We start from the raw sequence: 112,397 nt of genomic DNA, 5'->3' as shown, positions 1-112,397 counted from the left end.
AAACAAACATGCAAATGGGGCTGGATTTCACCTTGGTCGCTGAAGTCGAAGATCTGGTTGCCGGTGTTGACGAAGTCGGTCGCGGCCCGCTCTGCGGTGCCGTGGTGACTGCTGCCGTGATCCTCGATCCGAACCGTCCGATCCTCGGTCTCAACGATTCGAAGAAGCTCACCGAAGCCCGGCGCGAAAAGCTTTACGACGAAATCTGCGAGAAGGCCCTGAGCTGGTGCATCGCGCGTGCGGAAGTCGAAGAAATCGATGAGCTGAACATCCTCCATGCCACCATGCTGGCCATGCAGCGTGCGATCGAAGGCCTGCACATTCAGCCAAAACTGGCGATGATCGACGGTAACCGCTGCCCGAAACTGTCCATGCGCGCCGAAGCAGTGGTCAAGGGTGACAGCAAGGTCCCGGCTATTGCCGCTGCATCGATTCTGGCCAAGGTCAGCCGCGATCGCGAAATGGCCGCTTTCGAACTGATTTACCCGGGTTACGGCATCGGTGGTCACAAAGGCTACCCGACGCCCGTTCATCTGGAAGCGCTGGCACGCCTGGGCCCGACGCCGATTCACCGCCGCTCGTTTGCGCCTGTGCGGCTGGCGTATGAAGCGCGCGAAAGCCTCATAGAGAGTTAGTCGCGAGGCTGATGTTTTTCCCAAGGCCCGGTACAATCCGGGCCTTGTTGTTTTCACGTTATAGACAGGATCACTATGCCGGCTTCATTCGTTCATCTACGCCTGCACACTGAATATTCCCTGGTCGACGGTCTGGTGCGGATCAAACCGCTGGTCAAGACCCTGGTCGGCATGAACATGCCTGCCGTAGCGGTCACCGATCAGAACAACATGTGTTCCCTGGTCAAATTCTATAAAGCCGCCATGGGCGCAGGCATCAAGCCGATCTGCGGCGCCGACCTGTGGCTGTCGAACAAGGATCCGGACAACGCCCTGAGCCGGATCAGCCTGCTGGCAATGAACGCTGTCGGCTATCGCAACCTGACCGAACTGATTTCCCGTGGCTTCATCGACGGCCAGCGCAATGGCTCGATCATCATCGAGCGCGAGTGGGTGGCCGAGGCCGGCGAAGGCTTGATCATGTTGTCGGCGGCGAAAGAAGGCGAGATCGGCCTGGCCATGCTCAGCGGCAATCCGGCTGAAGCGGAGAATCTCGCGCGCGAATGGATGGCGGTGTTCCCGGATCGTTTCTATCTGGAGATCCAGCGCACCAATCGCCCCAACGATGAAGAACAATTGCACGGCGCCGTGGCCCTGGCCGAGAAAATCGGTGCGCCACTGGTTGCAACCAACGACGTGCGCTTCATCAAGCAGGAAGACTTTGCCGCTCACGAGACCCGCGTCTGCATCGGTGAGGGCCGCGCCCTCGACGATCCGCGGCGTTCGAAGAATTACAGCGATCAGCAATACCTCAAAAGCGCCGAGGAAATGGCCGAGCTGTTCAGCGACATTCCCGAGGCGCTGGAAAACACCGTCGAGATCGCCAAGCGCTGCAACATCGAAGTGAAACTGGGCACGCACTTCCTGCCCAACTTCCCGATTCCCGATGGCATGACCATCGACGAGTATTTCCGCAAGGTGTCTTTCGACGGTCTGGAAGATCGTCTTAGCGTGCTGCTGCCCAAAGACACCACTGAAGACTATGAAGCCAAGCGTCAGGTCTATGTCGACCGGTTGAATTTCGAGCTGGATATCATCATCCAGATGGGCTTCCCCGGTTACTTCCTGATCGTTATGGACTTTATCCAGTGGGCCAAGAGCAACGGCGTGCCGGTAGGTCCGGGCCGTGGATCGGGTGCCGGGTCGCTGGTGGCCTATGTGCAGAAGATCACCGACCTCGACCCGCTGGAATATGACCTGCTGTTCGAACGTTTCCTTAACCCGGAACGGGTATCGATGCCCGACTTCGACGTCGACTTCTGCATGGATGGTCGTGACCGGGTGATCGACTACGTGGCCGAGAAATACGGCCGCAACGCGGTGAGCCAGATCATCACCTTCGGCTCCATGGCCGCCAAGGCTGTGGTCCGTGACGTGGCGCGGGTGCAGGGCAAGTCCTACGGTCTGGCGGATCGTCTGTCGAAGATGATTCCGTTCGAAGTCGGCATGACCCTGGAAAAAGCCTACGAGCAGGAAGAAATCCTCCGGGACTTCATCAAGGTCGATGAAGAGGCCGCGGAAATCTGGGAAATGGCGCGCAAGCTCGAAGGCGTTGTGCGTAACGTCGGCAAGCACGCCGGTGGCGTGGTGATCGCGCCGACCAAACTGACTGACTTTTCGCCAATTTATTGCGACGAGGCCGGTGATGGCCTGGTAACCCAGTTCGACAAGGACGACGTTGAGGCCGCCGGTCTGGTGAAGTTCGACTTCCTCGGTCTGCGGACCTTGACGGTCATCGACTGGGCGTTGAAAACCATCAACCGCGATCGCGCCAAGGTCGACGAGCCACCGCTGGACATCGCGTTCATCCCGCTGGATGACAAGCCGACCTACACGCTGTTGCAAAAAGCTGAAACCACCGCGGTGTTCCAGCTCGAGTCGCGCGGCATGAAAGAGCTGATCAAAAAGCTCAAGCCCGACTGCCTGGAAGACTTGATCGCACTGGTGGCCCTGTTCCGTCCGGGCCCTTTGCAATCCGGCATGGTTGACGACTTTATCAACCGCAAGCACGGCCGCGCCGAACTCGCGTACCCACACTCGGACTACCAGTACGAAGGCCTGAAGCCTGTATTGGCTCCGACTTACGGCATCATCCTGTATCAGGAACAGGTGATGCAGATTGCCCAGGTCATGGCCGGTTACACCCTCGGTGGTGCGGACATGCTGCGTCGGGCCATGGGTAAGAAAAAACCCGAGGAAATGGCCAAGCAGCGTGGCGGTTTCATTGAGGGTTGCGCCAGCAACAACATCGACGCCGACCTGGCCGGTAACATTTTCGACCTGGTGGAAAAATTCGCCGGTTACGGCTTCAACAAATCCCACTCCGCTGCGTATGGCCTGGTGTCGTACCAGACTGCGTGGCTGAAAACGCACTACCCGGCGCCGTTCATGGCCGCGGTACTGTCGGCGGATATGCACAACACCGACAAGGTCGTGACCTTGATCGAAGAAATTCGCACCATGAAGCTGCGTCTCGACGCGCCGGATGTGAATACCTCCGAGTTCAAGTTCACGGTGAATGACGAAGGCCGCATCATTTATGGCCTCGGCGCGATCAAGGGTGTGGGCGAAGGGCCGGTCGAGGCGATTACCGAGGCGCGTCAGGACGGGCCGTTCAAGGACCTGTTCGATTTCTGCGCCCGTGTCGACCTCAAGCGCATCAACAAACGCACCCTGGACGGTTTGATCCGCAGCGGTGCGCTGGACCGTCTGGGCCCGTATTTCCATGACGAACCGAAAGCCTATCAAGCGAGCATCGACCAGAACCGCGCGGTCTTGCTGAATGCGATGGAAGGGGCGATCAAGGCCGCCGAACAAACCGCCCGCACCCACGACAGTGGCCACGCCGACCTGTTTGGCGGGTTGTTCGTCGAGGAAGATGCCGACGTCTATGCCAATCACCGCAAGGCGAAAGAGCTGACCCTGAAGGAACGCCTGAAAGGGGAGAAAGATACCCTGGGCCTGTACCTGACCGGTCACCCGATCGACGAGTACGAAGGCGAGATCCGCCGTTTTGCCCGTCAGCGGATCATCGACCTGAAGCCGGCTCGCGATACGCAGACCGTCGCCGGCATGATCATCGCCCTGCGAGTGATGAAGAACAAAAAGGGCGACAAGATGGGTTTCATCACCCTCGACGACCGCTCGGGCCGGATCGAAGCATCGCTGTTCGCCGACGCGTTCCATTCGGCGCAGTCGCTGTTGCAGACTGACGCGATGGTGGTGGTTGAAGGCGAAGTCAGCAACGACGACTTCTCTGGCGGTCTGCGCTTGCGGGTCAAGCGTGTGATGAGTATGGAAGATGCGCGCACCAACCTGGCCGAAAGCCTGCGATTGAAGCTGCAGACCAAGGATTTGAAGGGCGATCAGCTACGCTGGCTGGGTGAGTTGTTCAAGCGTCACCGCGGTGCGTGCCCGATCACCATGGAATACACGAGCCCCGACGCGAAGGCCTTGCTGCAGTTCGGCGAGACCTGGCGAATCGACCCGGCGGATGCGTTGATTCAAGCCCTGCGTGACCAGTTCGGGCGAGACAACGTCTTCCTCCAATACCGTTGACGGTCAGGTACTCTCTGTACGGCCTGATCTCGACCTGAATTTTTAATCTCGACCTGAACGCGCCTGTCCCTTAAGGTAGGGCGCGAATAGACAACCGGCCGGCCCAAGCTCTCTTGGACGTCGACCCTAGACGGACGCCTATGAACCCGAATTTTCTAGATTTCGAACAGCCGATCGCCGACCTGCAAGCCAAGATCGAAGAGTTGCGCTTGGTCGGTAACGACAATTCGCTGAATATCGGCGATGAGATCTCCCGCCTGCAGGACAAAAGCAGCACGCTGACCGAAGACATCTTCGGCAAGCTGACCAGCTGGCAGATCGCGCGTCTGGCGCGTCACCCGAAACGTCCATATACCCTGGACTACATCGAACACATCTTCACCGAGTTCGACGAGCTGCACGGCGACCGTCACTTCTCCGACGACGCTGCCATCGTTGGCGGCGTGGCCCGTCTGGATGACCAGCCGGTGATGATTATCGGTCACCAGAAAGGCCGCGAAGTGCGCGAGAAGGTTCGCCGCAACTTCGGCATGCCGCGTCCGGAAGGCTACCGCAAGGCGTGCCGCCTGATGGAAATGGCCGAACGTTTCAAAATGCCGATCCTGACCTTCATCGATACGCCGGGCGCCTACCCTGGCATCGACGCTGAAGAGCGCAACCAGAGCGAAGCGATTGCCTGGAACCTGCGCGTCATGGCCCGCCTGAAAACCCCAATCATCGCCACCGTGATCGGTGAAGGTGGTTCCGGCGGTGCACTGGCAATCGGCGTGTGCGATCAACTGAACATGTTGCAGTACTCGACCTACGCGGTGATTTCGCCGGAAGGTTGCGCTTCGATTCTGTGGAAAACCGCGGAAAAAGCACCGGATGCCGCTGAAGCCATGGGCATCACTGCCGAGCGCTTGAAAGGCCTGGGCATCGTCGACAAAGTGATCGGCGAGCCTTTGGGCGGCGCTCATCGTGATCCGGCTGCGGCCGCTGCATCGATCCGTGCCGAGCTGACATCGCAACTGGCGATGCTGAAGAAGTTCGATAACGAAGCGCTGCTGGCCCGTCGTTACGAGCGTCTGATGAGCTACGGTCTCTGATCTGACCGCGCTTTAATGTGGGAGCGGCGGTGCGACGATTCGACTTGCTCGCGAAGACGGTGTGTCAGTCAACGATGATGTTGAATTTGATGGCCTCTTCGCGAGCAAGTCGAATCGTCGCACCGCCGCTCCCACATTTGATTTGTGCAAAGTGATCGATATGAGTCAGCCTATGATTGATCTTCCTGCCAAGCTCCTTCAGAACCTTGCTCCGTGGCGCAATGCCACAGCCTGGCGTGTCGCTTTCTCCGGTGGTCTCGATTCCACCGTCTTGCTGCACTTGCTCGCCCACCTCGCAAAAACCGAATCCCTGCCGGCGCTCAGCGCCATCCATATCCATCACGGCCTTCAGGCTGCGGCTGATGCGTGGCCGGAACATTGCCAGTCGGTTTGTGATGTCCTGGGGGTGCCACTACAGGTCGTTCGCGTCCAGGTTCAACCCGGCGCCAGCCTCGAACGTGCCGCCCGTGATGCGCGCTATGGCGCGTTCATCGAGGCTAGCCGGACCCATGAAGTGTTGCTGACCGCCCAACACCGTGACGATCAGGCGGAAACCTTGCTGTTTCGGCTGTTGCGCGGGGCAGGGGTGAGAGGGTTGTCGGGGATGCCGCGTCAACGTGCGTTGGGCAACGGGCATCTGTTGCGACCATTGCTCTATGTCACGCGAGCAGAGTTGGAGGCTTACGCGCACGAGCATCAATTGAGCTGGATCGAAGACCCTTCGAACCAGGATCGTCAGTTTTCGCGCAATTACTTGCGGCATCAGGTTTTCCCGGTCATGACCGAGCGCTGGCCGCAAGCGGTGGCGAGCATGGCCCGCAGTGCGGCGCATCTGAGCGAAGCGCAGGGGCTGCTCGATGAACTGGCGCAAATCGATCTGACTCATGCCGGCACCGTCAGTGAATTCGATTGTCTGGGTGTGCCGTCCCTTGAGCTGTCGCCGATTGCAAACCTGTCCGCCGCTCGCCAGCGAAATGCAGTGAGTCACTGGCTCTCATCGCTGACTCGTCTGCCGGACAGTGACCATTGGTCGGGTTGGGAGGATTTGCGTGATGCCACCGGCGATGCTTGTCCGATCTGGCGTTTGGCGGATGGCGAGCTGCATCGGGCAGGCGGACGTATCTGGTGGTTATCCGGTCATTGGCTACGCCCTGCACTCGACGTCGGGCGGTGGGCTGATCCCTCGCAAGCGTTGGTTTTATCTGATAACGGCGTGCTCAAGCTCACCGGGCAAATCCCCGAAGGCCCGCTGCATATACGCTATCGTGAGGGAGGCGAGGCCATGAACCTTCCCGATCGCGGCCATCGGGACCTGAAGCGCTTGCTCAATGAACGCGGGGTTCCAGGGTTCGTTCGTGGCAGATTGCCGCTGCTCTTTCGAGGCGAGCAATTGCTGGCGGTGGCCAACCTGCGGGGCTTGAATGGTAGCGTGCAGGACGGCTGGAATTTGCATTGGCAGCCATTGAGCGAAGATCAAGGTTTGAGCTGAAAGGGGCTTTCCGGTAGACTACGCTCCCTTCTTGATACAACTTCTGTGGATTCGCCTGAATTGCAGGAGTTGCCGATTACCAAGCAGTCTTTGCTGGGCGATTCCAAAAAATGTGTAGCGAGCAACGTACCGGTGTTTCATCTCCCGGTCTGTCCCAACGCAGCGGTTTTTTTGAAAGGTGCACTGTGATTAATGCAGGTGATCGGGGGCTTCGGCCTTCCTTCGCTTTCCCCGGCGGCTCGGACCGCTTTAACGCAGACTTCTAGGGTTTTTCATGACGCGCTACATATTCGTCACGGGCGGTGTTGTTTCTTCATTGGGGAAAGGCATTGCATCGGCTTCATTGGCGGCCATCCTGGAGGCGCGGGGACTTAAGGTCACCATGCTGAAGCTGGATCCGTACATCAACGTCGATCCGGGCACCATGAGCCCGTTCCAGCACGGTGAAGTGTTCGTCACCCACGACGGCGCCGAGACCGACCTGGACCTGGGCCACTACGAGCGGTTCATTCGCACGACCATGACCCAGAACAACAACTTCACCACCGGCCGTGTCTACGAACACGTCCTGCGCAAAGAGCGCCGTGGTGATTACCTGGGCGCCACCATCCAGGTGATCCCGCACATCACCGACGAAATCAAGCGCCGGATCATCAAGGGCGCCGGCGATGCCGACGTGGCGATGGTCGAGATCGGTGGCACTGTGGGTGACATCGAGTCGCAACCGTTCCTCGAAGCCATCCGTCAATTGCGTTTCGAAGTCGGCGCCAAGCGCGCGATGCTGATGCACCTGACGCTGGTGCCGTACATCGCCACTGCCGGCGAAACCAAAACCAAGCCAACCCAGCACTCGGTCAAGGAACTGCGTTCCATCGGCCTGCAACCTGATGTGCTGGTTTGCCGCTCCGATCACCCGATCGACATTTCCTCGCGTCGCAAGATCGCGCAATTCACCAACGTTGAAGAACGTGCGGTGATCGCGCTGGAAGACGCCGACACCATCTACAAGATCCCGGGCATTCTGCATTCGCAAGGCCTGGATGATTTTGTGGTCGAGCGTTTCGGCCTGCAATGTGGCGGCGCCGATCTGTCCGAGTGGGAAGCCGTGGTTGACGCCAAGCTCAACCCTGAGCACGAAGTCACCATCGCCATGGTCGGCAAGTACATGGAACTGCTGGACGCCTACAAGTCGCTGATCGAAGCGATGAGTCACGCCGGCATCAGCAACCGCACCAAGGTCAACCTGCGCTACATCGATTCCGAAGACATCGAAAACCAGGGCACCGCGCTGCTGGAAGGCGTCGACGCGATTCTGGTTCCAGGCGGCTTCGGTCTGCGTGGCGTGGAAGGCAAGATCACCGCTGTCCAGTACGCTCGCGAAAACAAGGTTCCATACCTCGGCATCTGCCTGGGCATGCAAGTGGCCGTGATCGAGTTCGCTCGTAACGTCATGGGCTGGATAGACGCCAACTCCACCGAGTTCGATCGCGCAAGCGGTCACCCGGTCGTGGGTCTGATCACCGAGTGGGAAGATGCCACCGGCGCGGTCGAAACCCGTACCGAAACGTCCGATCTGGGCGGCACCATGCGCCTTGGCGCTCAGGATTGCCTGCTGGAGCCGGGTTCCCTGGTTCACGGCTGCTACGGCAAGGACGTGATCGTCGAGCGTCACCGTCACCGCTACGAAGTGAACAACAACCTGCTGCCGAAAATCATGGAAGCTGGTCTGAAAATCTCCGGTCGCTCCGGTGATGGCGCGCTGGTTGAAGTGGTCGAAGCCCCGGATCATCCATGGTTCGTCGCTTGCCAGTTCCACCCTGAGTTCACTTCGACGCCGCGCGACGGTCACCCGTTGTTCAGCGGTTTCGTCAAAGCAGCTTTGGCTCAACACCAGAAGAAGGCTTGAACCTTATGGCGCAGAAGATCATCCGCGTAGGCGATATCGAGATTGCCAACGACAAGCCAATGGTGCTGTTCGGTGGCATGAACGTGCTGGAAAGCCGCGACATGGCGATGCAGGTCTGCGAAGAGTACGTGAAGGTTACCGAGAAACTCGGTATCCCTTACGTGTTCAAGGCCAGCTTCGACAAGGCCAACCGTTCTTCCGTGACCTCTTACCGTGGCCCTGGCCTGGAAGAGGGCATGCGGATTTTCCAGGACATCAAGCAAGCCTTCGGCGTGCCGATCATCACCGACGTCCACGAGCCTGATCAGGCCGCGGTCGTCGCTGAAGTCTGCGACATCATCCAGCTGCCGGCCTTCCTGTCGCGCCAGACCGACCTCGTGGTCGCGATGGCCAAGACCGGTGCGGTGATCAACATCAAGAAAGCCCAGTTCCTCGCACCTCAGGAAATGAAACACATCCTGAACAAGTGCGTGGAAGCGGGTAACGATCAGTTGATCCTCTGCGAACGCGGTTCGAGCTTCGGCTACAACAACCTGGTCGTCGACATGCTCGGCTTCGGCATCATGAAGCAGTTCGAATACCCGGTGTTCTTCGACGTGACCCACGCGCTGCAAATGCCCGGTGGTCGCTCCGATTCTGCCGGCGGTCGTCGCGCTCAGGTCCTCGATCTAGCGAAAGCCGGCATGAGCCAGTCGCTGGCCGGTTTGTTCCTCGAAGCCCACCCGGACCCGGACAACGCCAAATGTGACGGCCCTTGCGCCTTGCGTCTGGACAAACTGGAGCCATTCCTGGCCCAGCTCAAAGCTTTGGACGAACTGGTGAAGAGTTTTCCGACGGTAGAAACCGCGTAATCCTCATTTCTCCGGTAAAGTACCGCACGATTTGTTGCTCAGGCCCTCGGGTCTGAGCCTTATCGTCCGCAAGTCTGCCCGCTGCACATCACTTGCCGGCGATAAAAGATTTCCTTCAGCTGCGTCGTTTTCGTCAACTTTGGAGTGTTTACAACAATGGCAAAAATCGTCGACATCAAAGGTCGTGAAGTTCTCGACTCCCGTGGCAACCCCACCGTGGAAGCGGACGTGCTTCTCGATAACGGCATCATCGGCAGCGCTTGCGCGCCGTCCGGTGCTTCCACTGGCTCGCGTGAAGCGCTCGAGCTGCGTGATGGCGACAAGAGCCGTTACCTGGGCAAGGGCGTTCTGAAAGCCGTCGCCAACATCAACGGTCCGATCCGCGACCTGTTGAAAGGTACAGACCCGAGCGACCAGAAAGCGCTGGATCACGCGATGATCAAGCTGGACGGTACTGACAACAAAGGTTCCCTGGGCGCCAACGCGATCCTCGCCGTTTCCCTAGCCGCGGCCAAGGCAGCAGCTCAGGACCAGGACCTGCCGTTGTACGCTCACATCGCCAACCTGAACGGCACCCCGGGTGTTTACTCGATGCCGGTTCCGATGATGAACATCATCAACGGTGGCGAGCACGCCGATAACAACGTCGACATCCAGGAATTCATGGTTCAGCCGGTTGGCGCCAAGTCTTTCTCGGAAGGTCTGCGCATGGGCACCGAGATTTTCCATCACCTCAAAGCCGTTCTGAAGGCCCGTGGCCTGAGCACTGCTGTCGGTGACGAAGGTGGTTTCGCGCCGAACCTGGCGTCCAACGAAGACGCTTTGAAAGTGATCTCCGAAGCCGTGGCCAACGCCGGTTACAAGCTGGGCACCGACGTGACCCTGGCACTGGACTGCGCGGCCAGCGAGTTCTACGAAGACGGCAAGTACAACCTGTCCGGCGAAGGTCAGGTGTTCACCGCTGAGGGTTTCGCCGATTACCTGAAAGGTCTGACCGAGCGTTACCCGATCATCTCCATCGAAGATGGCCTGGACGAGTCCGACTGGGCTGGCTGGAAAATCCTCACCGACAAGATCGGCGAGAAAGTCCAACTGGTAGGCGACGACCTGTTCGTGACCAACACCAAGATCCTGAAAGAAGGCATCGATAAAAAGATCGCCAACTCGATCCTGATCAAGTTCAACCAGATCGGCACCCTGACCGAAACCCTGGAAGCCATCCAGATGGCCAAGGCTGCCGGTTACACCGCCGTGATCTCGCACCGCTCCGGCGAAACCGAAGATTCGACCATTGCCGACCTGGCCGTGGGCACTTCGGCTGGCCAGATCAAGACCGGCTCCCTGTGCCGTTCCGACCGCGTGTCCAAGTACAACCAACTGCTGCGTATCGAAGAGCAGTTGAACGGCAAAGCCAAGTACAACGGCCGCAGCGAATTCCGCGGCTGATTGCTACATGGTAAAAAAGACACCGGATTGTGTCGAAAAAGTCGTGCCAACGATGGATTTGCCACTAATCTGATGCCTTATAAGCACAAGCCTGGTTCTTCCAGGCTTCGTGCTATCAGACGCTTCAAAGTTTTGGCATGGCTGTCTTTTTTCACTGGATACCTGATATTCGATGCGCAGTCCCAATTGGTTGTTCCTCGTCTTGCTCTTGTTGCTGGCTGGCCTGCAATACCGCCTGTGGGTAGGTAATGGCAGTCTGGCGCAAGTGGCCGAGCTGACTCAGCAGATTGCGGATCAGCAGGCCGAGAACCAGACATTGCTGGAGCGCAATCGGGTGATGGACGCTGAAGTCAGCGAGTTGAAAAAGGGCATGGAGACCGTTGAAGAGCGGGCTCGCCATGAGTTGGGCATGGTCAAGGACGGTGAAACCCTTTTCCAGTTGGCGCAATGAATTCCTCGTTACCGGCCTTCTGGGCCGTGATTCCTGCCGCGGGCGTCGGTGCCCGTATGGCCGCGGACCGTCCCAAGCAATACTTGCAACTGGTCGGACGCACTATTCTCGAACACAGCCTCAGCTGTTTCCTTGATCATCCTTCCCTGAAGGGATTGGTGGTCAGTCTTGCTGTGGATGATCCTTATTGGCCGAATCTGGCATGTGCTTCCGATTCGCGTATTCAACGCGTTGACGGCGGCGCCGAGCGTTCCGGGTCGGTGCTCAATGCCTTGCTGCATCTGCATGCGCTGGGTGCTGGCGATGAGGATTGGGTGTTGGTCCATGATGCTGCGCGGCCCAATCTGAGCCGTGATGATCTGGACAAGTTGCTGGTTGAACTGGCTGACGATCCGGTCGGCGGACTGCTGGCGGTTCCGGCTCGCGATACCCTGAAGCGGGTCGACAAACACGGTCGGGTGGTTGAAACCGTGGATCGCAGTGTGATCTGGCAGGCGTATACACCGCAGATGTTTCGCCTTGGGGCGTTGCATCGGGCCTTGGCCGACAGTCTGGTGGCCGATGCGGTTATCACCGATGAAGCTTCGGCCATGGAATGGGCAGGCCTGGCACCACGGCTGATTGAGGGGCGCGCGGACAACCTGAAAGTCACCCGCCCCGAAGACCTTGAATGGCTGCGCCAGCGTTGGGCTAATCGCCGCTAAAAGATCGCAGCCTTCGGCAGCTCCTACATTAGTGGAATGCGGACTCCTGTAGGAGCTGCCGAAGGCTGCGATCTTTTGATCTTAAGTCCGATATTCCGGCCGCTCGGCCAATCCTTCCTTCAAATAATCCACCAACTTGCGCACCTTCGGCGACAGATGTCGTTGCTGTGGATAAAGCGCCCACACGGCGGTGTTCGGCGGTTGATGGGCTTCCAGCAGCGAAATCAGCTCGCCACTTTTCAAGTACTCCAGCACGTAATAGTCCGGCAACTGACATAACCCGACGCCCTGTAGCGCCGCATCCAGAACAGCTTGCCCACTATTACAACGCCAGTTTCCCTGCACCCGTTGCGAAAATTCCCGCCCGTTCTGTTCGAGTTGCCACATGTCCGAACTGCCGATGAGGCAGTTGTGGCGGCTGAGTTCCGACAAGCTGTGTGGGCGACCATACCGTTCCAGGTAGGAGGGTGATGCGCACAGATACATGCGCCGAGGTGCCAGCCGTGTTGCGACCAACCGTGAATCCTGCAGGCGACCGAGGCGGATCGCCAGATCCAGGCCTTCATGCACCAGGTCCAGTTGCCGGTTGCTCAGTTCGATATCGATTCGAAGCTGCGGATAGAGCCCCATGAATCGCGTCACCAGCGGCACGATGAACCGTTCGCCGTACGCCACCGCACAGGTCATGCGCAACATGCCTTTGGGCTCGCTGGTCAGGTCGCCGACCGCGCGCAAGGCTTCTTCGCGGCCATCTTGCAGGCGCTGACAATGCTGCAAAAAAGTTTGCCCTGCTTCGGTCAGCGTGACGCGACGAGTGCTTCGATAAAGCAGTCGCGTCTGAAGGCGCTCTTCGAGGCGTACTATTTGTCGACTGATGTGGGAGGAAGAAACCCCGAGACGTTCCGCCGCTGCCGTGAATTGGCTGCACTCAGCCACGGCGACGAACTCATCGATACCTTCCCAGCGGTTCTCGGACATCAAGGATTATCCCTGTATGGCAATAATGTTTTGCTTTTGTCCGGATTATTCATCGTCAGGCGCTGTATTACACTCTCTGTCTTGCTTTTATTCACTGGAGAATCCACATGATCAAGTCGCGCGCCGCCGTTGCCTTCGAGGCAAAGAAACCCCTCGAGATCGTTGAAGTCGATGTCGCCATGCCCAAGGCCGGTGAAGTTTTGCTGCGTGTGGTTGCCTCCGGTGTCTGCCATACCGATGCGTACACGCTGTCGGGCGCTGATCCGGAAGGCATCTTCCCGTCGATCCTCGGTCACGAAGGTGGTGCGGTGGTTGAAGCGATCGGCGAGGGCGTAACCTCCGTGGCTGTCGGCGATCACGTAATCCCGCTGTACACCCCGGAATGCCGTAAGTGCAAATTCTGTCTCTCGGGCAAAACCAACCTCTGCCAGGCCATTCGTGCGACCCAGGGCAAAGGCCTGATGCCGGACGGCACTTCGCGTTTTTCCTACAAGGGCCAGCCGATTTTCCACTACATGGGTACCTCGACGTTTTCCGAGTACACCGTGTTGCCGGAAATCTCCGTCGCCAAAATTCCGACAGAAGCGCCGCTGGAAAAAGTCTGCCTGCTCGGCTGTGGTGTCACCACCGGCATCGGCGCAGTGCTCAATACCGCCAAGGTAAAACCCGGTGATACCGTGGCCATTTTCGGTCTCGGCGGTATCGGTCTGTCGGCGGTCATCGGCGCGGTCAAAGCCAAGGCTGCACGGATCATTGCCATCGACATCAACCCGGCCAAGTTCGAGATTGCCAAACAGCTCGGTGCAACCGACTGCGTGAACCCGAAAGACTTCGACCGTCCGATCCAGGAAGTTATCGTCGACATGACCGATGGCGGCGTCGACTTTTCCTTCGAGTGCATCGGCAATGTCCAATTGATGCGCGCCGCACTTGAGTGCTGCCATAAAGGTTGGGGTGAGTCGGTGATCATTGGCGTGGCCGGTGCCGGTCAGGAAATCGCTACCCGTCCATTCCAGTTGGTGACCGGTCGCGTCTGGCGCGGTTCAGCGTTCGGCGGTGTGCGGGGTCGCACCGAATTGCCAAGCTATGTCGAAATGGCCGAGACCGGCGAAATCCCGTTGGACACGTTCATCACCCACACTATGGGCCTGGAAGATATCAACAAGGCTTTCGACCTGATGCATGAAGGAAAAAGCATCCGTTCCGTCATCCATTTTTGAGGTCGGTCATGAGCCTGGAAAATATCTCCTGTCAGAAAAGCTTCGGCGGCTGGCACAAACGCTACCGGCACCGTTCCGACGTGCTGGGCTGCGACATGGTGTTTGCCGTGTACCTGCCGCCGCAAGCGGAGCAGGGCGGCAAACTGCCGGTGCTGTACTGGTTGTCCGGCCTGACTTGCACCGACGAGAACTTCATGCAAAAGGCTGGTGCCATGCGCATGGCCGCCGAGCTGGGGCTGATCATCGTTGCACCGGATACCAGCCCTCGCGGTCCAGATGTGCCGGGTGACCCGGATGGCGCCTGGGACTTCGGTCTCGGCGCCGGGTTTTATCTGAATGCCACGCAGGAACCGTGGTCCCGGCACTATCGGATGCATGACTATGTCGTGCAGGAATTGCCGGCATTGGTTGAGGCGCATTTCCCGGCATCGGATAAGCGCGGCATCAGCGGACACTCCATGGGCGGACACGGTGCTTTGGTCTGCGCCTTGCGCAATCCGGGGCGCTATCAGTCAGTGTCGGCGTTCTCGCCCATCAACAATCCGATGGATTGCCCGTGGGGCCAGAAAGCCTTTTCCCGTTACCTGGGCGAAGACCGTTCGAAATGGCGCGAATGGGATGCCTGCGCGTTGATCGCCGAGGCTGACGAGAAGCTGCCGCTGTTGGTCGACCAAGGTGATCGCGACGACTTCCTCGCCACCCAACTCAAGCCTGAAGCCCTGCAACAGGCGGCCAAACTGGCCGATCATCCGCTGACGTTGCGCCTGCAACCGGGCTACGACCACAGCTATTTCTTCATCGCCAGTTTCATCGACGACCACTTGCAGCATCACAGGCGCGCTCTAAGCGGCTAATGTCCGACAAAGCAGGTAGAATCACGCCCTGACAAAAATCGGGGCGTTTTTTTATGCGTATTGGCCACGGCTATGATGTGCACCGTTTCGCTGAAGGCGATTTCATTACTCTGGGCGGCGTGCGCATTGCACACGGCTTCGGGCTGCTCGCTCACTCCGACGGTGACGTCCTGCTGCACGCCTTGAGCGATGCCTTGCTCGGTGCCGCTGCGCTGGGTGATATCGGCAAGCACTTCCCGGACACCGACCCGACCTTCAAGGGCGCCGACAGCCGTGTGCTGTTGCGTCACGTCGTCGCACTGGTCCACGCCAAGGGCTGGAAAGTCGGCAACGTCGATAACACCATCGTCGCCCAAGCGCCGAAAATGGCCCCGCATATCGAATCGATGCGCGCGCTGATTGCCGCGGATCTTCAAGTTGAGTTGGATCAAGTGAACGTGAAAGCTACCACCACCGAAAAGCTCGGCTTTGTCGGTCGCGAAGAAGGCATCGCCGTCCACTCCGTAGCCTTGTTGCTGCGCGCATGAACGAACTGCAATTGCTTGGCCCGCGTGCCTACGGTGAAGCCCTCGGTAGCGCGGTGTTGAAAGCCACGGCGGAAGACTTCCAGGTCGATGAAGTGCTCAACATCCCACTCAGTGGCGATGGCGAACATCTGTGGATCTGGGTGGAAAAACGCGGCCTGAATACCGAAGAAGCGGCACGGCGAATTGCCAAGGCGGCGGGCGTGCCATTGCGCACCGTCAGTTACGCCGGCCTCAAGGATCGTCAGGCGCTGACTCGCCAGTGGTTCAGCGTGCAACTGCCGGGCAAGGCTGATCCTGATTTGTCGTCGGCGGAAAACGATACGCTGAAAATCCTCAAGACCGGTCGACATAAACGCAAGCTGCAACGCGGTGCCCATTCGGCCAACGGTTTCACCTTGCGCCTGACTCAATTCGCTGGCGACAAAGCAGCGATCGAAGCGCGCCTGCAACTGATCGCCAAACAAGGTATTCCTAACTATTTCGGCGCCCAGCGGTTCGGGTTTGACGGCGGCAATGTGGTCGACGCACGAGCCTGGGCCGCGCGCAAGGCTTTGCCGGAGCAACGCAACGTTCGTTCGCGGTTGCTCTCCACCGCTCGCAGTTTTCTGTTCAACCAGGTGTTGGCGGCGCGTGTGGCGGATGGCACCTGGCAGCAGGCGCAGGTCGGTGATCTGCTGGCCTTTACCGACAGCCGAAGCTTCTTTCCGGCCGGTGAGGCCGAGTGCAGCGACCCGCGTCTGGCGATACTCGATCTGCACCCGACCGGCCCGCAGTGGGGTGAAGGTGACTCGCCGGCGACGGGCGCTGTCCATGAACTGGAGCAGGCAATCGCCGCACGCGAAGCGGATCTGCGCGATTGGTTGATTAACGCCGGTATGAGCCACGAACGTCGCATCCTGCGACTGCCCATTGGCGGGTTGACGTGGCATTATCCCGAGCCTGACATTCTGCAACTGGAATTCGTCCTGCCGGCCGGATGCTTCGCCACCGTATTGGTGCGTGAACTCGTCGATCTGGTGCCGGTGGGGCAGACGGACAGCCCATGCGTATTCTGATTTCTAACGACGACGGGGTAACCGCACCCGGTCTCGCTGCGCTTTATGCTGCACTGGCGGATTACACCGAATGCGTGGTAATTGCCCCGGACCAGGACAAAAGCGGCGCCAGCAGTTCGCTGACGCTCGACCGTCCGTTGCACCCGCAGACATTGGCCAACGGCTTTATCAGCCTCAATGGCACACCGACCGATTGCGTGCACCTGGGCCTCAACGGCTTGCTGGAGCGCGAACCGGACATGGTGGTTTCCGGCATCAACCTGGGCGCCAACCTGGGGGACGATGTGTTGTATTCCGGCACCGTGGCCGCCGCCCTTGAAGGGCGCTTCCTGGAGCGTCCTTCGTTTGCCTTTTCGTTCGTCTCACGGCAAGTCGAGAACCTTCCCACAGCCGCTTACTACGCGCGCAAACTGGTGGAAGCCCACGCAGATCTTCACCTGCCACCGCGCACGGTACTGAACGTGAACATTCCCAATTTGCCGCTGGACCACATCCGCGGAATCCAGCTGACTCGCCTCGGTCATCGCGCCCGCGCGGCGGCACCGATGAAAGTGGTCGACCCGCGTGGCAAGTCCGGTTACTGGATCGCTGCGGCGGGCGATGCCGAAGACGGCGGCCCGGGCACCGATTTCCATGCGGTGATGCAAGGCTATGTGTCCGTCACGCCACTGCAACTGGATCGCACCTTCAATGATGCCTTCCAAAGCCTCGATGGCTGGCTGGAGGGATTGCGCTAATGGCTCGTGAACAAGACCCGATGCATCGCGGCATCGGGATGACCTCGCAACGCACCCGCGAGCGTCTGATTCAGCGGTTGTATGAGGAGGGCATTTCCAACGCCAAGGTGCTGGAAGTGATCCGCCGTACACCGCGTCACCTGTTCGTCGACGAAGCGCTGGCGCACCGTGCCTATGAAGACACGGCGTTGCCGATCGGCAACAACCAGACGATCTCTCAGCCTTACATGGTGGCCCGCATGAGCGAGCTGCTGCTGGAAGCGGGCCCGCTGGACAAGGTGATGGAAATCGGCACGGGCTCGGGTTATCAGACCGCGATCCTGTCGCAACTGGTCGAGCGGGTTTTTTCCGTCGAGCGCATCAAGGTTTTGCAGGACCGGGCCAAGGAACGTCTGGTCGACCTTAACTTGCGCAACGTGGTCTTCCGCTGGGGCGATGGCTGGGAAGGCTGGCCGGCGCTGGCACCGTACAACGGCATTATCGTGACGGCGGTGGCGACCGATGTACCTCAGGCATTGCTCGACCAGTTGGCGCCCGGAGGGCGACTGGTGATACCGGTCGGGTCGGGTGAGGTTCAACAGTTGATGCTGATCATCCGCGAAGAACACGGGTTTTCCAGGCGCGTTCTGGGGGCGGTGCGTTTCGTTCCTTTGCTCAATGGGCCGCTGGCCTGAGCATTTGTTTCGTCGCGGTGAATTCTCTTCGATTGCCTCTGTCTTAAAGCGGCGTCGATCAGTTAAACGGTATTCATCGTCAGGTAGCAAACGTGTGCTTCGCTTCATTAAAGGTATAGCCTGCACAGCCCGTTATACTGGCGACACTTCATGCCGGGAGCACGGCAATTCAACATTTCAGCCACCACAAAGGGAGCGGCGGGTGAGTCTCACAGTCATTGCGCAGCGAATGGGTATAACGAGCTTTCAGCGCCTGGTGACTGGCCTTGTCTTGAGCACCTTGCTGGTCGGTTGTTCCAGCACCAAATCGAGCGACGTGCGCGTCGTCGATCGCAACAATGCCGTCGCCCAGCGTCCGGCAGTGACGACGGGCCAGTATGTGGTTCGACCTAAAGACACTCTGTTCTCGATCGCATTTCGCTACGGCTGGGACTACAAAGCCCTCGCTGCGCGCAACAACATTCCTACGCCATACACGATACATCCGGGTCAGACGATTCGCTTTGACGGTCGCACCGGTTCAACGCCGACAGCGGTGGTCAGCCCGTCCGATTCGGCGCCTTCGTCGTCCAGTAAAACCACTGTAATCCGGCGCCAGCCAAATGGCGCAACTACGACGACAACGGTGGTTGTACCGTCCGTCGAGAACAAGCCGGCACCCGCTCCGATGCCTCCCGCAGGCCCGGCCCCGACCGGCTGGGGATGGCCTTCTAATGGCATCTTGATTGGTAAATTCTCTTCAAACGGTAGTTTGAATAAAGGAATTGATATCGCCGGGGATTTGGGACAGCCTGTTTTAGCTGCGTCTGATGGGACGGTGGTATACGCCGGGAGTGGCTTAAGGGGCTACGGCGAATTGGTCATCATCAAACATAGCGATACCTACGTCAGTGCCTACGGACATAACCGCAGGCTGTTGGTTCGGGAGGGGCAGCAGGTCAAGGTCGGACAGACAATTGCCGAAATGGGGTCAACGGGTACAGACCGGGTGAAACTGCATTTTGAGATTCGCCGACAAGGTAAACCTGTAGATCCGCTGCAGTTCCTGCCACGTCGTTGATTTGTTACCAGCCTGTTCCGTCACGTAGAGGGAACAGGCTCCAGCGTTGCCAAGGATCGAGGCGCCGCTTGAGCTTGAGGTCGAACTCACCAAAGGACTATAACAATGGCTCTCAGTAAAGAAGTGCCGGAGTTTGACATCGACGATGAGGTTCTCCTGATGGAGACCGGCATCGGGACGGATTCGATGTCGAATGATGAAGGGGCAGCTCCACCTTCCGTTCGTGCCAAATCCAAACACTCCGCTGCGTTAAAGCAACACAAGTACATTGACTACACGCGTGCACTTGATGCCACGCAGCTGTATCTCAATGAGATCGGCTTTTCCCCTCTGCTGTCCCCCGAAGAAGAAGTTCATTTTGCGCGCCTGTCGCAAAGTGGAGATCCGGCCGGGCGTAAACGCATGATTGAAAGCAACCTGCGGCTGGTGGTGAAAATCGCCCGACGCTATGTCAATCGTGGCTTGTCGCTACTGGACCTGATCGAAGAGGGCAACCTCGGGCTGATCCGGGCGGTAGAGAAGTTCGACCCCGAACGTGGCTTCCGCTTTTCGACCTACGCAACCTGGTGGATTCGTCAGACCATCGAGCGCGCGATCATGAATCAGACCCGGACCATCCGGTTGCCGATCCATGTGGTCAAAGAGCTCAACGTGTACCTGCGGGCCGCACGGGAGCTGACGCAAAAACTCGATCACGAACCCTCACCCGAAGAAATCGCCAACCTGTTGGAAAAACCGGTGGGAGAGGTCAAACGCATGCTCGGCCTGAACGAGCGGGTTTCTTCGGTCGACGTCTCGCTGGGTCCGGATTCGGATAAAACCCTGCTGGACACCCTTACCGATGACCGCCCAACCGATCCATGTGAACTGCTGCAGGATGACGACCTGTCTCAGAGCATCGATCAATGGCTCTCGGAACTGACCGACAAGCAGCGCGAGGTGGTGATACGCCGCTTCGGTCTGCGCGGTCATGAGAGCAGCACGCTGGAAGATGTAGGCCTGGAAATTGGCCTGACCCGCGAACGCGTCAGACAGATCCAGGTTGAAGGCCTGAAGCGTCTGCGGGAGATTCTGGAGAAGAATGGTCTGTCCAGCGAGTCGCTGTTTCAATAAGCAAATCGCTAGAGCAGCACGCAAAAAGCCCCGACTGGTTCGGGGCTTTTTGTTGTCTGCCAGAGGAGCCTCAGGTTTGTAGTCTTGCGTTGTAAGTCTTTGCTTACTCTCTCGTAAGTGTTCGCTATCTTTACACCCTGGCAGACGTCTATTTTCGTTTTGTCTAAGTTCTATCTTGTTGAATATTATGGTTATTTGTAAAAGTTAACGGCATATGACTGCATGTTTTTGTCTTTGAGACCGATTGCGCTTGCCCGGGAACTCTCTAGTATTCAGGTTGTGTCGACGGACAGACACGCCCCTCAAGGATGAGGGGAAAGGACATTGCAGGATGCGGTTCATCAGGACGATGAAAAGGAACACAGGGAATAGGGAAAAAATGTGGGCGGGTCAAACCGCCCCTTTTTTTGCCTGCAAAAAGTCAAAAGATCGCAGCCTTCGGCAGCTCCTACACAGGTTTTATATGCACCTGTAGGAGCTGCCGAAGGCTGCGATCTTTTGATTTTGTAAAACAAAAAAGGCCCGCAAGGGGCCTTTTCGGGAGCGCGGGGAAAATCAGCGTTCGAGGTCTTTGATCTTGCCTTTGACGCCATCCCACTCTTCGGCATCAGGCATCGATTCTTTCTTCTCGGTGATGTTTGGCCAGATTTCGGCCAACTCAACGTTCAGCTGAATGAATTCCTGCATTTCTTCCGGGACTTCATCTTCGGAGAAGATGGCCACGGCAGGGCATTCTGGTTCGCACAGTGCGCAGTCGATGCACTCATCCGGGTGAATCACCAGGAAGTTCGGGCCTTCGTAAAAGCAGTCCACCGGACAGACTTCTACGCAGTCGGTGTACTTGCACTTGATGCAGTTGTCGGTGACGACGAAGGTCATTTCTAATTTTCTCCTCAGGCGGCGGCAGCGGAGCCCCTTCACGTTGGGGTCGCCAGGTTTGGGAGCGATAGTCTGCAGACCAGGCTATTAGCCTGCAGCATCCCAAACCGCGCGAGATTCTAACAGCTTGCAGGCAAGTGCGTTAGATCCGTGTCTTTAGTGTATAGAGCATTTCTAGCGCGCGACGCGGCGTCAGGTCATCCAGGTCAAGTTTGGCCAATTCATCGAGCACCGGATGCGGCAGGCTGGCGAACATGTCGCTCTGCTGCGGCGCGGCCGGTTTGCCTTTGGCTGGCTTCGGCACTTCATGGGGCAGCGCAGTGGCTTCCAGTCGACCCAGGTGCTCGCGAGCGCGGACGATCACTTCGCTCGGCACGCCGGCCAGTTGCGCAACGGCCAGGCCATAGCTCTGGCTGGCAGGCCCGGGCAGCACGTGGTGCAGGAACACGATGCGTTCGTTGTGCTCGGTGGCATTGAGGTGCACGTTCGCTACCAGTGGCTGGGCTTCCGGCAACACCGTCAATTCAAAGTAGTGAGTGGCGAACAGCGTGTAAGCCCGCAAGTGCGCCAGGCGTTCGGCCGCGGCCCACGCCAGGGACAGACCATCGAAGGTGCTGGTGCCGCGACCGACTTCGTCCATCAGCACCAGGCTGCGCTCGGTGGCGTTGTGCAGAATGTTGGCGGTTTCGCTCATTTCGACCATGAAGGTCGAGCGTCCACCGGCCAGGTCATCGCTGGAGCCGATCCGGGTGAAGATCCGGTCCACCAGCGACAATTCGCAACTGGCTGCTGGCACGAAACTGCCGATGTGCGCCAGCAACACGATCAACGCGGTCTGACGCATGTAGGTGGATTTACCGCCCATGTTCGGACCGGTGATCACCAGCATGCGGGTATTGTCGTCAAGGCTCAGGTCGTTGGCCACGAACGGCGTGGTCAGCACTTGCTCGACCACCGGGTGGCGGCCTTGGCTGATGCGCATGCACGGCTCGTCGACGAACCGCGGGCAATTCAGATCGAGGTTGAGCGCGCGTTCGGCGAGGTTGCTCAGTACGTCCAGCTCGGCCAGTGCCGCGGCGGTGTCTTGCAGGGGAGGCAACTGCGCGATCAGGTCTTCGAGCAACGCTTCGTAAAGCATCTTTTCGCGAGCCAGGGCGCGGCTCTTGGCCGACAGTGCCTTGTCCTCGAACGCCTTCAGTTCCGGCGTGATGAAACGCTCGGCGCCTTTCAGCGTCTGGCGGCGGATGTAGTCGGCTGGCGCCGATTCAGCCTGCTTGCTCGGCAACTCGATGAAGTAACCGTGAATGCGGTTGTACCCGACTTTCAGGTGCGACAGACCGGTGCGGGCCTTCTCGCGTGCTTCCAGATCGATCAGGAACTGCCCGGCGTTTTCGCTGAGCGATTGCAACTCGTCGAGTTCGCTGTCGTACCCGGTTTTCAGCACGCCGCCATCGCGGATCACCGCAGGCGGGTTGTCGATGATGGCTTTTTCCAGCAATGCCGCCAGTTCCGGGTAGGTGCTGGTGGTCTTCGCCAGTTGAATAATGTGCGGCGCTTCAAGTTCAGACATCGCCACTTGCAGCTCGGGCAATGCACCGAGGGCATCGCGCAGACGAGCGAGGTCACGAGGACGTGCATTACGCAAACCGATCCGCGCCAGAATCCGCTCGATGTCACCGATTTCCTTGAGCTGCGGTTGCAGTTTTTCGAAACGGTAGCCGTCGAGCAGGCAAGTGATCGAGGTCTGGCGCGCCAACAAAACATTCAGGTCACGCAGCGGGCGGTTCAGCCAGCGGGTCAGCAGGCGACTGCCCATCGCGGTCTGGCAGCGATCGACCACCGATTGCAGGGTGTTGTCGCGACCACCGGCGAGGTTGGTGTCCAGTTCCAGGTTGCGACGGCTCGCGCCATCCAGCACCACGGTATCGTCCAGACGTTCATGCCGCAGGCTGCGCAAATGGGGCAGGGCGGTGCGCTGGGTTTCCTTGGCATAGCTGAGCAGGCAACCGGCAGCGCCGATGGCCAGGGACAGATTTTCGCAACCAAAACCTTTGAGGTCCTGAGTCGAGAATTGCTGGCAGAGACTTTTCAGCGCCGAGTCGCGCTCGAAATCCCACGGCGCACGACGACGAACCCCACGACGTTTCTCCGCCGGCAAATCCTTCGGCCAGTCATCCGGAATCATCAGCTCCACCGGATTGACCCGCTCCAGTTCCGCCAGCAGGTTTTCCCAGCCCTTGATCTCCAGCACCGTGAAGTTGCCGCTGGTGATGTCCAGCACCGCCAGCCCGAACAGACGCTCGTCACCCAGCACCGCCGCAATCAGGTTATCCCGGCGCTCATCCAGCAGCGCTTCATCACTGACCGTGCCCGGCGTGATGATCCGCACTACTTGCCGGTCCACCGGCCCTTTGCTGGTCGCCGGATCGCCGACCTGTTCACAGATCACCACCGACTCGCCGAGCTTCACCAGTTTCGCCAGGTAACCTTCCGCGGCGTGGTAAGGAATCCCGCACATCGGAATCGCCTGACCGGCCGACTGCCCACGGGCGGTCAGGGTGATGTCCAGCAGCTTGGCGGCCTTCTTCGCGTCTTCATAGAAGATCTCGTAGAAGTCGCCCATGCGGTAGAACATCAACTGGTCGGGGTGCTGGTTCTTCAGGCGCCAGTACTGCTGCATCATTGGCGTGTGAGAGGACAGATCGGAGAGTGCTTTATTCATCGGATAATCAGGCAAATTCGTTGAAAGGTGTAGGGCAAAGGAGGGACATCGGCCCGGCTTTTCCGCGATGGGCGCAAGGTTAACATGGGCGGTCCACCCGACGCAGGCATGAAAGCGACGGGAAACATTTCTGCGGTTGATGCGCGTTTTATGCGCTTTTTATGCAATTGTGCATTTGCCTCGGGAAAAAAGATCAAGCACTATGCGCGTTATGCAAAAACGCAATGTTTCTACCGTCTTAAGAGCGCTGCTCGATCAGCACGGAATCTCCCCCACGGAGCTTTACCGTCGCACCGGCGTGCCTCAATCCACTCTCTCGCGGATCCTCAGCGGGAAGATTGTCGATCCTTCGGATAAGCACATCTCGAAGATCGCCGAGTACTTTGCCGTGAGCACCGACCAGTTGCGGGGTCGTGCGGATGTCGCGCCCGCCGTCAATTCCGGTCGCGATGAAGTGCATTCGGAACTCAAGGATATAAGCCTGTGGGACGACGATACGCCCGTCGATGACGACGAGGTTTCGGTCCCCTTTCTTCGCGAGGTTGAATTGGCCGCAGGATCAGGAAGATTCGTCATCGAAGAAAGCGAGCGCTCTAGCCTGCGCTTCGGCAAGCGCAGCTTGCGCCACAACGGTGTGCAGTTCGACCAGGCCAAATGCGTGACGGTGCGTGGCAACAGCATGTTGCCGGTGCTGCGCGACGGCGCCACCGTAGGGGTCAATGCCGGCAAATGCGGGATCGGCGATATCGTCGATGGCGACCTTTATGCGATCAACCACAACGGCCAGCTTCGGGTTAAACAGCTTTATCGCCTGCCGACAGGGATTCGCCTGCGCAGCTTCAATCGCGATGAGCATCCGGACGAGGACTACACTTTCCAGGAGATCCAGGAAGAGCAGATTGTCATCCTTGGTCACGTCTTCTGGTGGGGCATGTACGCCCGTTAACCTCACTGCTGTCAGATAAAACCCGCCACTGCGCGGGTTTTTTTTCGCGGGCTGAAAACCGCCAACGCCTTTGTTTGCGAGGGCTTCCATGCGTCAGTGCATTTGTTATGCATGGATAAATGCATTTACGCATTGATTGTATATGCATTAATGCATATTCTTTGTCTCAAGCCGCTCAACAAAGCAGCTCGAAACGAAGCTCTTTAGTTCCACTACAAAGGCAGCGATGAACCGGCCTCAACGGTTCAGAGGGTTGGCAACTGACCCGGGTGTGCAGCGTAAAGCACCAGAAGCAGTTATCCGGCGGGCAGGGACCGCGGTCGGAAAGACAATCTGAATAGGCCCGTACCGCGCCAGTAGCGCCGAAAGGTCAACGCGAAGGACCGCATTACTGAAAAGCCCGGCAAGCGCCGGGCATTTTTGGAATGCCTGCCTGACTTCAGGCGATTCAAGAGACATCGTTTGAAAAACAAACACTTCACTTATCAATCACCCCCAAGGAGGCGTGACATGACAAACGAGCAACAAGCGTTGCTGGACATACCGATCTGGCTGGTCATCATGCTCGCCTTGATGGGCGGGGTGTGTGGCGAAATGTGGCGCGCCGACAAGGAGGGCGCCCGCGGCTGGTCATTGCTGCGGCGTCTGGCCTTGCGTTCCGGCGCCTGCATGATCTGCGGGCTCTCGGCCATCATGCTGCTGTACGCCGCCGGCATGTCGATCTGGGCGGCCGGCGCGTTCGGTTGCCTCACGGCGATGGCTGGTGCTGACGTTGCCATTGGCCTTTATGAGCGCTGGGCGGCCAAGCGGATCGGCGTGTGTGAAGTGCCGCCGCGTGATTCTCGTCCGGATCAATAAAGCCAACCCCCTATGCCGTTCTGGCAACGCCGACACGCTGCATCCCTCGCGCAGCCGAACGCTTCAATTTTGTGCTGGAAGCCCCCTATGTTCCCCGACATCGATAAGCCGTCGTGCACTGATTGCCTTGCAGGCTTGTCAGGCCTACATCCGGGCGTTCGGTCGCTAACATTTTGATCGATCCTGTAACTTGCAAGCGCGATGCGCTCGTGTACGGTAGTTCCCATTCCGCCCGCTCAGGAGATGACCGTGAAAGAAATCACCCAACTGGCCGCTGAACTTGGCCGGCGCCTGCAGGTTCTGAATGCTCACGTCGCCGCAGCCGAGTCCTGTACCGGCGGTGGAATTTCCGAGGCTATCACGCGCATTCCGGGGAGTTCGGCGTGGTTCGAGGCCGGTTATGTCACGTACTCCAACCGTCAGAAAACCGAGCAATTGAATGTCCCGGTCGAGTTGTTTGCGACGGTGGGGGCAGTCAGTCGCGAGGTGGTCGAGGCCATGGTGCGAGGCGCGCAGGAAAAAAGCCGGGCGCGTTTTGCCGTGGCGGTCAGCGGCGTGGCCGGGCCGGATGGCGGTTCGCCGAGCAAGCCGGTGGGCACGGTCTGGCTGGCCTGGGGCGTGGGGGAGCGGGTATTCAGCGAGTTGCAGTACTTCCCCGGTAACCGCGACGAGGTCCGCCGACAAACGGTGATGGCCGCGCTAGAGGGGCTGCTGCGCCATGCCACCGGAGAAATCTCAAATCAGGGGTAGGCGATCCTGAAACGCTGTGGAATAATACTGGCTACTTATACAGGTGTTGGCCGTCAGGCCTTATTGATTACGTGAGGACTTTAATGGACGACAACAAGAAGAAAGCCTTGGCTGCGGCCCTGGGTCAGATCGAACGTCAATTCGGCAAGGGTGCCGTAATGCGTATGGGCGATCAGGACCGTCAGGCGATCCCGGCTATCTCCACTGGCTCTCTGGGGCTGGACATCGCGCTCGGCATTGGCGGTCTGCCAAAAGGTCGTATCGTTGAAATCTACGGTCCTGAATCCTCCGGTAAAACCACGCTGACGCTGTCGGTGATCGCCCAGGCTCAAAAAGCCGGTGCGACCTGCGCATTCGTCGACGCCGAACACGCCCTCGACCCTGAATACGCCGGCAAACTCGGCGTCAACGTCGACGACCTGCTGGTTTCCCAGCCGGACACCGGTGAGCAGGCCCTGGAAATCACCGACATGCTGGTGCGTTCCAACGCGGTAGACGTGATCATCGTCGACTCCGTGGCAGCGCTGGTTCCAAAGGCTGAAATCGAAGGCGAAATGGGTGACATGCACGTGGGCCTGCAAGCCCGTCTGATGTCCCAGGCGCTGCGTAAAATCACCGGTAACATCAAGAACGCCAACTGCCTTGTAATCTTCATCAACCAGATCCGTATGAAAATCGGCGTGATGTTCGGCAGCCCGGAAACCACCACCGGTGGTAACGCGCTGAAGTTCTATGCTTCGGTTCGTCTGGACATCCGCCGTACTGGCGCGGTGAAAGAAGGTGATGAAGTCGTCGGTAGCGAAACCCGCGTCAAGGTTGTGAAGAACAAGGTCGCTTCGCCGTTCCGTCAGGCCGAGTTCCAGATTCTTTACGGCAAGGGCATCTACCTCAATGGTGAGATGATCGACCTGGGTGTTCTGCACGGTTTCGTTGAGAAGTCCGGTGCCTGGTATGCCTACGAAGGCACCAAGATCGGTCAGGGCAAGGCCAACTCGGCCAAGTTCCTGGCGGACAACCCGGAAATCGCCGCGAAACTTGAGAAGCAGCTGCGCGACAAACTGCTGACTCCAGCGCCGGACGTCAAAGCATCGCCAGTCAAAGAGACTGAAGATGACCTGGCTGACGCTGATATCTGATTGATCCGATGACCGCCGTACTCGATACACTCGTCGCAGTGCGGCGAACCGCAATGGACCTGCTCGCACGACGCGAGCACGGTCGAGTCGAGCTGACGCGTAAACTGCGTCAGCGCGGCGCCCTCCCTGAAATGATCGACACAGCACTCGACCGCTTGACGGAAGAGGGTCTGTTGTCCGAATCCCGTTACCTCGAAAGCTTCGTTTCCTACCGTGCCCGTTCCGGCTATGGCCCTTTGCGTATTCGCGAAGAGTTGAGCCAGCGTGGCCTGCAACGCAGCGACATCGAACTCGCGTTACGCGAGAGCGGTATCAACTGGCAGGAACAACTGGAAGACACCTGGCGGCGCAAGTTCTCCGGGCATTTACCGATAGACGCCCGGGAACGCGCCAAACAAGGGCGGTTCCTGAGTTATCGGGGTTATTCCATGGAAATGATCAGCCGCTTGTTCAGCGGCCGAGTGATTGACTGAAACGGCTCGCTATATTGATAGCGGGCCGTTTTTTTTGCCTTACGTAACCTTTGAGGGTTCCCGCGTGCGTTGTTGTGCCTGAGGTTTGGGCTGCGCCCAGTTTTCCGGCAGGTTGATGTAGTCCACCAGTTCCCGCAGGCGTCCATGATCACGGGCGTTAAAGGTGAAAGCCAGGCGTACGAGGTGGCTGAACTGCGGCTCGTCGTGCTCCTCACCGCTGTAGACAAGCTGATGGAAGTGATCGCTCAGGCACAGGTCGGCGAACGCTTGTTGCATGTGCTCCAGCGCATCGTCACTGAGCTGGTGATTCATGCGGATCACGAACTGATGCTTGAGCCAGCGGCTGGAGTGGAAGTTGCTGTAGAACTGATTGATCTGCTCCACCGCCTCTTCGGCGCTATAGACCAGGCTCACTAGCTTCATGTCGGTGGGCAGGATGTAGCGATTCTCCTCCAGTTGATTGCGGATGAAGTCCAGGGCGCTTTGCCAGAACTTGCCGCCGGGAGCGTCCAGCAGCACCACTGGCACCAGCGGGCTTTTGCCGGTCTGGATCAGCGTCAGCACTTCCAGTGCTTCGTCCAGCGTACCGAAACCGCCGGGGCACAAGACCAGCGCATCGGCTTCCTTGACGAAGAACAGCTTGCGGGTAAAAAAGAAGTGGAACGGCAGCAAGTTGGTGGTGCCGTTCACGGTGGGGTTGGCGTGCTGCTCGAAGGGCAGGGTGATGTTGAATCCCAGGCTGTGTTGAAGGCCGGCACCTTCGTGGGCGGCGGCCATAATGCCGCCGCCGGCACCGGTGATCACCATCAGGTCCGAGCGCGCCAGCGTTGCGCCGAGTTCTCGGGCCAGGCCGTACAGCGGGTGTTCTATCGGTGTGCGGGCCGAACCGAACACCGTGACTTTACGCCGCCCCCGGAACTGTTCGAGCACACGGAAGGCATGTTCGAGTTCGCGCAGGGCTTGCAGGGTGATCTTGGCATTCCAGCGATTGTGATCTTCCTGGGCCATGCGCAGCACGGTCAGGATCATGTCGCGGTAAATCGGGATGTTAGGGCTATTGGGTGAAACCAGGTTGAGTTGTTCTTCGACCTTGCTGATGAGGTCGTGGCCGCTTTCTTCGAAATGACGGCTGAGGAGGTCATTCGGTTGGTAAGGCATCAACTTCTCCTTCCATACAGGCTCTGTTGTTCCTTTGGATGAAGGAAACATTCGCATCAAAAAACGCAAACCAGGCAGCCCCTTTTCTGCCCTGAAAAGTGAACGGGAACACTATGAATCTAGACCCTCGCGGCGATTTTCGCTGACCTGATCATTGCGCTGCAAAGTCTTTCCTGGCAACCGCTTATTGACGATTTGCAAGGTGATTTCACCGCTCGTCTGAACGCACGCCGAGAGTCTGGCATTCTGATTTACTAAATTACAGGCGTGACACGACAGCTTTGCGTCAATGGCAGGGCGTACGGTACAAGCGGTTCAAGGATTTTGTTCGCTCAAAGCTTGGGCGAAGTGCATGGAGGCGGGATGCTATGGCCAGAGTCATTCTGGAGATCGATACGCAACTGTATCGATTATTGAAGTCATCGGCCGAGACCAATCACTTGAGTCTTGAAGAGGAGTGCTGCCGGCGTCTGGAGGGAGCCGACCGGCGCTCGCGCTATTTACAGGCGCTGTTGGCCGAACTGCGCGCCGAGGATGAACAGCGGCGCGCCAATTCCTGTTGAGTTACTTTTTCTTCGCCGGTGTGGCTTTCGGGCAATCCGATTCCTGGAAGCTGGCGGAGCCGACCGCGCGATTGGTCTTCACCTCGGTGAAGTCGTAACGCATGATCGCGCCCTTCTTCATCAGCTTGCGGAACCCTTCGTTTCTGCATACGGAGGCGCCAAGCTGGAAGTACACCGCTTTCGGGTCAGCCCGCATCTTGTTGGCGTGGCTGCTTTGCACGCTCAGGTGGTTGATCAGCATATTGCCTTCGGCGGTGTAGCCCTGATCGAGAATGTCTTCGTTGATCGCCCGTGGCGTGCCGACGCTGCTTTGTGCGGCGACGTTTCGCAGCTCTCTGGTGAGATTCTGCTCACTCAAGGACGCAGCTTGAGCGTTGAAGGACGACGCCAGCAGAATGGCAGCGGTGGGAACGATAAGGCGCAGCATGAAACTCTCCTGGTTCAGTGACTGGTGGTTCGACCCGTCACATGACTGTGCGTTCAGTGGTGGCGAATTATAGGGGAGCCCGTCTGGACGGTACAGGCTTGCGCCGGCCGCTCTGGTAAACTGCCGGCCTTTATTGACCTGAGTGCTATTCGTGTCGAGTTTTCCTGTCTGCCGGTGTTGCCCACGATGAACCACGCCCCCAACGCCGTAGCCCGCTTGCGTGATCAGCGCGAAGAGGAGGGCATCAAGCCGATTCAGGCCCGTGGCTGGCGGGCAACCCGTTGCCGTGCCTGCCGTGTGATCGAAAGCCACTGCCTGTGCGCGTGGCGTCCGCAGGTCGAGACCCGCTCTGGCGTGTGTCTGATCATGACCAACAAGGAAGTGTTCAAACCGAGCAACACGGGGTGGCTGATCGCTGACGTGGTGCGCGACAACCATGCGTTCATCTGGTCACGAACTGAAACTGATCCGCAGTTGCTGGCATTGCTCGCCGACCCGCAATGGCAACCGTATCTGGTCTTTCCAGGCGAGTACGTCGAGCCTGAGCGAGTGACCAACACGGTCGAAGTCGATGGCACCAAGCGGCCGCTGTTCATTCTGCTGGACGCGACCTGGACCGAAGCCCGGAAGATATTCCGCAAAAGTCCTTATTTTGATGCGCTCCCGATCCTGAGCCTGCTGCCCGAAAAGCTTTCACGCTATCGGCTGCGTCGCTCTACCCGCAGCGAGCATTTGTGCACGGCCGAAGTGGCGGCGCTGTGCCTCGATCTGGCGGGAGATGTGGAGGCTGCGTCCGCACTGGACGCTTATTTCGACGTGTTCAGCCAGCATTACCTCGATGCCAAACACCAGCTGGAAATGAATGTTGCAACACCGGCACACACCGAGCTGATGCCTTTCGTGCAGAACACCGCCACCGTCACGGCCTGATTGTCGCCCATACTGCAAAGAACTGTAGCGGCCAGGCACCTTGACCACCCCGGCTTCGCTGGGCATGCTTGGCGCCGATTGGGGCGCGGCCGCAGTTTGATTCGCCGCTTCTTTACGTAAAAAGCTCCGTGGATTGCCACGTGATTGGCGTTGAACGTGCCCTGTTGGTGCAGCTCCGTGGCTGTACCTCGAGTTGTTAGAAGAACAGGATCATTAGAAAAATGGCCACATACGAAATCCTGATTGCCGATGACCACCCTCTTTTTCGTAGCGCCCTGCATCAAGCGTTGACCCTGGGCCTTGGTCCGGACGTCCGTCTGGTGGAAGTGGCGAGCATTGCCGAGCTGGAAACCCGTCTCGACGAAAAGTCCGACTGGGATCTGGTGCTGCTGGACCTGAACATGCCGGGCGCCTACGGTTTTTCCGGGCTGGTGCTGTTGCGCGGTCAGTACCCGCAAATTCCGGTGGTGATGGTGTCGGCCCAGGAAGAAGCCTCGATCATGGTGAAGTCCCGTGAGTTCGGTGCCAGCGGTTTCATTCCTAAATCGAGTGACCTGAGCGTGATCCAGAAAGCCGTGCGTGCAGTGCTGGATGGCGATGTGTTCTGGCCGCCTCAGGCGTTTGAAGCCGTCAGTGTTTCCGACGAAGCCAAGGCCGCCAGTGAAGGTCTTGCCAGCCTGACACCTCAGCAATTCCGGGTGCTGACCATGGTCTGTGAAGGGTTGCTGAACAAGCAGATTGCCTACGAACTGAGCGTGTCCGAAGCAACAATCAAGGCGCACGTCACGGCGATTTTCCGTAAACTGAATGTGCGGACCCGGACCCAGGCGGCTTTGCTCCTGCAACAACTTGAGTCAATTTCAAGCCACTGAGGGTTGGCGTCTTCACGCTTTTTTTACTTTGGTTGATCTAGCTTTCCCACTCCTTTTTGGTCAGTTGCCACTTTTATGTCCCCTTTCAAAGGCCAGACCGGCCTGAAACGCATCCTCAACGCTTCCGGTTATTCGCTGGACGGCCTGCGCGCAGCCTTCATCGGCGAAGCGGCTTTTCGGCAATTGGTGTTGCTCAACGTCATCCTGATCCCGATTTCGTTCTTTTTGAACGTCAGCCGCGTCGAGCAGGCGCTGCTGATTGCCGTTTGTTTGTTGGCATTGATCGTCGAGTTGCTCAACTCGGCGGTTGAAGCGGCCATCGACCGCATTTCCCTTGAGCTGCACCCGCTGTCCAAGAACGCCAAGGACATGGGCAGCGCCGCACAGCTCGTGGCGTTGAGCATGATCGCGCTGGTATGGGCGGTGATCCTGCTTTAAGCGATGGTGGGCAGCACGATCTCGTCGCTGCGCTGAACCCCGGCGGTGAAGGCGCGGCACAGGTCGAGGAATTCGCGCATCGCTGACGTCTGATATTTCTGTTTATGCCAGATGAAATAGAACTGCCGCGCCAGATCCAGATCCGGTGTTTCCACCGGCACCAGACTGCCGCGCCGGAACGCATCGCGCAGGGCCAGCCGCGAGATACAGCCAATTCCCAGTCCTGACTCCACCGCGCGCTTGATCGCCTCGGTGTGCTCCAACTCCAGGCGGATATTCAGCGAGCTGCGATGGTGACGCATGGCCTGATCAAAGGTCAGGCGCGTACCGGAGCCTTGTTCCCGCAGGATCCACGCCTCGTGGCTCAGCTCATCCATGGTTGCGGTGCCGCGAATGGCCAGCGGATGCTGCGGCGCGCAAAACACCACCAACTCATCCTCGACCCAGCTCTGCACTTCAATGTCCGGATGGCTGCAGTCGCCTTCGATCAGACCCAGATCAATTTCATAGTGAGCGACTTGTTGCACGATGTTGGCCGTGTTCTGCACGTGCAGCTTCACCTGGCTTTCCGGATGACGCTGCATGAAGCTACCGATCAGCAGGGTGGCGAGGTAATTGCCAATGGTCAGGGTTGCGCCGACGGCCAAAGAGCCGAATCCGGACTTGCCGTTCAGCAGGTCTTCGATTTCCTTGGCCTGATCGAGCAGCGCCACCGCTTGCGGCAACAGTTGTTTGCCGAGGGCGTTGAGGCTCAGCCGTTTACCGGCGCGGTCGAACAGCTGACAGCTGGACTGGCGCTCCAGTTCGGTGATCGAGGTGCTTGCCGCCGATTGCGAGAGGTTGAGCAGCCCCGCAGCACGGGATACGCTTTCCTGCTGGGCGACGGCGACGAAGACTTGAAGTTGACGGAGAGTAAATCGCATATCTATATAACCGATAACCCTTATCTTAATAATCCATTTAACAGATATTGTCGCTGCCATTAGAATGCGATGCAATTGCGCACATCATCGGCGCAGGCAAAATCTCCAGGAGTCCCACGTACATGAGCAACATGAACCACGAGCGTGTCCTCAGTGTTCACCACTGGAACGACACTCTGTTCAGCTTCAAGTGCACCCGCGATCCGGGCCTGCGCTTCGAGAACGGTCAGTTCGTGATGATCGGCCTGCAACAGCCCAACGGCCGGCCGCTTATGCGCGCTTACTCGATTGCCAGCCCGAACTGGGAAGAGCATCTCGAGTTCTTCAGCATCAAGGTGCCTGATGGCCCGCTGACTTCCCAGTTGCAGCATCTGAAGGAAGGCGACGAGATCATCATCAGCAAGAAGCCTACGGGCACGCTGGTACTGGACGACTTGAAGCCTGGCAAACATTTGTACCTGCTCAGCACCGGTACCGGTCTGGCGCCGTTCATGAGCGTCATCCAGGACCCGGAAACCTACGAGCGTTTCGAAAAAGTGATCCTGTGCCACGGCGTACGTTACGTCAACGAAGTCGCCTACCGCGAATTCATCACCGAGCATCTGCCGCAGAACGAGTTCTTTGGCGAGGCCCTGCGTGACAAGTTGATCTACTACCCGACCGTGACCCGCGAGCCGTTCGAGAACGAAGGTCGCCTGACCGACCTGATGCGCAGCGGCAAGCTGTTCAGCGACATCGGTCTGCCACCGATCAACCCGCAGGACGACCGCGCCATGCTGTGCGGCAGCCCGAGCATGCTCGACGAAACCAGCGAAGTGTTGAACAGCTTCGGCCTGAAAGTTTCGCCGCGGATGCGCGAGCCGGGTGATTACCTGATCGAGCGTGCGTTCGTCGAGAAGTAAGCTGGACCCCTGTGGGAGCGGGCTTGCTCGCGAATGCGGACTGCCAGTCGACATCTTCGTTGAATGTTAAACCGCCTTCGCGAGCAAGCCCGCTCCCACATTGGATTTGCGTCCACCGTAAAAAGCCCGCATGGCCTGAGAAGGTTCTGCGGGCTTTTTCGTTTCTGGCGTTCAGGGCTTTGCGGGTATGACTTCCAGGACGCGGATCACGCCCGCTTCCGGATAATGCCAACGCACATCGAGATCCCAAAATTGCGCGCCGTATTCCCGCTCTGATGTTGGCGTTTGGTACGCCGGACGTGGATCTTGTGCCAAGCACTGCTCAATCAACTCAACCAACGGCTCTTCAAGACGCTGAGCGTGCCCATGAGCCTGTTGCAGCGCTGAGTCCGTCCACTGCACGGGAATCAGTTGCGGCGCGGCGCTGGCGATGCTGTTGGAAGCCGTATCGATGATGTCGGCGTAAGGCACGTAAGGTTTTATGTCCAGAATCGGTGTGCCGTCCAGCAAGTCGATGCCGGATATCCACAGGCGATTGGCTTCGACTTTATCCAGCTTCACCACGGATTGGCCGATGCCATTGGGCCGATGCGTCGCGCGGGTGGCGAACACGCCCATGGACTTGTTGCCGCCGAGGCGAGGAGGGCGGACTTTCAGGCGTGGCTTTTCTTCCAGGGCCTGATGGAACAGGAACAGCAGCCACACGTGGCTCACCTGCTCCAGACCTTGCACCGCATCGCCCTGGTCGAACGGCGCCACCAGTTCCAGCACGCCGCGAGCGGCCGGGGCCAGTTGCGGCTGGCGCGGGATGGCGAACTTCTCCTTGAAGCAGGAGCGCACGAAGCCGATGGGGGAAACGCTGTAGGTCATGGTGTGGGATCGAGGCGGGAATGTGGGCGGACATGATAGCCCATGCGCACTCTGTGGCGAGGGAGCTTGCTCCCGCTGGGGTGCGAAGCGCCCCCAAACCTTCACCGAGTTTCTCCAGGGGAAACTCGGTGGTGTAGGCGGTTGCTTCGCAACCGAGCGGGAGCAAGCTCCCTCGCCACAAAAGCGGGTATCAGAGGCTAAACCCACCATCCAAAGGAATAATATTCCCGGTCATATAAGCCCCAGCCGTACTCGCCAGACTGATCGCCAACGCCGCCATCTCTTCCTCCCGCCCCCAGCGCTTCATCGGAATCAACGCCGTATCGTCCGCCAGCGCCTGTTCATCATTGCCAATGTGCTGGGTCATCTTGCTCGGGAAACGCCCCGGAGCAATCACGTTGACGTTGATGTGCTGGCTCACCAGTTCCCGCGCCAGAATCCGTGACAGTTGGTGTAAGGCCGCTTTACTTGGTCCGTAGGCATAAGCCTGTTCGCCGAAGGAAGAAATCGCCGCCACCGAGCCGATGTTGATGATCCGCGCCGGATTCGCTTCGGACCCGGCCTTGCGCAGCAGCGGCAAAAACTGCTGGATGCAGTTGAACACCGACGTCACGTTGAGCTGCATGACCTTTTCCCAGCCCTTGACCGGATAGCTCTCCAGCGGCGCACCCCAGGTGGTGCCGGCGTTGTTCACCAGAATATCCAGATGACTGATCTGTTCGCCCAGCTGCGTGGCCAGTTGCAGCACACCTTCTTCAGTGGCCAGATTGGCGGCCACTGCGTGGCAAACACCGAATGCGCTCAACTCGTCAGCGGTCTGCTGACAGGCTTCGGCGTCCCGCGCGCAGACGTACACGGTGGCGCCGGCCTCGACATAGGCCTTGGCGATCATTTTGCCGATACCACGGGTGCCGCCGGTCACCAGAGCGGTGCGGCCTTGCAGGGAAAAGTACGGGTGCATGGCGAATCCTGAGAGCTGAGGGTCAGTACACCCTAGTCGTCAGCCGCCCGAAGCGGAGCCACTATTTTTGCGAGGAATGAAGGGCCATTCGGCCCTGTAGGAGCTGTCGAGTGCAACGAGGCTGCGATCTTGGCCGTAAAAGATCAAAAGATCGCAGCCTCGTTGCACTCGACAGCTCCTACACAGCTCCTACAGATTGGATCAGCTTCGTACGTTACTGCGGGCGAACGCGCAGGGTCAGGCCCTTGAGGAAGTTGCGCAGCAACTGGTCGCCGCACGGACGGTAGTTGGTGTGGCCGAACTTGCGGAACAGCGCGCTCAGCTCAGGCTTGGACACCGGGAACTCGGCGGCCTTGAGAATCGCGTGCATGTCGTCTTCCTTCAGTTCGAAAGCCACACGCAGTTTCTTCAGGATGATGTTGTTGGTCACCGGCACTTCGATCGGCTGCGGCGGACGGCTTTCGTCCTTGCCACGCTTGAAGATCACCAGACCGTCGAGGAAATGCGCCATGACTTCGTCCGGGCAGCGTACGAAGCCTTCCTCGTCTTCTTCTTTCTTGTCGAGGTAGGTCAACAGGGCTTCCAGGGACACGTCCATGCCGCCGAGCTTGATGATCTCGATGACTTTCTTGTCGCTGATGTCGAGCATGTAGCGCACGCTGCGCAGTACGTCGTTATGAATCATGGTGTGCAATCCTGATATTCAGCAGTGGGCGCCGCGTAAGCAGCAGCGCCAAAATGTGTGGCGGCGTGAAAAGCCTTAGAACTTCTCTTTGCCGGACAGATAGCGCCATTGGCCCAACGGCACTTTGCCGATGGACACGCCGCCGATGCGGATGCGGCGGATGGCGACGACCTTCAGGCCGACGGCCTGGCAGAACAGGGCGATCACGCCCGGTTGTGGGTTCTTCATCGCAAAGCGCAGGCGGTTTTCGTTCTGCCAGCTGGCTTTGACCGGCGGCAGTTCCTTGCCCTTGTAGGTCAGGCCGTGGTTCAGGCGGTTGAGGCCGTGAGCGACCATCTCGCCTTCAACCTCGACCACATACTCTTGCTCGATTTTCGCGGAGTCGGCGGTGAGTTTGCGCAGGATCTTCCAGTCCTGGGTGAACACCAGCAGACCGCTGGCGTTGGCCTGCAGGTCGGTGCTGGCGGTCAGGCGCAGGAAATGACCCTTGAGCGGACGTTTGCTGAAGCGATGCTCTTCGCTCAGGGTTTCGGCGCTGATGGTCGCCATGGCCGTTTCCGCGTCCATGCCTGCCGGCACGTTGAACAGGATGGTCACCGGCTCCGGCGCGGTGGCTTTGGCCTCCGGGTCGAGCTCGACTTTTTGGGTGTCGACCTTGAACTGCGGCTCGTCGATGACCTCGCCGTCCACGGTGACCCAGCCGCCCTCGATGAACAGCTCAGCCTCCCGACGGGAACAGCCGACGAGTTCGATGAGGCGTTTGGAGAGACGTATCGGGTCAGTCATGACAGGGCCGTAACAAAAAAGGGGTGGGCATTGTACCTGCTGGGCGCCGGTTAATCCCGGCTCCATTTGCGCAGGAAGCTTTTTTGTAGGAGCTGGCTTGCCTGCGATGGATTCAAGGACGCTGCGTTTAATCTGAAAGAACGGGTTATCGTTGACCACCATCGCAGGCAAGCCAGCTCCCACAGTTGTCCTGTGTTGTGTCAGCCATTGCGCGTCAGTTGATGCGCCTGGCGCAAACGCATATGCAACAACGGATAAGGCTGCCCCATGCCGTCATGCTCGGTGCGGCCGATCACCTCGAAGCCCTGTTTGAAGTAGAACCCCAGCGCCTGCGGGTTCTGTTCGTTGACGTCCAGTTCATCGGCGTTCAGGTGTTCCATGGCATAACGCAGCAACTGTTTGCCCAGGCCCTGGCCGCGATGAGCGGGGGCGATGAAGAGCATTTCAATCTTGCCCGCCGCGACACCGGCGAACCCGGTGATGCGCTGGCGCGAGTCTTTGGTGCAGATCAGCATCACCGCGTCGAGGTAACGGGTCAGCACCAGATTCTTCAACAGCTCGATGTAGCTGTCCGGCAGAAAGTCATGGGTGGCGCGCACCGAGGCTTCCCAGACTTGCGTGAGTTCTTCGTAGTCGCTCTGTTTCGGCGTGTGGATGACCGAATGTTGGCGCATGGCCGAATGCCCCTTTTGCAGTGAATGGTGCGAGTCCTTTCTCCCTAAAAACGATAGACGTAAAAAAGCCCCGCATCTCGTCAAGAGAGCAGGGCTTTTCGTGTTTTTTGCGTTTAGATCTGTTCAGCCCACAGGTCGTATTCGTCGGCGTCGGTGACCTTGCACCAGACTTTGTCGCCCGGTTTCAGGTTGCTGCCGTTGTCGATGAATACGTTGCCGTCGATTTCCGGGGCATCGAAGAAGCAGCGGCCGACTGCGCCTTGCTCGTCGACTTCATCGACCAGCACTTCGATTTCACGGCCGACACGCATTTGCAGACGCGCCGAGCTGATGGCTTGCTGGTGCGCCATGAAGCGATCCCAACGGTCCTGCTTGACGTCGTCCGGGACGATTTCCAGATCGAGATCGTTGGCCGGTGCGCCTTCGACCGGCGAGTACTGGAAGCAGCCGACGCGGTCGAGCTGGGCTTCGGTCAGCCAGTTCAGCAGGTACTGGAAGTCTTCTTCGGTTTCGCCGGGGAAGCCGACGATGAAGGTCGAACGGATGATCAGGTCCGGGCAGACCTCGCGCCAGTTCTTGATGCGCGCCAGAGTCTTGTCTTCGAACGCCGGGCGTTTCATCGACTTCAACACTTTCGGGCTGGCGTGCTGGAACGGGATGTCCAGGTACGGCAGGATTTTGCCGGCGGCCATCAGCGGAATCAGTTCGTCGACGTGCGGGTACGGATAAACGTAGTGCAAGCGAACCCAGACGCCGAGGGTGCTCAGGGCTTCGCAGAGTTCGGTCATGCGGGTTTTTACCGGCGCGCCGTTCCAGAAACCGGTGCGGTACTTCACATCGACGCCGTAGGCGCTGGTGTCTTGCGAGATCACCAACAGCTCTTTGACGCCGGCCTTGACCAGGCGCTGGGCTTCGTCGAGCACGTCACCGACCGGACGGCTGACCAGTTTGCCGCGCATCGACGGGATGATGCAGAAGCTGCAGCTGTGGTTGCAGCCTTCGGAAATCTTCAGGTAGGCGTAGTGGCGCGGGGTCAGCTTGATGCCTTGCGGCGGCACCAGATCGATCAGCGGGTTGTGATCCTGACGCGGCGGCACAACGTCGTGCACGGCGTTGACCACTTGCTCGTACTGCTGCGGACCGGTCACGGCCAGCACGCTCGGGTGTACGTTACGGATGTTGCCTTCTTCGACGCCCATGCAGCCGGTCACGATGACCTTGCCGTTTTCCTTGATGGCTTCGCCGATCACTTCCAGGGATTCAGCCTTGGCCGAGTCGATGAAACCGCAGGTGTTGACCACCACGACATCGGCGTCCTGATAAGTGGACACAACGTCGTAACCTTCCATGCGCAACTGGGTAAGGATGCGCTCGGAGTCGACCAGTGCTTTGGGGCAACCCAGGGATACGAAGCCAACCTTTGGATTGGCCGGCGCAGGAGTGGTGGACATGTCTAACCTCGGTATTTGTGACGCCTCCAGCCGAAGACGGCAAGGCGACTGACGGACGCTATGTTGCGCCTCTGGTCAAAAAGTGCGCAATTCTAGCGATGAGAGGCGCACTTGACCAGCTTTATGCAGGGAAATACGACGAGTGCTGCGCTATGCTTCGCGCCGTTACGCTTTACGGATTTTTTACAGTCAACAAAACGTCTGTAACGTGAAGTAAAACAGCGCATGCTGCGTGGCAAAGCATAGTGCTTATTCCAAAGAAGCCCGGTCTGGGTAGTAGGAGTGGTGGATGGGTCAGGCAAGTAGTCAGGCGGCGGGTGCCGAGCATTCGGCGGCAAAGCCGATCGGCATGCTGGTCGCGGCGGTCGGGGTGGTTTATGGCGATATCGGCACGAGTCCGCTGTACACACTTAAAGAAGTGTTTTCCGGTCAGTATGGTGTACAGGTTGACCATGACGGCGTGTTCGGGATACTGGCGCTGATTTTCTGGTCGCTGATCTGGGTCGTTTCAATCAAATATGTGCTGTTCGTACTGCGCGCCGACAATCAGGGCGAAGGCGGTATCATGGCGTTGACCGCGCTGGCTCGACGGGCGGCGGCGGGGCATCCGAAGTTGCGGACGTTGCTGGTGGTCTGCGGGCTGATCGGCGCGGCGCTGTTTTATGGCGACAGCATGATCACGCCGGCGATTTCCGTGCTCTCGGCAATTGAAGGTCTGGGGCTGGCGTTTGAGGGCATCGACCATTGGGTGGTGCCACTGTCGTTGGTTGTGCTGGTGGCGCTGTTTTTGATCCAGAGTCACGGCACCGCGCGAATCGGCATTCTGTTCGGGCCGATCATGGTCACCTGGTTTCTGGTCCTGGGCGCGCTGGGCGTCTACGGCATCCTGCAGCACCCGGAAGTGTTGCAAGCGATGAACCCGGTCTGGGGCGTGCGTTTCTTTATCGTGCACCCGGGCATGGGCGTGGCGATTCTGGGTGCGGTGGTGCTGGCATTGACCGGCGCCGAAGCGCTGTACGCCGACATGGGCCACTTCGGTCGCAAGCCGATTGCCCGTGCGTGGTTCATTCTTGTGCTGCCGGCGCTGGTGCTGAACTACTTCGGCCAGGGCGCATTACTGCTCGGTGATCCGGAAGCGGCACGCAACCCGTTCTATCTGTTGGCACCAAGCTGGGCGTTGATTCCGTTGGTCGGCCTGTCGACCCTGGCCACGGTGATTGCCTCGCAAGCGGTGATTTCCGGAGCGTTCTCCCTGACCCGTCAGGCGATCCAGCTCGGTTACATTCCGCGCATGCACATTCAGCACACCTCCAGTGCCGAACAGGGCCAGATCTACATCGGCGCGGTGAACTGGGCATTGATGGTCGGCGTGATCCTGTTGGTGATCGGCTTCGAATCCTCCGGCGCTCTGGCCTCGGCCTACGGTGTGGCGGTGACGGGCACCATGTTGATGACCACCATCCTGGTGTCGGCGGTGATGTTGTTGCTGTGGAAATGGCCGCCGATCCTCTCGGTGCCGCTGTTGCTCGGCTTCCTGCTGGTGGATGGTCTGTATTTCGCCGCCAACGTGCCGAAAATCTTTCAGGGCGGAGCATTCCCGGTGATCGCCGGTATTGCACTGTTTGTGCTGATGACCACCTGGAAACGCGGCAAGCAACTGCTGGTTGAGCGCATGGACGAAGGTGGCCTGCCGCTGCCGATTTTCATCAGCAGTATCGCCGTACAACCGCCGCATCGGGTCCAGGGCACCGCAGTGTTCCTCACCGCGCGCCCGGACGCCGTGCCCCACGCGTTGTTGCACAACCTGCTGCATAACCAGGTGCTGCACGAGCAAGTGGTACTGCTGACAGTGGTGTACGAAGACATCCCGCGGGTCCCGCCGACACGGCGCTTCGAGGTTGATTCCTACGGCGAAGGGTTCTTCCGGGTGATCCTGCACTTTGGCTTTATCGACGAGCCGGACGTGCCGCAAGCACTGAAGCTGTGTCACCTCGATGACCTCGACTTCAGCCCGATGCGCACTACCTACTTCCTCAGCCGTGAGACGGTTATCGCTTCCAAACTTGAAGGGATGGCCCGCTGGCGCGAGGGGTTGTTTGCGTTCATGTTGAAGAATGCGAATGGCAATTTGCGGTTCTTTAATTTGCCGTTGAACCGGGTTATCGAACTGGGTACACAGGTCGAGATGTAATCCCGATCAAAAAGCCCCCGTTGCCGTGAAGGCAGCGGGGGCTTTTTTGTGGCTGAGCGCACAACCTGAAGACGCCACAGATCCATTGTGGGAGCGGGCTTGCTCGCGAAAGCGGTGGGCCAGTCGACATCAATGTTGAATGTCAGTCCGCTTTCGCGAGCAAGCCCGCTCCCACAATGGATCTGTGGCGCCTGTTGAAATTGCGCTCAGGCCATTATTTTTTTGATTCGGCTTTGGCCGGAGGAGGTCCCTGCAGCACCTTCATCGCATCATCAATCACAGCCTTGCTCATCGCCGTCAAATAATGCGCCGCCCAGATGTGTCGGTCGGTATCACGGTTAAAGGCAGCCTCTCTGGTCAGATCCTTGGCAAGGAATAGAAAGTCGGAGGCCATGGCTAGCGCATCACCGAGGGGAACGTCTCGACTGACACGGAACAGCGCCTGGTTTGAGCAGTAGATGAAGGGGGTGAGGCCGATGGTTTTTAGTTCTGAGGGGGCGGGCTGGTTTGTTGTTGTCATGGTTTTGCTCCAGGGTTCGAGGAGCTGCCACATTCGTTTCCAAGCGAATGGGTGGCAGCTATGCGCAGGTTGGAAAACCGGGAACCAAGGAACCGGCACGCCCAAGGGCGTCCCACGCACAGCCGCCATATTCAAGAATACTGCCGTGATATGGGCTGCATTCATGAAGGGTGGCGTAGCGTTCGATTCGACAGGTTTCCAAGCCCGATCGCTGAAGGGTCAGCGACGTCCGGAGACTATCCCGTCAAAGAAAAGCGCAACAAGGCATCAAAGTGCCCAAAAAACACGATTCGGAGTTTGCCTACAAGGTCTGCGGGCGTCATCCGATATCGCGCCGTCTGAAACAAACAAAAACTAAACGCTGTGAGTGATTCTGCAAGCCGAAGAAGTGGGCGCGGTCGCTCAATGCGATATTCAACAAGAATTGTGCGCGAAAAATTTGGCGTGTGTCCGAGGGGTAAATATGACGGAATTACAAGGCGTGCTGACCGGTTTTGATGAGGCCTGCGCAATCAGCCACGACGACATGCGGGCACGGTATGCTAGAAAAGACCTACAGAGCTGGGCATCGCGCGCCTCTCAACAGCATCCGATGTATCGATTCGGTCTTGACGACTCAATATTTTCAATGAGACAAGTGTCCACGTTTTATGGAATGTGGACACTTGGAGTTTTAAGCATCGTGAAGAGTCAAGACATTTTGCTTTTGTTCAAGCTGGCCAGCCTGCACGCCCAGGAAGAAAATCTTTACGGGGTGAAAAACTCCCCGGCGTTCGACTCGCCCCTGAGCGAAGAGGATGGCTGGGAAGGGTGGTCAGAACCAGTACCCTCTCCGCCGCTGGCGAGTTTGAGTGAAGGTTATTCGCTGCGTGCGCTGTCCGCGTCTCTTGGAATAAGCAAAAGTGAGATTTCAAATGCCATGGCCAGATGTCGCGAGTCTGGACTGCTTATCAGCGATTACGACACCGGGCTGCCGAAGGTAAATCGGCGAGAGCTGTTGAAAATCACCGAGCACGCTTTGAAATATTTCTTCCCCGTGAAACCGGGGGCAATGGTTCGCGGTATTCCGACGGGCTTTGCAGCGCCAGCGTTGTCCAAAAGCCTCAAGAGCGCTGGCGAGCTGATTCCGGTTTGGCCTGATGCGTTGGGAACTGAGCGTGGTCAGGCGATAGAGCCGCTCTACAAGACCGTGCCGGAAGCCGTGAAGAAAGATAGAACCCTTTATCACTATCTAGCGCTTGCTGATGCGATCCGTCTTGGCGGTCCGCGAGAGTGTGGCGTGGCGATTAACATTTTAAGGGCAGGGATGGGTCTGAAATAACATGCCGTCGAACGCTGATCACAACTATGAGCTCATAGAATTTGTTGCAGACGGCTTGGGGGAGGAGTTTCTCGCTGAGATTGCCTTTGTCGGTGGTTGCACCACAGCCATGCTGGTCACTGATGCGGTTGTGCTGGACGACATTCGTTTCACCGATGATGTTGACCTGGTGATCGAGCTGGCAGGCATCAGCGAATGGCAGCGCCTCACAGAACGCTTGGCGGTCAAAAATTTCAAGATTACCGGCGAGGATGAGGTCAACTGCCGTTTTCGCTTCAACGATGTCATCGTCGACGTGATGCCTTCGGATCCGGCGGTTCTCGGATATGCCAATCGTTGGTTCGTGGAAGGGCTGGCGAAGGCGGATAAATTTACGTTGCCCAGCGGTCTCGTTATTCAGATCTTCAAACCGGCCTACTTTCTTGCCACCAAACTTGAGGCCTTTAGCGGTCGTGGTAAGGGCGATCCTTACCACAAGGATGTCGAAGACATCATCATATTGATTGATGGTCGTCCAGAGCTTCTGGAGGAGATTAGCCAAGCAGATTCGCAGCTCAAGGAATTCATCACAGCTGGGATTCGAGAGCTCAGGGTGCTTAGTGGCATCGACTACGTGATTGAGAGCTCGGGCTCGGTGCAGGCTAATCCGGGTAGAGGTCGAATTATTCACATGCGCATGAAGAACCTGGGCAACGCATGAGATACGAAACCCGATCAGTAATGGGAAGGGCCAGGAATGCCAATCATGACTGTGCTGGTGCTTTCTGCGACGGTGACAAAGGGCTGTTCGTCATCACGGACGGTACGTCGAAGCCGGGCAGTGGCCAATTGGCAGAATGCTTCGTAAAAGGTGTTTTAGCTGCGTACCCGAAGCACATATATCAGACGGGCGATATTACTGAGCACGGAGCAGTTGAGCAGGTACTTAGTTCAGTGCTGGCCGAGCTTCATCCCACTTTGTTTGCCGACCAGACAGGGACCATGTGTTACCTGGTGGGTGTCGCTGCTCATGGGAAGCTCACGCTTGCGTATGAGGGTGACTGTTCGTGCGGTGTAGTGACACCGACAAGCACGATCGAGTGGATTACGCCGCCCCACTGCAAGGCCAATTGGAGGCGCGATCGTTCGCACCGTGAGCTGGCGCAAGATCCGGCTCGAAACTGGATAACCCGTTGCCTGAAGGTTAATCGTGCTCCAGACCCTGACTTTGTTTTTCACCCATTAACTGTCGGTGAGCGACTGGTGTTTGTAACCGATGGCTTCTGGGCGGAGTTAACGGAGTCGCAGCAAAGTAGTTTGCTGGCGGCACCGGATAGCGACTTTATCGCTGTTGAAGATGACGTAACGTGGATAGATGTTCAGTTCTAGCAGTTGAATTACAGGCCCTAGTTACAAGGTCCAGCCGGCGGGTAACGCTTCATGTTTGTACCTATAAAAAAGCCCCCGGTACCGTAAGGCAGCGGGGGCTTTTTTTCGGTGGATTCAGATCATTCCTGAGCCGCCGCCTCTTTCGCTTGACGCTTCTCGATCACATCCACCAACCGCCGCGCCAGTTTCGGGTAGTTCTCATCAAAGTGATGACCCCCAGGCAGTTTGATGGCTTCGCCCACGGCGGTCTTGTCGGTGCAGCCGCTTTCGTCGATTTCTTCTTCACCGAAGATGCACACCACTTTCTCCGGTGGCAGCTTGGCCATTTCCGGGCCGGTGGCGGCTTCTTTGCCGGCGTTACCGAGCCAGCCTTCGACTTCGATTTCGAAGCTGCCGGTGCGGGCGAAGGCCAGCAGGATGATTGCATCGACGCGTTGCTGCTCCGATTCTGCCAGGCGGTTGTAGATCGCCGGCAAAACGTCGGCGCCGAACGAGTAGCCCGTCAGGATGAAGCGCTTGGTGCCCCATTTCTGCCGGTAGTGCTGCATCAGTTCGGCCAGGTCCAGTGCGCTTTGCTCCGGGCTCTTGTGCTGCCAGTAGTAGCGCAGGGTGTCGATGCCGACCACCGGGTAGCCGATCTTCGCCATCTCGCCCGCCACATCGCGGTCGAGGTCGCGCCAGCCGCCGTCGCCGGAGAGGAACAGGGTGACGGTGTCCTTGGCCTGACTGGCCGGGACTTCAACCACTGGAATCTGCAGGCCGCCAGCGGCTTTGTCGCCACCAACGAGGAGCTTGCGCAGTTCGTTGTTCAGCACTTGCGGCAGGTTGATGTCGTAGTCGCTGATGCTGGTTTCGGCGTTGGGTTGGTCGCGCACGAAGCCGGCGCTGGTGTCGTCCGGGTTGTCGTTCCACGCCACCAGCCAGTGACCGTGAGCGGCGCTTTTCGGCAGCAGGTGCGTGCAACCGGGTTTTTCCAGGGCCAGGTCCACCGAAACGGCCTGGGCCTTGTCGTTCTTCTGCTCGGACAACCAGCGCCACGCCAGCACGGCGCCGGGGCCGATGCCGCTGACCAGGGTCGCCGGGCCTTTCAGTTCTCTCAGGCCCGATTGCAGGGCGCGGCTTTGCAACAGGCAGTCCTTGGGCAGGATCACTTGAACAATCTGCGCCGAGCCGCTGCGGCTGAGGGTCATCAATTGTTTGTCGCTGAGCTTCTGTTCTTCGGTGACCGCCACCAGCACTTGCGCGCGTGGGGTGTTGCCGGGAATGACACGGGTCATCGCGGCGCCGCCGGCCGGTGTCAGCAGTTCGAGTGTCGGTTGTGGCGCCGGGCGTTTGAGGTACCAGTAACCGCCACCGAGAATCAGGACCAGCACTACCAGTGTGGCCAGTACGTACCGCAAGGAGCGTTGAATCATCAGCGTTTCACCAATCCAGTCAAGCCGCCCGCAATCAGGGCAGCAGTGTCGGCCAGGGCAACCAGCGGATCGAGTCCGGCGGGCACGGCCATATAACGGGGTTCCCAGTCAGGCTGGAACTTGTCTTTGAAGCGGCGCAAGCCTTGGAAGTTGTAGAGCTGCTCACCACGGCGGAATACCATCGAGCCCAGACGCTGGGTCAGTGGCGCGCCACGACGGGGTTGCAACCCCGACAGCGGCACCATGCCCAGGCTGAAACGCGCGTATCCATGATTTTTATAATGTTGAATCAGGCCGACCATCATGAACTCCATGGTCAGCTTCGGGGCATCCGGGTGCGCGCGCATCAGGTCGAGGCTGGTCAGGTCATGGCCGTAGGTCTCGAGCAAATTGGCGAACGCCACCGGACGCCCTTCGAAGCGAATCACCGCAATGCGGAAATGCTTGAGGTAGTCATCACTGAAACGGCCGAGGGAGAAGCCTTTCTCGCGCACGTTCTTGCCGGTCAGCCAGGCATCGGAAATCACCTTGAGCTCATCCATTGGCGCGTGCCCCGGCTCATGGATTTCCAGCGACAGGCCATCGCGGGTGCCACGGTTCCAGGTGTAGCGCAGGTCCTTCATCTCTTTGCCCTTGGCTTCGAGATCAAAACGCTGCAGATCGACCCGGGCTTCTTCGCCGAGCTTGATCGCGGTCAGGCCGATGTCCATGTAGTACGGCAGGTTTTCCGCGCGCACTTGATAAAACACGGGGCGGGCGTGGTGGATGTCACAGAGGTCGCGGAACTGCCAGATCATCTCGGCCCGTTGCTGGGTCGGGCCGATCGGGTCGTACAACGCCACGAGGCTGCGTCCGCGGCGGGCGTACATCAGAAACGCCTCGTCGTTGGGATGAAACAGCAGCGCCTTGTCACCGGTCAGGGCCAGGCCGCCATCCGGTTGCGCGGAGGCCATCAGGATCTTTACCGCGCGGTCCAGCTCATCCGGTGTCGGCTGGTGGATCACCGGGCGCGCGGTACGCAGCAGCCAGGTCAGGGACACCACCACCAGCAGCACCGCAGCGCCGAGCAGCGAGCGCAAGCCGCGCGGGGCGTCGGCGTCGAGGGTGAACTGCCACCAGAGTTGATGGCTGTAGGGAACGTCCTGATAAGCGAACAGCAGCAGCCAGATCGACGCACCGAGGACGCACAGGCTCGAGACCAGATACAGCGGTGAAAACGGCAGTTCGGTCAAACGGCTCGGGCGATAGAACGAGCGCCGGAAAACCCCCAGCAGCGCCGCCGTCAGGGTCATCAGGCTGGCTTCTTCCCAGTCGAAACCTTTGAGCAGCGAGAGCACGGCACCGACCAGCAACAGAATGGTGGTCAGCATCCAGGCGGCCGACAGGCGCCGACGCAGGCCCTGAGCCAGCAGCAGGCAGAGCACGCCGACCAGGCTGGCGCCGAAGTGCGAGGCGTCGACCAGTCGATGGGGAATCAGAAAACCGATGTGTTCCAGGCGCGTATCAATTTCCGGGGTCACGCCGGAGAACAGCAGCACCACACCGGACAGGAACACCAGCACCGCCAGAATCGGCGCGGCCAGGCCGGACGCGGCGCGCAATGACTGACGCGTCTGGAACAGGCGCTGGCCTTCGTTGATCAACAGCAGCACACAGGCCACCAGCAACGGCAGCACCACATAGATCAGGCGATAGAGCAGCAGCGCGGCAGCCAGTGGCGCGGCGCCAAGTTTGTCGGCGAAGGCGGCCAGCAGAATCGCTTCGAACACCCCGACGCCGCCGGGAACATGACTGAGCACACCCGCGGCCAGCGCCAGCAGATACACCAGCAAGAAAGCACCGAAGGGCGGCGCTTCCGGCAGCAACAGGTAAAGCACGGTCGCGGCGGCGGCCACGTCGAGGGCGGTTATGATCAGTTGCAGGAACGTCAGGCGACGGCCCGGAAGGCGCAAGGTGCGACGACCGGCCTTGACCAGCAGGTTGTCCGCATAAGGCTGCTCCGGCAGGCGCCGGCGATAGATGCCGACGGCCAATACGGTAAACAACAGCAACACGGCAGCGGCAATCGCAGCCAGCAGCATCTGAGAGAGGCCCAGCGCGGCGGAGGCGGCAGGCAGGTTACTGAGCGTCGCGAGGGCGGCGAGCGGGGGCAGGGCGCAGCCGAGCGAGAGGCTAGCGAACAACGTCATGTGAGCGACTTCCGAAGCCCCCAGACCATGACGTGCATATAAACGATAACGAACCGACCCCCCCGAGAGCATCGACAGACCGATGGCATTGCCGATGGCGAATGCGGTGAACCCGCCCAGGGCGAGGATTCGCGGCGCCAGCGTCACGCCGGCATAGCGGCTGGCCGACCATTCATAGCCAAGCAAGATAATGAAGCCCACTACAGTCGCCACCAGTGCGCCCAGCAGTGCCGGTTTTGGTACTTCAAGAATCGAGTCGTGCAGAGCGTACAGATCGAGTTCGCTCAGCAAGTGGCGACAGGCAATCAGCGCGATCGCGAACAACAGCAGAGTGACCGCCAGACCGATGGGTTGGCGATACTTGCTGACCCGATCAAGCAAGCGCAAACCCTCGGGCTTGATGGGTTTTGTCGCTGTGACGGTGTCTTGTGGATCAGACGAGTTGGCGCGCATCAATCACCTCTTGGATTGTGCGCGACAGGATGGGGGTATCCAGCCAAGTTACCAATCCCTGTAGAAAAAAATAATCACAAATATTAACGCCTCTCACCGATTGTCGGCGATGGCATGTCATCCGTCGTAGAGGGTTCTGTCTGCGATCCGGCATAGTCTGATCCCAGAGTTTCAGTGATCCCGAACGCTTCCCGCAGAGTGACAGGTCATTGTTGCGAAAGGACTTTTTCAACAGATACAAAAAAGGCCACTCTTTCGAGTAGCCTTTTTTGATGTTTGGTTGCGGGAGCCGGATTTGAACCGACGACCTTCGGGTTATGAGCCCGACGAGCTACCAGACTGCTCCATCCCGCGTCTGTGTGGCGGCATTCTATAGAGATACGCCTGTGTGTCAACCGTTAATCTGGAGCGGGGTCAAATAAGCATGAATAAGCGGCGAACGGTCGCAGGGGAGCGTGTAGGAGCGAGCTTGCTCGCGAAAAACTAAAGGCCGCCACCGGGTATCTGGTTTTACGCGTTATCGTTAACGACCATCGCGAGCGAGCTCGCTCCTACAAGTATTAGTGTTTTCTTCACGCGCACAAAAAAGGCCACTCTTTCGAGTAGCCTTTTTTGATGTTTGGTTGCGGGAGCCGGATTTGAACCGACGACCTTCGGGTTATGAGCCCGACGAGCTACCAGACTGCTCCATCCCGCGTCTGTGTGTCGGCATTCTACAGAGGATCGCCGGGCTGTCAACCTTCAATCCGGATAAAACCTGTTCTGGTTCAATCGCTTAGCTTGAAAGCATTACGGTGTAATCGGCTGTGAGTGAGGCGCGGCAAGGCTTGCAGCTCTATCGGGCACGGCTTTTCGATTGAGAAAATAAATTCATCGGATACTTTCCTACGCTCGGAAAAGAACATTCAGACTACTGGTGCTATATACAGGTGTCAGTGAGATACTGCCGATCCGGCCTGCCAAGTCTCCTTTTTTTTGCCATGAACACCGCTTTCATATGACCCAGCGAAAAATTATCCACGTCGATTGTGATTGCTTCTACGCCGCCATCGAGATGCGTGACGACCCGCGCCTGGCCGGAAAACCCCTGGCGGTGGGCGGATCGGCAGATCGGCGCGGAGTGATTGCCACCTGCAACTATGAAGCTCGGGCGTATGGCGTGCGTTCGGCGATGTCTTCCGGGCACGCCTTGAAGTTGTGCCCGGACCTGACCATCGTCAAGCCGCGCATGGACGCCTATAGAGAAGCGTCGAAGGAAATTCACACGATCTTTCGCGATTACACCGACCTGATCGAACCGCTTTCCCTCGATGAGGCTTACCTCGATGTGTCGGACAGCGCGCACTTCGGCGGCAGCGCCACGCGAATTGCCCAGGACATCCGCCGACGGGTGTCCAATCAGTTGCACATCACCGTCTCGGCCGGCGTGGCGCCGAACAAGTTCCTGGCCAAGATCGCCAGCGACTGGAAGAAGCCCAATGGTTTGTTCGTCATCACACCGGATCAGGTCGAGGATTTTGTCAGTGGCTTGCCGGTCAGCAAGCTGCACGGTGTGGGCAAAGTGACCGCCGACAAACTGGGCCGGCTGGGCATTGTCGATTGCTCGCATTTGCGCGAATGGGACAAGTTGGCGCTGGTGCGTGAATTCGGCAGCTTTGGTGAACGACTTTGGAGCCTGGCCCGTGGGATCGATGAACGGCTGGTACACAACGACAGTCGGCGGCAATCGATCAGTGTCGAGAACACCTACGATGTGGACTTGCGGGATCTGGTGAGCTGCCTGGATAAATTACCCGAGTTGCTGGAAACCCTGGCGGGCCGCATGGCGCGGATCGACAGCAGCTATCGGCCGGGCAAGCCGTTCGTCAAAGTGAAATTCCATGACTTTACCCAGACCACGCTGGAGCAGGCCGGGGCAGGGCGAGATCTTCAGAGTTATAAGCTGTTGCTGACCCAGGCGTTCAATCGCGGCGGGAAGCCGGTGCGGTTGTTGGGGGTTGGCGTGAGGCTGGAGGATTTGCGGGGTGGGTTTGAGCAGATGGAGTTGTTTGAGCGGTAAGGCTTTAAAATCAAAAGATCGCAGCCTTCGGCAGCTCCTACACTGTAATGCATACTCTGTAGGAGCTGCCGAAGGCTGCGATCTTTTAACGGGTCTTAATTCGGTCCCGGATCCGCTACCAGCCGCCCGGCATCCTTGGTCAACGACTTGAGGAATTCGGTCTGCAACTCAGGATCGTTGCGAGTCAGCTCAATCAGGCTCTGTTCCAGCTCGCTGGCTTCTTCTTCCAGACCCAGCTCCGACAGACGTTTGACCCGGTGTACCCACTGGCTCACTTCGTCGTCTTCAAGGTCGTCGTAAATCAGCCCGTGGGCTTCGAGCAGTTTGCCGCGCAACGAGCTGCTGACCGCCAAGGACGAGTCGCTGTGCACATCGTCCTGAGAATCGGCGACGCTGATCAACAATCGACTCAGATGATTGATGTCATGTTCGGCGAACGGGCTGTCCAGCAGGTTCAGGCGTAACACACCATTTTTGTCAGTGCTCAGCTCGAAGGTTTCCTTGCCGGCCTTGACCTCCACCGGGCGCTCGCTCCACGGCAGGCTCGAGTATTCCGTGCGTTTATCGAGCTGGACTTCGTCGATACCCGCGAGGTTCTGCTGCGCACGACCGTGAGACGGCGCGTTCATGAACGGGTTGAGCCCGGCGAAACCGTAACTGAACCAGTCCTTGGTTACGCTATCCGGCAAGTTGCCGAGGGCGAACACGTTGACCACATTCGCGCCGACACCGGCCGCCACGGCCACCGCGCCCAGCGGGATCTCGTAGATCTCCCGCCAGGGTTGGTAAGGCGTGTAGCGATCGTAATGACGGGTGACTTCGAACTCGGTGACCTCGAAGGTCTTCTGCTCGTGGATTTTCACCCGACGTTGCGGCAGCTCAAGCACCTTGGGCTCACCGACATCGATCTGCAGGCTGTGATCGAGCAGTTTGCGCTCGACACGTTCCTCTTGCTCGCTGCGTTGCGACATGTGATTGGCGCAGCCGCTGAGCAGCAGGGTGCCGCACAGGGCGGCACCAACGAGGCCTAAGGTGTTTCGCTTGAACATGACTTCTCTATCTGGTGTCAGCGGCGGATACGGGCCTGGAGGAAGGACAGCACGTCAGCGACCGGCAGCGCTTGCGCCTCGGCCTCGGTGCGGCTCTTGTATTCCAGATTGCCTTCGGCGAGGCCGCGGTCACTGACCACGATCCGGTGAGGAATGCCGATCAGCTCCATGTCCGCGAACTTGATGCCCGGGCTGGTTTTCTTGTCGCGATCGTCCAGCAGCACTTCGAAGCCGGCCGCCGTCAGTTCTGCGTAGAGCTTGTCGGTGGCTTCGCGAACCTGCTCGGTTTCGTAGCGCAGTGGCACCAGGGCAACCTGGAACGGCGCCAGAGTGTCGCTCCAGATGATCCCGTTCTTGTCGTTGTTCTGCTCGATGGCGGCTGCCACCACGCGGGAAACGCCGATGCCGTAGCAACCCATTTCCAGGGTGACCGGCTTGCCGTTTTCACCCAGCACTTCGCACTTCATCGCTTTGCTGTACTTGTTGCCCAGCTGGAAGATGTGCCCGACTTCGATGCCGCGCTTGATTTCCAGGGTGCCTTTGCCGTCAGGGCTAGGGTCGCCAGCCACGACGTTACGCAGGTCGGCAACGGTCGGAACTGGCAGGTCACGCTCCCAGTTCACGCCGAAGTAGTGCTTGTCGTCGATGTTTGCACCGATACCGAAGTCGCTCATCAGTTCGACGGAGCGGTCGATGATGATCGGCAGCGGCAGGTTCAACGGGCCGAGAGAACCGGCACCGGCGCCAATCGCGTCACGCAATTCGCTTTCGGAAGCCATGACCAGCGGGCTGGCAACGCCTGGCTGGTTGGAGGCCTTGATTTCGTTCAGCTCGTGGTCGCCACGGATGATCAGGGCAATCAGCTTGCCTTTCTCTTCAGCGTGAACCACCAGGGTCTTGATGGTCTTCTCGATCGGCAGGTTGAAGCCTTCGACCAGTTGCGCGATGGTCTTGGCGTTCGGTGTGTCGACCAGACGCAGCTCTTCGGCAGGCAGCGCGCGCGACGTTTCACGCGGTACGGCTTCGGCTTTCTCGATGTTCGCGGCGTACTCGGAACCGTTGCTGAAGACGATGTCGTCTTCGCCGGATTCGGCCAGTACGTGGAACTCGTGGGAGCCGGCGCCGCCAATGGAGCCGTTGTCGGCTTCAACAGGGCGGAATTTCAGGCCCAGACGGGTGAACACGTTGCAGTACGCCTGGTGCATGCGGTCGTAGGTGACCTGCAGCGAAGGCTGGTCGGCGTGGAACGAGTAGGCGTCCTTCATGATGAATTCGCGGCCGCGCATCAAACCGAAGCGTGGGCGGATTTCGTCACGGAATTTGGTCTGGATCTGATACAGGTTGATCGGCAGCTGTTTGTAGCTGCTCAACTCATTGCGCATCAGGTCGGTGATCACTTCTTCGTGGGTCGGGCCGGCGCAGAAGTCACGACCGTGGCGATCCTTGAAACGCAACAATTCAGGGCCGTATTCTTCCCAGCGACCGGATTCCTGCCACAGCTCAGCCGGTTGCGTGCTCGGCATCAACACTTCAAGAGAGCCCGCGGCGTTCATTTCTTCACGAACGACGGCTTCGACCTTGCGCATCACTCGCAAGCCCATCGGCAGCCAGGTGTACAGGCCCGAGGCGAGTTTGCGGATCATGCCGGCGCGCAGCATCAGCTGATGGCTGATGACGACCGCGTCGGAAGGCGTTTCTTTCTGTGTGGCGAGCAAAAATTGACTGGTGCGCATGGTTGGCCGTTGTCGGTTGCTGATGACGAGAAATGACGGAGCATTGTACGGGCGAGATCTGCTGGCGTACAGGCGCGCGGTCGGTGGTGTGGCAGGAGGGCGGGAATCTCACCACCCTCTGCGATGCTTCCTACGATTCTTCCGCGACCTGGGTCGGAACCGGCTCGGGCCTTGGTGTCGGGCCTTCGCGGCGGTTCTCCTGGAACCAGTGCAGGGCGATCAACAGCAGCGTCGGAACACCCAGCAGCGCGGTGATCAGGAAGAAATTGTGATAGCCGAACTTTTCCACCATGACCCCCGAATAGCCACCGATCAGGCGTGGAAGCAAGAGCATGATCGAGCTGAGCAGGGCGTATTGGGTGGCAGAGAACTTGAGGTTGGTCAGGCTCGACAGGTAGGCGACAAACGCCGAGGTCGCCAGGCCGGAGCTGAAGTTGTCCAGGGAAATGGTGCCGATCAGCATGTTCAGGTTGGCGCCCATGTCGGCAAGCATCAGGAACAGCAGATTAGTCGCGGCCGACATGACGCCGCCGATGAACAGGATCGGCAGGATGCCGAAGCGCACGATCAGCAGGCCGCCCATGCCGGCGCCGACCAGCGTCATGATCAGGCCGAAGATTTTGCTGACGCTGGCAATCTGATCCTTGGTGAAACCCTGGTCGATATAAAACACGTTGGCCATCACGCCCATGACGGTATCCGACATCCGATACGTGGCGATCAGCCCGAGCAACAGCAGCGCTTGCCAGCGGTAACGCAGAATGAAGTCGTTGATCGGGGTCAGCACCGGTGCGAGGCCGCGGCGCCCTATGGCCGAAAGGCACAGCGCAGTTAGCGTGGTGTAGAGGATCGCCCGCAGGAACGCGCGGTCTTCAAGTAACAGGTCGAGCAGGCTCACGCCTTCGAACAGCACGCTGGCGAAGTCGGTGTTGTAGAGCTGGGTGAACATGGCCGGCACGGAAACCAGCAGCACGATCAGCACGAACACCGAGGCCAGTTGATGCACAAAACTGTAGCGCCCGGCCTGCAGTTGCGTGCGCAGCGGCACCGGCGGTTCACGCATGAAGAAAGAGGTCAGCAACGCCGGGACCATCAGGGCGCCGAACAGCAGGTAAGTGCCGGCCCATGCCGAATGCTTGTAGTTGAAACCGGTGGAGCCGAAGCCTTCGGCGAAGAACAGGGCGCCGGCGGTGGCCAGCAGCGCCGCGATCCGATAGCCGGACATGTAACTGGCGGCGAGGGCAGCCTGGCGAGTGTCGTCGGCGATTTCCAGGCGATAGGCGTCGACCGCGATGTCTTGCGTCGCCGAGGCGAAGGCAACGACTACGGCGATGGCGATCAGCCAGGACAGATGTTTTTGCGGGTCGCAGAAACCCATCCCGATCAGGCCGAGGATCACCAGCGCCTGGGAAAGCACCAGCCACGAGCGTCGGCGACCGAGCTTGCCGAGGAATGGCAGGCGCCATTGGTCGAGCAGCGGCGACCAGACCCATTTAAAGGCGTAGGCCAGGCCGATCAGGCTTGCATAGCCGATGGTTTCGCGAGCCACACCGGCTTCACGCAACCAGACCGAAAGTGTCGAAAACACCAGCATGTAGGGCAGGCCGGCGGCGAAACCGAGCAACAACAGCACAAGTGTTGAAGGGCTGGCATAGGCGGCGAGCGCGGCGCGCCAGGTTTTACGGGGCATGGGCTGAAGTCTGCCTCAAGATTACGGAAACAAAGCGCGCACTCTAACCGCTGTGCTCTACCGGGCGCCAGCCATGGCGCTGAATATCAACACGATTATTCAGGACGCTGATGCCTTCGGCGCGTAATCGCGCGCGCTGCTCGTCCCCTGAAGGACTGCCCACGGCCAGGCTGATCCGACCGCCGGCGCCGAGCACGCGGTGCCAGGGCAGTTTGGTGTCGCCGGGCAACTGGCTCAGGGTACGACCGACCCATCGCGCCGCGCGGCCGAGTCCTGCCAGCTCGGCAAGCTGACCATAACTCACGACTTTGCCCTCGGGCACCTGTGCCAGGGTCAGATAGAGCGCCGTGCGTCGGATTTGCGCGGCACTTTCTGTTTCAGTGGTTGGGTCGGTCACGTCCAGCTTCCTGTAGGAGTGAGCTTGCTCGCGATGATCGTCAACGATGACGCGAACTGTCTGGAACAATGCGCCAGTTTCGAGTTTATCGCGAGCAAGCTCGCTCCTACACACGATTACCGTCCGTAGAGTAAATCCTTGATCGCCCATTGAGAAATGAACTCAATGGAAATAGTTGTGTCAGTCCAAGCTAGGGCTTTATTCCTTGGGATAATGCCGACTTTTTTTCGCAAACTTGAGCCTGTATTTGCTTATGGTGTCCAGAACCCTGCTATGCCTCGCTGTCCTGAGTGCTTCCACGCCCTTGCTCGCCGATACCGTCTGGTTGAAGAACGGTGACAAGCTGAGCGGCAAGATCACTCTGTTCGACGGCGGCAAACTGTTGATTCAGACCGAGTACGCCGGCGCGGTGCCGATCGACTGGAAGCAGGTCAAAACCCTGGAGAGCGATCAGGAGTTGCTGGTCAAGCAGGATGCGTACAAAGGCGAGAAGGCCAAGTCGCTGCATGCGGCAGACGACGGCAAGGTGACGCTGGAAAACGGCGAGGCGCCGAAGACGGTCGAGCTGGCGAGTATCCAGCAGATTCTCAAACCCAAACCGGTCGTCGAAGATCTGGTCTGGAAAGGGAATATCGATGCGGCGCTGGATTACCAGCGGGCAGAAAAGGACACCGATGACTACGATATCGACTTCAAGACTTCTGCGCGCCATGGCAGATGGCGGCATATCGCGGAAGGCGAGTACAACCGTGAATTCCAGGATGACGTGGTCACCACCGACAACTGGCGGGGCGAATACTCGCTCGACCGCTTCCTGACCGAGAAATGGTTCTGGCAGGGCCGCGCGGTCTATAAGCGCGACAAGGTTGAAGACCTTTCCCGTCAGCGCACCGTCGGTACCGGTCCGGGATACCAGTTCTGGGATGACGAGCTAGGCGCATTCTCGCTGGGTTCGCTGGTCAACCGTACGGACTACCAGTTCTCCGACGGCAGCAAGGATAACTTCTATTCCCTGGCGATGAAGTGGGATTACAACCGCTACCTGATCGGCAAGAGGGTGGAGTTCTTCACCAATGGCGAAGTGGGCAAGCCGTTGTCGGGCGTGGCAGATTATGCGCTCGATGCCGAAATGGGCTTGCGCTACAAAGTGACCGAGTGGGCGTCGCTTAACCTGAAGGCCGAGCGAGACATCATCAGCGGTACTGACGATGCCGATTTGGAGAAGACCCGCTACACCGCAGGGTTCGGTGTGGCCTGGTAAAACCGGAAGATCAAGAGATCGCAGCCTTCGGCAGCTCCTACAGGGATTGACGTAAATTCTGTAGGAGCTGCCGAAGGCTGCGATCTTTTTTGCCCGCAAAAACACACAGGCACAAAAAAGCCCCGCTTTTAAGGGCGGGGCTTTTTACTAAAGCAAGTACAAGTTAGATAACTTGAACTTCTTCAGCTTGCATGCCTTTCTGACCGCGGGTAGCGATGAAAGAAACCTGTTGGCCTTCTTTCAGGCTTTTGAAGCCGTCGGATTGGATAGCTTTGAAGTGAACGAACAGGTCGTCACCGGATTGTGGGGTGATGAAGCCGAAGCCTTTTTCATCGTTGAACCACTTAACGGTACCGGTTTGGCGATTAGACATGGTGTAACTCCTTGAACAAAGATAACTGCGACGCAGGAAGAACCCTGGCCGAGACTGAGTGCAAAGAGCAGGAAAAATTCTTGTAGATGGTTGGATCGAAATTCAACATATCGTGTAGAGATTCTCAGTGACACAAGCAGCACAGTGGCGCCACCTTAACCCTTTTTCCGGAACGTGCCAATGCTTCTTGCGAAGGTTTCTCTGTTTTCGTGACTGACGGTGCATCGTATTGCGGTGAAGCTCCGGTATTTACGGGGGATCGGCGAGAATTGCGCCACGGTCTTTGAACCCGAAGCGCGCGCCCGGTAAGATGCCGGACAGATTTTTTCCACCTCGCTATTCAGGACACCCGCCATGAGCATCAAATCGGACAAGTGGATTCGCCGCATGGCGCAAGAGCACGGCATGATCGAGCCGTTCGTCGAGCGCCAGGTGCGCGGCAGCGACGATAACCGTGTGATCTCCTACGGCGTGTCGAGTTACGGCTACGACGTTCGTTGCACTAATCATTTCAAGGTGTTCACCAACATCAATTCGGCCATCGTCGACCCGAAGAATTTCGATGCCGGCAGCTTCGTCGACATCCACAGCGACGTCTGCATCATCCCGCCGAACTCTTTTGCCCTGGCCAGCACCGTCGAATACTTCCGTATTCCGCGCAACGTATTGACCATCTGCCTGGGCAAAAGCACTTACGCCCGCTGCGGCATCATCGTCAACGTCACCCCGCTTGAGCCTGAGTGGGAGGGTCACGTGACCCTGGAATTCTCGAACACCACCAACCTGCCGGCGAAAATCTACGCCAACGAAGGCGTGGCGCAGATGCTGTTCCTTGAATCCGACGAAGAGTGCGAAGTGTCCTATAAGGACCGTGGCGGCAAGTATCAGGGCCAACGCGGCGTGACGCTGCCACGCACCTGAGTCAACCGTCTGACTGACTGTGGGAATTCTTGAGCGAGCGTACACTCTATGGGGTGTACTGCTCCGATCCGCGCAAGGCGGATCGGGCCATCGCTCAGGAGTGCTATATGAAGATCGACCCGCGTATAAGTGCCGAACTGGCAAGGCTTGAGCCCAATCAGGTTGGCGTTTTAGCCTGGTCCTTGCTGGCACATCCGCCCATCAGCATGGCGGGGGGCATCCCCGGCCAGCCTGATCCCGATACCCCCAACGAACAACCCACCGAACCCGGTGAGCCGACCCTGCCGGATGAGCCGCCTCCCGCGCCGGTTGTCTGATCGTGATCATGTAGGAGCAGCCGGTCGACGCTCGATTGCTCGCGATGGACGTGAGGGCACCGTGTTTTTCCAGGCCGCCCTCGTCATCGTTGAAAATTTTCGCGAGCAAGCTCGCTCCTACACCGGCCATATTTGGTTATCGCCGATAACAAAGATCCTGCAGCTGTCGCCCCGATCAATCTGGTAGCCACTGGTAAACGCGCCGAAGGCCGGTAGGAGGCTGATTGCTTCGCCGACGCTGAAGCACCTCAGCCGCAGGCTCTGCCGATCTCGACCGTTCAGCCGATAAACCGGATGCAGCAACCCGGATTGCCCGCATTTGACTGCAGCCCACACCTGTTTCTGAAAGGCGAACGGCTTCCAACCGCGAGCGGTGAACCAGTGTTTTGCGAAGTCGGGGGAGGTTCCCATGCCGGCGGTGTGCGCTCTGAAAGTGTTCTTTCAGTGACCGCGGCGGCATACGAAAGGTTTAATGACGCTATACGAATTGTAGGAGCTGGCGCAGCCTGCGATCTTTTGATCTTTGACGGTCTTGAAAAAGATCAAAAGATCGCAGGCTGCGCCAGCTCCTACAGGGGGCGGGTGTTTACTTGAGGTTGCCGCTGAGGAACTGCTTCAGTCGCTCACTCTTCGGATTGCCCAGCACGTCTTCCGGCGCGCCTTCTTCCTCGACCAGTCCCTGATGCAGAAACAGCACCTGGCTAGACACTTTGCGCGCGAAGCTCATTTCGTGGGTGACCATAATCATGGTCCGGCCCTCTTCGGCCAGACCCTGGATCACCCTGAGCACTTCACCCACCAGCTCCGGGTCGAGCGCCGAAGTCGGTTCGTCGAACAGCATGACTTCCGGTTCCATGGCCAACGCGCGGGCAATGGCAACCCGTTGCTGCTGCCCCCCGGACAGAAACGCCGGGTACTGATCCGCCACGCGTGCAGCCAGGCCAACCTTGTCGAGATAACGACGTGCACGGTCCTCGGCTTCCTCTTTGCTGCAACCCAGCACCCGGCGCGGGGCCATGGTGATGTTTTCCAGCACGGTCATGTGGCTCCACAGGTTGAAGTGCTGGAACACCATGGCCAGGCGGGTGCGGATCCGCTGCAGTTCATCGGCATCGGCCACGTGCATGCCGTGGCGATCCTTGATCATGCGGATGTTCTGGCCATCCAGGGTCATGGCGCCGTCGTTGGGTTGTTCGAGAAAGTTGATGCAGCGCAGAAAGGTACTTTTACCCGAGCCGCTGGCGCCGATCAGGCTGATGACGTCGCCGGTGTTGGCCTTGAGTGAAACGCCTTTGAGCACATGATGATCGCCATAGCTTTTATGCAGGCCTTCGATGGTCAGTTTGTACATGGGGCATGCATCCTCAAGGCGAAAGTAGGTAGCCGCTGCGATAGGCTTCGGTGCCCGCGACGTGGGCGATCACCATGCCGGCAGTGGCCATGCGCCGCAGCGAACGGGCGTACATCAGCCCGGCAACGGTGCAGTGAATGGGGGTGACGCGATCATTGACCGGGTCGACGATTTCGGCGATCAGTTGTCCGGCTTCCAGGTATTCCCCCGGCAGCGCGGTGAACACCAGCAAACCGCCCACGGGCGTGGCCACCGGTTCGACGCCGGCCAGCGGCGTGGCGGGATACGGCAGTTCCGGCAGTGGCGCCGGTTCGCCGGCAATTGCGCCGAAGTGAATCAGGTAATCGAGCAACGCCTGGCAGTCGAGGCTGGCCAATGGATGATTGACGTCACCCTGACCGCGCAATTCGACCGTGACCGAGAAGCTGCCCGGCGGAATCTCGAATTGCTCGCCGAAGCGTTCATTCAACTGCCACCAGAGCAGGGTGAAGCATTCGTCGAACGACTGACCGCCGGAATCGGTGGCCAGCAGGCTGGCTTCGGCACCGATGTAGCGGGCCAATGGCTCGACCTGAGGCCAGGCGTCGGGCGTGGTGTAGAGGTGCGCGACCGCTTCGAAATCGCAATGCAGGTCCAGCACCATGTCGGCGTCACAGGCCAGTCGTTGCAGGATCAGGCGCTGGGATTGCAGTTGAGTGCTGGCGGTCTGTCGCGCCAGTGCATGACGCAGGCTGCTGCGGATCAGTTCAAGGTTGCGCTGCGGATCGTCGCCAAGCTGACCTTCGATTTCATTGCCGACCTCTTCGCTCAAGTCGACGAACCAGCGGTTGAAGTTCTGGCCGCTTTCGAGCTCGTAGCGACCCAGCGGCACATCCATCAGCACTTGTTCGAGGCCGACCGGGTTGGCCACCGGCACCAGCACGATTTCGCTGCGCAGGCGGCCGGCGGCTTCAAGTTCCGCCAGGCGCTGCTTGAGGTGCCAGGCGACCAGCATGCCGGGCATTTCATCGGCGTGCAGGGACGCCTGGATGTAGATCTTGCCTTTGGCCGACGTCGGGCCGAAGTGGAAGCTGTGAATCTGTCGCGCAGTCCCCGGCAGCGGGGCCAGCAGGTCATGAATCTGGTGGCGCATGTCTCATTATTCCTACAGCGGGTCCTAGTGGGTCGGCCCGAGGAACGCCAGCCATCGGCGTTCGGCGAGGCGGAACAGGCCGACCAGCGCAAAGGTAACGGTCAGGTAGATCAGCGCGGCGATGCCGAACGACTGGAAGGTCAGGAAGGTCGCCGAGTTGGCGTCCCGCGCGACTTTCAGGATGTCCGGGATGGTCGCGGTGAACGCCACGGTGGTCGAGTGCAGCATCAGAATCACTTCGTTGCTGTAATAAGGCAACGAGCGACGCAGCGCCGACGGCATGATCACGTAGGCATACAGCTTCCAGCCGGTCAGACCGTAGGCCTTGGCCGCTTCGACTTCACCGTGGGCCATGCTGCGAATCGCCCCGGCAAAAATCTCCGTGGTGTAGGCGCAAGTGTTCAGGGCGAAGGCGAGGATGGTGCAGTTCATCGCGTCGCGAAAGAACGCATCGAGTATCGGTTGCTCGCGCACGGCGGCCAGGCTGTAAATCCCGGTGTAGCAAATCAGCAGCTGGATATACAGCGGCGTACCGCGAAACAGGTAGGTGTAGAACTGCACCGGCCAGCGAATGTAGAAGTGCGGCGACACCCGGGCGATGGACAGCGGGATCGACACCAGGAAACCGATGAAGATCGATGCACTGAGCAGCCACAGGGTCATGGCCAGGCCGGTGATGTTGTAGCCGTCGGTATACAGGAAAGGTTTCCAGTATTCCTGCAAGAGTTCGATCATCGTACGGCCTCCCGGGTGCCGGCGGCGTAGCGGCGTTCAAGCCAGCGCAGGATGAAGTTGGAGGCGCTGGTGATCAGCAGGTAAATCAGCGCAGCCAGCACCAGGAAGTAGAACAGTTGATAGCTGCTTTTGCCGGCGTCCTGAGCGGCCTTGACCAGGTCGGCGAGGCCGATGATCGAGACCAGCGCGGTGGCTTTGAGCATCACCATCCAGTTGTTACCGATGCCCGGAAGGGCAAAGCGCATCATCTGCGGAAACACCACGATCCAGAACCGCTGGCCGCGCTTGAGGCCATAGGCCGTGGCCGCTTCGACCTGGCCCCGTGGCACCGAGAGAATCGCGCCACGGAAGGTTTCGGTGAAGTACGCGCCATAAATGAAGCCCAGGGTGATGACCCCGGCGCTGAACGGGTTGATCTCGATGTATTCCCATTCCATGAAATCGGTAAACGACGTCAACCAGGTTTGCAGGCTGTAGAAAATCAGCAGCATCAGCACCAGGTCCGGCACGCCGCGAATCAGCGTGGTGTAGACCTGAGCCGGAATCCGAACCAGTTTGACTTTTGACAGTTTGGCAGTGGCGCCGAGCAGGCCGAGCAATACGGCCAACAACAGCGACAACGCCGATAATTTGATGGTCATCCAGGTGCCTTCCATCAGCAACGGACCGAAGCCCTTGAGGCTGAAGGCAGAGAGCCCCAGATTTTGTAATAGGTTTTCGAACATAAATCAGCAACCTGACTGGATAAAAAAAGCGCCCATCGCGAGATGGGCGCCGGGCATTATTTGCCGCTGTACAGATTCAGATCGCCAAAGTGTTTCTTTTGAATGGTGGCGTAGGTGCCATCGTCGTGTAACGCTTTGATACCTTTATCCAAAAGTGCCTTGAGGTCTTTGTTACCTTTAGAGATACCGATCGCTGTTTTGGATGGCAGCAGTTCGCTGTCCACCGGCTTGCTGACTTCGTAGCCTTCGCCTTTAGGCGACTTCAAAAAGCCCAGTTCGGCTTGCAGCATGTCCTGGATCGCAGCGTCGAGGCGACCGGACATCAGGTCCGAATACACCTGATCCTGGTTCTGATAGGCCTGGGTTTTCACGCCAGCCTTGTCCAGTACGGCCTTGGCGTAGGCTTCCTGAATGGTGCCTTGCTCGTAACCGACAGTCTTGCCTTTCAGCGAAGCGACGTCTTCGGTCAGGCCGGAACCTTTCTTGAAGACGTAAGCGGTTGGGCCGGAGAACAGCTCGTCGGAGAAGTCGATGACTTTTTCGCGGGCCGGGGTGACGGTCATCGAAGAGATCACACCGTCGAATTTATTGGCCTTCAGGCCCGGAATCATGCCGTCGAAATCGCTTTCGACCCATTTGCACTTGACCTTCAGCTCGGCGCAGATTGCGTTGCCCAGATCGATGTCGAATCCGACCAGGCTACCGTCGGCCGCTTTCGACTCGAACGGTGCATAGGAAGGGTCAACGCCAAAACGCAGTTCTTTGTACTCCTTGGCCAACGCGGAGCCGGCAGCCATGCACAACGCCAGTGCAGAAAGGGTCAGCAATGCTTTTTTCATTATTCAAATCCCTAAGAACCAATATGAGCGCTTGTGGCGCAGAAATTATTGTTACTGGAACGCGTAAGACCTAATGAAAGTAGCAATTTCCGAACCAGAGTGCCGAACAAGCGTTTTAAAAGGTGATTCAGGAAATGGCTGGGCGGGATTTATGCACGAAAACGGGCACCAGTAAATGGCCGCACCAACTTGGTCCGCAATAGCGCAAATTCCCTTGTGGGAGCGGGCTTGTGTGGCGAGGGGATTTATCCCCGTTGGGCTGCGAAGCGGCCCCAAAAACGAAAACCGTGGTGTATTAGGTACACCGCGCACAATGGTTTTACGACTGCTTCGCAGCCGAACGGGGATAAATCCCCTCGCCACACAGGCTCGCTCCCATAGGGTATCGGGTTAACCCAAAAGATCCTGCAGGGTTGCGAGATTGTCAGCCTCTTCGACGGATTTATCCTGCCGCCACCGCAACATCCGCGGAAACCGCACCGCGATCCCGCTCTTGTGCCGCTTGGACAGGGCAATCCCCTCAAACCCCAATTCAAACACCAGGCTCGGTTTCACGCTGCTCACCGGCCCGAATTTCTCCACCGTGGTCTTGCGCACAATGCTGTCGACCTGGCGCATCTCTGCGTCGGTGAGCCCCGAATAGGCCTTGGCGAACGGCACCAGAGTGCGTTCGCTGGCGTCGGGTGGGCCGTCCCACACGGCGAAGGTGTAATCGCTGTAGAGACTGGCCCGGCGGCCGTGCCCGCGTTGCGCGTAAATCAGCACCGCGTCGACGCTGAACGGGTCGACCTTCCATTTCCACCACACCCCCATGTCCTTGGTGCGGCCGACGCCATACAACGCGTCTCGGGCCTTGAGCATCATGCCTTCGACGCCCAGGCTGCGGGAGGTTTCCCGTTGGCGGGCGAGGTCGAACCAGTCTTCACCTGTCAGCACGGGGGAGGGCAGTAACACCGGGTTGTTGCAGTGAGCGATGACGTGCTCCAGTTGGGTGCGACGCCTGGCTTGAGGCTGGTTGCGCCAGTCTTTGCCCGCCCATTCCAGCAAGTCGTAGGCGAGAACAACCACCGGCACCTCATCGAGGATTTTCTTGCCCAGGGTTTTACGACCGATCCGCTGTTGCAACAGGGCGAACGGTTGCACCGCGGGTGACGTCGGCGCCAGTGGATCGAAGGCATCTTCGGTGTTCGGTGGTGCGGTTTTCCAGGCCACGATTTCACCGTCGATCACCGTGCCGTCGGGCAGGCAATGGACCAGGCTGTCGAGTTCGGGAAAACGCTCGGTGACCAATTCTTCGCCGCGCGACCAGATCCACAGTCGGCCGTCGCGCTTGACCATCTGGGCGCGGATGCCGTCCCACTTCCATTCCACTTGCCATTGGCTGGCTGGACCCAGCAGAGTCTCAAACTGTTCGACCGGTTGCGACAGTGCATGAGCCAGAAAAAACGGATACGGCTGACCGCCGCGCTGGGCATGTTCATCCGACGATTCCGCAGCGATCAGCTTCAGGTAACTGGCCGCACTCGGGCGGTTGGACAGGTCGGTGTAACCCACCAGTCGCTGGGCCACGCGTTTGCTGTCGAGCTGCGCCATGGCCGCCAGGGCGCGGGTCACCAGCAACTTTGAGACGCCGACGCGGAAACTGCCGGTGATCAGTTTGATGCAGAGCATCAGGCTGGGGCGGTCCAGTTGCGACCAGAGTTCGGGCAATTGCACGGCGAGCACTTCGGGAGATTCGCCGCGCAACGGCAGCAGTTTTTCTTCAATCCATACCGCCAATCCGTCGGAGGAACTGTGGGGTGTTTCGGGCAGTACCAGCGAAATGGTTTCCGCCAGATCGCCGACCGCTTGATAGCTCTCTTCGAACAACCACGGCGACAGGCCGGAATACGCCACGGCGAGTTCACGCAGGATGCGCACCGGCACCAGTTGGCGAGGTCGTCCGCCGGACAGAAAGTACACCGCCCATGCCGCGTCTTCCGGCGCGGCCCGGGCGAAGTAATGTTGCATCGCCGCCAGTTTGGCGTTGCTCGAGGTCGTGGCATCGAGCTCGGCGTACAACTCGGCGAAGGCCTTCATGGCAGCACCTCGGCGCTTTCAGGCTCGACCGCTGCTACGTCTTCTTCATCGTCGCCGTATTCGGTGTTGAACCCTTGGGCATCCAGACCTTGTTCGCGCAAATGGCGCACCAGGACCGCCACAGAACCGTGGGTGACCATGACGCGTTCGGCGCCGGTCTGCTCGATCGCCCAAAGCAGGCCCGGCCAGTCGGCGTGGTCGGATAACACGAAGCCACGGTCCACACCGCGCCGCCGCCGCGTGCCGCGCAAACGCATCCAGCCGCTGGCAAAGCCATCGCTGTAGTCACCGAAGCGGCGCATCCAGGTGCTGTCGCCGGCGGAAGGCGGGGCCAGGATGAGCGCCTTGCGCATCATCGGGTCGCTCTTGTTGACGTCGCCCGCGTAGATCGTCGGCGGTAAATAAACGCCGCTCTCGCGATACACCCGGTTGAGCGGCTCCACGGCGCCATGTACCAGAATGGGGCCGAGGCGGGCGTCGATGCCGTGGAGAATCCGCTGTGCCTTGCCGAAGGAATAGCAAAACAGCACGCTGGCCTTGTCTTCGGCGGCGTTGGCCTGCCACCACTGATTGATCTCGGCAAACACCTGCGCCTGAGGTTGCCAGCGATAGATCGGCAGGCCAAACGTCGATTCGGTGATGAAGGTGTGGCAACGCACCGGCTCAAAGGGCGCGCAAGTGCCGTCGGGCTCGATCTTGTAATCCCCTGAGGCGACCCAGACCTCGCCGCCGTATTCCAGACGCACCTGCGCCGAGCCGAGCACATGGCCGGCTGGATGGAAACTCAGGGTGACGCCGTGGTGCAGCAACCGTTCGCCGTACGCCAGGGTTTGCAGATTGATGTCCTGACCCAGGCGCGCGCGCAAAATCCCTTCACCGGGCGCGGCCGCCAGATAGTGGTGGTTGCCGCCTCGGGCATGGTCGCCGTGGGCGTGAGTAATGACCGAACGCTCGACCGGCCGCCACGGGTCGATGTAGAAATCGCCGGCGGGGCAGTACAAACCTTCGGGACGAGCGATAACAAGATCCATGTTGTTACCAGAATGGAGGGACTTGTTAGCTATGAGGTTTGGGCGAGGTCAGAAGTTCTATCTATTTTTGCAACGATCAAAAGCAAAAGATCGCAGCCTTCGGCAGCTCCTACAGATGAACGCGAAATCCACCGTAGGAGCTGCCGAAGGCTGCGATCTTTTGATCTTTTCTTTTGCTCTTATTTGCCAGGTGTCAGCGTCAGCCGCTTGGTCCCGTACACCTTGTCAAAGTTCTGCGGCTGCATCGGCAAACTCACGTATTGCCCCTTGAGCCACGGCTCCACGCTGTCGAGGTAATTCGGGCTGGCCGGATTACCGGACTGACCGGTGCCGGTCTGGCCCATCAGCGGTTCGGCCTGGCCGAAGTCGACGATGAAGCGCATGGCCGGCGCCAGCGTGGTGTTGAAGTCCTGGCCCCAGGCGAACGCCGCGGTATTCAGCGTGGTGTGATCGCCACCGGCCGCGAGCGGGCCGCGCACGGTCTGGCCGCTGGCATTCTTCCACTCATAACGGTGTAGCTTGCCCCACTGCCAGGCCTTGTGGTCGCCACCCAACTGGCTGTCGCCGGCGGTGATGGCGGCTGCAAGGCTGCGGGCGAGGATCGCCGGTTTGTCTTCTTTCTGCGGCGTGCGCGCGTCATCCCAGAACGGGCTGTCTTCACGGCCCAGCAGATGATCGGCCTGCGCTGCGTAGGACAACTTACCGTTGGCGATAAAGGCTTTCCACGCCGGGCCGCTTTCCGGACCCAGTTCGTCGAGGAAGATCTGTTGGGTACTTTGCTGCAGGAACAGCTCGTAAATCGCTGCGTCGGCGGAAGTCGGGGTGAGTTTGCCGTCGAATGCCATCAGACGGGTCAGTGCTTCGCGAGCCTTGTCGCGATCAGCTACCGGCAGCGCTTCGATAGCCTGCTTCAGCGGCTTTGCCATGCCCGGTGCTTCAAACATCTTCTTCAGTTTGGCGGCGAAGGTGGTGGTTTGATCGTATTGCATGGCGATCACACTGCGCGTGTCGTGTTTGCCCGCACCGGCCAGTTCGGCCATGCGTTCGCCACGCTCCGGTGCCGACCAGGAATTGGACAGCTGCATGCCGTAACCATGGGGAATGACCCGCTGGTTGGCGGTGCCGAGCCAGCCTTGGGCCGGGTCCTGATCGTACGGGTGCAGCATTGGGTCGGCGTAACCGTCCCAGTCGTAACGACTTTCCCAGCCCGGCGACGGCAACAGGCCTTCGCCTTCGCGGCGGTTCGGGTAACGGCCGGTGACTTGCCAGCCGATGTTGCTGGCGTCGGCGAAGACCAGGTTCAGCGTGATCGCGCGGATTTCACGGCTGGCGTCCGAGGCTTTCTCGACGTTCTGCGCCCGGGACAGGTCGAAAAACGCGTCCAGTGACTTGTCGTCAGTGAAGTTTGGCGTCTGCAAGGCCAGACCCAGACCGTTATCCAACGCTGTACCTTTGGCGCTGTTGAGCAGCGGCCCGTGACGGGTTTCGTACACCGCTTCGCGAATCGGCCGCTGGCCTTTGACGAAATAGGTTTCGTTGCGAACGATTGTCGGCTGCCATTTGCCGCCGACTTCGTAGGAAAGCCCGTTGCCCTGACGTTTGATTTTTTCCAGGAACAGGTCCTGGTTGTCGCCCATGACCGAGGTCATGCTCCACGCCACTTTGCCGTTGAAACCGCCCAGTACCATCGGCAAACCGGCGATGGTCACGCCGGACGCCTGATATTTCGGCGTACGAATCTGCACGTAACTGAACAACGACGGCACGCCCAGCGGCCCATGGCTGTCGCTGGCCAGCAGGCTTTTGCCGCTGCGGCTGCGTTGAGGGGCGATCGCCCAGTTGTTCGATGACGTTGCACCCAGCAAATTCAGATCGGACAGTTGACCGGTGGCCTTGCTGATTTCGGCGAGACCCGGAATCGCTCCGTTCAGCTTGAGGCCCTGAAGTTTTTCGCCTTCGGCCACTGGCAGTTTTTCGTCGGGCGCGGACGGCGTCAGCCAGGCGAGTTTGTCGGGGGTGACCGTCTGAGCGAGCACCAGCGAGGAAATTTCCTCGGGCAGGTTCGCCGATTGGCTGAAGTTCAGCAGGCAGAAAATCAGCGCCGAATCTTCCGGTTGCCAGTATTCAGGCTTGTAGCCGGTGGCAGCGAGGTCTGCCGGCAACTTGTCGCGGTAGCGGAACAGGTAGGCGTTGACCCCGCGGGCATAGACTTCGAAGAAGCGTTTGAGTCGCGGCGAAGACGCCTTGTACAGCTCGCCGGCGCTTTTCTTCAGGTTGACGGCGCGCATGTAGCGGTCGGCGTCCAGCAGGTCCGAACCGGACATCTCCGACAAACGACCTTGGGCCAGCAGGCGCAGGGTGACCATTTGCGTGATGCGGTCGCTCGCGTGTACGTAACCGAGGGTGAACAGCGCGTCGTGGAAGGTGCTGCTTTCGATCAGCGGCATGCCCATGGCATTGCGGCGCACCGAAACGTTTTGCGCCAGACCCTTGAGCGGCTGCACGCCGGTGGTCGGCGGGAGGGTGTCCTGGGTGTTAAAGGTCTGACAACCGGTCAGGCTCAAAACACCGGCCACTGCTGCGGCAACGCCGAACCGGGGAAGAAAATGTGTAAGGGCTGGCGAGGCCATGGCAAAGCTCCTGCGGGGGTAGAGGCGCAATAAAGGCGCTACGTTAGAGAGCAGGAGGTGGCCGCGCAAGCGGGGTATGGGGTTATTTCAGGATTTGTCTGATAAACCACAACTACAGGTCGTAATACTGTTCACATAAGCGCGGACATCCACATTTGTGGCGAGGGGATTTATCTGTGGCGAGGGGATTTATCCCCGTTGGGTCGCGAAGCGGCCCCCAGAATCCATTCAAACAGACTGAGTTGTTCGGATTCACGACTGCTTCGCAGCCGAACGGGGATAAATCCCCTCGCCACAGGGCGTGCGTCGCTTTCAGGGTTTTGGTGGGTTGACCTTGGCAGCCAACGCATACGCCTTCACCTTCGCCGGCCGATTCTGGATGGGGTGGGAGCCAGCGCAGCACATTCTGAAGTGATGACTCTGCCCGGCCATCGGCCCCAGCCCGCCCCATCTGCCAGAACAACCACCGCGGATTGAGAGCTTGCCTGTAGGGAGAGCTGATGCTGAAGTGCGTGAAATTCAATGACCTTGCGTGAGAAAAGTCGGCATGGAGCTCAAGACCAATGCGGCACTAATCATCATCGATCAACAAAAAGGCATTTTGGAGCCTAGGTGCGGCCGACGAAATAATCCTCAGGCCGAGGCGCGGATTCTGGATCTACTGGGTCTTTGGCGTGAAACCGGGCGGCCGGTGATTCACGTCCAGCATCTGTCTCGTTCGCCGGATTCGGTGTTCTGGCCGCAGCAATCGGGCGTGGAGTTTCAGGAGCGGTTCCAGCCATTGGCCGGCGAGCAGCTGATTCAGAAACAGGTGCCGGATGCGTTTTGTGCGACGGGGCTGGAGGCGAGTTTGCGCGAGGCGGGGATTGGGCAGTTGGTCATCGTTGGCGTCGCAACCAACAATTCAGTGGAGTCCACGGCGCGTACGGCCGGGAATCTGGGGTTTGATGCGTGGGTGGCGGAGGATGCGTGCTTTACGTTCGACAAGGCGGATTATTTTGGCAATGCCCGTTCCGCCGAGGACGTGCATGCGATGTCGCTGGGGAATCTGCATGGGGAATATGCGACGGTCGTGAGTACCGTGCAGATCCTGAAGTGATGGCGACTTTGAAGGCCTCTTCGCGAGCAAGCCCGCTCCCACAAGGGAGTTATGTCGTTCACAAAACCAATGTGGGAGCGGCGGTGCGACGATTCGACTTGCTCGCGAAGGCGATTCAACAGGCGAAGAATTTTTTCGCCCGAAGCATCAAGCGCCGTGGCACTTCTTGAATTTCTTGCCGTTGCCGCACGGGCAAGGATCGTTGCGGCCGACGTCTTTCAGGGCATTGCGTACCGGTTCCTGGTGCGCGTGGCCGCAGTTCGGGCCGTGAACATGGCCATGGTCGTGATCATGGTGGTCGTGATGGTCGTGATCGTGGTTGCAGTCAGGGCCATGGACGTGGGGTTGCTGGGTCATCGGGTGTGCTCCGGAATTAAATCGGCGGGGATTATCACGCCATTACGCGCCAGGTGCACGTAGTGCGCGATGAATAAACCGGTTTCCAGCTCACCTTCCAGCCGATAGGGGACGGGTTGATCGGTTTTTTTCAGCATTTTCACCAAGTCCCGCACCTTCGGCCACAGGTTGGTGCGGATTGGTACCTTGAAAAATGCACTGCGCTTGGGACTGACCGTAAACCAGTGTTCGTGCTCGCCCTCGGTCAGCAGCATGTCGCCCAGATGAATCCGGTATTCGAGGCCGCGCACCGTCAGGTCACTGTCACGGGGATTGTCGACACGAAAGTACAGCAGGAAACGCTGCTGCATCAGTTTGGCCTCGACGACTTCGACCTTGACCAGATGCACGGCGGGTTCCGGCTCATCGTCGCTGAACCAGGACGCACAACCGCCGAGCCCGAGAAACAGGAGCAGGGTGAATGTATGTAAGACGCGCCGCCAGGTGGTCATGGTGATGTTTCTCCCTTGAGCACCAGTCTAGCCCCAAAAGATCGCAGCCTTCGGCAGCTCCTACAGTGTGTACGCGTAGGAGCTGCCGAAGGCTGCGATCTTCTGGCGTCACCTCACGCGCCGAAATACCCCGCGCAACACTTCTTGAACTTCTGCCCGCTCGCGCAAGGGCAGGCATCGTTGCGTCCGGCCTTGAGTGGCACGGTGGGGTCGATGAAGTACCAGTGGCCGGCGTTCTGCACGAACGACGAGCGCTCGCGGTGGCTGTGTTCGCCGCTGCCGTCATGCCAGCGTGCGGTGAAGGTCACGAAAGCATGTTCCGGCTGACCGCCAAACACTTCGGAGCTTTCCACCTCCAGGCCCAGCCAGGTACTTTGGGCGCTCCAGTCGCTGATGGACTGCCGATCGAGGCCTGTCTGTTGCGCAGGCAGAGTGGTCGCCACCAGATAATCGATCAGGCCCAGCACATAAGCGCTGTAGCGCGAGCGCATCAAGGCTTCAGCGCAGGGGGCCGGGTGACCGGCATGGTAATGACCGCAGCAGGCGTCGAGCAGGGTGCCGCTGCCGCAAGGGCAAATGGATGTACTCATTGCGTTACCACCAATATTTCCCGAAGTTTTCCGGATTGGCCCAGAACCGTGAGTTGAGCCAGTCGGGGACTTGTTTGTAGTCAAGCAGATCGTAGGTAAACAGGGTCAGCACTTGATCGTCGCGCTGGAAACGTTCGCTGGCTTGCAGGGCCAGGGAGAAAAAATCCGTCTCCTGCCAGCCACTGGCCGGCAAGTCCGCGAGTACCGCAATGCGACTGGCATTGAGGTTGCGGATCCCGCCGAGCAAATTCAGACCCTCGCGTTTGGGCAAGTGTTCGAGGCAATCGACCACCAGCGCCAGATCAAAGCGGCGCGCTGCGAGTTCGGCCGGCAATGGTCCGGGCGCCGCATGGGCGACGCAGGTGTCAGGGTGCGCGAGCTTGAACGCCTCAAGCGCCGGGAATTCGCTGGCGCCGATCAGCAACAGGCGCGGCGGGGCGTAACGATCCAGCAAAGCGGCCAGCGCCTGCTGCGGCGTGCGCGAAGAAATACCTGCAATCATCGAAGATCCTCAATCAGAGCGCCAAGACTAGCCTGCCCAAACGCCCAGATATAGAGCGGCTTAGCGCCAAAAGTGCCGATCACCCGTGAACACGGGACCAAACAGCCATGGCCTATTGCTGGCGGAGATGAAAACTCGGGTCTTTACTCCCTGAATCGGTTCTAAGCCGATCCCTCAGGAGAAAACTAGATGAGCATAGTTCGGACAGCATTACCCTTGGTTCTGCTAACCAGTGTGTTGACTGGTTGCGCAGGTTTGCAGAAAACCGACTGGCCGACCTGTGCGGCAGTCGGCGGTGTTGTGGGTGCAGGTCTCGGCGCGACCGAGAGCTCGGCATGGGCAGGGTATGGCGCGCTGCTGGTTGGCGGTACCGCTGCAGCCTATTGCTGGGTTCACGGTGATGGCGACGAAGACGGCGATGGCGTGCCGGACAGCCGCGACAAGTGCCCAGGTACGCCTAGAGGCGTGCAGGTCAATGCCGATGGTTGCCCACCACCAGTCCCTGCGCCAGTGGTTGAAGAGGCGGTTGTGGTCAAGGAAGAAACCATCGTCATTCGCGATGTTCACTTCCAGTTCGACAAAGCCACTCTCACCCCTTCTGACAAAGATGTACTCAATAAAATCGCCACTCGCCTGAAACAGGAATCCTCCACCGCCCAGTTGACCGTGACCGGTCATACCGACAGCGTGGGCAGCGATGCCTACAACCAGAAACTGTCGGATCGTCGTGCGCATTCGGTGGTTGAATACCTGATTTCCCAAGGCGTTCCACGCAGCGAATTTGTGTCTGTGACCGGTGCCGGTGAAAGCCAGCCGGTGGCCGACAACAAAACCGCTGACGGCCGTGCGTTGAATCGTCGCACGGAAATCAAAATCAACCGCTGACCCCTCGCACTCCGCGGCTTGTGCAGTCGCGGATGCGGGTCTTTACTCCTGTGTGACCGGCATCTGCCGGTCACACAGGAGCTTTCAACCATGAGCCTTCTCCCAAGGACCCTCTTGCCGGTTTTGCTGCTTGGCAGCCTGTTGACCGGTTGCGCGACTCACAGCGATGGCACTGCCCCTCTCAATCAACGTACCTGGTCGATCTGCAGTGTTATCGGCGGTCTGGTCGGTGGAGGCCTGGGCGCTCTGGAGAGTAGCGGTTGGGCGGCGGGCGGAGCGGCACTTGGTATCTTGACTGGCGGCTTGATCTGTTACACCCAGGATGGCGATGAAGACGACGATGGTGTGTTCGATCGACGTGATCGCTGCCCTGATACGCCGGCCAATACCCCGGTCGAACATCACGGTTGTCCGCTGCCGCAGTACCCGGCCAGCGTGAAACCTGCCGAACCCGAAGTCATTACCCTGAGTGATGCGGGTGACGTGTTGTTTGCCTTCGACAAATCCGACCTGACGCCATCGGCGCAGAGTCAGCTGGATGCGCTGATGCCCAGACTGCAAAGCGCCGATGTGGTGAGCATCAAGGTGATCGGTCATACCGACAGCAAGGGTTCGGACGCCTATAACCAGGCGCTCTCGGAACGACGCGCCAGCAGCGTGGTGGCTTATCTGTTGGGCATGGGCCTGGCACCGAACAAACTTACCAGCGAAGGCCGGGGCGAAAGTGAGCCCGCGGCCGATAACGAAACAGACGAAGGGCGCGCGAAAAACCGTCGCGTGGAATTGCATATCAATCGTTGAACCGCGTGATAGGGACCTCGGGCAGCCATTGCGGTTGTTCCGACGGCCATTCGGCGGCCTTCATGAAGAATTTTCCGTTGCCCTCTGGTTTATCTCGCGTGGAAGCCGTTACTGTGCGCGCAAAGAATAATTCTCAACGGGGGAGCGTATGAAGGTGTTTTGGGGGCTGGGGAAGCTGCTGACCCTGCTGTTCTGGCTGGTGGTGCTGGTCAATCTGATGACGCCGTTTGTCAATCCGCTGCACCTGTTGGTCAATCTGGCCGGCGGTCTGTTGGCGTTCCTTCATCTTCTTGAGGCGGTGTTCTGTTTCCGCAGCCTCAGAGGTCGCGCCCACCCTTGGCGTGATCGCTTGAAGATTGTCTTTTTCGGTGTTTTCCACCTGCAAACCATTCCGGCTCCCGCCGTACCAAAGGCATCCCATGCGTAAACTCTGTCTGCTCGCCACTCTCATCAGCCCGCTCGCCTGCGCCCAAGTGGTCAGCGTCGAAACCAACTCGCTGATGCGCCTGCCCAACACCGCCAGTACCTTGCAGCTGGAACGCCTGGAAGTGGCCGATTACGGCACGTTACTGATTCCCTCGAACGTGACCGAAGTCACTGTCGGCGAATTGCACTTGGGGCGTGAAGCGCGGATCGCCATCGTGCCGAGCGAAAATGCCCTGGAGTTGAAGATCAATCGTGCCCAGCTGTCCGAAGGCAGCCAGATCACCGCTCGCGGCGCGCCGGGTACTTATCTGAAATCGGCCCGCTCGGGGCGCAATCTGAATGTGCAGATCAAGGCACTGAATGCACCGAAGTTGTTGGTCGATGCACGCGGCGGCGCAGGGGCACCGGGTTTTGTCGGTCTCGACGGCGCCAACGGTCAGGCACCGGGCTGCACCTGGGGCCAGGCCGGTCGCGGCGCGGATGGCAGTAATGGCAGCGACGGACAACCGGGCGCGCCGGGTGCACTGGTCAGGCTGGAAGTGCCGCGTGATTACCCGGCGGAGCAGATCAAGGTTCAAGTCGCTGGTGGCGAGGGTGGTTTGGCTGGTCCTGGCGGTAAGCCGGGGGCGGGCGGCAAGGCCAAGGGTTGCCTCGTTTACAAGGCCGATGGCGGCAAGAGCGGCAAGCCGGGTGCTGACGGCCAGCCGGGGCCTGCGGGGGCGGCGGGTTCCGTAACCGTACAGCGGTTGTAAGAACCACCGAGATCCCTTGTGGTGAGGGAGCTTGCTCCCGCTCGGCTGCGAAGCAGTCGTAAAACCAGGCACCGCGCAGTTTCGTATGTATCGGGTCGCTGGTTTTGGGGCCGCTTCGCGACCCAGCGGGAGCGAGCTCCCTCGCCACAGTTACATTGTTTGCCTTAGAGCATCGGTCGGGCCGAGGCGATTGCCACTAATACCAACCCCACAATCAGATTGATCCCCACCAACCTGCGAATCTTCCCCAGCACCGCAGCCCCCGTCGGCCAATCCTGCGCCGCCACTGCCGTGCGCAGTTCCGGCAACAGCAACGCCTGAATCCGGATGAACAGCGCGGTCATCACCACGTACAGCCCCATCATGATCTGCACATAACGCGGCGCGGTCTCAAAACCGGTGTATTGCAGATGGATCATGCCCACGCCGCTGATCGGCAAGAGCACCACCGCCACCCAGACCCAGCGGAAAAACCCTTGAAACACTTCTACCCACAGCTTCAACCGGGCAGGCCCTTCCAGCGCCTTCATCGCCGCGGGGCGCAGGACCATCCAGGCGAAAAACATGCCGCCGACCCACACCAGGGCGGACAGGACATGCAGGGTGTAAACGATGCCAAAAGGTGTCATTGAGGTACTCCGTTCTGCGCGGGATTAATTAGCGGGGTATGATAGCGGCCGATCCGAACCACTGAAAATTTATCCAGCGTTTTTTGCGCCCGACAATCCATGATCAGCACCGAACTCAAAACCACGATCCAGGGCGCCTACTCGCGTTTTCTCGAAGCCAAGAGCCTCAAACCGCGCTACGGCCAACGCCTGATGATCGCCGAAATTGCCAAAGTCCTCGGTGACATAGACACCGACGACGAAGGCCGGCGCAGTGGCGACCCCGCGATTGTCGCGGTGGAAGCCGGCACCGGTACGGGCAAAACCGTGGCCTACAGCCTGGCAGCGATCCCGACCGCCAAGGCCGCCGGCAAACGCCTGGTGATCGCCACGGCCACCGTGGCGCTACAAGAGCAGATCGTCTACAAGGATTTGCCCGACCTGATGCGCAACAGCGGGCTGAATTTCAGTTTCGCCCTGGCCAAGGGCCGCGGGCGCTACATGTGCCTGTCCAAGCTCGACATGTTGCTGCAGGAAGGTCACGCACAAACCGCCACGGCGCAGCTGTTCGAGGAAGAAGGCTTCAAGATCGAGGTCGATGAGGCCAGTCAGAAGCTGTTTACCAGCATGATCGAGAAACTCGCCGGCAATAAATGGGACGGCGACCGCGACAGTTGGTCCACCGCTCTGGAAGACGCCGACTGGGCGCGTCTGACCACCGATCACAGCCAGTGCACCAACCGTCATTGCCCGAACTTCGGCCAGTGCGCCTTCTACAAGGCGCGCGAAGGCATGGGCAAGGTCGACGTCATCGTCACCAACCACGACATGGTCCTGGCCGATCTGGCCCTCGGCGGCGGTGCTGTCCTGCCGGACCCGCGCGACACCATCTACGTGTTCGACGAAGGTCACCACCTGCCGGACAAGGCCATCGGCCACTTCGCCCACTACACGCGCCTGCGTTCCACCGCCGACTGGCTGGAAACCACCGCCAAGAACCTCACCAAACTGCTCGCCCAGCACCCGTTGCCGGGGGATCTGGGCAAGTTGATCGAGCAAGTTCCGGAACTGGCCCGTGAGATCAAGACCCAGCAACAGTTCATGTTCACTGCCTGCGAACAGGTCGCCGATTTCAAACCCGGCGAAGACGTCGAAGGCCGCGAACGGCCGCGTCACCGCTTCGTCGGCGGGGTGATTCCCGAGCACATGCGTGAAATGGGCATCGAGCTGAAGAAAGCCTTTGCCCGCCTCACCGACCTGTTCACCCGGCTCACCGAACTGCTCAAGGAAGGCATGGACGGCGAGGTCAACATTGGTATCGCCAGCAACCAGGCCGAGGAGTGGTATCCGCTGTTCGGCAGCCTGTTGTCGCGCTCTTCGGGCAACTGGGAATTGTGGGGCGCGTTCACCGCTGAAGACCCGGAAGACAACCCGCCCATGGCGCGCTGGCTGACCCTGGCCGAAAGCGGCTCGCTGTTCGACATCGAGGTCAACGCCAGTCCGATCCTCGCGGCGGAAATGCTCCGTCGCAACCTGTGGAACGTCGCTTATGGCGCGCTGGTGACCTCGGCGACCCTGACCGCGCTCGGCACCTTCGACCGTTTCCGCATGCGTGCCGGCCTGCCGAAAAAGGCCGTGACCGCCGTGGTCCCGAGCCCGTTCCATCACGCCGACGCCGGCGTGCTGCGGGTGCCGGATTTGAAAGCCGACCCGCGAGACGCGCCGGCCCATACCGCCGCGATCATCCGAGACCTGCCGCAACTGGTCGAAGGTTCGCGCGGCACGTTGGTGCTGTTTTCCTCGCGCAAGCAGATGCAGGACGTATTCGACGGCCTCGACCGCGACTGGCGCAAGCAAGTGTTCATTCAAGGCAACCTGTCGAAACAGGAAACCCTGAACAAGCACAAGGCGCGCGTCGACGGCGGCGATTCCAGCGTGCTGTTCGGCCTGGCGAGTTTTGCTGAAGGGGTCGACTTGCCCGGTGCGTATTGCGAGCACGTGGTGATTGCGAAGATCCCGTTCTCGGTGCCCGATGATCCGGTCGAAGCGGCATTGGCCGAGTGGATCGAAGCGCGGGGCGGCAATCCGTTCATGGAAATCTCCGTACCGGACGCGTCGCTGAAACTGGTCCAGGCCTGCGGTCGCCTGCTTCGTACCGAAGAAGACCGCGGCACCATCACCTTGCTTGACCGGCGCCTGGTCACCCAGCGTTACGGCAAAGCCATCCTCAATGCGTTGCCGCCATTCCGTCGTGAAATTTCCTGATCCACCGGTGGGCGATTTTGCCCACCGTGTTGTCTATCTCTCTGCCATCGTTTTTCCACTGGCCATTGTTGGTCGTTAGGGAGATTTTCGTTCTCATGATTCGCCGCTCGTTGCCTGCTGTTTTTGCCTTGTTGTTCACCACGCCTTTGCTCGCCGCTCCCGCAGGCCAGCAGACGCTGTTCAACTTTGTGCGCCCCGCCGACGTGGTCCAGGTGGCGACTCAGGACGCCAGCCTGCCGCAATCCAATGCGGAGCAAACGGCCGAAGGCGAAGTGCTGCGCCGGGTGACGTTCAACCCTGTTACCCAGCCAACCCTGCGTTTGACCCCGCAGACCGGTGCCTGGGACTGGTCGCAGTCGGGCATGATGAGCCTGCGGATCCAGAGTGCGATGAACTGGGCCGTGACCCTCTACGTGAAAATCCAGAGCAACGATGGCAAGACGCTGATCAGTCGCGTCGATTTGCCTGCCGGTCCTGCGCAAACGCTGCTGGTGCCATTGGTCGCCACTTCGCCGCTGAGCCTGGGCATGAAGGCCGGGCCGCCGATGCCGATGACCGTCGACGGTCAACGCATCCTGCTGGCCAGCAGCGCCGGTGAACTGGATCGCAGCCAGGTGGTGTCGGTGACCTTGTCGATGGATCAGCCGAAAGTCGCGCAGAGCATTCTGCTTGAGCGCTTTGGCGTGCAGGACGGCGAGGCCGTGACCCCAGCCGTTTATGGCGGCCTGGTGGACGCTTTCGGACAATCGACCCGAACCAAATGGCCGGAAAAGGTCAGCAGCGACGAGCAACTCAAAAGCACCGCCGCCAAGGAACAGCAACAAACCAAAACCTGGCTGGCCGAGCGCGAGAAGTCGTCGCTGGACAAATTCGGTGGCTGGATAAAAGGCCCGGCGTTCAAGGCCAGCGGTTTTTTCCGCACCGAGAAACGTGACGGTCGCTGGTACCTGGTGACGCCGGAAGGGCATCCGTTTTATTCGCTCGGAGTCAACACCGTTACCCCGGACGTCAACCAGACCTACATCGCCGGCCGCGAGTGGATGTTCGAATCGCTGCCAAAACCCGATGAGCCGCTGGCCAGTCACTTTGGCGAAGGCGACAACCGTGGCGGCAATGGCGTCGATCAGGGCCGAGCCTATAACGCCGGTCGCTGGTACGACTTCTATGGCGCCAACCTGCAGCGTTTGTATGGCGCCCCTTGCGCACTGGGCAGCGACACCAAGGCCGGTGTCGCCGAAGCGGCCAAGGCCAATGCGGTTGAGGCAACGGTCGAAAAAGCCGCAGAGCAGAAACCCGCCGAGCCCTGCACAGCAGTGATTGATGAACAACGCTGGGCCAGTCACACCCTGGATCGCCTGCAAGCCTGGGGGTTCAACACCCTCGGCAACTGGAGCGCTCCGGCACTGGCCAACGCTGATCGCGTGCCCTACACCTTGCCGCTGTCGATCGTCGGCGATTACGCCAGCATCAGCACCGGCACCGACTGGTGGGGCGGCATGCCCGACCCGTTCGATCCGCGTTTCGCCATGGCAACCGAACGTGCCGTGGCCATCGCCGCCCGCGACCACCGCGACGACCCCTGGCTGATCGGTTATTTCGCCGACAATGAACTGGCCTGGGCCGGCCCCGGTGACGACCCGAAAGCCCGCTACGCCCTGGCCTACGGCACTCTGAAAATGACCACGGACGTGCCGGCCAAACGCGCGTTCCTCAAGCAACTGCGCGACAAATACCGCAATCAGGCGGGCCTTTCCAAAGCCTGGGGCATCGACTTGCCGGCGTGGGAATTGATGGAGGACCCGGGCTTCGTGCCGCCGTTGCCAAGCGCCGAGCACCCGGAAATCGAGGCCGACTTCAAATACTTCCAGAAAGTCTTCGCCGACACCTACTTCAAAACCATCTCCGACTCGCTGAAGTGGCACGCGCCAAATCAACTGCTGCTGGGCGGCCGCTTTGCCATCAGCACCCCGGAAGCGGTCGAGTCCTGCGCACAGTATTGCGACGTGTTGAGCTTCAACATGTACACCCTGCAACCGCAGGACGGTTACGACTTCGCCAAACTGCGCAGCTTGGATAAGCCGGTGCTGATCACCGAATTCAACTTCGGCTCGGCCGATCGCGGCCCGTTCTGGGGCGGCGTGACGCAACTGGCCAGGGAAGAAGATCGCGGCCCGGCGTACGCCAACTTCCTGAAACAGGCGCTCAGTGAGCCGTCGATTGTTGGCGTGCACTGGTTCCAGTACCTCGATCAACCCGTGACCGGCCGTTTGCTGGATGGCGAGAACGGACACTTTGGTCTGGTGGGTATTACCGATCTGCCGTTTCAGGGCTTTGTCGACAGTGTGCGCAAGAGCAACCTGGCGGCCGTTGATCAGTTGGATAAAGAGGCCGAGAAGGCCAAGGCTGAAGCGGATAAAGCCAGCCATGACGCCGAAGGCGGGCGAAAAGCTGAAGCCGGCAAAGGCCCGGGGAAGGGCACCGGGCAGGCGGGTGGGCATTCCGGGAATGGCCATTAATCGCTGATATCCCTGTGGCGAGGGAGCTTGCTCCCGCTGGGCTGCGAAGCGGCCCCAAAAAAAGGGCCTGCTGCGCAGTCCAACGGGAGCAAGCTCCCTCGCCACAAAGGGTTCTGATCAATTCCACGGGCAAACCGACCGCCCAGCCCAACCCTGTTCCCAAAACCATCAATGGCTGGAACAATGCGGACCACTTTGTAAGCGTTTGTCCAAGGGAGTAGCGGGTGCAGATTCAGGGTCATTACGAACTCAGGTTCGAAGCGGTGCGTGAGGCGTTCGCCGCGTTGTTCGACGATCCCCAGGAACGTGGCGCAGCGCTGTGCATTCAGGTCGGTGGCGAAACCGTTGTCGACCTCTGGTCCGGCACCGCCGACAAGGATGGCCATGAGGCCTGGCACAGCGACACCATCGCTAACCTGTTCTCCTGCACCAAGACCTTCACTGCCGTCACCGCCCTGCAACTGGTGGCCGAAGGCAAGCTGCAACTGGATGCCCCGGTTGCCCGCTACTGGCCCGAATTCGCTGCCGCCGGCAAGGAATCCGTTACCCTGCGTCAATTGCTCTGCCATCAGGCCGGTCTGCCGGCACTGCGCGAGTTGCTGGCGCCGGAAGCGCTTTACGACTGGCAAGCCATGGTCGATGCCCTGGCCGCCGAATCGCCGTGGTGGACGCCGGGCACCGGTCACGGTTATGCCGCGATCACTTATGGCTGGCTGGTCGGCGAGTTGCTGCGTCGTGCCGACGGTCGCGGGCCGGGCGAGTCCATCGTGGCCCGCGTCGCCAAACCGTTGGGGCTGGATTTCCATGTCGGTCTGGCGGATGAAGAGTTCCATCGCGTGGCGCACATCGCCCGTGGCAAGGGCAATGTCGGCGATGCCGCTGCCCAGCGCTTGCTGCAAGTGACGATGCGCGAACCGACGGCCATGACCACGAGAGCATTCACCAACCCGCCGTCGGTCCTCACCAGCACCAACAAACCCGAGTGGCGGCGCATGCAGCAACCGGCGGCCAATGGCCACGGCAATGCCCGCAGCCTGGCCGGGTTCTACGCCGGACTGCTCGACGGAAGCCTGCTGGAAAGCGAGATGCTCGACGAGCTGACCCGCGAGCACTGCCTCGGCGAAGACAAGACTTTACTGACCCAAACCCGTTTCGGCCTGGGTTGCATGCTCGATCAACCGGACGTCCCTAACGCCACTTATGGCCTCGGCCCACGGGCGTTTGGCCATCCGGGCGCGGGCGGTTCCATCGGTTTTGCTGACCCGGAGCACGATGTCGCCTTCGGTTTTGTGACAAATACACTGGGGCCTTATGTCTTGATGGATCCGCGCGCGCAAAAGCTGGCGCGGGTGCTGGCCACTTGTCTGTAAAACGCGCTCACGGGTTCCAGGGCCGGAACCCCAAGGCCTTTATGTTTTCCAAGCGTCTGTTTATCCGGGTCATGCCGGCCTGTTTTTTTATGACTTCTTTTTTGTGGATTTCCAATGTCATTCAATAAAACCACCCTCGCTTTGGCCCTGTGTGTCGCAGTCACCGGTTGTGCGCAGACTCCAAAAAATGATTCGGATGGCGGCAACTGGTGGCCGTTCGGTTCCTCCGACAAGGTCGCGGCGAAAGAGCCGGCTCCCGCGCCGACACCTGTGAAACCAGTCGCTGCGGCCCCGGTTGCCAAGGCTGAAAGCTCCAGCCATTGGTACTGGCCGTTCGGAGGCAAAGAGCAGACCCCCGCTAAAGTCGTGCCGATGCCCGACCCTAAAGTGACCCAAGCCTGGCTCGATGATTACGAACCGCGCCTGCGCACGGCGATCAAGGACAGCAACCTGCAACTCGAGCGCCGTGAAAACGTGCTGGTGGTCACCGCGCCGGTAGACGGCTCGTTCAACCCCGACCGTCCGGCGATGTTGCTGCCGGTGACCCTCGGCCCGTTCACTCGCGTGGCAAAAATTCTTGAACTCGATCCGAAGACCGCCGTGCTGGTATTGGGTCACAGCGATACCTCGGGCACCGCACCGGCCAACGTAAAACTGAGTCAGGAACGTGCACAAGCCGTGGCCGCGATCTTCCGCCTGAGCGGTCTGCAGCGTGATCGTCTGATGCTGCGCGGCATGGGCGGCGAAGCCCCGCGTGCGGCGAATGACAGCGTTGAAGGCCGTGCCTTGAACCGTCGCGTTGAACTGCTGGTGACTCCGCAAAACACCATGGTCGCGCTGCTCAGCAAGTACAACATGCCAGCCCCGGCGCCAGTGAAAATGGTCGCGGCCCAGGACGTCAAGCCAGTGGCCACGCCGGTCACCCCGGCACCTGCCGCGAAGAAAGCCGCTGTGCCTGCCGCGAAAAAAGCGCCGGCCAAGAAAGCCGCCGCCAAGAAGGCACCGGCCAAAACTGCGACGCCGGCTAAAAAGACCGCGCCGGCCAAAGCCGCAGCAACTGACAAGAAAGTCGTTGCCGCCGATGCTGTGAAAAAGTGATTCATTAACCAAAAGGAATATGCCATGACCCAGGGCCTGGCTGATATGCGTCGCGACTACACCCGAGATGGCCTGACCGAGGCACAAGCCCCGGCCGAGCCGTTCGCGCTGTTCCATCAGTGGTTTGCCGACGCGGTGAAAACCGAGCAGGCGCCGGTGGAAGCCAACGCCATGACCCTGGCCACCGTCGACCAGGACGGTCGGCCGCATTGCCGCATTCTGCTGCTCAAGGGCCTGGACGAACACGGCTTCACGTTCTTCACCAACTACGACAGCGCCAAGGGCGAGCACCTGGCCCTGAACCCATTTGCGGCCATGACCTTTTTCTGGCCGGCCCTGGAGCGCCAGGTGCGCATCGAAGGTCGGGTGGTGAAGGTCACGCCTGAAGAGTCCGATGCCTATTTCCAGGTCCGGCCGCTGGGCAGCCGTCTTGGCGCCTGGGCTTCACCGCAGAGCCGCGTGATCGCCGATCGCGCCGAATTGGAAGCGCTGCTCAAGAACACCGAGCAACGTTTCAGCGATACACAGCCTCATTGCCCCGAGCACTGGGGTGGTTATCGTCTGCTGCCTGAGCGCATCGAATTCTGGCAGGGCCGTTCGAGCCGTCTGCACGATCGCCTCAACTACCGCTCGCAGGGCGCCAACTGGATTCTTGAACGTCTGGCACCCTAAGCAGTCTACCGACCGGGATAGCCTGCCGCAGCGGCCTCCAGCCACTGAGGCAGGTCCCGACGCTTGATCTTCTGCGCCTGAGCGTTCGCCAGTTGCTGGAGCATGAAGACTTTCTTATGCTCGTCGTCACCAGCCAAGGCTAACGCCAGGTCGCGGTCCATCCAGCGTTTGATCCGTACGTACAACCACCCATGGAAGTACAGGCCGGCGACAGTGGTGACGACAATGATGAAGTAATCCATGACAATCCCTGGTTCAGCGGCGCAGCTTCCGCCATTTGCCGCTACTGTGTGCTGAGTTCGTGGAGGCGCCTGTACCTGGCCTGAATCAAACCAATTTTATCCGGGCCACGTCGTGACAGGCGTCAAGCTGCGGAGTTTAATGAATGCCTGTCCTTTGGAGTTGATGCTATGCGTAAGTCTGTTCTGCTGGTTGCTTCCTTTTCCACGATGGCGATGTTGCTCACTGGCTGCCAATCGAGCTTGACCGGTGACTCCTATTCTCGTGACGAAGCGCGTCGTGTGCAGACCGTTCGCATGGGCACCATCGAATCCCTGCGTCCGGTGAAAATCGAAGGCACCAAGACCCCTATCGGCGGCCTCGCTGGTGCAGCAGTGGGCGGTGTTGGCGGCAGCGCCATCGGCGGCGGTCGCGGCAGTATCGTTGCGGCGGTCATCGGCGCCGTTGCGGGCGGACTGATTGGTTCGGCCACTGAAGAAGGCCTGACCCGTGCTCAGGGCGTGGAAATCACTGTGCGCGAAGACGACGGCAGCATGCGCGCCTATGTGCAGCAGGTTCAGGAGAATGAAGTGTTCCGTGTGGGTGAGCGGGTGCGGATTGCTACTGTTGATGGGACTAGCCGCGTTTCGCACTAAGCGGGAACGGGTAAAAGAAAACCCCGATCAGGTGACTGGTCGGGGTTTTTATTTGGTTCTTCACGGAATCTCGGGGAACACAAAAGCAAGAACGCCGATTTGATTGAGTACATATCCGTTGCTTCGGTAACGGCCGCTGGCGGTTCCGCTTTTACAGCGGGTCACTTGGAAAAGCGCCAAGTAACCAAGCGCTTTTGCCCCTTTCGTTCGGTGGCTCGCCTAGGCTCGCCATGCCCTCGCTCCGGTCCTGCTCCGTGGGCCCGCCGCGATCGGCCATCCATGGCCGTGCGCGGCTAACCCGGCATCCATGCCGGGTTGCCCACTGCGCAGAACCTCCACTCGGCCTCTCGAGGGGGCGTGTACCGCAACAGCACCGCGAGGCGGCCTGCCAGCCGACCTGATTTCAGGTGTACGCGTTCCCCTGTAGGAGCTGGCTTGCCTGCGATGGACGTGAACGATAACGCGTGCTGTCTGAATGAACGCATTCTCCAGACGTTTTTCGCGAGCAGGCTCGCTCCCACAGGTTGATGGAGGTGTCCGATCATTCCCGATCTGGCGTATCTCTACCCTTCAAAGCAATCTCGATTACCTGCTCCGGTGTCAGCCCTCGCTTATTGTCTCCATCACAAAATACTCTCCCGGATGGAAAATCAGATCGAAAATTAGAGGGTCTGGAATATTGAGCGCCAACATTTCCAGCCAGAAGTAGGTGGCATGTTCCGGTCCCTCATCTTCCATGACCCTTCGAGTCATCTCGATAAGTTCAGGCTGGGTGATATCTGTCAGACGTCGAACATACGGGGCAGCCAGTATTTGCCGAACCCAAGTGTCATGATCCTGCCCACCGTAGATGCCCTGGCAATTGCGGATGAAAGAATGAGGAAACATCCGTTTCCTCATTCGTTAAATGATTATCTCGATGACCAAAGCATGTTTTAGCTAAACCCGTTGAAGTGCGCTCTTGCGACTCGCCGCCGCCGTCACCGCATACCCGATCAGCGCCGCCAATATCGAACCGGTCAAGATCCCCATCCGGTCCATCCCGGCGTACTCACTGGCGCCCGGCACAAATGCCAGTGAGCCGACAAACAAACTCATGGTGAAGCCGATCCCGCAGAGGATCGCCACGCCCAGCACCTGACCCCAGTTGGCGCCTTGGGGCAGGGCGGCGATGCCGATTTTCACCGCCAGCCAGGTCAAGCCGAACACGCCGAGGGTCTTGCCCAGCAGCAGGCCGACCGCGATGCCCATCGGCACGTGGTGGGTGAAGCTTTCGACGGTCACGCCGCTCAGGGACAGGCCGGCGTTGGCGAAGGCGAACAGCGGCAGGATGCCGTAGGCCACCCACGGGTGCAGGGCGTGTTCCAGGGTCAGCAGCGGCGAAGGCTCGGCGTTTTTCGTGCGCAGCGGGATGCAGAAGGCCAGGGTTACGCCGGCCAGCGTTGCGTGAACACCGCTCTTGAGCACGCACACCCACAGGATCAAACCGATGATCATGTAGGGCCCGAGCTTGACCACGCCGAGCCGGTTCATCGCAATCAGCGCCACGATGCAGGCCGCAGCGAGTGCCAGGGACAGGGTCGACAGTGCGCCGGAATAGAAGATCGCGATGACGATGATGGCGCCGAGGTCGTCGATGATCGCCAGGGTCATCAGGAACAGCTTCAGCGACACTGGCACGCGTTTGCCCAGCAGGGCTAGGACGCCGAGGGCGAAGGCGATGTCGGTGGCCATCGGAATGGCCCAGCCCCCGAGGGCTGCGGGATTGTCGCGGTTGAAAAACCAGTAAACCAACGCCGGCACGACCATGCCGCCAATCGCTGCGGCGCCGGGCAGGACGACCTGCGAAGGTTTCGACAGCTGTCCGTCGAGAACTTCGCGTTTCACTTCCAGGCCGATCAGCAGGAAGAACAGCGCCATCAGTCCGTCGTTGATCCACAGCAGCAGCGGCTTGGCGATTTTAAGCGCGCCGATCTGGGCGACCACGGGGGTGTCCAGTAGACCGTTGTAGAGCCACGACAACGATGAGTTGTTAATGATCAGGGCCAGGGCTGCTGCGGCGATCAACAACAGACCGCTGGCAGCTTCCAACTGAAAGAAACGCGTGAAAGTGCTACGCAGAGGCAAGGTCGCTCTCCATCGAATTATCAAAAAGGTGGCACACCCTAACCCGTACCGTTAGTTGTTAAAACAAAAGTTATATTCTTTTTTGTTATATGCCGTTACAGCCGAAAGGTCGACACGGACCTGAGCCTAGCAGTTGCCGGACGTATTGAAGCTCAGCTGTATCTGTGCGGGATGTCGGATTTTTCCTAAGCTTCAGGGCTGAGCCTTGCGACAAGGCCGACTCAACGAGAAAACCACCATGAGCGACAACCGACAGTGGGCTCGAGAAGCCATCCGCATCATCGAAGCCGACTTCCAGCGCAGCGCCGACACCCACCTCATCCCGTTACCCTTGCCGGGTTTGCCGGGCATCGAGTTGTATTTCAAGGATGAGTCGAGCCATCCCACCGGCAGCCTGAAGCATCGCCTGGCCCGCTCGTTGTTCCTTTATGCGCTGTGTAACGGCTGGCTCAAACCCGGTGCGCCGGTGATCGAAGCGTCCAGCGGTTCGACGGCGATTTCCGAGGCGTACTTCGCCCGTTTGCTGGGCTTGCCGTTTATTGCGGTGATGCCGGCGACCACCTCCAAAGAGAAGATCGCGCAGATCGCTTTCTACGGCGGCAAGAGCCACCTGGTGGACGATCCGACGCAGATTTACGCCGAATCCGAGCGCCTGGCCCGCGAGCACGACGGGCACTTCATCGATCAGTTCACCTATGCCGAACGCGCCACCGACTGGCGGGCGAACAACAACATTGCCGAATCGATCTTCCATCAGATGCGTTTCGAGCAACACCCGGAACCGAGCTGGCTGATTTCCAGCCCCGGCACCGGCGGCACCACCGCGACCCTCGGGCGTTACGTGCGTTACCGCCAGCATTGCACCCGCGTGCTGTGCGCCGATGCCGAGCGTTCGGTGTTTTTCGATTACTACCTGACCGGCGATGCCAGCCTGCGCCTGGATCACGGTTCGCGGATCGAAGGCATCGGTCGGCCACGGGTCGAGGCGTCGTTCCTGCCGAAGGTGATTGATGCGATGGTCAAGGTGCCGGACGCGCTGTCGCTGGCGGCCATGCATTACCTGGCGCAGCGTTTGGGACGGCGTGTGGGCGGGTCGAGCGGGACCAACCTGATCGGCGCCTTGATGGCGGCCCGGCAGATGGTAGTGGCGGGAGAGTCGGGGTCGATCGTGGCGATTCTGTGCGATGGCGGCGAGCGTTATGAGACCAGCTATTACGATCAGGACTGGCTCAAAGCGCAGGGGTATGAGTTGAGTGGGTTGATGGATGCGGTGGCGGCGAGTGTCGAGCGCGGTGAGCCGTTGCCGACTACAGTGCTACGCGCAAATATCTAGATCGTTCAGACGCTGAAATCCTTGTGGGAGCGGGCAAGCCCGGCTCCCACAGGTTCTGCTTTATTTCAGTGATTACCAGTCAGGCTTCGAGGCCGAGGATGTCGCGAGCGACGGCTTCGGCGATGCGAATCCCGTCCACACCCGCCGACAGAATCCCGCCCGCATAACCCGCGCCTTCACCCGCCGGGAACAGGCCCTTCACGTTCAAACTCTGCATCGACTCGTTACGAGTAATCCGCAGCGGCGACGAGGTGCGCGTTTCGATCCCGGTCAACACCGCGTCATGCAGCGAGTACCCACGAATCTGCTTCTCGAACGCCGGCAAGGCTTCGCGAATGGCTTCGATGGCGAACGCCGGCAAGGCCAGCGCCAAATCACCCAGCGCAACACCGGGCTTGTAGGACGGTTCAACGCTGCCCAGTTCAGTGGACGGCTTGCCCGCGATGAAATCGCCAACCAGCTGTGCCGGCGCTTCGTAATTGCTGCCGCCCAGCACATAGGCGTGGGATTCCAGGCGTTCCTGTAACTCGATACCGGCCAGTGGACCGCCCGGGTAATCGACTTCCGGGGTGATGCCGACGACGATCCCGGAGTTGGCGTTTCGCTCGTTACGCGAATACTGGCTCATGCCGTTGGTGACCACGCGGCCAGGCTCGGACGTCGCCGCCACCACCGTGCCACCCGGGCACATGCAGAAGCTGTAGACCGAACGGCCGTTCTTGGCGTGGTGCACCAGCTTGTAGTCGGCAGCCCCGAGTTTCGGGTGGCCGGCGTATTTTCCGAGGCGCGCGCGGTCGATCAGCGACTGAGGGTGCTCGATGCGAAAACCCACCGAGAACGGCTTGGCTTCCATGAACACACCGCGGCCGTGGAGCATGCGGAAGGTGTCCCGGGCGCTGTGGCCGAGGGCCAGAATCACGTGTTTCGAATGGATCTGCTCGCCGCCGTTGAGCTCGACACCGACCAGTTGGCCGTCCTCGATCAACACATCGGTGACGCGCTGCTGGAAGCGCACTTCACCGCCCAGGGCGCGAATTTGCTCACGCATGTTTTCCACAACGCCAGTCAGACGGAACGTACCGATGTGCGGTTTGCTGACGTAGAGGATTTCTTCCGGCGCGCCGGCTTTTACGAATTCATGCAGGACTTTGCGACCGATGAATTTCGGGTCCTTGATCTGGCTGTAGAGCTTGCCGTCGGAGAAAGTCCCCGCACCGCCTTCACCAAATTGCACGTTGGACTCGGGGTTGAGCACGCTTTTGCGCCACAGGCCCCAGGTGTCCTTGGTGCGCTGACGCACTTCGGTGCCGCGCTCGAGAATGATCGGCTTGAAGCCCATCTGCGCCAGCAGCAGCCCGGCAAAAATCCCGCACGGACCGAAACCGACCACGACCGGGCGTTGTTCGAGATCGGCCGGCGCCTGGCCGACCACTTTGTAGCTGACATCCGGCGCTACGTTGACGTTACGGTCATCGGCGAACTTGTGCAGCAACGCCGCCTCATCCGTGGCGGTGAGGTCGATGGTGTAGATGAAACACAGTTCGGAGGACTTTTTGCGCGCATCGTAGCTGCGCTTGAACAAGGTGAAATCGAGCAGGTCATCACTGGCGATGCCCAGGCGCTGCAGGATGGCAGGGCGCAGGTCTTCTTCGGGATGGTCGATTGGCAGCTTGAGTTCAGTGATTCGTAACATGACGGGATCCGGTTCGCGGGGCGCACAACTGCGCCAGGGCGTTTGAAGGCGGCGATTATAAGCCCCAAAAGCCGAGTCCCGTGAGGCTTAAACGATCAGTCGTCGCGCGATCCGCCGAAATACCCGCAGCCGCGTCGAACCTGACCATCAATGCGCAATTCGGCGCTCATGTGCTGAACACTGCCAGTGGTGCTGTCGACGCAACGTTGCCGCGCGACCCATAGTTCGATGTGCTGGTTGTTGGCTTCGGTGCTGAGGTTGAAGCGGCCATCACCCAGTTGTTCTTCAACATAAGGTACGGCCAAGGGCGGTTGACCCGCACGGTCGATGACCATGCCTTTGCCGCTGACCTTGACGTTCCACTCCGGCCCGTGGCCGGCAGCGCGCAGGATCAGCAGTTTGAAATTCGGATCGGCGCATGCGGTGCCCGACCGTTCGACGCGGTACAGCTGTTCCAGATCGAGGCGGCTGTCGACGATCCGTCCGCGTACATCGGCGAACAGCTTGCCCTGGGCATCGGCGAGGGTCGCGGCCTCCTGCAGGACGCTGGTGCCGCCTGTGTCGTTGACCACGTAACTGCGCTGCTCATTGCAGGGCTGAAACAACAGCTTGCCGTTGGCCGCCGTCAGTTGACCCTGCATTCGGGTTTGGCCCACGTGGGAAGCACTTTCACGCGGGCCATCGAGCAACTGGCAGGCAGCGAACAGCGGAAGCAGGGCAACAAGGACTAAGGAACGGGCAACACGCATCTTTGGCTCTCCAGACAAGTGCCGCCACGTTACTCAGCCTGACCGTTCATCACAACCCCGCTGACTTTTGATTTGGCTGCGTCGAATACCGGTATTGATTTCTCCATGTCGAACAACCTGTAGGAGCGAGCTTGCTCGCGATGGTCTCAAGAGCGCCGCGTTTATTCAGAAAGTACGCGTTATCGTTAACGTCCATCGCGAGCAAGCTCGCTCCTACAGGGGTTTTGGTGTGTCAGCCGACGTGGAAGGTCTGACCTGTTTGCAGGCCTTCAACGCTTTTGGCGTAGGCCAGCGCCACATCGACTGCCAGAACCGGTTTGTAGCCGCGGAAATACGGTGCGTATTTGCCCATGGCTTCAACCAGTACATTCGGGCTCACCGAGTTCACCCGCAGACCACGCGGCAGTTCAATCGCGGCGGCGCGCACGAAGCTGTCGAGGGCGCCGTTGACCAGTGCTGCCGAGGCACCGCTGCGAATCGGGTCGTGGCTGAGCACGCCGGTGGTGAAGGTGAACGAGGCACCATCGTTGGCAAATTCGCGGCCGATCAACAGCAGGTTGACCTGGCCCATCAGCTTGTCTTTCAGGCCCAGGGCGAAACTGTCTTCGGTCATTTCGCCGAGCGGTGCGAAGGTCACGTTGCCCGCGGCGCAGACCAGTGCGTCGAACTTGCCGGTCTGTTCGAACAGTTTGCGAATCGAGGCGCTGTCGCTGATATCCACATGGAAATCGCCGCTGTTGCGACCGATGCGAATGATCTCGTGACGCTCGGACAATTCCTTGTCGATCGCTGAACCGATGGTGCCGCCTGCGCCAATCAAAAGAACTTTCATGCTGTCGATCCTCGTGTGTGTTGAAAGTGGCTTCAGTCTAGAGTGGTTTTTTCTGTGGATAAGCGCACTAATAGGCAACCTTTGGTTTTCAAATGGAAACAATCCATGAGCGAGATGGATGATCTGGCGGCGTTCGCCGTGTTGATCGAAGCGGGCAGTTTCACTTTGGCGGCGCAGCAACTGGGTTGCAGCAAAGGGCAGCTGTCCAAGCGCATCAGCCTGCTGGAGACGCGGTTTTCCGTGGTGCTGCTGCAACGCACCACCCGCCGCTTGAGCCTGACGGCGGCGGGGGCGGCGCTGTTGCCGCAAGCCCAGGCCCTGGTGGCGCAAGTGGAAAGGGCGCGTCAGGCATTGGCACGGTTGAAGGACGACATGGCCGGTCCGGTGCGTATGACGGTTCCGGTATCCCTGGGAGAAACCTTCTTCGATGGCTTGTTGCTGGAGTTTTCCCACAAGTACCCGGACGTGCAGATTGAGCTCGATCTCAGCAACAGCTTCCGTGATCTGTCTCGCGATGGTTTTGATCTGGCGGTTCGTTCCGACGTGGGCAATGACGAACGTCTGGTGGCGCGACCGCTGTTGGCCTGGCACGAACTGACCTGCGCCAGCCCGGCCTACCTCGAGCAATATGGTGAACCGTTGACGCCACAAGCTCTCGCGGACCATCGTTGTTTGCTCAACAGCCACTACAGCGGCCGCGAAGAATGGCTTTATCACCAGCAACACGAGTTGTTGCGGGTTCGCGTGTCGGGGCCGTTCGCCAGCAATCATTACAGCCTGCTGAAGAAAGCGGCACTGGCCGGCGCCGGTATTGCGCGTCTGCCGTCCTACCTGCTGCAAACGGAATTGGCTGACGGGCGTTTGCGCTGGCTCCTGCGCGACTATCAGACCCGTCGCATGCCGATGTACCTGGTGCATCCGTATCAGGGCGGGCTGCCCAAGCGCACGCAAGTGCTGGCGGATTATTTGATTGGGTGGTTCAAGCGCAGTGGGGAGGCGTTGGATCGGCTTTAATGATAGCGACTGACACCACACAAACCCTGTGGGAGCGGGCTTGCTCGCGAATGCGGTTTCACATTCAGCATCAATGTTGGCTGATATTCCGCATTCGCGAGCAAGCCCGCTCCCACACTGGATCTCCTTCGTCATGTAGATTGCGGCAGGCATAAAAAAACGGCCCGCGAAGGCCGTTTTTTGTTTACCGCTAAAGCTTAACCACCAAGGTACGCTTCGCGCACTTTCGGGTCGGTCAGCAGTGCTTCGCCGGTGCCTTGCATCACCACCCGGCCGTTCTCCAGAACGTACGCGCGGTCAGCGATTTTCAGCGCCTGGTTGGCGTTCTGCTCCACCAGGAACACCGTCACGCCATCCTTTCGCAGCTGCTCGATGATGTCGAAGATCTGCTGGATGATGATCGGTGCCAGGCCCAACGATGGCTCGTCGAGCAACAGCAGCTTGGGCTTGCTCATCAGCGCACGGCCGATGGCGAGCATCTGCTGTTCGCCGCCGGACATGGTGCCGCCGCGCTGGGCGAAGCGTTCTTTCAGGCGTGGGAAAAGTCCGAGAACTTTGTCCATCTGTTCCTGATAATCGCCCTTGTCGGTGAAGAATCCGCCCATCGCGAGGTTTTCTTCTACGGTCAGACGCGCAAACACTCGACGACCTTCCGGCACCACCGCGATGCTTTTACGCATGATGTGCGACGAGTCCTGGCCGACGAGTTCTTCGCCCATGTAGCGGATGCTGCCGCTGTGGGCTTGCGGCGAACCGCAGAGGGTCATCAGCAGGGTCGACTTGCCGGCGCCGTTCGCACCGATCAGCGTCACGATCTCGCCCTGACGGACTTCGACGTTGACGCTGTGCAGGGCCTGGATCTTGCCGTAGAAGGTGGAAACGTTTTCGAATTGCAGCATTTACGCTTCCCCCAGGTAGGCTTTGATCACTTCAGGATTGTCGCGGATCTGTTCCGGCGTGCCGTCGGCCAGAGGCGTGCCCTGGTTGATCACGACGATGTGGTCGGAAATGCTCATGACCAGCTTCATGTCGTGTTCGATCAGCAGCACGGTGACGTTGTGCTCTTCGCGCAACATGCTGATCAGCGCCTTGAGGTCCTCGGTTTCCTTCGGGTTCAGGCCGGCGGCCGGTTCGTCGAGCATGAGGATCCGCGGGCGGGTCATCATGCAGCGGGCGATTTCCAGGCGACGTTGCTGACCGTAGGCCAGGGTGCCGGCGGGACGGTTGGCGAACGCCTTGAGGTTGACCTTGTCCAGCCAGTACTCGGCGAACTCCATGGCCTCGCGTTCGCTTTTGCGGAAGCCCGGGGTCTTGAACAGGCCTGCCAGGAAGTTGGTGTTCAGGTGACGGTGCTGGGCGATCAAGAGGTTCTCGACCGCGGTCATGTCCTTGAACAGCCGCACGTTCTGGAAGGTGCGCACCACGCCTTTGAGGGCGATCTTGTGACCGGGCAGGCCTTCGATCGGCTCGCCGTCCAGCAGGATGCTGCCACCGCTCGGTTTGTAGAAACCGGTCAGGCAGTTGAACACGGTGGTCTTGCCGGCGCCGTTGGGGCCGATCAGTGCCACGACCTGTTTCTCTTTCACGCTCAGGGCTACGCCGTTGACCGCCAGCAAGCCGCCGAAGCGCATGCTCAGATTGTCTACTTTAAGGATCTCGCGGCTCATTTGCGCAGCTCCATGTGAGGACGTTGCATGGGCAGCAGACCCTGAGGACGCCAGATCATCATCAGCACCATCAAGGCGCCGAACATCAACATGCGGTATTCACTGAACTCACGCATCATTTCCGGCAACAGGATCATCACCGTGGCGGCGAGTACGACGCCCAATTGCGAGCCCATGCCACCCAGTACCACGATGGCGAGGATGGTCGCCGACTCGATGAAGGTGAAGGACTCCGGTGTCACCAGGCCCTGACGCGCGGCGAAGAAGCTGCCGGCGAAACCGGCGAAGCACGCACCGAGGGTAAAGGCCGAGAGCTTGATGATCGTCGGGTTCAGGCCCAACGCACGGCAGGCGATCTCGTCTTCACGCAGCGCTTCCCAGGCACGGCCCAACGGCATACGCAGCAAGCGGTTGATGACGAACAGCGCGAACAGCGACAACAACACCGCGATCAGGTAAAGGAAGATCACCTTGTTGATCGAGTTGTATTCCAGGCCGAAGTACTCGTGGAATGTCTGCAGACCCTCTGCGGCAGTTTTATCGAAGGTCAGCCCGAAAAGCGTTGGCTTGGGAATGTTGCTGATGCCGTTCGGGCCACCGGTGAGCTCGGTCAGGTTACGCAGGAACAGACGGATGATTTCACCGAAGCCCAGGGTCACGATCGCCAGGTAGTCACCGCGCAGACGCAGTACCGGGAAACCGAGCAGGAAGCCGAAAGTGGCCGCCATCAGGCCGGCGATCGGCAGGCAGATCCAGAAGCTCAAGCCGTAGTAGTGCGACAGCAGCGCGTAGCTGTAGGCGCCGACGGCATAGAAACCGACGTAACCGAGGTCGAGCAGGCCGGCCAGGCCGACCACGATGTTCAGGCCGAGGCCGAGCATCACGTAGATCAGCACCAGCGTGGCGATATCCACCGCCCCGCGGGAGCCGAAGAACGGCCAGACCAGCGCGCCGACGATCAACGCGATGATGATCCAGCGCTGGGTGGTCGGCAGGGTCAGGAAATTACTGGCCTTGGCCGGCATCACCGGCAGGTTGGGCGAGGATTTCCAGGCCGTGCTGATCTGCTGGTCGAACAGCACCCGCAAGAACATCAGCACCGAGCACACGGCGATGGTGATCAGCGTTGCAGTGCTGGTGCCATGGACTTCGAGGTTGATGCCGACAATGGTCAGTTTCAGACCGAGTACCGGGTAGGCAACGGCCCACACCAGCAAGGCGCTGAACAACGCCTGTTTAAGATTCCTAGTCATACTTTCTCAACCTCCGGACGGCCCAACAGGCCGGTTGGCCGGAACAACAACACCAGAACCAATAGACCGAACGCCACGACGTCCTTGTACTGGTCACCGAAGATATCGGCACCAAAGGCTTCCGCCACCCCAAGCACGATCCCGCCGAGCATGGCGCCGGGGATGCTGCCGATACCGCCCAGTACCGCTGCGGTGAAGGCCTTGAGGCCGACAAGGAAACCGGCGTTCGGGTTGATCACGCCGTATTGCATGCTCAGCAGCACGGCCGCGATGGCCGCCAGTGCGGCACCGATGACGAAGGTCAGGGCGATGATGTTGTTGGTGTTGATACCCAGCAGGTTGGCCATCTTGATGTCTTCGGCACAGGCGCGGCAGGCGCGACCCAGGCGAGAGCGGGATATGAACAGCGTCAGGCCGAGCATGGCGATCAGGGTCACCACGAACACCACGATTTGCATGTAGGAAATCAGCACTTCATGTGCGCCACCTGGCCCGATGGCGAAGTTGCCGGGGATCAGGTTGGGGATGGATTTGTCCTTGGAGTCTTGCGCCAGCAGAACCGTGTTCTGCAGGAAGATCGACATGCCGATGGCGGAAATCAGCGGGATCAGACGGTTGCTGCCGCGCAAGGGGCGGTAGGCGATCCGTTCGATGCTGTAACCGTAGGCACTGGTCACGACGATGGTCGCGAGGAACGCGGCGGTCATCAACAGCGGAACACTGTCGAGTCCCATCATGGTCAGGCCCGCAATGGCGATGAACGCCACGTAGGAACCAATCATGTACACCTCGCCGTGGGCGAAGTTGATCATTCCAATGATGCCGTAAACCATCGTATAGCCGATGGCGATCAGGGCATACGTGCTGCCAATGGTCAGACCATTAACCAGCTGTTGGAAGAAGTGATAGATGTCAGGCATTACAGCGCTCCTAAAAACCTGATACGCATTTCACTGGTGGAGTCATTTTCCCGCTCGAGCCCCGTGGATCTGCATCCACTTCGAACGCGAGGTTTGCCAGCGAACCGCTGATGACGGTTTTGAGATTTTCAGGTGGGGAGACTGGCGGATCACGCCAGCGCGGCCCAATACGTTCGTAAAACAAAGCCCACGGCACGCCGTGGGCTTTATTGGCAGTCAGTCAGGCAAGGCCTTACTGAGGCGAAGCTTCAGTTTTTGGTTTGCCGAAGTGCCACTGGTAAACCACAAATTTGAAGTCTTTCAGGTCGCCCTTGGCGTCGAAGCTCAGGTCGCCGGTAGGCGTCTTGAAGGTGCCTGCGTGGATGGCAGCAGCCACTTTGGCGGTGTCTTCGGACTTGGCAGCCTTGATGCCTTCGGCGATCACTTCCACAGCCGAGTAGGCCGGGAACACGAACGGACCGCTCGGGTCTTCTTTCTTCGCTTTGAATGCGTCAGCCAGAGCAACGTTGGCTGGATCCTGGTCGAAGGATTTCGGCAGGGTTACCAGCAGACCTTCGGAAGCGTCCTTGGCGATCTGCGAAATCGAGTCGTTACCCACGCCTTCCGGACCCATGAACTTGGCTTTCAGGCCTTTTTCCTGGGATTGACGCAGGATCAGACCCAGCTCTGGGTGGTAGCCGCCGTAGTAAACGAAGTCGACGTTGGCTTGCTTGAGCTTGGCGATCATCGAAGAGAAGTCTTTGTCGCCGGCGTTGATGCCTTCGAACACGGCAACCTTGACGCCTTTGCCTTCCAGGGTTTTCTTCACGGCGGTGGCGATGCCTTCACCGTATTGCTGTTTGTCGTGCAGGACAGCAACGATTTTCGGTTTTACGTGATCGGCAATGTAGTTACCGGCGGCAGGGCCCTGGGCGCTGTCCAGACCGATGGTGCGGAACACCATTTTGTAACCACGGTTGGTGATGTCCGGGCTGGTGGCAGCCGGGGTGACCATGATCACGCCTTCGTCTTCGTAGATGTCCGAAGCCGGTTGAGTGGAGCTGGAGCACAGGTGACCGATCACGAACTTGACGCCGTCGTTGACGACCTTGTTCGCGACAGCCACAGCTTGTTTTGGATCACAGGCGTCATCGTATTCAACGGCTTCGAGTTTCTTGCCGTCTACGCCGCCCTTGGCGTTGATCTGTTCGATGGCCATTTTGGCGCCACTGAACTGCATGTCGCCGTATTGGGCTACAGGACCGGTTTTAGGGCCGGCGATGCCGATCTTGATGGTGTCAGCTGCGAACGAATGGCTGGCAACCCCGGCCAGAACCATAGCGGCAAACAGTTTGGAAATCTGCTTAGTAGCCTTAGTCATAGTGCTCCACTCTTACTGTTGTAGTTTTTATAGTCCTGGCGCCGTAGCAGCAGAACCGGGTCAGATATCTTCAATATCCTCCGGAAAATGCCCCCGGCAACTGTACCGGTACAGTGTAGAGCGCCAATTGTTAGCCTGGGAAGCTGGCGCCAGGGGGCAAATTCAGGGGGTGTCGCTTTTTTGAAAGAAAAAGACAGAATTGCGGCGGGGGTTTTAGCTGAAATCCAGCAATCCTTGGCGTTCCTGCAGTTTTCAATCGGTGACTCAATTGCATCCGGGTTTTTCTGCCAGACCACCAACGTTATCATCCACGTCGATTTCTTTTCCGGACAGGACCCATGACTCAAGAACCTAGCACCCTCTATGCCAAGCTGCTTGGTGAAACCGCATCTATTACCTGGAAAGAGCTGGAACCGTTCTTCGCCAAGGGTGCCCTATTGTGGGTCGATCCCGGTCTGGACTTGATCGCGGCGGCCGAGGCTGTGGCGACGGACGAAGGCGAGAAAGTGGCTGCCTGGCTGGCCGCCGACACGCTCGCCAAGCTGTCTGAAACGCGGGCGCTGGATCTTTTCGAACGCGATCCGGAGTTGTGGGCAGTGGTCGTTTCGCCGTGGATACTGATTCAGGAAAGGGCGACGAAGTGAATCTCTGCACCGAATGAGTGCGCGAGTTTGTCGGACAAAAGTGTGTAGCCGAGTAGCGTGATGGCATGTTGCCGTAGAGAAAGGCCACAGAAGGGTCTTGGCGAGGGTGACGTGCGCGTAACGGGAACAGTTTATTGAGCGGCCTGCGGGCTGCTCAATTGTTTCTGGATGTTGGTAAGCAGAGCATAAGGTCAAGATCAAAAGATCGCAGCCTTCGGCAGCTCCTACAGGCCAGTGTCGCGACACGGTGCCATGTGAACCGCAGCCCGTAGGAGCTGCCGAAGGCTGCGATCTTTTCAGGCATACCCCGTTAAGCGGTCTTGCCCGTATGGTTATTAAGCGAAATAACCTTGGTCTTGCCGATCCGGTGACGATAGATCTCGCGCAGGTACTTGATCGCCTTCTTCACGCAATCGCGCGACAGGCGAATGTCATTGATCGAGACAAACTTGTCCTTGTCGTTGATCAGCTCACGGTACTTCTTCTCGTACATCGGTTTGATCGCATACCAGTTGGTATCGAGGATCTTCGCCGGGTTTTCGAACTCGTTGAGCAATTCGTCGATCAGGTCTTCGTCGAAGTCTTCATTGATGATGAAGTCCAGGATCGAGTTATCCAGCGTTTCGTCGAAGCGGTACGGGTTCTTCGCGAAGCAGCGCTTGATGAAGGCCACGATCAGCGTCAGGAAGTCGTCCGACAGGCACGGGCTCTTGGCGATCAACGTGGTCAGCGACAAGTTGGCCGACGCGCCGATCACCAGCGCATAACGCTTGAGCGTGGTGTTAGGGAACAGGCTGTTGAGGTGAGTCTTCAACCGGTTCAGGTCCATGTAGGACAGTTTGTAGTCTTTCGGCAGCGAAACTATCGACACCACCGACGAGCAGTTCTTGAAGAAATGCAGGTCGTGCAACGCGGCTGCGTCATAGCCGGAATTCTTGTACTGCTCCAGCGAGGCGCGATAGCGCTTGGATTCGATCGGCAACAGGCTGATGCCTTCGATGGCCTGGGTGACCTTGTTGAAGTGCGGCAGGTCGATGGAGCGGAAGAACAGGTCGTCGATGTTCAGGCGCTGCGGCTCTTTTTCGAACACCTTGAACTTGTCGCCGCTCGGCGGCGGCGTTTCCGGCACCACCGATTCGGCGTAGGCAATCGCCACCGGGCCGGCCAGGCTCATGAACAGGTCGTTGGCGTCGAGGCGAATGGTTTCGCCGATGTCGATGCCGGCGCGACGGAAATAGTTCTGGTCGTAGTCAGTCGTGACCGCCTGCGCCGTCAGAATGTTGAAGATCTGCTGCGAGATGTACTGGTTGGCGTGCTTTTCCATCGCGTTGACGTCGATGTTCTGGATGTTGCCGTCATCGCTTTCTTCGGCATAACGCATGATGTCGTTGGAGATCAGCATCATCGCGTTCCATGGGCGGATACGGCCCATGACGCTGGCTTCGCTGCTGTCTTCATTGGCGAAGTTGTAGGAGAAGTCCCACTCTTCCGACAGGTATTTGCACAGCAGACGACCGGCGTTGATGTGCAGCGCCTCGGACATTTCACTGCGGTGATCGGAAATGTTCGGCAGTACGCAAATGCCGCTGGTGAAGATCGGTTCGAAGACGAAGGAATGACCGCTTTTGCCGTCATGCTCGTCCATCGGCTTGGTGTCGAACGTCTTGTTCATGTACGAGTGCTGCTGGGCCAGACCGAACTCCGAGGCCATGCCCGAGCCCGTACCGCCGCCGGCACTGAAGATCGAGAAATACAGGCGCGACTGGTTGGCCTTGATGCCGCAGCTGTCGATCAGGTACGAGTGAATCATCTTCCAGTCCGGGCTGGAGAAGCGCTGGGTGTCCTTGTTCAGGATGATCTTGGCCAGGTACTGGCCGAGGATCGGCGCGTTACCGGCGCCACCGGCGTGGACTTCCGACAAGTCCATGATTTTCATTTTGCTGTAGTCGCGCAGGAAGCCGCTTTTTTCGCCCTTGCGCGAGAAACGGATGCGACCGGCGATGTCTTTGTCCAGGTCGCCGAGCATCACCAGCGGCTCGACCAGGAACACCGGTTTGGTGGCCTTGTTCTGCACCAGGCGCAAGTTGTTGCGAATCCACTGGGCCGGGCTATAGCCCTTTTCGGCGTAGCGTTTGTCCGGCGACAGTCGGTCTTCGTTGTTGAATTCGTTGAGGTAGAACTTGCGCGCGTTGTACACCAGCTCCGCGACGTCCAGCGCAATGTTTGAGCCGCAGCGCCCGAGACCGATCAGGCACACCGACGGGAATTCCTGATCGTTGTGCTGTTCGTTATCGCCTTCCAAGTGCGGCGGGCGTGGGAACACCATGTCGCGCAGGCCGTCGAGGTTGTCGAGGATGCGGTCCGTGTTGGTTTCGGTGAAGTACAGGTATTGCTGAGTCGCCAACGGGCGCGACGGCGTCAATGGCTTCGACGGTGCGGGGCTGTTCGCCGCCGGGCTCAGCGTCAGATCGGATATCGCAGTGGCCGGATTGTTTTTGGAAGTCATTGTGCGCCATGTACCTGAGCTGGTCGGTCGGACGACTGCTGTCGTCGAACCGTCACGGATGGGTTCTCGCGTCTTTTTTCAGCGCGTCATTGGTCCAAGCGTCAGGGGGTTGGCCTGAGCATCACTCGGGGGAATCTTTTCCCTTGTCATGATGAATCGGCCAACATTTGGCGATCTTTAATCGAAAGGAAGGCCAAATGATGTCATCCCCACCTTCATTGGGTTTGCCGGGATCGGCAATCAACGGATCGGCCGCGCAACTGATGCGCCTGAATGGGCAGGGCTATTTGCATAAGGACCCGTTAGTGCAGCTGTATCGTGAGCCAGACTCAAAGGGCTGAAGGCGCGTGCGTGTTTGCGCTGGTTGATCTCGTTCAGCACCGGACGCAGCTCCGCCAGCGGCACGGGACGACTGAGCAGGTAGCCCTGCACGAAATCGCAGCCGGCACGCTCGAGAAACGCGTATTGCTCGGGGGTTTCGACGCCTTCGGTGATCACCTGTAAATTCAGGGTGTGGGCGATGACGATAATCGCCTGGACAATTTCCATGTCCTGGGGGGCCTTGGGGATGTCCTTGATGAACGATCGATCGAGCTTCAGCGTATTGAGTGGCAGGCGCTTGAGATAGGCCAGTGACGAGTAACCAGTGCCGAACTCGTCGATCGACAGCGACACACCCAGGGCACTGATCTGATTCAGTTGTACCAACGTATTGACGAGGTTGCCCATCAGCGCATTCTCGGTCACTTCCAGTTCCAGCCGGTGCGGCGACACCCCGGCGACCCGTAATGCATGCTCGATTTCATCGACCAGTTCCTCGCGCAAAAGATTCAGGGGCGAGCAGTTCACCGCGATATGGAGTTCTTCGCAGCCCTGACGCGACAGCTCGCTCAGGTCCTCACAGGCTTTGCGCAGCACCCAATTGTCCAGTTCGGCGATCAGGCCGTTGGCCTCGGCGATGGCGACGAACCGATCCGGTGCCAGCAACCCGCGGACCGGATGTTGCCAACGAATCAATGCTTCCAGCTTGCTGACCTGGCCGGTCTTCAGGTCATGGATCGGTTGGTAATAGAGCATCAGTCCGCTGTCGTCGCGCAGGGCGTTGCGCAGTTCTTCTTCCAGTTGCAGCTCCAGGTTGGCGCGGGTTTTCAGGTTGGCGCTGAAGAAATTCAGACCGTTGCGGCCACTGCCCTTGGATTGATACAGCGCCAGATCGGCGTTTTTCAGCAACTCTTCGCACGTCTTGCCGTCTTCCGGAAAGAGACTGATGCCGATGCTGGTGGTCATGACCATGCTTCGCCCGGCCAACTCGATGGGCTCTTTCATTTTCAGCATGATGCTCTGGGCCATGTGTCGTGCCTCTTCGCGATCGCGCAGGCTGATGAGGATGCAGAATTCGTCGCCACCGAAGCGCGCCACCACATCTTCGTGGCTGCGCAGCGAGCTCTTGATGTGGCCCGCCAGGACCTTGAGCAATTCGTCGCCAGCGTCATGGCCCAGGCTGTCGTTGATCCGCTTGAAGTGGTCGATGTCGAGGAACATCACCGCCAGCATGCCGCCTTCGTTGGTCTTCTCAGTGAGTTTTTCGGCGAAAATCTGGTTGAAACCACGGCGGTTGATCAGGTTGGTCAACGCGTCGTGGTGCGCCACCTGTTGCAGCGACAGACGCGCCTGATCCAGTTGACCGAGCAGGGTGTTGACTCGCTGCAGGTCCGACTCCTTGATTTGCAGCTTCTTGTCCGCCAGTGCCGCGCTGATGCTGCTGCCGATAATCAGCAACGTTATCACCGCTACCGTCACGCCCAGTTGGAAGTGATTGTTGTCGCCGGGCAGCGGCTGGAGGCTGTTGTCGGGCAGCACCAGGTTAAGTGCCGCCATGCCGGTGAAGTGCATGCTGACGATGCCGGCTCCGAGCACCAGGCTGGCGGTGTATTTGAGTTGTTGATGAAACACACCGCTGCCATCGCGCAGATGACTGGAAATCAACAATGCGGCCAGGCTGGCGCCAATGGCGATGACGATCGAGAGAATAAACAGAGCGGGGTGGTAATAGGCCGTCGCATTCGAACGCATGGCGGCCATGCCCACGTAGTGCATGGTCGCGATGCCCAGACCGATCCACACCGCGGCCCGCAGGTATTGCCAGAAATTCACATGAGAATGGCTGAGGGTATGCATCGCCAGCCATGAGGCCGTCAGCGCGAACAACAGTGAGATCAGGGTGACAGGCATCTGGTAATGAATTTCGATCGGCACCTGGAACGCCAGCATGCTGATGAAGTGCATGGCCCAGATACCACCCGCCAGACACCCGGCACCGACCCAGCGCCAGAGTCGTGGGGTCGCGGATTTTTCTGCATGGCGGACCCGTTCGGTCATGTCCAGCGTGGCAAAGCCGGCCGCACAGGCCACCACATAGGCCAGCGACACCAAAAAAGGGTTATGCGCACAATTGAGTATGACCTGACCGTTCTCTGGCAGTTGGGTCGTGAAATGCAAACCAAGCAACTCCATCGCTTGCCCCCGTCCCTTAAGTCGTCCTGGCCGGCGCAATTAACGCTGGCGAATGCTCTGGAGTATAGAGGTCATGTACAAAGTGCAAAGGGGTGATAGCACATTGATACTTAAATTTTTGAAATTAGCTATTGCGTTTGGTGCTAAACCCTTACGCGATCTGCTCATAGGGTAGTTCGTAGTCGGGCAGTAGGGCTGGCAGCCCGAACGCTGCCCGTGCTGCATCGCAATCCACGTTTGCCTCGCCATTGGCCCACGAGGCGTCGAATTCCCGACAGGTGCTGGAGCGCTGGTCGTAAATCGAGCATTGCACGGTACTGCCCACTTCACCGACCAGCCCGGTGCAGCGGGTGGGTTTGCAGTCTGTGCCGAGCATGGCCACGCGGCTGGGGCTGATGGACGCGACAAGCTCGTCGGGCACCGTTCCTCCCGCCGAGGTGCACTCACCCCAGAAAAAAGAGACACGAAAATGGGAACAGCAGGCACCGCAATTCAGACACGGACTGACTTCGGACATGGGCGATAATCAAAGGAGGGGGAGGGGAATGGTGGGGCAGACAAGGCCGCTATTCTAGGCTTCGCAACGGGCTTTGGAAGGGGGGGGGCGGAAAGTATTTTTACGTCTGTCAGAGCAATTGAAACAACGGGTTGGGGCCTGTAAACACTGGGCTTGAGCGATCCGCAGGGCAGGGCGTTGCGCGGGGGGCTCGCCATGGGCTGATATCAGCCTTACGAATAATTACAGACAGCTACGGCGAGCCTGACTAGATTGCAGGTTCCGGGGACAGTGAAGCCCCAACAACAATGAAAGAGACGGACCCATGCAGAACTCGACCCAAGCGGCGAATGCCTGGCGCATTCTGTTCCTGCTGTTCCTGGCCAATCTGTTCAACTTCTTCGACCGCACCATTCCGGCCATCATCATTGAGCCGATCCGAATGGAATGGCACCTCAGCGATTTTCAGTTGGGGATCTTCGGGACTGCATTCACCATCGTTTACGCGATTGCCGGCCTGCCTTTGGGGCGGATGGCCGATACCGGCTCACGCGCCAAACTGATGGGCTGGGGCCTTGCAGCGTGGAGCGGGCTGACCGCCGTTAACGGGCTGGTGGGCAGTTTCTGGAGTTTCCTGATCGTGCGCATGGGCATCGGTATTGGTGAAGCCAGTTATGCACCCGCCGCCAATTCATTGATCGGCGACTTGTTCCCTGCCCACCGCCGCGCGCGCGCGATGGGTATTTTCATGCTGGGTTTGCCATTGGGACTGTTGCTGGCGTTCTTCACCATCGGCTGGATGGTCAAGGTCTTCGACAGCTGGCGTGCACCGTTTTTCATCGCGGCAGTGCCGGGGCTGATCCTGGCGATCTTCATGTTTTTCATCAAGGAGCCGAAACGCGGCGCGGCCGAAAGTGTGCAGGTCTCGCAGGAACGTGTGGACCGGCCGATTCGCCGGGTGCTGGCGGTGCCGACATTCCTGTGGCTGGTCATGGCGGGGCTGTGTTTCAACTTCGCCAGCTATGCCTGCAACTCGTTTATGGTGCCGATGTTGCAGCGTTATTTCCTGATGCCTTTGCATGAGGCCGCCGTGGCAACGGGCGTCATCGTGGGTGTGACGGGGCTGTTCGGCTTGACCTTGGGGGGGTGGGTCGCGGACAAGATTCACCAGCGCGTGGCCAATGGGCGACTGCTGTTTGCGGGATTCAGCCTGATCATCTCGGCGGTGTGCACCGCTTGGGCGTTGCATGCGGGGCGGATCGAAATCGGGGTGTTTGTGGCGTTGTTCAGCGTCGGCTGGTTGTTTGCCTACAACTTTTACACCTGCGTTTACACGGCGATTCAGGACGTGGTCGAACCGCGCCTGCGGGCGACCGCCATAGCATTATTCTTTGCCGGGTTGTATTTGCTCGGCGGTGGATTGGGGCCGGTGGTGGTGGGTGCTTTGTCCGATCACTTTGCGCACACGGCCATGCTGGCGGCCGGTGCCGAGCAGATGACCGAAGCGTTCAAGGCCGTCGGGCTGCATGACGCGATGTACCTGATCCCGGTGGCGCTGTTCTTTACGATGGTGTTTCTGTTTCTGGCATCGCGGTGTTTTGTGCGGGATGCGAAGCGGATGAAGGAAGGGTTGGTGGCTGTTGAACCGCAGATTCCCGCAGTCACCGCTTAAGAGAAGCGAGCAAAAAACCTGTGGCAAGGGAGCTTGCTCCCGCTCGACTGCGCAGCAGTCGCAAACCTGGTGAATGGGGTTCGGCTGAAGGACCGCTGTGAATGATTTCAGGGCCGCTTCGCAGCCCAACGGGAGCAAGCTCCCTCGCCACAATGGTTCAGTGTCAAACCATAAAAAAGGCCCGCATCGCTGCGGGCCTTCTTGTTTAACGGTGGAGCAGGGAGATTAACCCGCCACCAACACCCGAATCGCTTCCAGTCGCAGCGCCGCCTTGTCGAGCATGGCCAGGCCTTGCTCACGCTGTTTACGCAAGGCAACCAGTTCGCTGTCACGTACGGTCGGGTTGACCGCTTGCAACGCGGTCAGGCGCGCCAGTTCTTCGTCGGTATCGGCAGCCAGGCGACGCTGTGCCTCGGCTACGCGCTCGGCGTGACGCGGGAAGATTTTCTCTTCACCGGCATTGATCCGTGGCGTCAGCTGATCGCGCTGGGCCTGGATGAACTTGTTGGCGCTGGCGCGCGGTACGCTTTCCAGTTGATCGTTCAGGGTTTCGAACGACACCCGGGCCGACAGGTCGTTGCCATTGGCATCGAGCAGGCAGCGCAGCGCAGCCGGCGGCAGGTAACGGCCCAGTTGCAGTGAGCGTGGCGCAACCACTTCGCTGACGTAAAGCAATTCCAGCAACACGGTGCCAGGTTTCAGCGCCTTGTTCTTGATCAGCGCCACGGCGGTGTTGCCCATCGAACCGGACAGCACCAGGTCCATGCCGCCCTGCACCATCGGGTGTTCCCAGGTGATGAACTGCATGTCTTCGCGAGACAACGCCTGGTTGCGGTCGTAGGTGATGGTCACGCCTTCGTCGTCGCCCAGCGGGAAGCTGGCGTCGAGCATTTTTTCACTCGGCTTGAGGATCAGGGCGTTTTCCGAATGGTCTTCGCTGTCGATGCCGAAGGCGTCGAACAGGGTTTCCATGTAGATCGGCAGGGCGAATTGATCGTCTTGCTCAAGAATGTCCTCGACCAGCGCATCACCTTCGCCGGCACCGCCGGAATTGAGCTCCAGCAGGCGGTCACGGCCGGTGTGCAGCTCGGCTTCCAGACGCTCACGCTCGGCGCGCGCTTCGTCGATCAGCGCTTGCCACTCGCCATCGTCGGCATTTTCCAGCAGCGGCAGCAGGCGCGGGCCGAACTGGTGCTGCAAGGCGTTGCCGGTCGGGCAGGTGTTGAGGAAGGCGTTCAGGGCTTCGTGGTACCACTGGAACAGCCGCTCTTGCGGGCTGGTTTCCAGGTAGGGCACGTGCAGTTCGATGATGTGCTTCTGGCCAATCCGGTCCAGACGACCGATGCGCTGCTCCAGCAGGTCCGGGTGCGACGGCAGATCGAACAGCACCAGGTGGTGCGAGAACTGGAAGTTGCGACCTTCACTGCCGATTTCCGAGCAGATCAGCACTTGCGCGCCGAATTCTTCGTCGGCGAAATACGCAGCGGCGCGGTCACGCTCGAGGATGTTCATGCCCTCGTGGAACACCGTGGCCGGAATGCCGGAGCGCACGCGCAAGGCGTCTTCCAGGTCCATGGCGGTTTCGGCGTGGGCGCAGATCACCAGCACTTTGGTGCGCTTGAGCATTTTCAGCTGGTCGATCAGCCACTCGACGCGCGGGTCGAATTTCCACCAGCGTTCTTCCTCGTTGGCATCCGGCTGGGCCTGGAAGCTGACTTCCGGATACAGCTCGGCGTGATCGCCCAGCGGCAGTTCGAGGTATTCGTCGGGGCACGGCAGCGGATACGGGTGCAGTTTGCGTTCCGGGAAACCCTGCACCGCGGCGCGGGTGTTGCGGAACAGCACGCGGCCGGTGCCGTGACGGTCCAGCAGTTCGCGAACCAGACGGGCGCTGGCTTCGGTGTCGCCATCGTTGACGGCGGTCAGCAGCGCTTCGCCTTCGTTGCCGAGGAAACCGTGAATGGTCTTGTGCGCTTCAGGCGACAGGCGCCCCTTGTCCAGCAGCTCCTGAACGGCTTCGGCCACCGGGCGATAGTTTTCGCTCTCGGCGCGGAAAGCGTGCAGGTCATGGAAACGGTTCGGGTCGAGCAGGCGCAGACGTGCAAAGTGGCTGTCCTGGCCCAGTTGTTCCGGGGTCGCGGTCAGCAGCAACACGCCAGGAATCGTTTCAGCAAGCTGCTCGACCAGGGTGTATTCCGGGCTGGCCTTGTCTTCGTGCCACACCAGGTGGTGGGCCTCGTCGACGACTATCAGGTCCCAGCCGGCGGCGAACAGCGCATCCTGGGCCTTCTCGTCTTCCACCAGCCATTCCAGCGCAACCAGTGCGAGTTGGGTGTCTTCGAACGGGTTGGCGGCATCACTTTCGATGAAGCGTTCTTCGTCGAACAGCGCGACTTGCAGGTTGAAGCGGCGGCGCATCTCCACCAGCCACTGGTGTTGCAGGTTCTCCGGCACGAGGATCAGCACGCGGTTGGCGCGGCCCGACAGCAGTTGGCGATGGATCACCAGACCGGCTTCGATGGTCTTGCCCAGACCCACTTCGTCCGCCAGCAGAACCCGCGGTGCAATGCGGTCGGCGACTTCTCGGGCGATGTGCAACTGGTGCGCGATCGGTTGCGCACGCACGCCACCCAAGCCCCAGAGCGCGGACTGCAATTGGCGGCTGGTGTGTTCAAGCGTGTGATAACGCAGTGAGAACCAGGCCAGCGGGTCGATCTGCCCGGCGAACAGACGGTCGCTGGCCAGACGGAACTGAATGAAGTTCGACAGTTGGGTTTCCGGCAGGGTGACGACTTCGTTCTGCGCGTTGAGGCCGTGGTAGACCAGCAGGCCGTCGACGTCGTCGACTTCCTGGACGGTCAGTTTCCAGCCTTCGAAGTGAGTGATCGAGTCACCCGGCGAAAAACGCACGCGGGTGAGGGGCGCATTCCGTAGCGCGTACTGGCGAGTGTCGCCAGTGGCCGGATAGAGCACGGTCAACAAGCGGCCGTCCTGTGCCAGAACGGTGCCCAAACCCAGCTCGGCTTCGCTGTCACTGATCCAGCGTTGCCCCGGTTGATACTGCTGCGCCATGCTGCCTGACTCCCACCTTGAAAAAGCGGGCTATCTTAACGGAATCGGGCCTCGAGACCAAAAGGTTTACGGCGTAGGAGCTGCCGCAGGTTGCGATCTTTTGATCTTGGGGAACGGTTGAATTCTACGTTGTCCGATAAAGATCGCAGCCTGCGGCAGCTCCTACAAGTGCCAATCAGGTCACAGTTTGCGACCGATGGCTCAAGTCGCCATCCCGACAGCCGACAGCCTGCTGACAGGAGACAAATAATTATGCTGCCACCGATGCTCCCCTTGAGTGCCGTGCCGATCACTTCCCAGCACGACCCGATCCGCCAGCGCCCGGATATTCCGCCCGTTGTGCCGGTGCAGGAAGGCTCCAGCGAAAGCACCATCGACCTGCAACAGCGCGATCCGGAAGAGGCGGCTTTTCAGTTGCGCGAGGAACAGCGCCGCAAGCAGGAACAGCAACGGCGTCGTCGCGAAGCCGATGAAGATCCTGACGAACACCTGGCGATTCCCGGCACCGAGCTCAACGCCGACAACACTGTGCCGGTAGCGCCGCTGATTGACGACGAGCCGCGTCAGGGGTTGTGGGTCGACATTCAGGTGTAGGAGCTGCCGAAGGCTGCGATCTTTTCGGTCGTCACCAATACTCACTCACCGTCCGCCGCCAATGCCCTCAAGCTCTCCAAAAGCACCTCAATCTCCTTCTCGGTATTGAAATAACTCACCGCAATCCGCGCGATGCTTTCCAGCCCTCTCGTCTGCATATCCAACGACTGTCCCAACCCCTGCGCGTGAAGGCCATCAGGTCTGATTGCCGATCCTTGGGCCCCCAGATTGTGGAGCGTCAGCCCGCTGATTGTGCCGAGGCGTCGCCACGGCGCCAATGGCCTCGGCTGGATTCCACGGCGCGGGTCCTTTGGGTCCATCGCAAAAGCGCGATTGTGCGGTGAAAAATCCGCTTCGGTGCATATTTTGTTAAGCCGCCGTTTTAAGGGTGGCTGGTCAGCGCCGGCGCCAGACCTCATTATTGGCGCAATCCTGCCGAGCGATGCGGCGGCTGAACTTCCTTTCAAGCGATGCACTGAACGCCATGAGCCAAGACGACAAGCTGATCGACCTCAACGCCGAACGCGCCAAGCGCGTTCACGACCTCAACGACAAACGCCTGAATGAAGTGCGCCAGGCATTCGAGCAAGCGATGCCATTGGGTAAAGCGAAAAAGAAGCCGAAGAACAAACCGAAAAAGCGTTAATCCCCCAGCATCCGTTGATGCAGATCAGTTTTCCCCCTCCTTTGCGCCCTGACTCTGGCGATATTGACCCCGGTCAATTTTCCCTTCTGCCTGATTGGTTAACTTAGCCCCATCGCAACAGGGCAAGTGCAGGAGGCCATTCATGTTTCTCGACAACGTGGTGATCGCCGGAGTGCTGACAGTCGGCCTCACGGTTCTGTTTATCGCAGGTTTTGGATTTTTTATCTGGAAGGATTCGCACAAGCGGAAAAAACCGTAGGTCTTTCTTGATGCAATGAGCACGCAAGGCATTTTGGGCAACTTCGGTTGCCCTTTTTTTTGCCTGCGATTTCTTGAGGGTGTACAGAGATTTACTGTGGGAGCGGGCTTGCTCGCGAAGGCGATTTATCATTCAACATCACTGTTGACTGACCCACCGCATTCGCGAGCAAGTCGGATCGCCGCACCGCCGCTCCCACAGTAGATTTACGGTGTTTGGAAGAACGCAGGCATGAAAAAGGCGCGAACCTCACGGAACGCGCCTTTTTCGTTGCAGCGAAGTATCAGCTGCCCAGTGCTTTCGACGCCAGCCAGAACAGGCCGGCCGACAGGGTAACGGTCGCTGGCAGGGTCAGGACCCAGGCCAGCAGGATGGTTCTGACGGTGCCACCTTGCAGACCGCTTTTGTTGGCGACCATGGTGCCGGCCACGCCCGATGACAGCACGTGGGTGGTGGAAACCGGCAGGCTGAAGATGTTGGCCATGCCGATCAGGCTCGCGGTCGTGATCTGCGCCGACATGCCTTGGGAGTAAGTCATGCCTTGCTTGCCGATCTTCTCGCCGATGGTCAGTACCACGCGCTTCCAGCCCACCATGGTGCCCAGGCCCAGGGCCAGTGCCACCGCCAGAATCACCCAGAACGGGGCGTATTCGGTGGTGGTGGTCAAGTCTTTGCGCAGTTTGTCCAGGTCAGCCTTTTCACGGGCAGCGAGGCCGGGCAGCTTGCCGACTTTCTTGGCCGTGTCATCCAGGCAGAGCAGGTAGCGACGCACTTCGATACGGCTTTCCGCCGACAGCGAGTGGTAGTCGGAGACACCTTTGAGGGTGCCGAGCAGGGCGGTGATGGTCGGTTCGGTCTGTTGCGGGTTGCAACGGAATTTCTCCGGCAGATCACCTTCCACGTTTTTGCCCAGGGCCAGGTATTCACCCAGCGTATCGGCATTACGCTTGTAGAACTGGCTCAGGTGCAGGGTCGCGTCGCGAGTCCGTTCGATCTGGTAGGTGGTGCTGCCCAGATCGAGTACGAACTGCGCCGGAACGATACCGATCAGCACCAGCATGATCAGGCCGATACCTTTCTGACCATCGTTGGAGCCGTGCACGAAGCTCACGGCCATGGCCGAGATCACCAGCACCAGGCGGTTCCAGAACGGCGGATGCTTCTTGTCGTCGATCTTGCGGCGCTCTTCCGGCGTCTTGTGCATCTTCGACAGTGGACGCCACCATTTAAGGCCGATCAGGATCAGCGCTGCGATCAGGAAGCCTGCCATTGGCGAGAACACCAGCGACATAGCGATATCGATCGCTTTCTGCCAATTGACGCCATCGGCCAACGGAATGTCGTTGATCAGGGCGTTGGCCAGGCCAACCCCGAGTATCGAACCGATCAGCGTGTGGGAGCTGGAGGCCGGGATACCGAAGTACCAGGTGCCCAGGTTCCAGGTGATGGCGGCGGCAAGCAACGAGAACACCATTGCCAGTCCGTGACCGGTGTTCACATTGATCAGCAGTTCTACCGGCAGCAGGTGGACGATGGCATATGCCACGCCAACACCGCCCAGCAGCACGCCGAGAAAGTTGAACACACCGGAAAAGAACACGGCCAGATGCGGCGGCATGGCTTTGGTGTAGATAACAGTGGCCACCGCGTTTGCAGTGTCATGAAAGCCGTTGATGAACTCGAAGGCGAGGACAAAGGCGAGGGCGAGCAAGAGGCTCACAAGCACCCAAGCATCCAGTCCGCTGAATAAATCGATCATGAAGGTTTTATGACCCGGTCGTAAGGGGGCGCGATTATGCCAGAAAAGACTGGTAATCAATGCACTGGCTGCTAATTGGTAACATTCTTCAACGAATTAGTTGGTAGCCACGCCTCGTGGTTTCGGGTGTTTGCCGGGTTTTGCAAGTCGTTGAATTTCTTTGAAAAGCCCGCAGGCACAAGGGTTTCTCTCGTAGGGGCGAGAGACGTAAAGGCTTGTATGAAATATCTGAGAAGAAGGCCAGACATGAGCCAATTGCCTCATCAGATAGATGAGGTGACCGCTGCCCGCTCGTAACGGGCGCGAATGGCAACATCAATGCATCCCGCTTTTAACGGGTGCAGACGCAGGCCCTTGAAAGGAGTCAGGCCGAGGCGATCATGGCTCTTCGGCTTTAAGTTCCTTTTCCATC

105 protein-coding genes, 2 tRNA genes and 1 pseudogene (1 of these 108 running past the window's edge) are annotated in these 112,397 nt (G+C 59.3%); 54 read left to right on the top strand and 54 right to left on the bottom strand.

Translation table 11 applies throughout. The features are described from left to right. The first annotated feature begins 8 nt into the window (after nucleotides 1-8). The 9 genes from rnhB (at nucleotide 9) to ispD (ending at nucleotide 12,167) form a co-directional block, all read left to right on the top strand. A complete protein-coding gene (gene rnhB / locus ACYZTL_RS09800) occupies nucleotides 9-635 on the top strand; it encodes a ribonuclease HII (RefSeq protein ID WP_214384702.1) in 627 nt (208 codons plus the stop codon). A gap of 75 nt (nucleotides 636-710) precedes the next feature. Then, the gene (gene dnaE / locus ACYZTL_RS09795) at nucleotides 711-4,232 is read left to right on the top strand and encodes a DNA polymerase III subunit alpha (protein WP_461951617.1); all 3,522 of its coding nucleotides are present in this window, start codon (nucleotides 711-713) and stop codon (nucleotides 4,230-4,232) included. Nucleotides 4,233-4,372: 140 nt separating this feature from the next. Beyond that, complete coding sequence (locus tag ACYZTL_RS09790; protein WP_461951616.1) at nucleotides 4,373-5,320, top strand: acetyl-CoA carboxylase carboxyltransferase subunit alpha; 948 nt, start codon at nucleotides 4,373-4,375, stop codon at nucleotides 5,318-5,320. A gap of 160 nt (nucleotides 5,321-5,480) precedes the next feature. Next, entirely contained in the window at nucleotides 5,481-6,809 is a 1,329-nt protein-coding gene (gene tilS / locus ACYZTL_RS09785) for a tRNA lysidine(34) synthetase TilS (RefSeq protein ID WP_461951615.1), read from the top strand. Between the two features lie 274 nt (nucleotides 6,810-7,083). Next, the gene (locus ACYZTL_RS09780) at nucleotides 7,084-8,715 is read left to right on the top strand and encodes a CTP synthase (RefSeq protein WP_461951614.1); all 1,632 of its coding nucleotides are present in this window, start codon (nucleotides 7,084-7,086) and stop codon (nucleotides 8,713-8,715) included. A gap of 5 nt (nucleotides 8,716-8,720) precedes the next feature. Continuing rightward, entirely contained in the window at nucleotides 8,721-9,566 is an 846-nt protein-coding gene (kdsA, locus tag ACYZTL_RS09775; RefSeq protein ID WP_056720954.1) for a 3-deoxy-8-phosphooctulonate synthase, read from the top strand. A 156-nt stretch (nucleotides 9,567-9,722) separates the two neighbouring features. Continuing rightward, the gene (eno, locus tag ACYZTL_RS09770; RefSeq protein WP_461951613.1) at nucleotides 9,723-11,012 is read left to right on the top strand and encodes a phosphopyruvate hydratase; all 1,290 of its coding nucleotides are present in this window, start codon (nucleotides 9,723-9,725) and stop codon (nucleotides 11,010-11,012) included. A gap of 172 nt (nucleotides 11,013-11,184) precedes the next feature. Then, complete coding sequence (ftsB, locus tag ACYZTL_RS09765; protein ID WP_461951612.1) at nucleotides 11,185-11,463, top strand: cell division protein FtsB; 279 nt, start codon at nucleotides 11,185-11,187, stop codon at nucleotides 11,461-11,463. Further along, on the top strand, nucleotides 11,460-12,167 hold the full coding sequence (gene ispD / locus ACYZTL_RS09760) for a 2-C-methyl-D-erythritol 4-phosphate cytidylyltransferase (protein ID WP_461951611.1): 708 nt from the start codon (nucleotides 11,460-11,462) through the stop codon (nucleotides 12,165-12,167). The genes ftsB and ispD overlap by 4 nt, the downstream gene beginning before the upstream one ends. Before the next feature lie 81 nt (nucleotides 12,168-12,248). On the opposite strand, the gene ACYZTL_RS09755 is transcribed toward ispD, so the two are convergent. Continuing rightward, nucleotides 12,249-13,145 carry a LysR family transcriptional regulator gene (locus tag ACYZTL_RS09755; RefSeq protein WP_461951610.1) on the bottom strand — a complete coding sequence of 299 codons (897 nt, stop codon included), beginning with the start codon at nucleotides 13,143-13,145 and terminating at the stop codon, nucleotides 12,249-12,251. A 107-nt stretch (nucleotides 13,146-13,252) separates the two neighbouring features. Between ACYZTL_RS09755 and ACYZTL_RS09750 the strand changes: the two genes are divergently transcribed. From ACYZTL_RS09750 to rpoS, 8 genes are all read left to right on the top strand, one after another. Beyond that, nucleotides 13,253-14,365, top strand: a complete 1,113-nt coding sequence (locus ACYZTL_RS09750) for an S-(hydroxymethyl)glutathione dehydrogenase/class III alcohol dehydrogenase (RefSeq protein ID WP_461951609.1) — start codon at nucleotides 13,253-13,255, stop codon at nucleotides 14,363-14,365. A gap of 8 nt (nucleotides 14,366-14,373) precedes the next feature. Next, nucleotides 14,374-15,219: an S-formylglutathione hydrolase gene (gene fghA / locus ACYZTL_RS09745; protein WP_461951608.1), complete on the top strand. Its 846-nt coding sequence runs from the start codon at nucleotides 14,374-14,376 to the stop codon at nucleotides 15,217-15,219. Between the two features lie 53 nt (nucleotides 15,220-15,272). Beyond that, nucleotides 15,273-15,746: a 2-C-methyl-D-erythritol 2,4-cyclodiphosphate synthase gene (gene ispF / locus ACYZTL_RS09740; protein ID WP_008029005.1), complete on the top strand. Its 474-nt coding sequence runs from the start codon at nucleotides 15,273-15,275 to the stop codon at nucleotides 15,744-15,746. Continuing rightward, complete coding sequence (gene truD, locus ACYZTL_RS09735) at nucleotides 15,743-16,801, top strand: tRNA pseudouridine(13) synthase TruD (protein WP_461951607.1); 1,059 nt, start codon at nucleotides 15,743-15,745, stop codon at nucleotides 16,799-16,801. The genes ispF and truD overlap by 4 nt, the downstream gene beginning before the upstream one ends. Then, nucleotides 16,789-17,538, top strand: coding sequence for a 5'/3'-nucleotidase SurE (gene surE / locus ACYZTL_RS09730; protein WP_461951606.1), 750 nt, complete (start codon nucleotides 16,789-16,791; stop codon nucleotides 17,536-17,538). Before truD ends, surE begins: the two co-directional genes overlap by 13 nt. 38 nt (nucleotides 17,539-17,576) lie before the next feature. Next, nucleotides 17,577-18,212, top strand: coding sequence for a protein-L-isoaspartate(D-aspartate) O-methyltransferase (locus ACYZTL_RS09725; protein WP_174602683.1), 636 nt, complete (start codon nucleotides 17,577-17,579; stop codon nucleotides 18,210-18,212). A 202-nt stretch (nucleotides 18,213-18,414) separates the two neighbouring features. Beyond that, on the top strand, nucleotides 18,415-19,272 hold the full coding sequence (locus ACYZTL_RS09720; RefSeq protein WP_461951605.1) for a peptidoglycan DD-metalloendopeptidase family protein: 858 nt from the start codon (nucleotides 18,415-18,417) through the stop codon (nucleotides 19,270-19,272). A gap of 105 nt (nucleotides 19,273-19,377) precedes the next feature. Then, entirely contained in the window at nucleotides 19,378-20,385 is a 1,008-nt protein-coding gene (gene rpoS / locus ACYZTL_RS09715; protein WP_461951604.1) for an RNA polymerase sigma factor RpoS, read from the top strand. Nucleotides 20,386-20,940: 555 nt separating this feature from the next. On the opposite strand, the gene fdxA is transcribed toward rpoS, so the two are convergent. Together fdxA and mutS are read right to left on the bottom strand one after the other, a co-directional pair. Continuing rightward, nucleotides 20,941-21,264: a ferredoxin FdxA gene (fdxA, locus tag ACYZTL_RS09710; protein WP_054047139.1), complete on the bottom strand. Its 324-nt coding sequence runs from the start codon at nucleotides 21,262-21,264 to the stop codon at nucleotides 20,941-20,943. A gap of 142 nt (nucleotides 21,265-21,406) precedes the next feature. After that, nucleotides 21,407-23,986: a DNA mismatch repair protein MutS gene (gene mutS / locus ACYZTL_RS09705; RefSeq protein WP_461951603.1), complete on the bottom strand. Its 2,580-nt coding sequence runs from the start codon at nucleotides 23,984-23,986 to the stop codon at nucleotides 21,407-21,409. A gap of 211 nt (nucleotides 23,987-24,197) precedes the next feature. On the opposite strand from mutS, the gene ACYZTL_RS09700 reads away from it, so the two are divergent. The 5 genes from ACYZTL_RS09700 to recX all read left to right on the top strand — a co-directional run bounded on the left by ACYZTL_RS09700 (nucleotide 24,198) and on the right by recX (nucleotide 28,149). Next, a complete protein-coding gene (locus ACYZTL_RS09700) occupies nucleotides 24,198-24,932 on the top strand; it encodes a LexA family transcriptional regulator (protein ID WP_461951602.1) in 735 nt (244 codons plus the stop codon). A 510-nt stretch (nucleotides 24,933-25,442) separates the two neighbouring features. Next, nucleotides 25,443-25,790, top strand: coding sequence for a phage holin family protein (locus tag ACYZTL_RS09695; protein ID WP_461951601.1), 348 nt, complete (start codon nucleotides 25,443-25,445; stop codon nucleotides 25,788-25,790). 249 nt (nucleotides 25,791-26,039) lie between these two features. Continuing rightward, nucleotides 26,040-26,540 (top strand): CinA family protein, encoded by a 501-nt coding sequence (locus ACYZTL_RS09690; RefSeq protein ID WP_461951600.1) that lies wholly within the window; start codon nucleotides 26,040-26,042, stop codon nucleotides 26,538-26,540. A gap of 83 nt (nucleotides 26,541-26,623) precedes the next feature. Continuing rightward, entirely contained in the window at nucleotides 26,624-27,676 is a 1,053-nt protein-coding gene (recA, locus tag ACYZTL_RS09685; RefSeq protein WP_017336758.1) for a recombinase RecA, read from the top strand. A gap of 8 nt (nucleotides 27,677-27,684) precedes the next feature. Beyond that, entirely contained in the window at nucleotides 27,685-28,149 is a 465-nt protein-coding gene (gene recX, locus ACYZTL_RS09680; protein WP_461951599.1) for a recombination regulator RecX, read from the top strand. Between the two features lie 39 nt (nucleotides 28,150-28,188). On the opposite strand, the gene ACYZTL_RS09675 is transcribed toward recX, so the two are convergent. Further along, nucleotides 28,189-29,307 (bottom strand): LOG family protein, encoded by a 1,119-nt coding sequence (locus tag ACYZTL_RS09675; RefSeq protein ID WP_461951598.1) that lies wholly within the window; start codon nucleotides 29,305-29,307, stop codon nucleotides 28,189-28,191. A gap of 368 nt (nucleotides 29,308-29,675) precedes the next feature. On the opposite strand from ACYZTL_RS09675, the gene ACYZTL_RS09670 reads away from it, so the two are divergent. Further along, nucleotides 29,676-29,870: a hypothetical protein gene (locus ACYZTL_RS09670; protein ID WP_461951597.1), complete on the top strand. Its 195-nt coding sequence runs from the start codon at nucleotides 29,676-29,678 to the stop codon at nucleotides 29,868-29,870. A 1-nt stretch (nucleotide 29,871) separates the two neighbouring features. Here the strand turns inward: ACYZTL_RS09670 and ACYZTL_RS09665 are convergent, their stop codons facing one another. Continuing rightward, a complete protein-coding gene (locus tag ACYZTL_RS09665; protein WP_461951596.1) occupies nucleotides 29,872-30,297 on the bottom strand; it encodes a PA3611 family quorum-sensing-regulated virulence factor in 426 nt (141 codons plus the stop codon). A 186-nt stretch (nucleotides 30,298-30,483) separates the two neighbouring features. On the opposite strand from ACYZTL_RS09665, the gene ACYZTL_RS09660 reads away from it, so the two are divergent. From ACYZTL_RS09660 to ACYZTL_RS09650, 3 genes are all read left to right on the top strand, one after another. Further along, a complete protein-coding gene (locus tag ACYZTL_RS09660) occupies nucleotides 30,484-31,227 on the top strand; it encodes a tRNA-uridine aminocarboxypropyltransferase (protein ID WP_461951595.1) in 744 nt (247 codons plus the stop codon). A gap of 221 nt (nucleotides 31,228-31,448) precedes the next feature. Beyond that, nucleotides 31,449-32,099 carry a response regulator transcription factor ErdR gene (gene erdR, locus ACYZTL_RS09655; protein WP_017336764.1) on the top strand — a complete coding sequence of 217 codons (651 nt, stop codon included), beginning with the start codon at nucleotides 31,449-31,451 and terminating at the stop codon, nucleotides 32,097-32,099. A 75-nt stretch (nucleotides 32,100-32,174) separates the two neighbouring features. After that, on the top strand, nucleotides 32,175-32,537 hold the full coding sequence (locus ACYZTL_RS09650) for a diacylglycerol kinase (RefSeq protein WP_461951594.1): 363 nt from the start codon (nucleotides 32,175-32,177) through the stop codon (nucleotides 32,535-32,537). On the opposite strand, the gene ACYZTL_RS09645 is transcribed toward ACYZTL_RS09650, so the two are convergent. Further along, nucleotides 32,534-33,460: a LysR family transcriptional regulator gene (locus ACYZTL_RS09645; RefSeq protein ID WP_461951593.1), complete on the bottom strand. Its 927-nt coding sequence runs from the start codon at nucleotides 33,458-33,460 to the stop codon at nucleotides 32,534-32,536. The two genes, ACYZTL_RS09650 and ACYZTL_RS09645, sit on opposite strands and share 4 nt — an antisense overlap. Nucleotides 33,461-33,582: 122 nt before the next feature. Here ACYZTL_RS09645 and fpr point away from each other — a divergent pair, with 122 nt between their 5' ends. Beyond that, nucleotides 33,583-34,362 (top strand): ferredoxin-NADP reductase, encoded by a 780-nt coding sequence (fpr, locus tag ACYZTL_RS09640; RefSeq protein ID WP_003443014.1) that lies wholly within the window; start codon nucleotides 33,583-33,585, stop codon nucleotides 34,360-34,362. A gap of 171 nt (nucleotides 34,363-34,533) precedes the next feature. On the opposite strand, the gene tsaA is transcribed toward fpr, so the two are convergent. From tsaA to rimO, 6 genes are all read right to left on the bottom strand, one after another. Continuing rightward, nucleotides 34,534-35,232: a tRNA (N6-threonylcarbamoyladenosine(37)-N6)-methyltransferase TrmO gene (tsaA, locus tag ACYZTL_RS09635; protein WP_461951592.1), complete on the bottom strand. Its 699-nt coding sequence runs from the start codon at nucleotides 35,230-35,232 to the stop codon at nucleotides 34,534-34,536. 190 nt (nucleotides 35,233-35,422) lie between these two features. Continuing rightward, on the bottom strand, nucleotides 35,423-36,193 hold the full coding sequence (locus tag ACYZTL_RS09630) for an SDR family oxidoreductase (protein ID WP_461951591.1): 771 nt from the start codon (nucleotides 36,191-36,193) through the stop codon (nucleotides 35,423-35,425). A 214-nt stretch (nucleotides 36,194-36,407) separates the two neighbouring features. Then, nucleotides 36,408-36,878 (bottom strand): YehS family protein, encoded by a 471-nt coding sequence (locus ACYZTL_RS09625; protein WP_008030033.1) that lies wholly within the window; start codon nucleotides 36,876-36,878, stop codon nucleotides 36,408-36,410. A gap of 75 nt (nucleotides 36,879-36,953) precedes the next feature. Beyond that, nucleotides 36,954-37,664: an rRNA pseudouridine synthase gene (locus ACYZTL_RS09620; RefSeq protein WP_461951590.1), complete on the bottom strand. Its 711-nt coding sequence runs from the start codon at nucleotides 37,662-37,664 to the stop codon at nucleotides 36,954-36,956. A gap of 200 nt (nucleotides 37,665-37,864) precedes the next feature. Further along, nucleotides 37,865-38,338, bottom strand: a complete 474-nt coding sequence (locus ACYZTL_RS09615) for a GNAT family N-acetyltransferase (protein WP_461951589.1) — start codon at nucleotides 38,336-38,338, stop codon at nucleotides 37,865-37,867. A 113-nt stretch (nucleotides 38,339-38,451) separates the two neighbouring features. Next, nucleotides 38,452-39,789, bottom strand: coding sequence for a 30S ribosomal protein S12 methylthiotransferase RimO (gene rimO / locus ACYZTL_RS09610; RefSeq protein ID WP_461951588.1), 1,338 nt, complete (start codon nucleotides 39,787-39,789; stop codon nucleotides 38,452-38,454). 289 nt (nucleotides 39,790-40,078) lie between these two features. Here rimO and ACYZTL_RS09605 point away from each other — a divergent pair, with 289 nt between their 5' ends. Next, nucleotides 40,079-41,980 (top strand): potassium transporter Kup, encoded by a 1,902-nt coding sequence (locus ACYZTL_RS09605; protein ID WP_461951587.1) that lies wholly within the window; start codon nucleotides 40,079-40,081, stop codon nucleotides 41,978-41,980. A 214-nt stretch (nucleotides 41,981-42,194) separates the two neighbouring features. On the opposite strand, the gene ACYZTL_RS09600 is transcribed toward ACYZTL_RS09605, so the two are convergent. Next, nucleotides 42,195-42,500 carry a DUF3077 domain-containing protein gene (locus tag ACYZTL_RS09600; RefSeq protein WP_461951586.1) on the bottom strand — a complete coding sequence of 102 codons (306 nt, stop codon included), beginning with the start codon at nucleotides 42,498-42,500 and terminating at the stop codon, nucleotides 42,195-42,197. Nucleotides 42,501-43,182: 682 nt separating this feature from the next. On the opposite strand from ACYZTL_RS09600, the gene ACYZTL_RS09595 reads away from it, so the two are divergent. Genes ACYZTL_RS09595 through ACYZTL_RS09585 form a run of 3 tightly spaced genes read left to right on the top strand, consistent with a single transcriptional unit; the run spans nucleotide 43,183 to nucleotide 45,189 of the window. Then, complete coding sequence (locus tag ACYZTL_RS09595; RefSeq protein WP_461954289.1) at nucleotides 43,183-43,821, top strand: MarR family transcriptional regulator; 639 nt, start codon at nucleotides 43,183-43,185, stop codon at nucleotides 43,819-43,821. A gap of 1 nt (nucleotide 43,822) precedes the next feature. Beyond that, on the top strand, nucleotides 43,823-44,521 hold the full coding sequence (locus ACYZTL_RS09590; protein ID WP_461951585.1) for a hypothetical protein: 699 nt from the start codon (nucleotides 43,823-43,825) through the stop codon (nucleotides 44,519-44,521). Continuing rightward, complete coding sequence (locus ACYZTL_RS09585; RefSeq protein WP_461951584.1) at nucleotides 44,518-45,189, top strand: PP2C family protein-serine/threonine phosphatase; 672 nt, start codon at nucleotides 44,518-44,520, stop codon at nucleotides 45,187-45,189. Before ACYZTL_RS09590 ends, ACYZTL_RS09585 begins: the two co-directional genes overlap by 4 nt. Before the next feature lie 119 nt (nucleotides 45,190-45,308). Here the strand turns inward: ACYZTL_RS09585 and ACYZTL_RS09580 are convergent, their stop codons facing one another. The 4 genes from ACYZTL_RS09580 to ACYZTL_RS09565 all read right to left on the bottom strand — a co-directional run bounded on the left by ACYZTL_RS09580 (nucleotide 45,309) and on the right by ACYZTL_RS09565 (nucleotide 49,943). After that, complete coding sequence (locus ACYZTL_RS09580; protein WP_461951583.1) at nucleotides 45,309-46,604, bottom strand: virulence factor family protein; 1,296 nt, start codon at nucleotides 46,602-46,604, stop codon at nucleotides 45,309-45,311. Further along, nucleotides 46,604-49,246 (bottom strand): bifunctional lysylphosphatidylglycerol flippase/synthetase MprF, encoded by a 2,643-nt coding sequence (gene mprF / locus ACYZTL_RS09575; RefSeq protein ID WP_461951582.1) that lies wholly within the window; start codon nucleotides 49,244-49,246, stop codon nucleotides 46,604-46,606. The genes ACYZTL_RS09580 and mprF overlap by 1 nt, the downstream gene beginning before the upstream one ends. Nucleotides 49,247-49,523: 277 nt before the next feature. Next, a tRNA-Met gene (locus tag ACYZTL_RS09570) sits at nucleotides 49,524-49,600 on the bottom strand. A 266-nt stretch (nucleotides 49,601-49,866) separates the two neighbouring features. Further along, nucleotides 49,867-49,943, bottom strand: a tRNA-Met gene (locus ACYZTL_RS09565). 300 nt (nucleotides 49,944-50,243) lie between these two features. Here ACYZTL_RS09565 and dinB point away from each other — a divergent pair. After that, nucleotides 50,244-51,305 carry a DNA polymerase IV gene (dinB, locus tag ACYZTL_RS09560; RefSeq protein WP_461951581.1) on the top strand — a complete coding sequence of 354 codons (1,062 nt, stop codon included), beginning with the start codon at nucleotides 50,244-50,246 and terminating at the stop codon, nucleotides 51,303-51,305. 95 nt (nucleotides 51,306-51,400) lie between these two features. On the opposite strand, the gene ACYZTL_RS09555 is transcribed toward dinB, so the two are convergent. The 4 genes from ACYZTL_RS09555 to ACYZTL_RS09540 all read right to left on the bottom strand — a co-directional run bounded on the left by ACYZTL_RS09555 (nucleotide 51,401) and on the right by ACYZTL_RS09540 (nucleotide 56,174). Beyond that, complete coding sequence (locus ACYZTL_RS09555) at nucleotides 51,401-52,354, bottom strand: hypothetical protein (protein WP_461951580.1); 954 nt, start codon at nucleotides 52,352-52,354, stop codon at nucleotides 51,401-51,403. A 17-nt stretch (nucleotides 52,355-52,371) separates the two neighbouring features. Next, entirely contained in the window at nucleotides 52,372-54,087 is a 1,716-nt protein-coding gene (locus ACYZTL_RS09550; protein ID WP_461951579.1) for a proline--tRNA ligase, read from the bottom strand. Nucleotides 54,088-54,217: 130 nt separating this feature from the next. After that, entirely contained in the window at nucleotides 54,218-55,777 is a 1,560-nt protein-coding gene (locus tag ACYZTL_RS09545) for an AmpG family muropeptide MFS transporter (protein ID WP_461951578.1), read from the bottom strand. 43 nt (nucleotides 55,778-55,820) lie between these two features. Next, entirely contained in the window at nucleotides 55,821-56,174 is a 354-nt protein-coding gene (locus ACYZTL_RS09540) for an MGMT family protein (RefSeq protein WP_461951577.1), read from the bottom strand. 253 nt (nucleotides 56,175-56,427) lie between these two features. Between ACYZTL_RS09540 and ACYZTL_RS09535 the strand changes: the two genes are divergently transcribed. Further along, the gene (locus ACYZTL_RS09535) at nucleotides 56,428-57,435 is read left to right on the top strand and encodes a DUF481 domain-containing protein (protein ID WP_461951576.1); all 1,008 of its coding nucleotides are present in this window, start codon (nucleotides 56,428-56,430) and stop codon (nucleotides 57,433-57,435) included. Nucleotides 57,436-57,598: 163 nt separating this feature from the next. Here ACYZTL_RS09535 and ACYZTL_RS09530 read toward each other — a convergent pair whose 3' ends face one another. Then, nucleotides 57,599-57,808, bottom strand: coding sequence for a cold-shock protein (locus ACYZTL_RS09530; RefSeq protein WP_002554837.1), 210 nt, complete (start codon nucleotides 57,806-57,808; stop codon nucleotides 57,599-57,601). Between the two features lie 354 nt (nucleotides 57,809-58,162). On the opposite strand from ACYZTL_RS09530, the gene dcd reads away from it, so the two are divergent. Together dcd and ACYZTL_RS09520 are read left to right on the top strand one after the other, a co-directional pair. Beyond that, complete coding sequence (dcd, locus tag ACYZTL_RS09525; protein ID WP_110658603.1) at nucleotides 58,163-58,729, top strand: dCTP deaminase; 567 nt, start codon at nucleotides 58,163-58,165, stop codon at nucleotides 58,727-58,729. 107 nt (nucleotides 58,730-58,836) lie between these two features. Continuing rightward, entirely contained in the window at nucleotides 58,837-59,046 is a 210-nt protein-coding gene (locus ACYZTL_RS09520) for a hypothetical protein (protein WP_084321795.1), read from the top strand. 117 nt (nucleotides 59,047-59,163) lie between these two features. On the opposite strand, the pseudogene ACYZTL_RS09515 reads toward ACYZTL_RS09520, so the two are convergent. The 9 genes and pseudogenes from ACYZTL_RS09515 to ACYZTL_RS09475 form a co-directional block, all read right to left on the bottom strand. Next, nucleotides 59,164-59,355: pseudogene (locus ACYZTL_RS09515) on the bottom strand (ligase-associated DNA damage response endonuclease PdeM); the annotation flags it as partial. A gap of 277 nt (nucleotides 59,356-59,632) precedes the next feature. Further along, nucleotides 59,633-60,397, bottom strand: coding sequence for an ABC transporter ATP-binding protein (locus ACYZTL_RS09510; protein WP_392885927.1), 765 nt, complete (start codon nucleotides 60,395-60,397; stop codon nucleotides 59,633-59,635). A 13-nt stretch (nucleotides 60,398-60,410) separates the two neighbouring features. After that, entirely contained in the window at nucleotides 60,411-61,529 is a 1,119-nt protein-coding gene (locus ACYZTL_RS09505; RefSeq protein WP_461951575.1) for a succinylglutamate desuccinylase/aspartoacylase family protein, read from the bottom strand. A gap of 24 nt (nucleotides 61,530-61,553) precedes the next feature. Then, nucleotides 61,554-62,264 carry an ABC transporter permease gene (locus tag ACYZTL_RS09500; protein ID WP_008030066.1) on the bottom strand — a complete coding sequence of 237 codons (711 nt, stop codon included), beginning with the start codon at nucleotides 62,262-62,264 and terminating at the stop codon, nucleotides 61,554-61,556. Beyond that, nucleotides 62,261-62,989: an ABC transporter permease gene (locus ACYZTL_RS09495; RefSeq protein ID WP_461951574.1), complete on the bottom strand. Its 729-nt coding sequence runs from the start codon at nucleotides 62,987-62,989 to the stop codon at nucleotides 62,261-62,263. The genes ACYZTL_RS09500 and ACYZTL_RS09495 overlap by 4 nt, the downstream gene beginning before the upstream one ends. 56 nt (nucleotides 62,990-63,045) lie before the next feature. Continuing rightward, a complete protein-coding gene (locus ACYZTL_RS09490) occupies nucleotides 63,046-63,828 on the bottom strand; it encodes a transporter substrate-binding domain-containing protein (protein ID WP_461951573.1) in 783 nt (260 codons plus the stop codon). 390 nt (nucleotides 63,829-64,218) lie between these two features. After that, nucleotides 64,219-65,907, bottom strand: coding sequence for an ATP-dependent DNA ligase (locus ACYZTL_RS09485; RefSeq protein WP_461951572.1), 1,689 nt, complete (start codon nucleotides 65,905-65,907; stop codon nucleotides 64,219-64,221). Continuing rightward, entirely contained in the window at nucleotides 65,904-66,938 is a 1,035-nt protein-coding gene (locus ACYZTL_RS09480) for a ligase-associated DNA damage response exonuclease (protein ID WP_461951571.1), read from the bottom strand. The genes ACYZTL_RS09485 and ACYZTL_RS09480 overlap by 4 nt, the downstream gene beginning before the upstream one ends. Before the next feature lie 179 nt (nucleotides 66,939-67,117). Further along, on the bottom strand, nucleotides 67,118-69,568 hold the full coding sequence (locus ACYZTL_RS09475; RefSeq protein ID WP_461951570.1) for a penicillin acylase family protein: 2,451 nt from the start codon (nucleotides 69,566-69,568) through the stop codon (nucleotides 67,118-67,120). A 547-nt stretch (nucleotides 69,569-70,115) separates the two neighbouring features. Here ACYZTL_RS09475 and ACYZTL_RS09470 point away from each other — a divergent pair. Next, a complete protein-coding gene (locus ACYZTL_RS09470) occupies nucleotides 70,116-70,667 on the top strand; it encodes a cysteine hydrolase family protein (RefSeq protein WP_461951569.1) in 552 nt (183 codons plus the stop codon). A 147-nt stretch (nucleotides 70,668-70,814) separates the two neighbouring features. On the opposite strand, the gene ACYZTL_RS09465 is transcribed toward ACYZTL_RS09470, so the two are convergent. From ACYZTL_RS09465 to ACYZTL_RS09450, 4 genes are all read right to left on the bottom strand, one after another. Beyond that, the gene (locus ACYZTL_RS09465; RefSeq protein WP_007906737.1) at nucleotides 70,815-71,024 is read right to left on the bottom strand and encodes an SEC-C metal-binding domain-containing protein; all 210 of its coding nucleotides are present in this window, start codon (nucleotides 71,022-71,024) and stop codon (nucleotides 70,815-70,817) included. Further along, entirely contained in the window at nucleotides 71,021-71,515 is a 495-nt protein-coding gene (locus ACYZTL_RS09460; protein WP_461951568.1) for an LEA/WHy family protein, read from the bottom strand. The genes ACYZTL_RS09465 and ACYZTL_RS09460 overlap by 4 nt, the downstream gene beginning before the upstream one ends. A 113-nt stretch (nucleotides 71,516-71,628) precedes the next feature. After that, complete coding sequence (locus ACYZTL_RS09455; protein WP_461951567.1) at nucleotides 71,629-72,105, bottom strand: YchJ family protein; 477 nt, start codon at nucleotides 72,103-72,105, stop codon at nucleotides 71,629-71,631. A gap of 4 nt (nucleotides 72,106-72,109) precedes the next feature. Beyond that, nucleotides 72,110-72,607: a DUF6231 family protein gene (locus ACYZTL_RS09450; protein ID WP_461951566.1), complete on the bottom strand. Its 498-nt coding sequence runs from the start codon at nucleotides 72,605-72,607 to the stop codon at nucleotides 72,110-72,112. A 189-nt stretch (nucleotides 72,608-72,796) separates the two neighbouring features. On the opposite strand from ACYZTL_RS09450, the gene ACYZTL_RS09445 reads away from it, so the two are divergent. From ACYZTL_RS09445 to ACYZTL_RS09430, 4 genes are all read left to right on the top strand, one after another. Continuing rightward, nucleotides 72,797-73,492, top strand: a complete 696-nt coding sequence (locus ACYZTL_RS09445) for an OmpA family protein (protein ID WP_461951565.1) — start codon at nucleotides 72,797-72,799, stop codon at nucleotides 73,490-73,492. A 90-nt stretch (nucleotides 73,493-73,582) separates the two neighbouring features. Next, nucleotides 73,583-74,293: an OmpA family protein gene (locus ACYZTL_RS09440; protein WP_461951564.1), complete on the top strand. Its 711-nt coding sequence runs from the start codon at nucleotides 73,583-73,585 to the stop codon at nucleotides 74,291-74,293. A gap of 148 nt (nucleotides 74,294-74,441) precedes the next feature. Then, a complete protein-coding gene (locus ACYZTL_RS09435) occupies nucleotides 74,442-74,720 on the top strand; it encodes a DUF1145 domain-containing protein (RefSeq protein WP_461951563.1) in 279 nt (92 codons plus the stop codon). After that, nucleotides 74,713-75,471, top strand: coding sequence for a collagen-like triple helix repeat-containing protein (locus ACYZTL_RS09430; RefSeq protein WP_461951562.1), 759 nt, complete (start codon nucleotides 74,713-74,715; stop codon nucleotides 75,469-75,471). The genes ACYZTL_RS09435 and ACYZTL_RS09430 overlap by 8 nt, the downstream gene beginning before the upstream one ends. A gap of 164 nt (nucleotides 75,472-75,635) precedes the next feature. Here the strand turns inward: ACYZTL_RS09430 and ACYZTL_RS09425 are convergent, their stop codons facing one another. Further along, complete coding sequence (locus ACYZTL_RS09425) at nucleotides 75,636-76,100, bottom strand: CopD family protein (RefSeq protein WP_461951561.1); 465 nt, start codon at nucleotides 76,098-76,100, stop codon at nucleotides 75,636-75,638. A gap of 99 nt (nucleotides 76,101-76,199) precedes the next feature. Between ACYZTL_RS09425 and dinG the strand changes: the two genes are divergently transcribed. The 5 genes from dinG (at nucleotide 76,200) to pdxH (ending at nucleotide 84,000) form a co-directional block, all read left to right on the top strand. Further along, entirely contained in the window at nucleotides 76,200-78,344 is a 2,145-nt protein-coding gene (gene dinG / locus ACYZTL_RS09420; protein WP_461951560.1) for an ATP-dependent DNA helicase DinG, read from the top strand. 95 nt (nucleotides 78,345-78,439) lie between these two features. After that, nucleotides 78,440-80,860: a beta-galactosidase gene (locus tag ACYZTL_RS09415; protein WP_461951559.1), complete on the top strand. Its 2,421-nt coding sequence runs from the start codon at nucleotides 78,440-78,442 to the stop codon at nucleotides 80,858-80,860. A gap of 224 nt (nucleotides 80,861-81,084) precedes the next feature. Continuing rightward, entirely contained in the window at nucleotides 81,085-82,230 is a 1,146-nt protein-coding gene (locus ACYZTL_RS09410; protein ID WP_461951558.1) for a serine hydrolase domain-containing protein, read from the top strand. A 114-nt stretch (nucleotides 82,231-82,344) separates the two neighbouring features. Then, complete coding sequence (locus tag ACYZTL_RS09405; protein ID WP_461951557.1) at nucleotides 82,345-83,328, top strand: OmpA family protein; 984 nt, start codon at nucleotides 82,345-82,347, stop codon at nucleotides 83,326-83,328. Nucleotides 83,329-83,352: 24 nt separating this feature from the next. Next, nucleotides 83,353-84,000 carry a pyridoxamine 5'-phosphate oxidase gene (gene pdxH, locus ACYZTL_RS09400; protein WP_461951556.1) on the top strand — a complete coding sequence of 216 codons (648 nt, stop codon included), beginning with the start codon at nucleotides 83,353-83,355 and terminating at the stop codon, nucleotides 83,998-84,000. Between the two features lie 5 nt (nucleotides 84,001-84,005). On the opposite strand, the gene ACYZTL_RS09395 is transcribed toward pdxH, so the two are convergent. After that, nucleotides 84,006-84,242 (bottom strand): hypothetical protein, encoded by a 237-nt coding sequence (locus ACYZTL_RS09395; protein WP_017336811.1) that lies wholly within the window; start codon nucleotides 84,240-84,242, stop codon nucleotides 84,006-84,008. 168 nt (nucleotides 84,243-84,410) lie between these two features. On the opposite strand from ACYZTL_RS09395, the gene ACYZTL_RS09390 reads away from it, so the two are divergent. After that, nucleotides 84,411-84,875: an outer membrane lipoprotein gene (locus ACYZTL_RS09390; RefSeq protein ID WP_017336812.1), complete on the top strand. Its 465-nt coding sequence runs from the start codon at nucleotides 84,411-84,413 to the stop codon at nucleotides 84,873-84,875. Between the two features lie 600 nt (nucleotides 84,876-85,475). Here ACYZTL_RS09390 and ACYZTL_RS09385 read toward each other — a convergent pair. Next, complete coding sequence (locus tag ACYZTL_RS09385; RefSeq protein ID WP_461951555.1) at nucleotides 85,476-85,763, bottom strand: hypothetical protein; 288 nt, start codon at nucleotides 85,761-85,763, stop codon at nucleotides 85,476-85,478. Between the two features lie 51 nt (nucleotides 85,764-85,814). Beyond that, complete coding sequence (gene nhaA, locus ACYZTL_RS09380; RefSeq protein ID WP_461951554.1) at nucleotides 85,815-87,002, bottom strand: Na+/H+ antiporter NhaA; 1,188 nt, start codon at nucleotides 87,000-87,002, stop codon at nucleotides 85,815-85,817. 238 nt (nucleotides 87,003-87,240) lie between these two features. Here nhaA and ACYZTL_RS09375 point away from each other — a divergent pair, with 238 nt between their 5' ends. Then, the gene (locus tag ACYZTL_RS09375) at nucleotides 87,241-88,335 is read left to right on the top strand and encodes a PLP-dependent cysteine synthase family protein (RefSeq protein WP_461951553.1); all 1,095 of its coding nucleotides are present in this window, start codon (nucleotides 87,241-87,243) and stop codon (nucleotides 88,333-88,335) included. 79 nt (nucleotides 88,336-88,414) lie between these two features. Here ACYZTL_RS09375 and ACYZTL_RS09370 read toward each other — a convergent pair whose 3' ends face one another. The 3 genes from ACYZTL_RS09370 to ACYZTL_RS09360 form a co-directional block, all read right to left on the bottom strand. Continuing rightward, on the bottom strand, nucleotides 88,415-90,028 hold the full coding sequence (locus ACYZTL_RS09370; RefSeq protein WP_461951552.1) for an NAD(P)/FAD-dependent oxidoreductase: 1,614 nt from the start codon (nucleotides 90,026-90,028) through the stop codon (nucleotides 88,415-88,417). Nucleotides 90,029-90,123: 95 nt separating this feature from the next. Further along, the gene (locus ACYZTL_RS09365; protein WP_461951551.1) at nucleotides 90,124-90,777 is read right to left on the bottom strand and encodes a COG3650 family protein; all 654 of its coding nucleotides are present in this window, start codon (nucleotides 90,775-90,777) and stop codon (nucleotides 90,124-90,126) included. Between the two features lie 232 nt (nucleotides 90,778-91,009). Further along, nucleotides 91,010-91,609 carry a short chain dehydrogenase gene (locus ACYZTL_RS09360; protein ID WP_461951550.1) on the bottom strand — a complete coding sequence of 200 codons (600 nt, stop codon included), beginning with the start codon at nucleotides 91,607-91,609 and terminating at the stop codon, nucleotides 91,010-91,012. A gap of 105 nt (nucleotides 91,610-91,714) precedes the next feature. On the opposite strand from ACYZTL_RS09360, the gene ACYZTL_RS09355 reads away from it, so the two are divergent. Further along, nucleotides 91,715-92,623: a LysR family transcriptional regulator gene (locus ACYZTL_RS09355; protein WP_461951549.1), complete on the top strand. Its 909-nt coding sequence runs from the start codon at nucleotides 91,715-91,717 to the stop codon at nucleotides 92,621-92,623. Nucleotides 92,624-92,820: 197 nt separating this feature from the next. Here the strand turns inward: ACYZTL_RS09355 and ACYZTL_RS09350 are convergent, their stop codons facing one another. From ACYZTL_RS09350 to ACYZTL_RS09330, 5 genes are all read right to left on the bottom strand, one after another. Further along, on the bottom strand, nucleotides 92,821-93,522 hold the full coding sequence (locus ACYZTL_RS09350; RefSeq protein ID WP_095054074.1) for an ABC transporter ATP-binding protein: 702 nt from the start codon (nucleotides 93,520-93,522) through the stop codon (nucleotides 92,821-92,823). Continuing rightward, nucleotides 93,523-94,290: a high-affinity branched-chain amino acid ABC transporter ATP-binding protein LivG gene (gene livG / locus ACYZTL_RS09345; RefSeq protein ID WP_048393925.1), complete on the bottom strand. Its 768-nt coding sequence runs from the start codon at nucleotides 94,288-94,290 to the stop codon at nucleotides 93,523-93,525. It lies immediately after the preceding gene. Beyond that, nucleotides 94,287-95,543, bottom strand: a complete 1,257-nt coding sequence (locus tag ACYZTL_RS09340; RefSeq protein WP_461951548.1) for a high-affinity branched-chain amino acid ABC transporter permease LivM — start codon at nucleotides 95,541-95,543, stop codon at nucleotides 94,287-94,289. The genes livG and ACYZTL_RS09340 overlap by 4 nt, the downstream gene beginning before the upstream one ends. Next, the gene (gene livH / locus ACYZTL_RS09335; RefSeq protein WP_461951547.1) at nucleotides 95,540-96,463 is read right to left on the bottom strand and encodes a high-affinity branched-chain amino acid ABC transporter permease LivH; all 924 of its coding nucleotides are present in this window, start codon (nucleotides 96,461-96,463) and stop codon (nucleotides 95,540-95,542) included. Before livH ends, ACYZTL_RS09340 begins: the two co-directional genes overlap by 4 nt. 232 nt (nucleotides 96,464-96,695) lie before the next feature. Next, nucleotides 96,696-97,823, bottom strand: a complete 1,128-nt coding sequence (locus ACYZTL_RS09330; RefSeq protein WP_461951546.1) for a branched-chain amino acid ABC transporter substrate-binding protein — start codon at nucleotides 97,821-97,823, stop codon at nucleotides 96,696-96,698. A gap of 180 nt (nucleotides 97,824-98,003) precedes the next feature. On the opposite strand from ACYZTL_RS09330, the gene ACYZTL_RS09325 reads away from it, so the two are divergent. Beyond that, nucleotides 98,004-98,165, top strand: a complete 162-nt coding sequence (locus ACYZTL_RS09325; RefSeq protein WP_461951545.1) for a hypothetical protein — start codon at nucleotides 98,004-98,006, stop codon at nucleotides 98,163-98,165. Continuing rightward, nucleotides 98,162-98,467 carry a DUF2288 domain-containing protein gene (locus ACYZTL_RS09320; protein WP_461951544.1) on the top strand — a complete coding sequence of 102 codons (306 nt, stop codon included), beginning with the start codon at nucleotides 98,162-98,164 and terminating at the stop codon, nucleotides 98,465-98,467. The genes ACYZTL_RS09325 and ACYZTL_RS09320 overlap by 4 nt, the downstream gene beginning before the upstream one ends. Nucleotides 98,468-98,777: 310 nt before the next feature. On the opposite strand, the gene ACYZTL_RS09315 is transcribed toward ACYZTL_RS09320, so the two are convergent. From ACYZTL_RS09315 to ACYZTL_RS09305, 3 genes are all read right to left on the bottom strand, one after another. Beyond that, nucleotides 98,778-100,973, bottom strand: coding sequence for a hypothetical protein (locus ACYZTL_RS09315; protein ID WP_461951543.1), 2,196 nt, complete (start codon nucleotides 100,971-100,973; stop codon nucleotides 98,778-98,780). Between the two features lie 240 nt (nucleotides 100,974-101,213). Next, nucleotides 101,214-103,487 carry a putative bifunctional diguanylate cyclase/phosphodiesterase gene (locus ACYZTL_RS09310; protein ID WP_461951542.1) on the bottom strand — a complete coding sequence of 758 codons (2,274 nt, stop codon included), beginning with the start codon at nucleotides 103,485-103,487 and terminating at the stop codon, nucleotides 101,214-101,216. A gap of 151 nt (nucleotides 103,488-103,638) precedes the next feature. Beyond that, nucleotides 103,639-104,004 (bottom strand): YkgJ family cysteine cluster protein, encoded by a 366-nt coding sequence (locus ACYZTL_RS09305; RefSeq protein ID WP_461951541.1) that lies wholly within the window; start codon nucleotides 104,002-104,004, stop codon nucleotides 103,639-103,641. Nucleotides 104,005-104,308: 304 nt separating this feature from the next. Here ACYZTL_RS09305 and ACYZTL_RS09300 point away from each other — a divergent pair, with 304 nt between their 5' ends. After that, the gene (locus ACYZTL_RS09300; RefSeq protein WP_461951540.1) at nucleotides 104,309-105,655 is read left to right on the top strand and encodes a spinster family MFS transporter; all 1,347 of its coding nucleotides are present in this window, start codon (nucleotides 104,309-104,311) and stop codon (nucleotides 105,653-105,655) included. A 225-nt stretch (nucleotides 105,656-105,880) separates the two neighbouring features. Here the strand turns inward: ACYZTL_RS09300 and rapA are convergent, their stop codons facing one another. Further along, nucleotides 105,881-108,727, bottom strand: coding sequence for an RNA polymerase-associated protein RapA (gene rapA / locus ACYZTL_RS09295; RefSeq protein ID WP_461951539.1), 2,847 nt, complete (start codon nucleotides 108,725-108,727; stop codon nucleotides 105,881-105,883). A gap of 252 nt (nucleotides 108,728-108,979) precedes the next feature. On the opposite strand from rapA, the gene ACYZTL_RS09290 reads away from it, so the two are divergent. After that, the gene (locus ACYZTL_RS09290) at nucleotides 108,980-109,321 is read left to right on the top strand and encodes an aspartate-semialdehyde dehydrogenase (RefSeq protein WP_461951538.1); all 342 of its coding nucleotides are present in this window, start codon (nucleotides 108,980-108,982) and stop codon (nucleotides 109,319-109,321) included. Between the two features lie 41 nt (nucleotides 109,322-109,362). Here ACYZTL_RS09290 and ACYZTL_RS09285 read toward each other — a convergent pair whose 3' ends face one another. Beyond that, complete coding sequence (locus ACYZTL_RS09285; protein WP_461951537.1) at nucleotides 109,363-109,740, bottom strand: hypothetical protein; 378 nt, start codon at nucleotides 109,738-109,740, stop codon at nucleotides 109,363-109,365. A 65-nt stretch (nucleotides 109,741-109,805) separates the two neighbouring features. On the opposite strand from ACYZTL_RS09285, the gene ACYZTL_RS09280 reads away from it, so the two are divergent. Both ACYZTL_RS09280 and ccoM read left to right on the top strand, forming a co-directional pair. Continuing rightward, nucleotides 109,806-109,967, top strand: a complete 162-nt coding sequence (locus ACYZTL_RS09280) for a hypothetical protein (protein WP_008016476.1) — start codon at nucleotides 109,806-109,808, stop codon at nucleotides 109,965-109,967. Nucleotides 109,968-110,109: 142 nt separating this feature from the next. Further along, nucleotides 110,110-110,226, top strand: coding sequence for a cytochrome c oxidase subunit CcoM (ccoM, locus tag ACYZTL_RS09275; RefSeq protein WP_461951536.1), 117 nt, complete (start codon nucleotides 110,110-110,112; stop codon nucleotides 110,224-110,226). 283 nt (nucleotides 110,227-110,509) lie between these two features. On the opposite strand, the gene ACYZTL_RS09270 is transcribed toward ccoM, so the two are convergent. Then, nucleotides 110,510-111,985 (bottom strand): inorganic phosphate transporter, encoded by a 1,476-nt coding sequence (locus tag ACYZTL_RS09270; RefSeq protein ID WP_461951535.1) that lies wholly within the window; start codon nucleotides 111,983-111,985, stop codon nucleotides 110,510-110,512. 378 nt (nucleotides 111,986-112,363) lie between these two features. Then, nucleotides 112,364-112,397: the end of a hypothetical protein gene (locus tag ACYZTL_RS09265; protein WP_007935837.1), read on the bottom strand. 167 nt of this gene lie beyond the right edge of the window; 34 of the gene's 201 nt are visible here — the last part of the coding sequence; its start codon lies beyond the right edge, outside the window; its stop codon occupies nucleotides 112,364-112,366.

Source organism: Pseudomonas sp. LB3P81 (assembly GCF_054897965.1).
The sequence above is the reverse complement of the archived record's forward strand: the minus strand, read 5'-3'. Positions and strand labels throughout refer to the sequence as shown.

Bases quoted from the DNA above. Each gene is read 5' to 3' on its own strand.
- rnhB (WP_214384702.1), top strand. From the start codon at position 9: ATGCAAATGGGGCTGGATTTCACCTTGGTCGCTGAAGTCGAAGATCTG.
- dnaE (WP_461951617.1), top strand. From the start codon at position 711: ATGCCGGCTTCATTCGTTCATCTACGCCTGCACACTGAATATTCCCTG.
- ACYZTL_RS09790 (WP_461951616.1), top strand. From the start codon at position 4,373: ATGAACCCGAATTTTCTAGATTTCGAACAGCCGATCGCCGACCTGCAA.
- tilS (WP_461951615.1), top strand. From the start codon at position 5,481: ATGAGTCAGCCTATGATTGATCTTCCTGCCAAGCTCCTTCAGAACCTT.
- ACYZTL_RS09780 (WP_461951614.1), top strand. From the start codon at position 7,084: ATGACGCGCTACATATTCGTCACGGGCGGTGTTGTTTCTTCATTGGGG.
- kdsA (WP_056720954.1), top strand. From the start codon at position 8,721: ATGGCGCAGAAGATCATCCGCGTAGGCGATATCGAGATTGCCAACGAC.
- eno (WP_461951613.1), top strand. From the start codon at position 9,723: ATGGCAAAAATCGTCGACATCAAAGGTCGTGAAGTTCTCGACTCCCGT.
- ftsB (WP_461951612.1), top strand. From the start codon at position 11,185: ATGCGCAGTCCCAATTGGTTGTTCCTCGTCTTGCTCTTGTTGCTGGCT.
- ispD (WP_461951611.1), top strand. From the start codon at position 11,460: ATGAATTCCTCGTTACCGGCCTTCTGGGCCGTGATTCCTGCCGCGGGC.
- ACYZTL_RS09755 (WP_461951610.1), bottom strand. From the start codon at position 13,145: ATGTCCGAGAACCGCTGGGAAGGTATCGATGAGTTCGTCGCCGTGGCT.
- ACYZTL_RS09750 (WP_461951609.1), top strand. From the start codon at position 13,253: ATGATCAAGTCGCGCGCCGCCGTTGCCTTCGAGGCAAAGAAACCCCTC.
- fghA (WP_461951608.1), top strand. From the start codon at position 14,374: ATGAGCCTGGAAAATATCTCCTGTCAGAAAAGCTTCGGCGGCTGGCAC.
- ispF (WP_008029005.1), top strand. From the start codon at position 15,273: ATGCGTATTGGCCACGGCTATGATGTGCACCGTTTCGCTGAAGGCGAT.
- truD (WP_461951607.1), top strand. From the start codon at position 15,743: ATGAACGAACTGCAATTGCTTGGCCCGCGTGCCTACGGTGAAGCCCTC.
- surE (WP_461951606.1), top strand. From the start codon at position 16,789: ATGCGTATTCTGATTTCTAACGACGACGGGGTAACCGCACCCGGTCTC.
- ACYZTL_RS09725 (WP_174602683.1), top strand. From the start codon at position 17,577: ATGACCTCGCAACGCACCCGCGAGCGTCTGATTCAGCGGTTGTATGAG.
- rpoS (WP_461951604.1), top strand. From the start codon at position 19,378: ATGGCTCTCAGTAAAGAAGTGCCGGAGTTTGACATCGACGATGAGGTT.
- fdxA (WP_054047139.1), bottom strand. From the start codon at position 21,264: ATGACCTTCGTCGTCACCGACAACTGCATCAAGTGCAAGTACACCGAC.
- mutS (WP_461951603.1), bottom strand. From the start codon at position 23,986: ATGAATAAAGCACTCTCCGATCTGTCCTCTCACACGCCAATGATGCAG.
- ACYZTL_RS09700 (WP_461951602.1), top strand. From the start codon at position 24,198: ATGCAAAAACGCAATGTTTCTACCGTCTTAAGAGCGCTGCTCGATCAG.
- ACYZTL_RS09695 (WP_461951601.1), top strand. From the start codon at position 25,443: ATGACAAACGAGCAACAAGCGTTGCTGGACATACCGATCTGGCTGGTC.
- recA (WP_017336758.1), top strand. From the start codon at position 26,624: ATGGACGACAACAAGAAGAAAGCCTTGGCTGCGGCCCTGGGTCAGATC.
- recX (WP_461951599.1), top strand. From the start codon at position 27,685: ATGACCGCCGTACTCGATACACTCGTCGCAGTGCGGCGAACCGCAATG.
- ACYZTL_RS09675 (WP_461951598.1), bottom strand. From the start codon at position 29,307: ATGCCTTACCAACCGAATGACCTCCTCAGCCGTCATTTCGAAGAAAGC.
- ACYZTL_RS09670 (WP_461951597.1), top strand. From the start codon at position 29,676: ATGGCCAGAGTCATTCTGGAGATCGATACGCAACTGTATCGATTATTG.
- ACYZTL_RS09665 (WP_461951596.1), bottom strand. From the start codon at position 30,297: ATGCTGCGCCTTATCGTTCCCACCGCTGCCATTCTGCTGGCGTCGTCC.
- ACYZTL_RS09660 (WP_461951595.1), top strand. From the start codon at position 30,484: ATGAACCACGCCCCCAACGCCGTAGCCCGCTTGCGTGATCAGCGCGAA.
- erdR (WP_017336764.1), top strand. From the start codon at position 31,449: ATGGCCACATACGAAATCCTGATTGCCGATGACCACCCTCTTTTTCGT.
- ACYZTL_RS09650 (WP_461951594.1), top strand. From the start codon at position 32,175: ATGTCCCCTTTCAAAGGCCAGACCGGCCTGAAACGCATCCTCAACGCT.
- ACYZTL_RS09645 (WP_461951593.1), bottom strand. From the start codon at position 33,460: ATGCGATTTACTCTCCGTCAACTTCAAGTCTTCGTCGCCGTCGCCCAG.
- fpr (WP_003443014.1), top strand. From the start codon at position 33,583: ATGAGCAACATGAACCACGAGCGTGTCCTCAGTGTTCACCACTGGAAC.
- tsaA (WP_461951592.1), bottom strand. From the start codon at position 35,232: ATGACCTACAGCGTTTCCCCCATCGGCTTCGTGCGCTCCTGCTTCAAG.
- ACYZTL_RS09630 (WP_461951591.1), bottom strand. From the start codon at position 36,193: ATGCACCCGTACTTTTCCCTGCAAGGCCGCACCGCTCTGGTGACCGGC.
- ACYZTL_RS09625 (WP_008030033.1), bottom strand. From the start codon at position 36,878: ATGATTCATAACGACGTACTGCGCAGCGTGCGCTACATGCTCGACATC.
- ACYZTL_RS09620 (WP_461951590.1), bottom strand. From the start codon at position 37,664: ATGACTGACCCGATACGTCTCTCCAAACGCCTCATCGAACTCGTCGGC.
- ACYZTL_RS09615 (WP_461951589.1), bottom strand. From the start codon at position 38,338: ATGCGCCAACATTCGGTCATCCACACGCCGAAACAGAGCGACTACGAA.
- rimO (WP_461951588.1), bottom strand. From the start codon at position 39,789: ATGTCCACCACTCCTGCGCCGGCCAATCCAAAGGTTGGCTTCGTATCC.
- ACYZTL_RS09605 (WP_461951587.1), top strand. From the start codon at position 40,079: ATGGGTCAGGCAAGTAGTCAGGCGGCGGGTGCCGAGCATTCGGCGGCA.
- ACYZTL_RS09600 (WP_461951586.1), bottom strand. From the start codon at position 42,500: ATGACAACAACAAACCAGCCCGCCCCCTCAGAACTAAAAACCATCGGC.
- ACYZTL_RS09590 (WP_461951585.1), top strand. From the start codon at position 43,823: ATGCCGTCGAACGCTGATCACAACTATGAGCTCATAGAATTTGTTGCA.
- ACYZTL_RS09585 (WP_461951584.1), top strand. From the start codon at position 44,518: ATGAGATACGAAACCCGATCAGTAATGGGAAGGGCCAGGAATGCCAAT.
- ACYZTL_RS09580 (WP_461951583.1), bottom strand. From the start codon at position 46,604: ATGATTCAACGCTCCTTGCGGTACGTACTGGCCACACTGGTAGTGCTG.
- mprF (WP_461951582.1), bottom strand. From the start codon at position 49,246: ATGCGCGCCAACTCGTCTGATCCACAAGACACCGTCACAGCGACAAAA.
- dinB (WP_461951581.1), top strand. From the start codon at position 50,244: ATGACCCAGCGAAAAATTATCCACGTCGATTGTGATTGCTTCTACGCC.
- ACYZTL_RS09555 (WP_461951580.1), bottom strand. From the start codon at position 52,354: ATGTTCAAGCGAAACACCTTAGGCCTCGTTGGTGCCGCCCTGTGCGGC.
- ACYZTL_RS09550 (WP_461951579.1), bottom strand. From the start codon at position 54,087: ATGCGCACCAGTCAATTTTTGCTCGCCACACAGAAAGAAACGCCTTCC.
- ACYZTL_RS09545 (WP_461951578.1), bottom strand. From the start codon at position 55,777: ATGCCCCGTAAAACCTGGCGCGCCGCGCTCGCCGCCTATGCCAGCCCT.
- ACYZTL_RS09535 (WP_461951576.1), top strand. From the start codon at position 56,428: ATGGTGTCCAGAACCCTGCTATGCCTCGCTGTCCTGAGTGCTTCCACG.
- ACYZTL_RS09530 (WP_002554837.1), bottom strand. From the start codon at position 57,808: ATGTCTAATCGCCAAACCGGTACCGTTAAGTGGTTCAACGATGAAAAA.
- dcd (WP_110658603.1), top strand. From the start codon at position 58,163: ATGAGCATCAAATCGGACAAGTGGATTCGCCGCATGGCGCAAGAGCAC.
- ACYZTL_RS09520 (WP_084321795.1), top strand. From the start codon at position 58,837: ATGAAGATCGACCCGCGTATAAGTGCCGAACTGGCAAGGCTTGAGCCC.
- ACYZTL_RS09510 (WP_392885927.1), bottom strand. From the start codon at position 60,397: ATGTACAAACTGACCATCGAAGGCCTGCATAAAAGCTATGGCGATCAT.
- ACYZTL_RS09505 (WP_461951575.1), bottom strand. From the start codon at position 61,529: ATGCGCCACCAGATTCATGACCTGCTGGCCCCGCTGCCGGGGACTGCG.
- ACYZTL_RS09500 (WP_008030066.1), bottom strand. From the start codon at position 62,264: ATGATCGAACTCTTGCAGGAATACTGGAAACCTTTCCTGTATACCGAC.
- ACYZTL_RS09495 (WP_461951574.1), bottom strand. From the start codon at position 62,989: ATGTTCGAAAACCTATTACAAAATCTGGGGCTCTCTGCCTTCAGCCTC.
- ACYZTL_RS09490 (WP_461951573.1), bottom strand. From the start codon at position 63,828: ATGAAAAAAGCATTGCTGACCCTTTCTGCACTGGCGTTGTGCATGGCT.
- ACYZTL_RS09485 (WP_461951572.1), bottom strand. From the start codon at position 65,907: ATGAAGGCCTTCGCCGAGTTGTACGCCGAGCTCGATGCCACGACCTCG.
- ACYZTL_RS09480 (WP_461951571.1), bottom strand. From the start codon at position 66,938: ATGGATCTTGTTATCGCTCGTCCCGAAGGTTTGTACTGCCCCGCCGGC.
- ACYZTL_RS09475 (WP_461951570.1), bottom strand. From the start codon at position 69,568: ATGGCCTCGCCAGCCCTTACACATTTTCTTCCCCGGTTCGGCGTTGCC.
- ACYZTL_RS09470 (WP_461951569.1), top strand. From the start codon at position 70,116: ATGGAGCTCAAGACCAATGCGGCACTAATCATCATCGATCAACAAAAA.
- ACYZTL_RS09465 (WP_007906737.1), bottom strand. From the start codon at position 71,024: ATGACCCAGCAACCCCACGTCCATGGCCCTGACTGCAACCACGATCAC.
- ACYZTL_RS09460 (WP_461951568.1), bottom strand. From the start codon at position 71,515: ATGACCACCTGGCGGCGCGTCTTACATACATTCACCCTGCTCCTGTTT.
- ACYZTL_RS09455 (WP_461951567.1), bottom strand. From the start codon at position 72,105: ATGAGTACATCCATTTGCCCTTGCGGCAGCGGCACCCTGCTCGACGCC.
- ACYZTL_RS09450 (WP_461951566.1), bottom strand. From the start codon at position 72,607: ATGATTGCAGGTATTTCTTCGCGCACGCCGCAGCAGGCGCTGGCCGCT.
- ACYZTL_RS09445 (WP_461951565.1), top strand. From the start codon at position 72,797: ATGAGCATAGTTCGGACAGCATTACCCTTGGTTCTGCTAACCAGTGTG.
- ACYZTL_RS09440 (WP_461951564.1), top strand. From the start codon at position 73,583: ATGAGCCTTCTCCCAAGGACCCTCTTGCCGGTTTTGCTGCTTGGCAGC.
- ACYZTL_RS09435 (WP_461951563.1), top strand. From the start codon at position 74,442: ATGAAGGTGTTTTGGGGGCTGGGGAAGCTGCTGACCCTGCTGTTCTGG.
- ACYZTL_RS09430 (WP_461951562.1), top strand. From the start codon at position 74,713: ATGCGTAAACTCTGTCTGCTCGCCACTCTCATCAGCCCGCTCGCCTGC.
- ACYZTL_RS09425 (WP_461951561.1), bottom strand. From the start codon at position 76,100: ATGACACCTTTTGGCATCGTTTACACCCTGCATGTCCTGTCCGCCCTG.
- dinG (WP_461951560.1), top strand. From the start codon at position 76,200: ATGATCAGCACCGAACTCAAAACCACGATCCAGGGCGCCTACTCGCGT.
- ACYZTL_RS09415 (WP_461951559.1), top strand. From the start codon at position 78,440: ATGATTCGCCGCTCGTTGCCTGCTGTTTTTGCCTTGTTGTTCACCACG.
- ACYZTL_RS09405 (WP_461951557.1), top strand. From the start codon at position 82,345: ATGTCATTCAATAAAACCACCCTCGCTTTGGCCCTGTGTGTCGCAGTC.
- pdxH (WP_461951556.1), top strand. From the start codon at position 83,353: ATGACCCAGGGCCTGGCTGATATGCGTCGCGACTACACCCGAGATGGC.
- ACYZTL_RS09395 (WP_017336811.1), bottom strand. From the start codon at position 84,242: ATGGATTACTTCATCATTGTCGTCACCACTGTCGCCGGCCTGTACTTC.
- ACYZTL_RS09390 (WP_017336812.1), top strand. From the start codon at position 84,411: ATGCGTAAGTCTGTTCTGCTGGTTGCTTCCTTTTCCACGATGGCGATG.
- ACYZTL_RS09385 (WP_461951555.1), bottom strand. From the start codon at position 85,763: ATGTTTCCTCATTCTTTCATCCGCAATTGCCAGGGCATCTACGGTGGG.
- ACYZTL_RS09375 (WP_461951553.1), top strand. From the start codon at position 87,241: ATGAGCGACAACCGACAGTGGGCTCGAGAAGCCATCCGCATCATCGAA.
- ACYZTL_RS09370 (WP_461951552.1), bottom strand. From the start codon at position 90,028: ATGTTACGAATCACTGAACTCAAGCTGCCAATCGACCATCCCGAAGAA.
- ACYZTL_RS09365 (WP_461951551.1), bottom strand. From the start codon at position 90,777: ATGCGTGTTGCCCGTTCCTTAGTCCTTGTTGCCCTGCTTCCGCTGTTC.
- ACYZTL_RS09360 (WP_461951550.1), bottom strand. From the start codon at position 91,609: ATGAAAGTTCTTTTGATTGGCGCAGGCGGCACCATCGGTTCAGCGATC.
- ACYZTL_RS09355 (WP_461951549.1), top strand. From the start codon at position 91,715: ATGAGCGAGATGGATGATCTGGCGGCGTTCGCCGTGTTGATCGAAGCG.
- ACYZTL_RS09350 (WP_095054074.1), bottom strand. From the start codon at position 93,522: ATGCTGCAATTCGAAAACGTTTCCACCTTCTACGGCAAGATCCAGGCC.
- livG (WP_048393925.1), bottom strand. From the start codon at position 94,290: ATGAGCCGCGAGATCCTTAAAGTAGACAATCTGAGCATGCGCTTCGGC.
- ACYZTL_RS09340 (WP_461951548.1), bottom strand. From the start codon at position 95,543: ATGACTAGGAATCTTAAACAGGCGTTGTTCAGCGCCTTGCTGGTGTGG.
- livH (WP_461951547.1), bottom strand. From the start codon at position 96,463: ATGCCTGACATCTATCACTTCTTCCAACAGCTGGTTAATGGTCTGACC.
- ACYZTL_RS09330 (WP_461951546.1), bottom strand. From the start codon at position 97,823: ATGACTAAGGCTACTAAGCAGATTTCCAAACTGTTTGCCGCTATGGTT.
- ACYZTL_RS09320 (WP_461951544.1), top strand. From the start codon at position 98,162: ATGACTCAAGAACCTAGCACCCTCTATGCCAAGCTGCTTGGTGAAACC.
- ACYZTL_RS09315 (WP_461951543.1), bottom strand. From the start codon at position 100,973: ATGACTTCCAAAAACAATCCGGCCACTGCGATATCCGATCTGACGCTG.
- ACYZTL_RS09310 (WP_461951542.1), bottom strand. From the start codon at position 103,487: ATGGAGTTGCTTGGTTTGCATTTCACGACCCAACTGCCAGAGAACGGT.
- ACYZTL_RS09305 (WP_461951541.1), bottom strand. From the start codon at position 104,004: ATGTCCGAAGTCAGTCCGTGTCTGAATTGCGGTGCCTGCTGTTCCCAT.
- ACYZTL_RS09300 (WP_461951540.1), top strand. From the start codon at position 104,309: ATGCAGAACTCGACCCAAGCGGCGAATGCCTGGCGCATTCTGTTCCTG.
- rapA (WP_461951539.1), bottom strand. From the start codon at position 108,727: ATGGCGCAGCAGTATCAACCGGGGCAACGCTGGATCAGTGACAGCGAA.
- ACYZTL_RS09290 (WP_461951538.1), top strand. From the start codon at position 108,980: ATGCTGCCACCGATGCTCCCCTTGAGTGCCGTGCCGATCACTTCCCAG.
- ACYZTL_RS09285 (WP_461951537.1), bottom strand. From the start codon at position 109,740: ATGAGGTCTGGCGCCGGCGCTGACCAGCCACCCTTAAAACGGCGGCTT.
- ACYZTL_RS09280 (WP_008016476.1), top strand. From the start codon at position 109,806: ATGAGCCAAGACGACAAGCTGATCGACCTCAACGCCGAACGCGCCAAG.
- ccoM (WP_461951536.1), top strand. From the start codon at position 110,110: ATGTTTCTCGACAACGTGGTGATCGCCGGAGTGCTGACAGTCGGCCTC.
- ACYZTL_RS09270 (WP_461951535.1), bottom strand. From the start codon at position 111,985: ATGATCGATTTATTCAGCGGACTGGATGCTTGGGTGCTTGTGAGCCTC.